The organism is Rhizobium sp. 57MFTsu3.2, from assembly GCF_012932765.1.
In the GTDB taxonomy this organism is placed as follows: domain Bacteria; phylum Pseudomonadota; class Alphaproteobacteria; order Rhizobiales; family Rhizobiaceae; genus Rhizobium; species Rhizobium altiplani.
Genome location: NZ_JDWI01000008.1, coordinates 57672 through 169193 on the forward strand (window position 1 = coordinate 57672; position 111522 = coordinate 169193).

Genomic DNA, 111522 nt, shown 5'->3' on the forward strand with positions numbered 1-111522 from the left:
GAAGATGCGCATTATCTTCGGCATTCCGTCTCCCGGCTTTGATCGTTGTGTCGCCCGTTCGAATATGGGAAACCACTCCTATTTTGTACAGGAATCATTCCATGTCGGATCAGCGCACCATCATCGTGACCGGATGCTCTTCCGGGATCGGCGCGTACTGCGCCCGCGCGCTGAAGGCCGATGGCTGGCGGGTCTTCGCCACCGTGCGCAAGTTCGATGATCTGGCCGCCCTCCAAGCCGACGGCATCGAGGCCCTCCGCATGGACTATACGCGGCCCGATACGATCTCGGATCTCGTGCGCGACGTCAGCGAGCTGACGGGCGGACGCATCGACGCGCTGTTCAACAACGGCGCCTACGGGCAGCCCGGCGCCGTCGAGGACCTGCCGACCGAGGCTCTGCGCGCCCAATTCGAAACGAACGTCTTCGGCTGGCACGAGTTGACACGTCAGGTCGTGCCGCTAATGCGCAAGCGTGATCAGGGGCGGATCGTCCAGTGCTCGTCGATTCTCGGTGTCGTGCCGTACCGCTTCCGCGGCGCCTATACCGCCTCCAAATTCGCTCTCGAAGGCCTCAGCATCAGTCTTCGCATGGAACTGCAGGGTAGTGGCATTCACGTGAGCCTGATCGAGCCGGGCCCGATTGCGTCTCGCTTTACGGCAAATGCGCTCGTAAAAATCCACGAGCACATAGACGTCAGGAACTCGGTCCATGCGGCAGATTACCGCCGCCAGCTTGCGCGTCTTGACGGCTCGGGGCGCCCCAATCGACATAAGCTTGGTCCGGAAGCCGTTTATACCGTACTGAAGCACGCATTGAACTCGAACAATCCGAAACCACATTACCCCGTAACCACGCCGGCAAAGCAGGGCATGGTGTTGAAAAGGCTGCTGCCTGCAGACCTTTTCTATCGCCTGATGCGCTGGGTGGACTAATCAGGAAAGCCAAAGCCAGCATGTCCACGGTCACCTATATTCTCGCGATTATTGTCATGGGCATTGTCGCCATCGTACTGATTCGCGGTCTTTTCAACATGATGAAGGGCGGCAATCCGAACCTTTCCAACAAGCTGATGCAGCTGCGCGTGCTCCTGCAGGCGATCGCAGTGCTCCTCATCATGCTGACACTCTGGCTGACCGGCGGCGGCCGCCCTAGCTAAGGCGGAGAAAAAGAAGGGGGTAGACATGGTAAGGCTCAACAAGATCTACACGAAGACCGGCGACGACGGCACGACGGCCCTGGTTTCCGGGCCGCGTCGGCTGAAATACGATCTGCGTGTCGAAGCCTACGGCACCATCGATGAAGCCAACTCCGCGATCGGCGTCGCGCGGCTTCACATGCAGGGCATGCCGGTCCTGGACCGAATGCTGACACTGATCCAGAACGATCTCTTCGATCTCGGCGCCGATCTTGCAACGCCGGACGATGGCAAACCGCCCGCACACGAGCCGCTGCGTATCGTTGAAAGCCAGGTCTCGCGGATCGAGAACGACATCGACGAATTGAACGCTGACCTGCAACCTTTGAGATCTTTCGTGCTGCCGGGCGGTCACTCGGCTGCCGCTCATCTTCACCTCGCCCGCACGATCGCGCGCCGCGCCGAGCGGCTGATGGTCGAGCTTGCCCGCACGGATGGCGAGGTCGTCAGCGATGCGGCGTTGAAATACGTCAACCGCGTTTCGGACTTCCTGTTTGTCGCGGCCCGCCACGCCAATGACCGCGGCCATGCGGATGTGCTTTGGGTTCCGGGAAAAAACAGGTAGGCTCCTTCCCGACTATGTGGCGCGAACGCCGGGGCAGGCTTCATGTTCATACCGCTGCACGATGCCAATACGCTGAAGCATATCAAGGTCCAATGGGTGACGATGGCGCTGATCGCGGTGGATTTCGCGGTTTGGCTATTCACCGGGGTGGTCGCCAACGAGTCCGCGTCGCAGGCAACGATTGTCGGCCTGGGCTACATTCCCGCGGTTGCGTTTAACCACGCCAGGCTGGCGCCGGCGCTGGCCCTTATCCCGGAACCGCTAACCTACATCACCTATTCCTTCGTGCATTCCGGCTTCTGGCACCTTGCGCCGAACATGGTTTTCCTGTGGGTCTTTGGCGACAATGTCGAAGATGCGATGGGGCACTTCCGCTTTCTTATTTTTTATCTGCTCTGCGCGGCCGCCGGCGCTCTCGTCCATGGCCTTGTGGGGCCGACATCGGAAGCGCCGCTCGTGGGCGCCTCGGGCGCGATCTCAGGCGTGGTCACCGCCTACGTCGTCTTGCATCCCCGCGTGAAGGTCTGGGTGCTGGTGCTGATGCGCGTCCCGCTGCCCTTGCCGGCCTTCGTGCCGCTCCTTCTCTGGATCGGCCAGCAATTCGTGATGCTGGTCTTGGAACCCGACGGCAGCATCTCCTGGGGCGCCCATGTCGGCGGCATCGTCGCCGGCGGCCTGTTGGTCCTTCTGATGCGTCGCCGCGGCGTCCCGTTATTCGATCGGGAGGTCGTCACGCCCAGGGCTGTCAAAAACCGGCCAGCCGCCAACCCGACGATGGTCGTGACGCCCGGCCAACAGCTGCGCCCGCGCCTGCCTTGGGACAAGCAATAACTCCAATATTGACGTGAACGTAAGCGTAATATATCCACGGGATCAATTTGCCTATCTGCGCCATGGAAGCGTTGTGTTTGGAGGAAAAACGCGTATCCATGTCGCCATTCGACAATCGGAGCAGCGCCGAAACGCGCATTTTCTTGGCGAAAGAGTTGAAGGAAGGACCCCATGAAAATTCTCGTCCCCGTGAAGCGGGTGGTTGATTACAACGTGAAGATCCGCGTGAAGCCGGATGGCACAGGCGTCGAACTCGCGAATGTGAAGATGTCGATGAACCCGTTCGACGAGATCTCGGTCGAGGAAGCGCTGCGGCTGAAGGAAGCCGGCAAGGCCGAGGAGGTGATCGTCGTCTCGATCGGCCCGGCCAAGGCCGAAGAGACGCTGCGCACAGCACTTGCCATGGGTGCCGACCGCGCCATCCTGGTGGAGACCGACGATGCCGTCGAGCCGCTCACTGTGGCCAAGATCCTCAAGGGCGTCGTCGACGCCGAACAGCCGGGCTTGATCATCACAGGCAAGCAGGCGATCGATGACGACAGCAACCAGACCGGCCAGATGCTGGCGGCCCTGCTCGGCACGGCGCAAGCGACCTTCGCCTCGAAGATCGAGATCGAAGTTGCTGGCCCTGGGGGCAAGGCCCAGGTGACGCGCGAGGTCGATGGCGGCCTGCAGACGATCGAGGTCAAGCTTCCGGCCGTGGTCACATCAGATCTGCGCTTGAACGAGCCGCGCTACGCCTCGCTGCCGAACATCATGAAGGCGAAGAAGAAGCCGCTCGACAAGAAGACGCCGGCCGACTTCGGCGTCTCCACCGCGCCGCGTCTGAAGGTCTTGAAGACCGAGGAGCCGTCCGGCCGCAAGGCAGGCGTCAAGGTCAAGTCGGTCGCCGAGCTGGTCGAGAAGCTTAAAGTCGAAGCCGGCGTGCTTTAAAGGTTCGAGAAAGGGAGATATATCCATGGCCATTCTTCTTCTGGCTGATCACGACGGCAGCCACCTTTCAGACCAGACCGCCAAGACGCTGACGGCTGCCGCCAAGATCGGCGGCGAAGTGACCGTGCTTGTCGCCGGCGCCGGCGCCAAGGCCGCGGCCGAACAGGCTGCCAAGCTCTCGGGCGTGTCCAAGGTGCTGGTTGCCGAGGACGCAAGCCTTGCCAACAATCTGGCCGAGCCGCTGGCCGCCCTGATCGTTTCGCTGGCCGCAAGCTATGATACGATCATCGCCGCCGCCACCTCGACCGGCAAGAACGTCATGCCGCGCGTCGCCGCCCTGCTCGATGTCGCGCAGGTCTCCGAGATCATCGAGGTGGTTTCGGCTGACACCTTCAAGCGGCCGATCTATGCCGGCAACGCCATCCAGACGGTGCAGGCGACCGACGCCAGACGAGTCATCACCGTGCGTACCGCGTCGTTCGCCGCCGCTGCCGAAGGCGGTTCTGCCCCGGTCGAAGCTATTGCGGCCGCGGCCAACCCTGGCCTGTCGAGCTTCGTCAAGGACGCGCTGTCGGCCTCCGACCGTCCGGAACTGACGTCTGCGAAGATCATCATCTCCGGTGGCCGTGCCCTCGGCTCTGCCGAGAAGTTCAAGGAAGTCATCCTGCCGGTCGCCGACAAGCTCGGTGCTGCCGTCGGCGCCTCGCGCGCTGCCGTCGATGCCGGATACGCCCCGAACGACTGGCAGGTCGGCCAGACCGGCAAGGTCGTCGCTCCTGATCTCTACATCGCCTGCGGCATCTCAGGCGCCATCCAGCACCTCGCAGGCATGAAGGATTCGAAGGTCATCGTTGCCATCAACAAGGACGAGGAGGCGCCGATCTTCCAGGTTGCCGACTACGGTCTCGTCGCCGATCTCTTCGAAGCACTGCCGGAACTGCAGAAGGCGCTCTGATGCGTGCAGATGCCCTTATTTCGCACTTGCGAATGACTGGAAAATTATCTTTTTAAGGGCTACTACTTCTGCCGGGCGATCATTTGCCCGGCAGTTTTGTTAGAAAAATGCGGCAGCGCGGCGGCGCATGCCGAGCGGGGGTTTGGAGATGAACGCGGTGTTGAAGACGATTGGCATTATCGGCGCAGGCCAGATGGGTTGCGGCATCGCGCAGGTTTCGGCAGATGCAGGCTATAAGGTCCAGCTCTACGATCTCTCCGAGGAACGCGTCCAGCACGGCCTGGCCACCATCAACGGCAACCTCGCCCGCCATGTGACGAGCGGCAAGATGACGGACGAAGAGCGTTCCGCCACCCTCGCCCTGATTTCCGGCTCCTCCGACATTAACGATCTTGCCGCGTCCGATCTCGTGATCGAAGCCGCGACCGAAGACGAAAACGTCAAGCGCAAGATCTACGCCCAAGTGTGTCCGGTCCTGAAGCCGGAAGCAATCCTTGCCACCAACACGTCCTCGCTCTCGATCACCCGGCTCGCTTCCGCCACCGACCGCCCCGAGCACTTCATGGGCATCCATTTCATGAATCCGGTGCCGGTCATGAAACTCGTGGAACTGGTTCGCGGCATCGCGACGGACGAAGTGACCTTCGCAACCGCCAAGGACTTCGTCGCCTCGCTGGAGAAAACGGTGACGGTCGCCGAGGATTTCCCGGCCTTCATCGTCAACCGCATCCTGTTGCCGATGATCAACGAAGCCATCTACACGCTCTACGAAGGCGTCGGCAACGTCGACGCCATCGACACCGCCATGAAACTAGGCGCCAATCATCCGATGGGGCCGCTGCAGCTTGCCGATTTCATTGGCCTCGACACCTGCCTGTCGATCATGCAGGTGCTGCACGACGGCCTGGCTGACTCGAAGTATCGCCCCTGCCCGCTGCTGGTGAAATATGTCGAAGCCGGCTGGCTCGGCCGCAAGTCCGGGCGCGGCTTCTACGATTATCGCGGCGATACGCCGATCCCGACCCGCTGACGCCAACCGATCTCGACGATCCGCACGGTCTCGTTTCATTCTTGCCGTTCGAAGGTTGTCCGCCGAAACTGATGAGCTGGCGAAACCAGAACCTATGCGCCGCGAGCATCGCGCTTCGCCTGCGAAACGGCGCTCGCCTTCCGCAGTCTACCGCGCTCCATGGGGCGGATGAGATCTTTGCGCTTTGTGCTTTCGATCGAGTGCATGCCTGCGTGGGCCTGCCGCGTGTTAAATGACTCGTCCTTCTCGCTTTTCGCTTCTTTCCTTCGTGCCAACGCGGCGCGCATGTTCTCGACCATCTGAATTTTAGCAAGCATTCGACGCCGGCGGGCCTGTTCCGCGTTCACGCTGCGCACGCCCATGGCCAGAACTTCGAGTTTGCCTCTCGTGCCTGTATCCTTGCGTGCCGGTGTCGCCCCTTTGGGTTGCGCCTTGCCTCTCATTTCCCTGCGCTGTCTGTTCGCCTCGCTTTGCGCACGATCGCGCCTTTCACGGATTCGCTTGGCGAGATCAGAGAGATCTGTATCCGACAAATCCTGCATTGCCGGATGGTGAGTCTTTTGAACGAGCTGCCATTCGTCCGCCGTTAGCAAACGCTCTGCCTGCTTGCGCGAAATTGCCATCTACGCCTCCTACGCTATCGCATCAGTACACCGACTTGGTTCGAGAGGGCTCGCTGCGCACCAGCAAAGCGAGCTAGAGCTTCGAAAGCTTGGTTCGGTCGCGGGTCCAACTTATCCGCGCGACTGTGTCCGATTCACAAACCTAGCGCTGACGGCAAGGTCGGCAATAGACTTTCAGTGTCGCTAGTCGCACGGTCACTGCGATAGAAGTACTCCAGGTTGCCGGCGTTCGCGACCCGGCCACGGCTTCCGGTCGGCGGTGCGCCAACCGCAATTATCGCAACGCCGGGATGGAAAGTAGCGCGATGATGGAAAGCACGCCTAAAGCAGCGGCCGTGCCGAGTGACTGTGTGATGCCGAAGTTCTCCATCGCAAAAGCCAGGACGAACGGCGCAAGCGCCGACAGGATCAGCCGCGCTGCCATCATTCTCCCTTGCAGCTTGCCGTAACCGTCGCTGCCGAAGAGATGCAGAGGCAGCGTACCGCTGACGATGCTCAGCAGGCCATTGCCCATGCCGAAGATCACGGCGAAAGCCATCGCACCCGGCACGGACGGAGCCGTGAACAGCAGCACCAACACGCCGCCCGGAATCAGCATGGCCGCGATCACCGCCAGATGGATTGCCGGCAGGTTCTTACCGAAGACCATGTTGATCAGCCGGCTGCTGACCTGCGATGGGCCGAAGAGTGTCCCCACGAGGGCAGCGGCTCCGCCGAGTCCAAGGCCGGACAGTAGTGGCACCAGATGCACCAGCGTGGCCGAACTGACGAGCGACATCAGTGATAAGCCGCTGACCATGATGGCAAAGCCGAGCCGGCGGCGAGCAGGTGGCAAGATCCCCTCCACTCGCTGGGCGGCGACCAATGCCGCCGTCGTCCGTTGCGTGCTCCTGCTGCGCGACAGCCATGCATGGATCGGCAGGCAGATGGCCAGGTTGAGAACGGCGAAGATCAGATAAACGTTCTGCCACGTAAGATGCGCATTCAGCGCCGCGGTGATTGGCCAGAAAATCGTCGAGGCAAAACCGGCAATCAGCGTCAGATAGGTGATGCTGCGGGATGCAACCTGTGGCCGGATCTGCACAAGCAGCGCGAAGGCTGCGCCGTACTGAACAAGGTTTGCGGCAACTTCGGCGGCGATGAGCGCGGCAACAAACACGGCCTTGTCGGGCGCGAGAGCGCAGGCGGCCAGAGAGACAGCAGCAATAAAAGAGCCCGTAGCCATCACCCGGCCGGCGCCGATCCGGTCAAACAGCGCTCCCAACCACGGAGCCGTCAGGCCGCCGACCAGAAGCGCCGCAGAGAGAGCGCCGAAGACCCATTCCTTCGACCAGGCAAACTGCGCGGCCATATCGGGAGCAAGAATGCTGAAACTGTAATAGAGGGTGCCGTAGCCGATGATCTGTGTCACACCGAGCGCCACCACGGCCAGAAGCGGCACGCGTTCAGACAAGGCGTTTACCTTGGGCATCGAGAACCTGCTGCCCGTCTTCCTTGGCGAACGGACCTTTGTGGGTGCCGGGCAGGATAACCAGGACGACCTCCGAAGGCCGGGCGAGGCGCGTGCCCAGCGGGCTGATGACGAAGGGACGGTTTATCAGGATCGGGTCCTTCAACATGGCATCGAGCAACTCGTCATCGGCCAGGTCAGGGTTGTCGAGTCCGAGTTCGGCGTAGGGCGTATCTTTCTCGCGGATCGCGGCACGGACGGTCAGGCCTGCATCCGCGATCATCTTGATGAGTTGTTCACGGCCCGGCGGATCTTTCAAGTATTCGACGACCACAGGTTCGATGCCCGCATTGCGGATCATTGCCAGCGTATTACGCGAGGTGCCGCATTTCGGATTGTGATAGATCGTGACGTCGATTGTCATGGCGCAGGTTCCGTTTCAGTCAGTGATTGAGGATTGCGAGCTTCCATCAGCAGCCAACCCGCCAGCAACAGCGCCAGCAATGCGCCGAGGATTTCCGCGACAATAAAACCCGGCAGATCGACCGGGCGGATGCCGGAAAAGGTGTTCGTCAGCGAGCGGGCGATAGCGACCGCAGGATTGGCGAATGAAGTCGAAGCGGTGAACCAGTAGGCCGCCGTGATGTAGAGGCCGACCAGCCATGCCACCGCATCGGCACGAAAGCGCAGACCGGTGAGGATGACGAAGACGAGGCCGAACGTGGCAGTCACTTCGGCCAGCCACTGCGCGCTGCCGGTGCGGATGGTGGTCGAGACCTGCAGCAGAGGCAGTCCGAACATGGCATGCGCGAGCAGCGTTCCGGCAACGCCGCCAAGGATTTGTGCACCGATATAGGCCAGAGTAGACATGGCAGTCAGCTCACGGCGCAGCGCGAAAACCAGCGACACGACCGGATTGAAGTGAGCGCCGGAAATCGGCCCGAGGATGGTGATCAGCACAACGAGGATCGCCCCCGTTGCCAGCGTGTTGGCGAGCAGCGCAAGCGCCGTGTCCGTCGTCAGTCTGTCCGCCATGGTGCCCGAGCCGACCACGGTTGCGACCAGAAGAGCTGTGCCCAACGCCTCCGAGGCAAGGCGACTGGAGAGCGGAAAAGATGTCATGGCCTCAGGTCCCGGACTAGATCAGGACGTTCATTGAATTTTTCCCTTGCCGGGCGGGCAGCAGGCAGCGATTTCCGCAGCCGGCGCACAGATTTCCAGATGGCCGGCGCAGCAGTCTTCCATCAGGAAGCGCACGAGGCCGCCGAGCGCATCGTAATTGGCGGTGTAGATGATCGAGCGGGCTTCGCGCTGCTGGCTGACAAGGCCCGCCCGGTCCAACTCCTTCAGATGGAAGGAAATGTTCGAGGGCGATAGTTCGAGCTTCTCCGCAATCGTCCCGGCGGCCATGCCCTCGGGGCCGGCAACGACGAGCATGCGGACGATCTGGAGGCGGGTCTCCTGAGACAGCGCGCCGAACGAAGCGAGGGCTTGACGTTCATCCATAATTCAATAATCCTTGAAATGTTGAAACAAGGAGTACCTCAGATGAATGCGATCGACAAGGCCCTGTCTTCAGATATCAGCCTCGGCCTTCTGCTTGAGGCCCTGGCAACGTCTCCAGATCTGCCTCTGGCGTTCCGCTACGACGGTCGGTTGGCGAAGCCGGGCTATCACGTCACCGAGGTCAAGGCCGGACAGTTTTCGGCACTCGACTGCGGAGCCAACCCGGAAGCTTGGGCGGAGACTTTCGTTCAGCTCTGGGATATCGAGGAGGGCGACCGCACCCACATGCCGGCCGGCAAGTTCGCCGCCATCATTCGCAAGGTTTCCGAACATGTGCAGCTTGATGGCTCGGCGAAGCTGACCTTTGAGGTAAGCGATGGTGTGCAGCCGATGCAGCTCTATTGCGCCTCGATCCCGGTCATCAGCAACGGTGTGGTGCAGGTTGAACTCCTTCCCCGCGCGGCAAGCTGCAAGCCGCGTGACCGGTGGCTGGCGAAGCAAGCCCAAGAGACGGCCTGCCGCGGGCCGGCGAATGCTGCTACCAAGTGCTGTGGCTAAATCCACCACTGACTGCTTGCGACGGATAGGAGACGCTGACGGATGATCGGAGCGGCAACGGCGTCACCCGTCACCCGAAGACTGAAAATCGCGGCCTTTGCCGGCGAAACCGTCGAGCGTCGGCGGTTGCCGTCTTCGCCCTTGGAGGAAAGCCAGCGATCAGCTTGCGACCCAAAGAATGCAAGCCAGCCCGGCGAAGAAGACCGCAAGAACGAGTGCAAGCCTGGCGAAGATCCAGCAATCGTCTGCTCGATCGAAGGCAACCTCGTGCTTATCGGTGTGCCCAGATGATTGCGCTTGAGCCGCCTGACGCGATTGCACCGCGACGTAAAGTAACCACCAGCGACCGTACATCGCCTCATCCTTCCAGCAAAACTGCATGACTGTTCAAGCGGCCAGATGATCGACCGCACCGGCTAAGATTATCGGTGCGGGCATATCTTTTCGATTGGATGGACGGGCACCCGATGTAAGCATCGCATAAAGGACGGTGATGGACTTCGCTGGCGCGATCCTGCTTTGGCCCGCTTGGCGCCGGCTTGCCTTTAAATGGGGAACCCCAACTCCGAGACCGTCGTCACGATCAGCGATCGCATCCACAGATGCGCTCGATCCTGGTCGTGGCGGGAGTGCCAGTAGAGGTTCACGTGCGGCGCGGGAACATCGATTGGCGGTTCGAAGACCATCAGGTCGAGCTGCGCCTTGACCGCTCTCGCAAACTGCACGGGCACCGCCGCGACATGCGAGCCGGCGGCAACGGCGAGCGCCACGCCCTGAAAATGCGGGAGCGCAAGCGTCACGTTACGACGAAGCCCGTGCGACTTCAGAGCCTCGTCCACCATGCCGGAAAGCGTCCCATCGATCGAACGTATAGCATGGGGCAAGCGGGAAAAGAGATCGAGCGGAATCTGTCCGCCGTCCGGAATCGCTGCAATGGCCTCGTTGTTTCGTGATGCGATGATGACGAAGGGCGATTGAAAAAGCAGTGCGCTTGATACCCAATCCGGTAACTCGAGCGGACGCTCGAGGGCCATATCGACCGCATTCTCTTGAAGCAGCCTTGCGACGTCGCCCCTGGCGCTATCAAGCAAACGCAGGCGCACATTCGGCGCTTGTTCGTGCACCTTTCGCGCCAGCTGGGGCATCAACAGCATGGAAAAGAAGTCGGCCCCCAACAGCGTGTAGGTCCGATCGAGTTCGCCTAGTTCCAGGCCGCGGACCGAGCGGATCATTCCCTCGATTTCCGCGAGCGCCAGGCGGGCCCTTTCACCAAGTTCGACTGCCCTGGGCGTGGGCAGCATTTCGTTTCCCTGCCGCACGAAAAGATTGTCGTTGAAGAGGTGGCGAAGCCTGTTCAACGCCGCACTCACGGCCGGCTGACTGAGACCGATACGATCCCCGGCACGCGTGACGCTTGACTCCCGCATCAAGGCATCGAAGACGCGCACGAGGTCAAGTCGAGACCATTGAAATTCATGGCGTGGATTCAGTCCATACGATCATTGGATTGGATCGGAGTCAGGCTCCGACGCTAAAAACCGCTCATTCGTAAGCACTTCAAATCCTGGAAGGATCAGAGATGAACATGAACACCCATCCGCGGTCAAATGGCGAGCTTCGCTGCTTTGGCAATACGCTCGTCGCCATCCGGTTTTCATCCCTGGCAAGCGATGACAAGATCAGCGTCATCGAGCATTGGATGCCATGGGGAGAGACGCCGCCTCTGCACGTTCACCATCGCGAAGATGAAGTTTTCCATTTGCTCGAAGGCGAGATGCGCTTCCAAATCGGGCAGCGAGAGGTTCGCGCCAGCGCGAGGCAGACACTGGTTGCTCCGAAGGGTATCCCGCACAGCTTTCGGGTCGAAAGTGTCGCCGGCGCCCATTGCCTGACGATCACGTGGCGATGACTTCGAGACAATGCTGCGGCAGGCAAGCCAGGTCGCCGACAAGGCCGAACTTCCCGCCGCGACCGCCCCGTCTCCCGAGATGATCGACGCGCTCACGCGCTGCTGCGCCGAAAACCATATCGCGATCGTCGGGCCGCCGCTCTCCTAAGGCGACGTCCCCACCTACCTTTGATCAGCGCCTTCTCGTCGCTATCCCAGGCGGCGGGCCGTTCATGTGGAGATCTGGCCGCCCTCGCCGCCGTCCAACAGGCGCCCCGCAGAGCTAGACCAGTTTTGCTGTTTAGCGCTTGCTCGTCGGCCAATGTGGGGCCATTCTCAGGATCGATCCTGGCGGTTCGCCAAGACGAGAGGTCAGGCCTGCAACGCTGAATCTCGACCTCGGCAGCGCCCAACGCGGGCTCGACTTCAAAGCACTTGTCGTGGTGCCTTTCTGATCCCCGCGGCGAGGAGGTTGTTTATGTCTGTGTGCCATGTCGAACATCTGTTGCAACCGGGCGACCAAGCTCCGAACTTTGTGCTGGATGCAATCTCACGCGAAGGGAAGATCGCACTTGATGACTTTCGCGGCCGCAGCCCGCTATTGATCGGTCTGTTTCGGGGCCTGCACTGTCCGTTCTGCCGTCGCCATGTCGCAGCTATGGCACAGCTCAGCTCGGCGCTGCGCGAGAAAGGCATCGAATCCCTGGTCGTTGTAAGCACCCCGGTAGAACGCGCGCGACTCTATTTCCGTTACCAGCCGATACCCAATCTTTTTGCGGCATCCGACCCGGAACGGGATTTGCATCGCGCCTTCGGCTTGCCCGTCCTCGAGTTCACCCACAATGAGACCGACTGGCCATACAAGGTTGGAATGGACGTGGTCATGGCAATGCGGGTCGATCGACCGGGAGAGTTGCCGGAACCAATGGCCCCGCCCACAGCAGGTGATCTTCTCAACAAAAAGGACCGGTACGAATTTACGGAAGCCGATCGGCAGGTGAGCCTCGCCGGACATATGCAGCTTGTCGGTCACTTCTTGCTCGATCGAGAAAGTGTGGTGCGTTGGAGCTTCACGGAGGTCGAAGACGAGGGGCGAAATGTGTGCCAGGCGCTCAATCCCGAAGAGCTTCTGTCGGCAGCTTCTCAAATCGCAGATTAACAACGAAGAATTCAGAGTGGTGTAGCAGATGCCACCTAGCCCATCCGCTGTTCTGCACGCAAGCGGCCATAAGCCGCCTTGCCTACGACCCTATCGCTCCCTTGATCAGCGCCTTGGCATCGTCGCTGTCCCAAGCGGCGGGGGCCGTTCATGGCGGAGATCAAGCAGCCCTTGCCGTCGATCAAAAGCGTGACGGGGAGGCCTTCCTTCTTCAGGCTGTTGAAGACCTCGCCGCGGCTTCGACGGCCACCGCGACGAGCTTCTGGTTGTGTCCGCTAAATAAAGTCGCTCAAAAGCATATACGATTGCTGAAGGTTTATTGATTAGCCTTGGATCGAGCCGAGGGACATCGATGAACAGCACGAGCAAGAAAAGCGCTTCGAACGACATGCTGAAAAGGCTGGCGCAGCCAAATACATGGCTTCTTGCACTGGTGGCAGTGGTCGTGCCGAATTTGATCTTCCTGCTCGCAACTCCGTACTTTCTTGTCTACCGGCTGGTTTCGCCTCCCCTTTATTTCCTGGCAGCGATGATTTCCCTTTGGCTGCGGCCACCGTTTGTTTATGTCCTTTTCGGGCTCGTGGCGATTATCGACTTAAGCTTGGTGGTCGCAGTCATGTTCTACTTACCCCTGGCAACCGCCTTTCATACGATTCGCTATCTTGCATCGATCGATGTCGCCGCATCTGCTTTTTACATCGGCGCAATTTCTCTTTTTCTTTTCAACGCGCTTGGAACAGCTTGGCTCGTAAACCGGCATAGAAAGGCGCTTTGCGCTGCCTCGCCATTGCCCGCGGCCATCCTGGCCGCTGCGCTGCCCGTGGCAGATGGCTACGTCAATCGCTTATACGTAAAACAGCCTGCCTCACATTTTGAAAGTGCGATGGCACTGAACGGCCTTGATGCCGAAAGCATAACCAAGCGCGGACGGAACCTGCTGATCGTCATAGTGGAAGGGCTTGGCTCGTTTTCCGACCCCGGGATGAAAGCCCTCTTGGCCAGCAAATTTGAAAGTGCAGCAGTTAAAGCGGGCTACAGCGTACTCTCCGGCAGAAGCAACTTTGAGGGCTCAACCACCTCTGCCGAGTCACGCGAACTATGCGGGCGATGGGGGAATTTCACCGACTATCTGCGCGCCGAACAATACGACTGCCTTCCTCGACAACTTGCCGAAAGGGGTTTCGCTACAATCTCCTACCACGGCTATTCCAGCGAAATGTTCGATCGAGATGTCTGGTACCCCCGGATTGGCATAAAAGAATCCCATTTCCTCGACGACCTTGCACGCGATCGGCAGCTCTTCCCATCCCGATGCGGCAGCGTCTTCAACGGCCTTTGTGATGGCGAAGTTGGTGACGCAGTTCATCTCCGTCTTCTGGCCAAGAGCGCGCAGCCGATGATAGTCTACTGGTTGACGCTTAACTCGCACATACCCTACGTCGCGAAACCTGGCGGCCAGCTTCATTGCAGGACCAACGAAGCAATCATCAAGAACCAGCGCGTTTGCGAATTGACCGAGATCTGGGCAGAGGTTTTCGACAAGATTTCCGAGATTGCAGCCGATCCAAAGCTACCATCGACGGATATCCTCGTTGTCGGTGACCATACAACACCATTGTGGGAAAAGCGGGCGGCTGTCGCGTTTACGCCAGGCAAGGTCGACTGGTATTTTCTTCAAACGCGTCAAAGTGCTCAGACACAGCTTACGAACCTATCGCGCCCTTGATCAGCGCCTTGGCATCGTCGCTGTCCCAGGCGGCGGGGCCGTTCATCGCAGAGATCAGGCAGCCTTTGCCGTCGATCAAAAGCGTGACCGGCAGGCCGAAGGCGAGGCCTTCCTTCTTCAGGCTGTTGAAGACCTCGATCGTGTTGTCGCGGTAAAGCTGCAGCGCGTTTACGCCGATCTCGCTGAGAAAGGCCTTCGGCTTCTCGTCGTCGCCGGTGTCGATGTTGACGGGCACGACCTGGAACCTGTCGCTGCCCAGCTCCTTCTCGAGCGCGTTCAGCGCCGGCATTTCCTCGCGGCAGGGTACGCACCACGTCGCCCAGAGATTGAAGAGCACGGTCTTGCCGGCGAAATTGTCGAGCGTCATCGATTTGCCGTCCGCGCCCTTGAAGGAAACGGTGGTAAGCCTGCGGTGCTCGTCAGGAGCGACCATCGCCGCCACCTGTCCCTTGAGCAGCGGCGCGATTCTCGCGGCGATCTCCTTTGTCGCCGCGCATTCGCCCGAGGCCGTTTGCGTCCTGCCATTGCCAGACCCGGCTTCCCTGATGTAAACCGCTGCCGCACCGGCAATAATGCCTGCGACGGCCGCGATCCCGATCAGCTTCAGGGATGGCAGGCGCAGGGACTTTCTTGTCGTCATTTCATTCTCCGAGACACGCGTTCTTCAAGGCAGGCATCGTCATGGCCGACAGCACGGATACCAAATCTTCCAACCAGATGTGGGGCGGCCGTTTCGCCTCCGGTCCCGATGCGATCATGGAGGAGATAAATGCCTCGATCGGTTTCGACAAGAAGCTGTTTGCCCAGGACATCCGCGGTTCTATCGCCCATGCCACCATGCTTGCCCACCAGGGCATCATTTCGGCAGACGATAAAGACAAGATCGTCGAAGGGCTAAACACGATCCTGTCAGAGATCGAGAGCGGCAGTTTCGAATTCTCCCGCAAGCTCGAAGACATTCATATGAACGTCGAGGCACGCCTCGCCACGCTGATAGGCCCGGCCGCCGGTCGCCTGCACACAGCCCGCTCCCGCAACGACCAGGTCGCGCTCGATTTCCGCCTCTGGGTCAAGGAAGAGCTGCAGAAGACCGAGCAGCTACTGACCAACCTGATCGCCGCCTTCCTCGACCGCGCCGAAGAGCACGCCGAGACCGTCATGCCGGGCTTCACGCATCTGCAGACCGCCCAACCCGTCACCTTTGGCCACCATTGCATGGCCTATGTCGAAATGTTCGGCCGCGACCGCTCGCGCGTGCGCCATGCAATTGAGCATCTGGACGAGAGCCCGATCGGCGCGGCAGCGCTTGCCGGCACCGGCTATCCGATCGACCGCCACATGACGGCAAAGGCGCTGGGCTTCCGCGAGCCGACACGCAACTCGATTGACACGGTTTCGGACCGCGACTTCGCCATCGAGTTCCTGTCGATCGCCGCCATCGCAGGCATGCACCTGTCGCGTCTGGCGGAAGAAATCGTCATCTGGTCGACGCCGCAATTCGGCTTCGTGCGCCTGTCGGATGCCTTCTCCACCGGTTCGTCGATCATGCCGCAGAAGAAGAACCCTGACGCCGCTGAGCTGGTGCGCGCCAAGACCGGCCGCATCAACGGTTCGCTGATCGCACTTCTGACAATCATGAAGGGCCTGCCCCTCGCCTATTCAAAGGACATGCAGGAAGACAAGGAACAGGTCTTCGACGCTGCCGAAAGCCTGGAGCTGGCAGTATCAGCCATGACCGGCATGGTTCGCGACATGGCCGTCAACAGCGCGCGCATGAAGGCCGCTGCCGGTTCCGGGTATTCGACCGCGACCGACCTTGCCGACTGGCTGGTGCGCGAAGCCGGCCTGCCGTTCCGTGACGCGCATCACGTGACCGGCCGTGCGGTGGCGCTGGCCGAGAGCAAGGGCTGCGACTTGGCCGAGCTGTCGCTTGCCGATCTGCAGGCGATCAATGCCGGTATCACCGACAAGGTTTACGACGTGCTGACGGTCGAGGCATCGGTTGCAAGCCGCAAGAGCTTCGGCGGCACGGCGCCGTCGGAAGTGCGCAAGCAGATCGCCTATTGGCGAGCCCGCAACTGACCTCAACAATCAGGGTGCACAAGCTGGATAAACTTCGCTATGAAGGTGTCCACCAGTGCCGCTTCCCAAGAGGAATTCCATGCAGAAGAGCTTGCCGCAGATCGTCCGCCTGACGGTTGTTTTCGCCGTGATCGGCCTTGCCGTCGCCGGGTGCGGGCGAAAGGGCGATCTCGACCCGCCGAGCGCGAACGCAACGAAGACCGGTGACTCGTCCAAGCCGACGCCGCAGCCGGGCAGGGTCGACAGGCCCTTCATCCTCGATCCGCTTCTCTAAGGCACGCGGCGATCTTTCGGATTCGCCAGCAGCGCTTTAGCCTTTGTATTTATGCATGTCCTGATCCCGAAACCGGTTCCCACGTCGGGAGACATGCTTTGAGAGGCCACTGACGTGAACCATTTCGACTACCGCGACGGCGTTCTCTACGCCGAAAACGTTCCCGTTCCCGAGATCGCCAAGGCCGTCGGCACGCCTTTTTATGTCTATTCCACGGCCACTCTCGAGCGCCACTACCGCGTCTTCTCGGAAGCCTTCAGCGATGTCGACGCGATGGTCTGCTACGCCATGAAGGCGAATTCCAATCAGGCAGTGCTAAAGACGCTGGGCAATCTCGGCGCCGGCATCGACGTCGTATCCGAGGGAGAGCTGCGTCGCGCACTGGCCGCCGGCATCCCGGCATCGCGCATCATGTTCTCCGGCGTCGGCAAGACAGCGCGGGAGATGGACCTGGCCCTCGAGGCCGGCATCTATTGCTTCAACGTCGAGTCCGAGCCGGAACTCGAGATCCTCAACCAGCGCGCCGTCAGGGCAGGCAAGAAGGCCCCTGTCTCCTTCCGCATCAATCCCGATGTCGACGCCAGGACGCATGCGAAGATCTCGACTGGCAAGAAGGAAAACAAGTTCGGCATTTCCTGGGAGCGCGCCCGCGCCGTCTATGCCCGCGCAGCAAGCCTGCCCGGCATCGAAGTGACCGGCATCGACATGCATATCGGCAGCCAGATCACCGACCTGCAGCCATTCGAAGACGCCTTCAAGCTGCTGCGCGAACTGGTCGGCACGCTACGCGCAGAGGGCCACGATATCCATCACGTCGATGTGGGCGGCGGCCTTGGCATCCCCTACCGGGACGACAACAACCCGCCCCCATCGCCGGAAGCCTATGCTGCGATCGTCACGAACACTCTGCGCGACCTCAACTGCAAGATCGTCACTGAGCCCGGCCGCCTGATCGTCGGCAATGCCGGCATCCTGGTCACCGAAGTGATCTACGTGAAGGACGGCGGCGAGAAAACCTTCGTGATCGTCGATGGCGCGATGAACGACCTCATCCGTCCGACTCTCTATGAGGCCCATCACGAGATCCGCCCCGTAGTGATCTCGGCAGCGAACGCGCCGCGCATCAAGGCGGATATCGTCGGCCCCGTATGCGAAACCGGCGACTATCTGGCGCTCGACCGCGAAATGGCGATGCCGAAGTCCGGCGATCTCTTCGCCATCAGCACCGCCGGCGCCTATGGCGCGGTTCAGGCCGGCACCTATAACAGCCGCCTTCTGGTTCCTGAAGTGATCGTCAAGGGCAACGATTTCCACGTGATTCGCCCGCGCGGCACCTACGAAGAGCTCATCGCCCTCGATTCCATCCCGGCCTGGCTGGACTGATCACCGCCTGGCGGGGGCATCACTTTTTGGCGAAGAACCGTGAAAAACCGGCATTGGCTGGGGCTTGCCCTCGCCTTCGCCACAAAGAATGCTATCCTTGATCGAGAGCGAATTGCCCCGGCAATCGCCGGAAACGCCCTCCTGCTTTGAACGCCAGCGCGCGGAGAACGGATTGAACAAGAGCTCCAGCAAGGAGAAAACCGGAGCATTTGCCCTGAGGCCTTCCTTGGCGCGCCTGGTCGCGGCCAAGCGCTTTCTGGCGCGCCTGGTCCTGCTCTTCGAACAGATCCTACCTCTCCTGCTGCCGATTCTGTCGGTTGTGGCGCTCTACCTCACAGCGTCTTGGTTCGGTGTCTTCCGCTACGCGCCCGAATGGATTCGCGTGGCGCTACTGATCATTTTTGCGGTTGCCACCCTCGTCACCCTCCTTCCGCTGCGCCGGCTTCATTGGCCCGATGTGGCTGCTGCCGATCGGTTGCTCGAGCAGCGCAACGGCCTGCAGCATCAGCCTGTTGCCGTTCAGGAAGACGAACCCGCCACCGACACGCCTTTCGCCCGCGCCCTTTGGCGCGAACATCAGACGCGGATGGCGGAGAAGATCGCGGCGCTCGATACCGGCTTCCCACGCCCCGACATCGCCTCCCACGACCGGCTGGCCTTGCGTGCCATCCCGGCATTGCTTGTGGTAATGGCTTTCGCCTATTCGCTATCGACGAGCGGCGGTTCGATCTCGGATGCGCTGCAGCCGCGGCCCGCGCCGCAGGCAGTTGATCCTGCCGTGCGTATCGACGCCTGGGTCACGCCCCCCTCCTACACCGGTCGCGCGCCGATCTATCTGACGGCAAACGGTACCGAGCAGACGGCGATCCGCGTCCCCGAACTCTCGAGCCTGACGGTCCGCGTCAGCGGCGGAAAGACGGCGGAGAAGGTTGTCTTCCGGCACGAGAATGGCGAGGCCGAGGACATCACGCCTCAGGAAGCCGCCAAGCCCCCTGTTACGCCAGTGGCCACTCAGCAGGCCGACGGCACGGCTCCCATCAATCCCGCGCTGTCCGCCACGACGCATCTGATGAAGCTCGAGGAAAACGGCAGGCTCGAGGTCAACGGTCGCGCGTGGAGCTTCGACGTTATTCCTGACAAGGCGCCCGAGATCGCCTTCAATGGAATACCGAAGCCGACCGTCAACGGCGCTCTCGAAATCGGCTTCACGGTCAAGGACGATTACGGCGTGCAGGAAGCGCGCGCGGAGATCGTTCCTGTCGACTCCGACCCGGCCGCAACGCCGCTTTATCCGCTGCCGGACTTCCGCCTGGAGATCCCCCGCCGCAATTCGCGTGACTCCAAGGGATTGACCAGCAAGAACCTGACCGAGCATCCGCTGTCGGGCAAGCGGGTCCGCATCACCCTTATTGCCAAGGACGCCGCTGGCCAGACGGGTCGCAGCTCGCCCTACGAGATGACGATGCCGGCCCGCCCGTTCCACGAGCCGCTGGCCGCCGCCGTCGCCGAAGAGCGGCAGGTCTTTTCGCTCGACACGCGCAAGATGCTGGAAGCGATCACGCTGAACGAGGCGCTGACGCTGCGCCCGGAAGAGACGATCCCGAAGCTGACCAACTACCTGCTGCTGCAATCCGCTCTGACGCGGATGAAGCTCGCCAAGGGCGAGGAGGCGCTGAAGGATACCGCCGACCACCTCTGGGATATCGCTGTAGGCATGGAGGATGGCGATCTGTCGCAGGCAGAACGCAATCTGCGCAACGCCCAGCAGAACCTGGCCGACGCTCTCCAGCGCAACGCCCCTGATGCCGAGATCAAGAAGCTCATGGACGAGCTGCGCAAGGCGATGCAGGACTACATGAAGGAGCTTGCGCAGCGCATGCAGAATGCGCCGATGCAGCCGAACCAGAATGCTCAGAACATCCTTCGCCAGCAGGATCTGGAGCGGATGATGGACCAGATCGAGAATCTGGCGCGCTCCGGCAACCGCGACGCTGCCCAGCAGATGCTCTCCGAGCTGCAGCGAATGATGAACAACCTGCAGGCCGGCAGGCCACAGCAGGGGCAGCAGGGTCAGGACAACAGCCAGATGCGCCAGCAGATGGACAAGCTTGGCCAGATCCTGCGTGACCAGCAGAAGCTGATGGAAGAGACCTTCAAGCTGGACCAGCAGTTGAAGGATCGCATGCAGCGCGGCGATCCGAACATGGGGATGAACGATCCGCTGCTGGACGAGATGCCGATGGACAATGACGGCATGCAGCAGGATCAACAACAGGGACAGCAAGACCAGAGTCAGGACCCGAACCAGAACCAACAGCAGAGCCAGAACCAGCAGGGCCAGTCGCCTTCCGACCAGATGACGGCTGAGCAGCTGCGCGAAGCCTTGAAGCAGCTGCGTTCGCGCCAGGACGAACTTGGCAACCAGCTTGGCGAGCTGCAGAAGGGTCTCGGCGACATGGGCATCAAGCCCGGTCCGGGCTTCGGCCAGGCCCAGCGCGAAATGGAAGGCGCCGGACGCGAACTCGGTCAGGGTCACGGCGAACCGGCCATCCAGGGCCAGGGACGCGCGCTCGAGGCGCTCCGTCAGGGCGCGCGCGACATGATGAACCAGATGATGCAGGCCATGCAGGGCCAACAGGGACAAGGCCAGCAGGGCCAGGTCGGGCAAGGCAATCAGAACGGCCGCGACCCGCTTGGACGTCCACGCCGCGCCGAAGGCCCCGATTTCGGCGATCAGGTGAAGGTCCCGGACGAGATCGACGTGCAGCGCGCCCGCGAAATCCTGGATGCCATTCGCGAGAAGCTCGGCAACAACCCGCCGCAGGAAATCGAACGGCGCTACCTGGAACGGCTTCTGGACATTCAATAGCTCGGCTGTGCCAATTCAGGTCACAATAGCGTGAGATTCGCCACCTCCACGCCAGCACCCCCTATGTCTATTTTGACGCAGATCGCGCGTCGTTTGGGCACGAGTTGAGGGTATTTCCATGAAAACGGAATGGAAGCTGATCGCAGCTGTCGCTCTTGGATTCGGCATGGCTGCAAGCACGGCAAGTGCAATGGATATTGGTGGTTTCGCAACGACCAACAGCGGCGGCAGGACCCTTGCTGCCGACGGCTACGAATCGAGCCGAAGCTGGGGCGGATCGAACAGCTACCGACCGGCTCCCTACAGCATGGAGACAACGGGGAGCATTTCGTCCAGCCGCTCCAGGGCACGGCAACCCGTCAACTGTCCGCCGAGGCCGATTCCCGGCACGCTGCAGACGCAGGGCGGAAACAGCGGAACGACCATAAATCCCGCCTGCCCCGACTATTGAGAAGCTACGGGTTGGATCTTGCCAACGAGGCCATCGTCTCCATGTGGCGCGGCGAAGGCACGATCTGTGCGTGACTGGATGACAAACTTCAAGTTCCGCCACCGAGGCGAGTCCCGCCTGGCGAAAGCTTCGTCTTGTCACGCTGCAGCTGAATAACTATAGCGATTCGATGGCAATTCTTTTCAAGACCGTAATCGGTGAAAACGCGGCATTCGAGTTGATCGAGAATGCGCTCTCCCGTACCGGCGAATACGATGGCTACCTAAACGTCGTGGCTGACGAAGGCGAGAAGACTCTCCCTTGGTCACCCGGCATGCATGCCGAGCAGTTCCAGGCGGAAATCACGGAAATTCTCCGTTCGACCTGGGATATCTGCCGCTTCTGGGTGATCTACGAGCGGCGCGACGACCGGCAGGACGCCGAAGCCAACGCCATCCGCAACGCGGCGTTTAGGCTGACGCGCGGCTATGCCGGCGTCATCGTCGTGACGCTCAGCCTGCTCCACAAGCGCGACAGCCTGGCCGATATCGAACTGATCTTTGTATGTTTCCAGCAGGACTTCCAGCGACGCAATTTTCGCGTCCGCTATGAAGGCAAATTCATCCCCGATGAGGGCTGAATAGTCGAGATCATGCCGTTAGCCGCCTCAGGCGGCCAACGCACGCGCGACAGCCTTGCGGATATCGGGCAAGGCAAAGGGCTTCGAGACGACATCGACGATCTTCTCCGCCAAGTCGTCCGCGCGTTCGCGCTGTTCCGCGTAGCCAGTCATCAGCAGGATCTTCAGTGCCGGGAAGGCGGATTTTGCCTGATGCGCCAGTTCGATGCCGTCCATCACAGGCATGCGGATATCCGAGAGCAGCAGGTCGTAGACGCCGTCTCTGAGTTTTTCCAGTCCCTCCGCACCGTCAGCGGCTTCTTCGGTCTCATGACCGTCAAGACGCAAAGCGCGGGCTACGAAAGAGCGTAGGGAGTCCTCGTCTTCCGTAATCAGAATTTTTGCCATGGTGTGCATCACTCCGTTTCATGCCCCGCAACGGAAATCACACGAGTTTCCTTTGCGATCGGTAAACGGCAGGAAGGGATGGACGGGATGGTTAACAACCCGTCTCATCGTGGCACATTCAGGGTCAGGTCGTGATCCCTAGGCGTCGCCGGTGACGACGCCGACAAATGGGAGTTCGCGGAAGGCGTAGGCGACATCCATGCCGTAGCCGACGACGAAATAGTCGGGGCATTCGAAACCGACATAGTCGGCCTCGAGCTTTTCCTTGCGCTTGACGCTCTTGTCGAGGAGCACGGCGATGGTGACGTTGCGGGCGCCGCGCTCGTAGAGCAGTTCCTTGGCAAACAGCAGCGTACGGCCGGATTCCAGAATATCGTCGATCAGAAGAACGTCGCGATCCTTCACGTCGCTGTCGATATCCTTGACGATCCGCACGCCTTGCGAGACCGTGCCGGTGCCGTAGCTCGAGAGAGTGATGAACTCGACCTCGGGCGCGAGGCCGCTGTCATGCAGCGCGCGGATGAGGTCCGCGGCAAAGATGAACGAGCCTTTCAGCACCGCAATAACCAGCAGGTCCTTCGTCGGTCCCGATGCAATCTGCTTCGCCATGGCATGATTGCGTTCGGCAATCTGCTCGGCTGTGAAGAGTGGCTCGATGTTTTTTCCGCGCACGACGGGCATAAGCAGGCTTGCTCCATGAATAGAAGCACAAGCCGTTACCACAAACGGCGCGATGAAACACCCCTTTAGAGCCCTTCAGGGCATGAACGAAAGCCGGACTTCCGGCATTTTTCCACCGGTGTATTGGACTCTCGTAGAAAATCCGCGGCTTTGACCTGCGTAGATGACATCCACCGGCGGGTTGATGACGATGCTTGCGGTCAACTGCTCGCCGGCAAAAAAGTTGGCGCGGATGGGGCGAACGATCTGCGTCGTGCCGCTCTGGTTGTCGATGATGCCGTTGATCAGCAACACCTGCATCCCGTTTGCCTCGCGGGGCGTGATCGTGACATGCGAGAAATGCAGCGGTGCCTCTGCCGGTGCAGCGTCGCTTTCAGAGAGGCCGGAGAAGCCACCGACGAGACCAAACACCAGCACCGAAAGCGCGACCACCAGGGCGGCGAAAGTCTTGACCGATGCCTGCTGCAGCCAGGCTTCGCCCGCTCGGACGAATGATTCCATCGAAGCTCGCGGGGACGTCGGCCGGAGCATCGAAGGCGCCGGGGGACGTCGGCGATTGCCAGTGAAGCTCCGGGCATCAAAGGCCTGGGAGCGGTTGTTGATCACTACGAATTCGGCATCGGCCACATCGGCTGGGCGGGCTCGGCGGGCCTCGCGCTTGATCGGCTCGGGCGGCAGAAAATCATAGCTGCGGCCGGGCGCCTGGCGTCTGAACGAGGAGGAGGTCATGATGACGGCCTTTCCGGTGTCCACATGGTTTCGAGCCGGACGGAAATCCGGCATTGAAACGAATCCTCCTCAGTCGTAAATTTTAATGGTTAATGCTTCGCAAAGATCGCCATCAAAGCGGCGTCTTTCCGATAAATTTACTGGTTGTTAATGCTGTTGGTTAACAAGTCGTGCGGTGAACAAACAAAAGACTGATCTATCGTTGATCCACTTCGAAAATGTCGGTTTGCGCTATGGGATGGGCCCGGAAATTCTCCGGGACCTGACGTTCGACATTCCGAAGAAATCGTTTCAGTTCCTGACCGGCCCCTCGGGCGCCGGCAAGACCACCTTGCTCAGGCTGCTGTTTCTATCGCTGCAGCCAACCCGCGGGCTGATCCGCATGTTCGGACGCGACATTTCCGATATCCCGCGGCCCGAGCTGCCGCTGCTGCGGCGCCGCGTCGGCATCATCTTCCAGGAATTCCGGCTCCTCGACCACTTGACGACCTATGAGAACGTGGCCCTCCCGCTGCGCGTTCGTGGCAAGGACGAGAGTTCCTACAAGACCGACGTGCTGGAACTTCTGAAGTGGGTCGGTCTCGGCGAGCGCATCAACGTTCTGCCGCCGGTGCTATCGGGCGGCGAAAAGCAGCGCGCCGCGATCGCGCGGGCCTTGATCGACCGTCCCGAGATCCTGCTTGCCGACGAGCCGACCGCCAACGTCGACCCGCCGATGGCCCGCCGTCTGCTCAATCTCTTCCTTGAGCTTAACCGTCTCGGAACGGCCGTTGTGATCGCCACCCACGATCTGGCCCTGATGGACCAGGTTGAAGCCCGCCGCATGATACTCTCGGAAGGGCACCTTGATATCCATGACTAAAGCAGCGCCCAAACCGCCGGCGGAGGCCGCCCCGAAAGGTCAGAAGCGGCCGGAGATGAAGGTGCGGCCGACGGCGCCGATCCTGCCGTCTGCCAACATTCAGGGCAATGCGCTAATGGTGGTGATCGCCATCATGGCCTTTCTCGCCTGCCTGACGCTCGGCGGCGTCAGCATGGTGCGTTCCACAGCGGCGAGCTGGGAGAGCCAGATTTCCCGCGAGATCACCATCCAGATCAGGCCCGATGAGGGCTTGGACATGGAAAAGACGCTGGCGCAGGCGCGCGATCTCGCTCTGACATTCGTCGGCACCAAGGACGGTCAGATCGTCGACGAAGCGGCAACCGCCCGCCTACTCGAACCCTGGCTCGGCACAGGGCTCGACATCAAGGAACTTCCGGTCCCGCGGCTTGTCATTATCACCATCGACGAAAGCAACCCGCCCGATTTCGAGGCAATGCGCTCCCTGCTCAAGGGGAGCATTCCGCAGGCTTCGCTCGACGATCACCGCACCTGGGTCGACCGTCTGGTGTCGATGGCCCACACGACGGTCATGATCGGCACCGGCATCCTGCTGCTTGTCTTCTCGGCCATGGTACTGACAGTCGTTTTCGCAACCCGAGGAGCTCTCTCTGGCAACCGCCATATCGTCGAGGTGCTGCATTTCGTTGGCGCCGAAAGCTCTTTCGTCGCCAACGAGTTTCAGAAGCACTTCCTGAAGATCAGCCTGAAGGGATCGGCGGTTGGGAGCGCCCTTGCAGCGCTGTTCTTCCTCACCGCCGGCTTCTTGCAGAGCCGGACCTTGGCGACGCCGCAGACGGACCAGGCCACCGCGCTCTTTGGCACGTTCTCGGTCGGCGCGCTTGGCTATCTCGGCATCTTTGCGACCATGATCGTCATCGCCCTGCTGACGACCTTCACGGCACGGCTGACGGTGATGCGGACGATTTACGAGATCGATACGTTGCGTTCCGACCCGACACGGGCGGATGGGCTCGTGAATTAAGCTTGTCATGCCTTTTTTGCCATGAAAGCGTCTGTTCGCCGCCGCAATCTGCATATATTTTTCCGATTCATGAGCATGGGACACATTCCGCGCACCCCGATTCGCCCTGGAGCGGAGCTTCTTCGCTCCGACGGGCGACCTGTTCGCGGCCCCGTGCGACGCATGCTGCGCTGGGGCGGCATGGCCTCCATCCTTGCCATCGCCCTGATTTTTGGTGGGTTCCTGCGCTTTGCCGATTCCGTCACGACCCTGAAACCTCCGCTTGACCCACGGGCAGACGCAATCGTCGTTCTGACGGGTGGCTACCAGCGAATCGACCAGGCCGTCGAACTGCTGCAGAAAGGCGCCGGAAAACGCCTGCTGATTTCGGGCGTGCATCCGACAACCACGCCGAAGCAGATCCGCAGGATGACCCAGGCCTCGCCGGAACTTTTCACATGCTGCGTCGACGTCGGCTACGACGCACTCGACACGATCGGCAATGCCCAGGAAGCATCGAACTGGATCCACCAGCGCGGCTACAAGAGCGTCCTCGTCGTCACCAACAACTACCACATGCCGCGCAGCCTGGCGGAACTCGCTTATGTCGACGCCGAAACGCAGTTCATTCCCTACCCCGTTGTGAACACGGACCTGAAGACCAGCGACTGGTTCACCGATCCCAACGCCGTCCGGGTCATGCTCGCCGAATATGCGAAAGTGCTCTTCGCCGGCGCGCGCAATCTGACGGGACTTGGCCGGCACCCTGGGCTCCGCTCGGCAGGCGTCTCCGGCTAAAGCCGAGGGAAACCTTTTTCTGAACGCCAATATCGTGTAGGAGGGCGCAACCGCCTCTTGCGGACATTGGCCTCGGGAAAATTTATGATCGCCCTGCGTTCCGTTCTCTTCAACACGATCTTCTACGCCAACCTCATCGTTCGCATGATCGTGCTCTCCCCCTATTATTTCGTCGCGCCACGCAAGGACGCCTACCGCATACCGAAGAACTGGGCACTGTCGAGCCACTGGCTGATGGAGAAGATCGTCGGCACGACCTTCGAGATCGAGGGCATGGAGAATCTGCCCGATGGCGGCTATATCCTGGCGCCGAAGCATCAGTCGTTCTGGGATACCTATGCCCTGCTGCCGTGGCTCAAGGATCCGGTCTACATTCTGAAGCGAGAGCTGATGTGGATCCCGCTCTTCGGTTGGTATGCCAAGAAGCAGCGGATGATCCCGGTCAATCGCGGCGCCCGCGGCAAGGTGATGGTCGAGGCGTTGAGGCGAACCAAGGAAGAGCTGGCAACCGGCCGCCAGCTGATCATTTACCCCGAAGGCACGCGCCGCCCGCCCGGTGCCGAACCGCTCTACAAATACGGCATCGCCCGCATGTACCGCGACCTGCAGCTACCGGTCGTGCCGGTCGCCATGCACCCCGGCCTGTTCTGGCCGCGCCGCAGCACGTTGCGCTACCCCGGTCACTTCAAGGTGCGGATCCTGCCGCCAATCCAACCCGGCATGGACCCCGATGCCTTTTTCGCGCATCTGATCGAGGTGACCGAGAAGGCGAGCGATGAACTGCTGGTCGACACGGTCAAGCGCAACCCGAACCTGCCGCTCCCGCCGACCGCCGCTCGTCGGCTCGCGGAATTGCAGAAAGCGAAGGCAACGACGGCCTGAACTCAGGCCGCGTTTCTTAGTCGTTCCACTTCGCCGACCACCTGCTCCAGCCAGTGGTCGCGAATGCCCATTTCCCGCAGGTGTGCCAGCGTATTGAAGACATAGGCGTCGTTCGGCCCTGATCGGCCCTCCGCACCGTGGACAACGTGCGCCGCCGCGATCGCGTCGAGCCCACCGGCATATTGCGTATGCGCTCGATCGACGACGTAGGCGACCGCCTTGCTGCTCCGGCCGTCCGCCAACTGGAGGGGCAGGCAACGCTCAAGATAGACGTTGGTTACGAGCTCGCGCTCCCTCAGATAGTCGATTGTCTCGCCCCACTGATCCGGCGCGATCCGAAAGGCCATTCCACGGCAGGAACCACCACGATCAAGGCCGAGCACGAGGCCCGGTTTCTGCTGCGTGCCGCGATGCACCCAGGAATGCACGCAGAGCGACCGTCTATAGCCATAGACAAGCGCCTGAGAACGCTCCAAAAATTCGAAGCCCGGATTCCACATCAGTGATCCGTAGCCAAACACCCAAAATTCGTCCATATCGCACGCCAGACCCACATTCCCACTCGCGCGTCACCTTTGGAGAACATCATGGCAGCGTCAAGCCCATCCCGCAGCGGCAGAAAATTCTGGTGGCTCGGCTGCATCCTCCTCCTGGTGATCGCGCTTTATACGAGTGGCTGGTTCTATGCCGCCGCGCAGCTGAAAACGACGGTGCTGAAGGCGATCGCGCCGGGCAACACCGCAGGCGTCACCGCCGAATGCGCCGATATCGACTTCCGCGGCTATCCGTTCCGGATCGGCCTGTTCTGCTCGAAGGTCGATGTCGATGACAACGTCAACGGCGTGTCGGCGAGTTTTGGCGAGCTGCGCTCCGCAGCCCAGGTCTATGCTCCAGGGCATATCGTTTGGGAACTCGACTCGCCCGCCGAGATCCGCACCGCCCACGGCCTGACGCTCAATGCCGAATGGGCAAACCTGCAATCCAGCCTGATCACCAAGCTAAAGGGCATCGACCGCTCCTCCACCATCATCGACGGGCTCAAGGGGACGGCGGCTTCCCAGACCGGCCAGACGATCAATTTCGACGCTGCTCACACGGAGATCCACCTTCGCCAGAACAACGGCGACCTGGATGGCGCGATCTCGCTGAAGGATTCCAATACCGCCATCAAGGACTGGCCGGCATTCCCGAAGCTCTCGGCGAGCGCCGACGTGACGCTGGCCGGCAAGGCCGGCATGATCGACGGCAGCGACCAAAAGGGCCTCTACGGCGCCAGCGGCGAACTGCGCAAGGTCGTGGCCGACATCGGCGACGGCAAGGTCATGACCCTGAGCGGCCCCTTCTCCTTCGACGAGGAGGGCTATCTGTCGGGCAAATTCAAGCTGGAGATCGAACAGCTCGGCCCCTGGCGCGACAGCGTCAAGCAGACCTTCCCTGAAATCGCCAAGACGGTCGACACTGCCGCCAAGCTGCTGAAAGCTTTGGCGGGCGGCGGCGACAAGGTTTCCGTCGATCTCGTTGTAGCACGTGGCAATGCCACGGTCGGCGGTTTCATTCCGTTGGGATCGATCCCGCCGATCTGAAATAGAGCCTTCAGGCTTTCTTTTCGAGCGGATGCGGACGGCCGAAGTCCGGCGCATCGACGTCCTGGCCGGCCTGGATGATCGAACGGCGGATGGCACGCGTGCGGGTGAACAGATCGAAGATCTTGTCGCCCTCGCCCCAGCGAATGGCCCGCTGCAGATAAGCGAGGTCCTCGGAGAAGCGCGCCAGCATTTCGAGGATCGCATCCTTGTTGTGCAGGCAGACGTCGCGCCACATCGTCGGATCGGAAGCGGCCAGACGCGTGAAGTCGCGGAAGCCGGACGCGGAATACTTGATCACTTCCGATTCCGTCACCGCCTCGAGATCATCCGCCGTGCCGACAATGTTGTAGGCGATGATGTGGGGCAGGTGTGAGACGATGGCGAGCACCTTGTCGTGGTGCTCGGGATCCATCTCGTCGACCTTGGAGCCGAGCGTTTCCCAGAACCGCCGCAACTTTTTCAATGCCGCTTGGTCGGTTCCGGCGATCGGGGTGAAGATGCACCAGCGCCCTTCGAAGAGCCCGGGAAATCCGGCGTCTGGGCCGGACTTCTCCGTGCCGGCAAGAGGATGGCCGGGAATGAAATGCACGTGCGGCGGCATATGCGGCTGCATTTGGGCAATGACGGATGCCTTGGTCGAACCGACATCGGTGACGATGGCACCAGGCTTCAGGCTGCCGGCGATTTCTTTCGCCACGCTCTCCGACGCGCCGACGGGAACCGACACGATCACCAGGTCCGCATCCTTGACGGCCTCTGCCGACGAGGTCGTATAGCGATCGCCCAGGCTCAACTCCTCCGCTCGCTTCAGCGTTTCGGCGCTGCGCGTCGAGACGACGATCTCACCTGAGAGACCGAGCCGCCTGATATCATAGGCCAGCGAAGAGCCGATCAGGCCGATCCCGATCAGCGCAATGCGATCGAACTCCACCGTCATGACTTGCGTCCCATGAACTCGCCGAGCGCTTCGATGACGCCACGGTTCGCCACTTCCGGACCGATGCTCATGCGCAGCGCGTTCGGGAAGCCATAGCCCTTTACAGCGCGCAGGATATAGCCGCGGCTGGTCAGGAACTCATCGGCTTCCGGCGCGCGCTTGCCATCGACATCCGGGAAGTGGATGAGCACGAAGTTGGCGACCGACGGCGTCACCTTGAGGCCGAGAGCCTCGAGCGCACCCGTCAGCTTCTCGATCCACATCTGGTTGAAGGAGGCGGCCTCCTGCGTGAACGCCTGGTCGCGAATGGCTGCAGCGCCCGCGGCAATGGCTGCGGCGTTCATGTTGAACGGGCCGCGGACGCGATTGACCGCATCGATGATGTCTGCCGGCGCATACATCCAGCCAACGCGAAGCGCGGCCAGGCCATAGACCTTGGAGAAGGTACGGGTCATGACGACGTTGGCATTCGACGAAACGATCTCGATGCCGGCCTCGTAGTCGTTGCGGCGGACATATTCCGCGTAGGCGGCATCGAGCACCAGAACGACCTGCTTCGGCAGGGATGCCTGAAGACGGCGGATTTCGCTGACCGCAACATAGGTACCCGTCGGATTGCCGGGATTGGCGATGAAGACGATCTTGGTCTTCGGCGTAACGGCCGCCAGAATGGCATCGACGTCGACCGTCTGATCCTTCTCCTTGACGACGACAGACGTCGCACCCGCGCCCATGATCTGGATCTTGTAAACGAGAAAGCCGTGCTCGGTGATGATGCCTTCGTCGCCGGGCCCGAGATAGACATGGCAAAGCAGGCCGAGCAACTCGTCCGAGCCATTGCCGCACATGATGTTGGCGGGGTTCAGACCATGCACAGCCGCGATCGCCTCACGAAGTTCCGTCGCCTGGCCATCAGGATAGCGCTCGAGACTGCCGGCGGCATTGCGGAAAGCTTCGATCGCCTTCGGGCTCGCGCCAAGGGGTGTTTCATTGGAAGAGAGCTTGTAGACGCGGGCAACGCCCGGCGCATGTTCCTTGCCCGGCACATAGGCTGCGATATCCAGAATACCGGGACGCGGAACGGGCTTGCTCTTCTCTTCGCTCATGGGATCGACCTTGGAAATACCGGGAAAATTCGGCTGAAATTGCCCCGTGGCAATAGAACGGAACGGCGCCCTTGTCGAGTGCCACGGCTTTAGGCTCTAACGACTGCGCGTCGTTGGAACGCCGTGCGGCGCCAGAACCGGTACGAAGACGCGCCGCGAGGCGCGGGCGGCAACCGGCAGGCCCTGATAGAGACGCTTCTGCGCCTCGACGATAATAACGCCCGAGAATGCCGGCCATAAGGCGCGTCCCACGCGGTCGAAGACACTGCGCAGGCTCATCATCGTGCGCAGCTTCGAGGGTGGAAAGAACAATGCTTCCGCCGTCGCGCCGGGCGTGAAATTGGTCTCGCGCAGAAGGCTCGTCAGCTGCCCTCGCGAATAGGGGCGTCCAGAGCCGAACGGCGTGTGTTCCATGCGCGCCCAAACACCGCGGCGGTTCGGGACGACGATGACCAGCCGTCCGCCTGGCGCCAATACGCGCCACAGCTCCTTCAGGGTTTCCCGCGGGCTTTCGGCGAATTCCAGGGAATGGACCATCAGCACCCGGTCAATCGAGGAATCCGGCAGTGGCAATTCCTCGTCGAAGATCAGGGCGGTCGAGGAAAGAGCGCCTACCGGCCAGTTCACCGCCCCCTGCCCGGCCGGCATGAAGGCAAAGGTTCGCTCCGTGTCGGGTTGAAAGCGATCGAGGAAGGGAACCACGTAGCCGAGGCCAACGAGACGCTCCTGCGGTAGCCGCACCCAAAGCGACGAGAGGGCCATAGCGATCGAGTGCTCGGCAATGCGCCCGAGGTCGGAATGATAGAACTGGCGTAGGTCGACAATATCAGCGTGCATCAAGGCAAATGTTATCAGTGCACGGTTGGACTTCAAGGCGCGACCCTCTACATTCCCGATATACCCGCGATAAAGAGGCTGCCTGAAACTATGAAACCTTTGGATTTAGACGTTTTTCTCTGCCGTTCCGACAATTTCGGTGTGTTGGTGCACGATCCTGAAACCGGCCTGACGGCATCGATCGACGCTCCGGATGCAGGCGCAGTGGAGAAGGCTGCGTCCCGCCGCGGCTGGACGATCTCGCATATCTTCACAACCCATCACCATACGGACCACGTCGAAGGCAATCTCGCGCTCAAGGAACAATATGGCTGCGAGATCATCGGCCCGATCAACGAGGCGGTGGCAATCCCCGGCCTCGACAAGACCATGGCCGATGGCGATACATTCCTGTTCGGCGATCACACGGTACAGGTCATCGAGACTCCCGGACATACGGCCGGGCATATCTGCTACCACTTCGTCGACGACAAGCTGCTTTTTGCCGCCGATACGCTATTTGCGCTCGGCTGCGGGCGTCTTTTCGAGCGCCCGGCTGCCGATATGTGGCACTCGCTTCAGAAGCTTGCCGTGCTGCCTGACGAAACCGCGATCTACTTCGGCCACGAATACACACTGTCGAACGCACGTTTTGCGGTCACCATCGATCCGGACAACCAGCGACTGGTAGTCCGTGCGGCCGAAATCGAAGCTCTGCGGGCCGAGAACAAGTTCACCATCCCGACCACGCTGGCGCTTGAGAAAGAGACCAACCCGTTCCTGCGCGCCGCCGATCCGGCCATCCGTCGCAACCTGCTGATGGAGAACAAGAGCAACGAGGAAGTCTTCGCGGAGATCCGCCGGCGCAAGGACAATTTCTGATGTCGCCGGACGATATTATCCGCGAGCTTGGAATGCAGCCGCATCCCGAAGGCGGTTGGTACGTGCAGACGTTCCGAGACCTCAAGGGGGGATCGCGCGGCCACTCGACGGCGATCTACTATCTCCTGAAGGCGGGGCAGCGTTCTCACTGGCACCGCGTCCGTGATGCGGCGGAAGTCTGGCACCACTATGCCGGGGCTCCGCTTGCGCTTCACTGCTCTGAGGATGGCACCAGCAGCGAGACGCTGATCCTTGGGACTGACATCCCCAAGGGCGAGCGTCCGCAGGCGATCATTCCCGCCAACTGGTGGCAGTCAGCCGAAACAACGGGCGATTACACGCTAGTCGGATGCACGGTTGCGCCCGGCTTCGAATTCGCATCCTTCGAAATGGCACCGCCGGACTGGAAGCCGGCGGATTAGAGCCTTTCAGCGTCTAGGCTATTCCGCCTTGCTCAACCATCGTGGCCTTGCGGCGAAACATCTCGTTTGCCGCAAGCACGGCACCGCCTGTCACGAGCACGCAGGCGAGGGCGATCCGCCAGCTCGGCTCGGCAAAGCCGAACAGCGTGAGGTTGAGCGTCGAGAGAAGCGGCGCGGCATAGCTTGCGGCACCCAGGATCTGGATATCGCCGTTCTTGACACCGTAGTCCCACGCATAAAAAGCCGCTCCCACAGGAAAGAGCCCGAGGCCAACCACCGCGATCCACTGCAACGCCGTTTCCGGCCAGACGGTTGTCTCGAGCCCGAGATGGCAAATGAGCGACAGGATCGAGGTCGCGATGCAGAAGCCGGTGACGACGTCGGTCGAGACCGCATCGAACCGCCGTGTCAGCAGCGAATAGCCCGACCATGTGAAGGCGCAGAGGAAAGCCGCTCCATAGCCGACGGCATAGGCGCCATCGAAATTGATGCCGTTGCGTCCGACGATCAGGAAGGTGCCGCAGAGACCGGCCAACGCCCCAGCCACATGATACCAGCGCAGTCGTTCGCCCGGCAGCAGCGCCGATCCGACGACGATCAAGAGCGGCCAGAGATAGGCAATCAGCCCGGCTTCGACGGCCGGGGCGTTTCTGATGGCCGTGAAATAGAGGAAATGATACCCGAACAGGCCGGCGATCCCTGTCACCCAGACCTTGGCCGGCTGCTTGAGCAGCGCCAGGCGCGAACGATTGAGGAGCAGCACGACGATGCCGGGAATGCTGCCGATGGCAAAGCAGATAGCCGATAGCTGGAACGGCGGCATGGTGCCTGATGCAGCTGTCAACAGCGCCAGGATCGACCACATGAGAATGGCCGTAAAGCCGATTAGCGTCGCCCGAAGCTTCACCTGTCCCCCTTCACGGAGGCCCCTGCTCCGTCAGCTTGCACCGTACTTTACAGCGGTGATCGTCACCGGTCCGTATTGCGTCGGAATACGAACATAAACAGGAGCATATACATTTGCCGCGTCTGACTTGGCAAACCAGATTTCCATCCGGCTGCTCTTGCTCAGATAATCGATATCCTTCCGCCCCTTCTTGTAGCCGGAGCGAGGGACGAACCGCACACTGCAGACGGTCGCCTTGCCGTTGAAACCCGTGGTCGAGAAATTCTGGGCACCCTTCGGCGAGAGCACGAGATCCATGCGCATCTCGCCGTCATAAATCGGCAGCTTCTGCGCGCAGACATTGGCATCTGCGGGGAAGATCAGACCCGAGATCGGATCGAGGACCGAGCGCATGTCGCTTGCCGGTACGTTGACCCAGTTGTTCGGAGGCTTTCGGGGCGGCTTCACCGTCGTCGAGGTGATATTGCCGTTGCTGTAGCGCACCTCGTATGTCCGGGCGCGCTTGCCGCTCTTGTAGTAGAGATAGTAGCGGGACGCCTGCAGTCGGTCGCCGCGCAGAACGCCGTCGACGCTCGTCTTGGCGGAGATATTGGTAACGAGATCGGCAAGGCCGGCCGAGCTGATGTCACCCGACACCTGGTAGCTCTTGTCGTCCTCGATCTTCGTCAGGAAAGCGGCGCGCGCAATCGTCAGAATACCGAGCGAGACCCTGTATTCCGTCCGATGCACGATCTCGCTCGCGCTGGCCGGAATGGCCATCAGCGCCGCGACCCCGGAAACAAAAATGCGTTTGCCCAGATGAGCCATGAAATGAACCTTATTCAAGCGGCTGGTAAAGCCGTTCATCACGGTCTATACGCCTGAGTCACGACGAAGCAAACACAAGCTTTTTGACAGAATTGCGGGAAACGCCAAGGTTTGGCTTGACGCACGCGGCCTGTCTGACTATAGAACCGCAACTTTCCAATCATGGCCTGTTGGATTGGTAGCCCGATTTTGCGCGGGTCTGCAACCGATGGCCGAGAAAAACAAGAATAGGTGTTCCATGTCCCGCATGTGCGAATTGACCGGCAAGGCAGTCCTGACTGGTAACAATGTCAGCCATGCCAACAACAAGACCAAGCGCCGGTTCCTCCCGAACCTGTGCCAAGTTACGCTGATCTCCGACGCGCTCGGCCAGCGTTATCGTCTTCGCGTTTCGGCTGCTGCTCTTCGTTCCGTCGAGCATCGCGGCGGTCTCGATGCCTTCCTGCTGAAGGCAAGCGAAAATGAACTGTCGATGCGCGCTCGTCTGCTGCGTCGCCAGATCGTCAAGAAGACTGCCGAAGCTGCTGCTGCGTAAGCTTCGACCGCTTCTTCTTCATACGGCTTCAAAAGGCTTGCACGGATAATATCCGGACAAGCCTTTTGCTTTGCCGATTGTTCCTCGAACTGGTGGCATACCCCAGGATAAAAAAATGCTGACGACTCGCTCTACGCTGATCTATGTCGCACTGATGACGCTGGTCGTCGTCGCCTCGAACTTCCTCGTCCAGTTCCCGCTGCATGCCGAGCTCGCCGGCATCAACCTGGCCGACATCCTGACCTGGGGCGCCTTTACCTATCCGGTCGCCTTCCTAATCACCGATCTGACCAACCGCCAGTTCGGCCCGCGGGCTGCCCGCAAGGTTGTCTTCGCCGGCTTCGTCGTTGGCGTGACGCTGTCCTTCTATACCTCGGTTCCGCGTATCGCGATCGCCTCCGGCTCGGCCTACCTCGCTGGGCAGTTGCTCGATATCTCGGTCTTCAACCGCCTGCGCCGGCAGGCCTGGTGGCGCGCACCGCTCGTCGGTTCGCTCATCGGGTCGATGCTGGACACGGTGATTTTCTTCTCCTTCGCCTTTGCGGCCTTCTTCGTCTTCCTCGGCCCGAACGATCCCTTCGCGCTTGAATCGGCGCCAATCCTCGGCGTCTTTTCCGCTGCAGCACCGCGCTGGATTTCCTGGGCGATTGGCGATTTCTCGGTAAAAATGATCGTCGGCCTCGTGATGCTGCTGCCCTATGGCGCACTGATGAACGTGCTGCGCCCGATGCAGGCCGCACCCGCCAACTAAAAAGCCGAAGCCACTATCTCGGACGGACGACGGAGCCGATGCTCCGCCGTTTTGCGTTCGAGCACACGGAAACTCGCTGAACGATTGGCTATTCTGCGGCTACGCTGCTTCCAGTGATCGGCGACTGATGCCAGGTTTCAATTCTGTAAGCGAGCCGTGTCGCCGGCTCGCGGTTCCACCAACCGGAACTCCAGCATCAGATTTCGCTGCAGGATGGAGTGATTGTCATCGGAGACGATCACTACATGCGTGGTGCCGTCTTCGGCTGCGAAGGCATCCAGACCTTCCATATTGTCGATCTGGTAGCTGAAGTCGCCCTGCAGCAATATCTCGCCGTCCATGACGACGCTCGGGCGGATGTCGACCGCCTTGATGCGGCGAATGCGCATTCCGATACCTTCCGCCATGTTGAAACGGCGCTCCAGGAGCAGGAGATCACCATTCGGCAGGAAGGCTCCGTCCGTCGCGTCGAAATCGCCATAGTGAGCGAGCGACAGGCGTCCCTTCTGCGGCCCGTCCAAGATCGCTGCATAGGCATTCCCGTCGGCATCCAGGCTGCGTTCCGCGACGATCAATGTGCCCCCTTTCAGAACGCTGTCGACGGGCGCAACGGCGATCGTCTCGAAGCCGCGATTCCCCCGCAGCGATTTCTTGGGAAAGGGAATCGGAAGGGCATCGATCGCACGCGATGTCTCGAAACCCGGATCGGGATAGACATCGACGCGATGATCCTGCTCGAAGGAAACGAGGATCCGGTCGCCATGCAGCGTCAGGCCCTCGGCATCCATATACCCCTTGCCTTCGAAGCTGCGCCCCACGCGGTTCTTAATCGGCGTGATGGCGACTTCGGCGAGACCCGACAGGCGTCCCTGCGGATCGCGTTCGATATGGCCCGTCATCCAGTGACCGGTGTCCAGCACGCCGACGAAATGCGTCTTGTCCGATCGAAACCGGATCGACGACAGAGAGCCGAACAGTCGCTGCGGCGAGACCATTTCCAGCCCGCCGAGAAACTCGAGCGAGCCGAACTTGATCTCATCGGAGCCGATCTTGAATTCGGTGATGACGCGACTGCGGACCTCGACGTCGCCCTCGGCAAGCGCCGACGACATGAGAGCCGCCAGCCCGAAAGCAATTGACATCAGGCTGGCGAAGGGCTTCCGGAGCATCCAGAAAGCGTCCTTTCGCGGTCAACCGGCGCGGCGGAGGCGACCGCCCCGCGGCTGGGCGGTCTTATCTTCAAACAGCGACGCAAGCTGCTCGGTCATGGCACCGGCCAGCTCGTCAGCATCGACGATCGTTACGGCGCGCCTGTAATAGCGCGTCACGTCATGGCCGATGCCGATTGCCAGCAGCTCTACCGGTGAGCGCGTCTCAATCCGGTCGATGACGGCACGCAGATGTCGCTCCAGGTAGTTGCCCGGATTGACCGACAGCGTCGAGTCATCCACCGGCGCACCGTCGGAGATCATCATCAGGATCTTGCGCTGCTCACGGCGGCCGATCAGGCGGTTATGCGCCCACATAAGCGCTTCGCCGTCGATGTTCTCCTTGAGCAACCCTTCGCGCATCATCAGGCCGAGATTGGGCCGCGCGCGACGCCAGGGCGCGTCGGCCGACTTGTAGATGATATGCCGCAGATCGTTGAGACGGCCCGGCGTCTGCGGCTTGCCGCTGGCAAGCCACTTCTCGCGCGCCTGTCCGCCCTTCCAGGCCTTCGTCGTGAAGCCCAGGATCTCGACCTTGACGCCGCAACGCTCCAGCGTGCGGGCCAGGATATCGGCGCAGGTGGCGGCAACCGTGATCGGACGGCCGCGCATCGAGCCCGAGTTGTCGATCAGAAGCGTCACCACCGTATCGCGGAACTGCGTGTCGCGCTCCATCTTGAAGGAGAGCGCCTGCATCGGGTCGATGATCATGCGCGTTAGGCGTGCCGGGTCGAGATAGCCTTCCTCGAGATCGAAATCCCAGGAACGGTTCTGCTGCGCCATCAGGCGGCGTTGCAGGCGGTTGGCCAGTCGACCGACCGCGCCCTGCAGGTGCGCAAGCTGCTTGTCGAGGAAGGCCCGCAGGCGCTCGAGCTCGGCCGCGTCGCAAAGCTCTTCGGCGGTAATCGTCTCGTCGAACTCCTCGGTGAAGACGTGGTAGTCCACCTTCTCGTTGAAGTCGTCGAAGGGCGTGTTCGGACGGCGGGTCTCGCCCGGCGTCTCGGAATCTTCCTCGCCTTCTTCCTGCATGTCGTCGTCGGAGATCTCGGCGCCTTCGGTCTCGCCGTCCTCCATCTGCTCGTCGGCGACCTCGCTGTCCTCTACGGGCGCGGCATCCGAACCCGCATCGTCATCGACCTCGTCCTGATCCTGCTCGTCGCCGTTCGGCTGGTCTTCCTGCTCCGATTCATCGTCGGACTCTGGCTGACTGTCGTCGTCACCGTACTCTTCCGCCATTTCCATGGCGGAGAGCATGTGGCGGATCACCTTGGAAAAGGCCTGCTGGTCGCCGATGACGGAGGGAAGGTCGTCGAGGTCGGACCCAGCCTTCTCCTCGATGAACGAGCGCCAGAGATCGAGCACTTTGCCGGCGGAGGCTGGCGGCTTCTCGCCCGTCAGCTTCTCACGCACCATCATGGCCATCGCTTCGCCGATCGGCGCGTCTTCCTGCCGCTCGATGCCGGAGAAATTCGCCTTGGAGTATTTCTCGTCGGTCATCGTCCGGAGATTCGTGGCCACGCCTTCCATCCGCAGAGCACCGATCGATTCCACGCGCGCCTGCTCGACGGCGTCGAAGATTGCCCGCGCGTCGGAGCCTTGCGGGGCCATCGTCGCATGAACCTTGTCGTCGTGGCATGCGAGCCGCAGCGCCATCGAGTCGCCGAGACCGCGCGTAATCGCCAGCTCACGCATGGTCGGGCGCTTGGAAAGCTCCGGCAGACGGATCCTTTCGGCCGTCATTCCAGGGCGTTCATTGGCGAAGGTCACCTCGACGTCGCCGTCGCCGGCGATCGCGCGCACACTGCCGGTTATCGCCCGGCGCAACGGCTCGACGTCGACAGGCGAGCCGGGCTTTGCTTTCGAATTGTCACCGCGAGCAGCCATGATCGGTTGGCCTTAGGCCTCCAGGACGATGTTGGCGGCGCTTTCCTTCAGCTCGACGCCGAAGGCGCGCTGGTAATGCTCGGCAACCAACGGACGCTCCAGCTCGTCGCACTTGTTGAGGAAGGTGGTGCGGAAAGCGAAGGCGATGTCACCGAAAATCTCGGCATTCTCGGCCCAGGTGATAACCGTACGCGGGCTCATGACGGTCGACAGGTCACCGTTCATGAAGGAAGCACGGGTCAGATCGGCGACGCGCACCATCTTGGAGACAAGATCGCGACCTTCCTTGTTCTTCCCGAAGCTCTTCACCTTTGAAGCGACGATGTTCACTTCATGGTCGTGCGGCAGGTAGTTCAGTGTGGTGACGATCGACCAGCGGTCCATCTGCGCCTGGTTGATCTGCTGCGTGCCGTGATAGAGGCCGGTCGTGTCACCAAGACCAATCGTGTTTGCCGTCGCAAACAGGCGGAAGGCTGGGTGAGGACGGATGACACGGCTCTGGTCGAGCAGCGTCAGGCGGCCGGACGATTCCAGCACGCGCTGGATGACGAACATGACGTCAGGGCGGCCGGCATCGTATTCGTCAAAGACGAGCGCGACATTGTGCTGGTATGCCCAGGGCAGGATGCCGTCCTTGAATTCGGTGACCTGCAGGCCGTCCTTGAGCACGATTGCGTCCTTGCCGACGAGGTCGATACGGCTGACATGGCTGTCGAGGTTGATACGCACGCAGGGCCAGTTGAGGCGGGCGGCGACCTGTTCGATGTGCGAGGACTTACCCGTGCCGTGATAGCCTGAAATCATCACGCGTCGGTTATGGGCGAAGCCGGCAAGAATGGCGAGCGTCGTCTCGCGGTCGAAGAGATAGTCGGGGTCGAGGTCCGGAACATAGGCGCTGCCCTGGCTGTAGGCCGGCACGCGAATGTCGGAATCGATACCAAAGACCTCCCTGACCGAAACGGTGGTGTCCGGAAGCTCCGAAATATCAAGGTCAATCTTGCTCATCATGTCTCCAAGGCGGGTGCCCGACACCCGGCCATACTGTCTCAGCCCATTTCGCAACCATGACGCCGCAGTTTACCCCGCGCTCGTTCATGTCGGAACGTCGGCGATGCTTCTCCGGGACTGAAACGAAACCTCGGGGGCGATAATCTACCGCTAGCGAGCATTCTTGAACAAAGTCCCGGACAAGAAACGCCGCGCCCGGAAGTGGCCGAGGCGCCTGTGGGACAAACGCAGAAACTTATGCCGCGGTTGCCTGCAGCCTCAGCCGATTTGGGACCATACCTGATTGAAGACCAAGAGCAAGGACGGGAATTAACAAAAACCGTTCTGCTTCAATAATTGATAGGCCTGGATGACGGCGCGGAAGCGTTCCTCCGAGCCGCGGTCGCCGCCATTGGCGTCGGGATGGTGCTTCTTGACCAGTTCCTTGTAGCGGCTCTTGATCTCAGAGGAGGTGGCGCTGGCATCAAGCCCCATCGTGTCGAAGGCCTTGGCTTCCAGGCTTTTCAGCTTGCGCTGCTCGGGAAAGCGCGGGCCGCTCCCCTTGGTGCCATTGACGAAGCCGAAGGGATCGCGCACCCGGTAGGAGCCCGAGCGCATATCGGAATGCAGCGGGCTGTTCTTGGCGGCCTTGTTGACGCCGACCGTCCAGGTCGGGCGATGCCCTGTTATCGCTTCCTTCTGGTAGCGCGCAATCTCGCCGTCGGAAAGGCCGGAGAAGTAGTTGTAGCCCTTGTTGTATTCCTTGACGTGCTCGAAGCAGAACAGGAAGAACTGTCCCTCGGCATTGCGTCCGACGGGAGCGCGATGCACGCCTTTTTTGTCGCAGCCATCCCACTGACAGGCAGGGGGTGCCTGTTCGGTTTCCTGCTCGCGTTTGCGGCGGGTGCGGATGCGGTCGAAATATTTGGAATCGAGTCTCATGACGGCGCTAATTATGGGCCTGCGAAGAGGCGACAACAAGAATTGACAAACCGGAATGTTGCTGGCTTGGTGGGAACCTTTTTCGCAAAGCAACGAGACCATGACACTGCAGACCCGCATCGAAGAAAAGCTGACCGCCGCGTTCGCGCCGGAGCGCCTCAGCGTCATCAACGAAAGCCATCTTCATGCGGGCCATCAGCCTGACATGACGGGCACCGGCGAGACCCATATCCGGGTGCGCATCGTATCCGCCAAGTTTGCCGGCATGCCGCGACTGGCGCGGCACCGTGCGATCACGGAGCTTCTGAAGCCAGAACTGGATGCCGGATTGCATGCACTCGCCGTCGAACCCGCAGCCCCTGGGGAGCCGGTGCGCTGGTAGGCGGCTGCGTGAATATAGGAACTGGGCGGCGCTCTCCCAAGAGCGCCGCAAAGACTTAGCGGATGAGAAGCGCCGTGCCGTAGAGCCCGAGCGCAAAGAAGGTATGCGCAACGAGATTGAGAACGCGCACCTTGTTCGGATTGGGCGTCTTGGAGGCCGCCACTCCGAGCCCCATGCCCGGCTGCATCAGGAACCAGCCGGCGCCGACGGTGACGATGGCGAAGATCCAGGCAGGCAGGAAAGTCGGCGTATCGAGCCAGGCGGAGCCGACGATCAGCACCAGCAGCAGACCGTAGATAATGCCGACGGCATAATGGCCAATCCAGCCGAGCGCCCGCTCGTGCCGATAGGGTTCGGCGGCATTGATGTCGTCGTGAAAGACGCGGCCCTTGGCCACTTCCCTGAACCAGCGCCCGGCCGGCGCCCAATTCGGCAGCCCGCCACCAGACGTGACGCCGTAGAGCACGGTCCAGATATCCATGAGCGCGGTCGCGCCGATACCGATGATCACAGAGCGCCAGATAATATCAAGCATGTGAAATCCCATCAAAAATGGGCCGCCGGCCCCCTCGGCCAGATCGGCGAAGGTCAGGCCGGCTTCGCCCCGTCCTCCTCGGCCGAGCGGATACGAAGCCTGGTGATACGGTTCTTCTCGCGCTTCATGACGATGAAGCGCTTCCCATGAAAGGTGAAGGCCTGGCGCTCTTCCGGAATGGTCATGGATTCGTGGATGACCAGACCAGCGATCGTCGTCGCCTCCTCATCCGGCAGGTGCCAGTCGAGCGCCCGGTTGAGATCGCGGATCGGCACCGTTCCGTCGACGACGATCGAGCCGTCGGCCTCCTGGCGCACGCCCTGCATCTCGATATCGTGCTCGTCGGAAATATCGCCGACAATCTCTTCCAGAATGTCCTCCAGCGTCACGATGCCCTGCACCTCGCCATATTCGTCGACGACGACGGCAAAGTGCTGCTTGCGGCGCAGGAAGGCGTTGAGCTGGTTCTCGAGGCTGGTGCTATCGGGCACAAACCAGGGCTTCTGGGCGATCTTCGAAATGTCGAGATTCTCCGGCTCGACATTCGGCTCGGCAAGCGCCCTCAGAAGATCCTTCGCATGAACAACGCCAATAATATTATCCGTCGTGCCACGCCAGAGCGGCATGCGGGTAAAGGGGCTTTCAAGGATTGTCCGTACGACGACCTCAGGCGGATCGTCGGCATTGATCGCCCGCATCGCGGTGCGGTGGACCATGATGTCGGAGAGCTCGAGTTCGCCGAGATCAAGGACGCCGCCCAGACGGTCGCGGTCCGCCTTCACCACCGATCCTTCGCGATGCAGCAGATCGACGGCGCCGCGCAGTTCTTCGTGCGCGGAGAGCATCGAGACTTCGCGCGAGAGATTGATGCCGAAGAGCGACAATATCCGGCGAACGATCGCATTCACAAAGGACGAAACCGGACCGACGACGGCGACAAACATCTTGACTGCAGGAGCCGTGTTCAGCGCAAACCGATCGGGGGTGGAAATCGCCCAGCTCTTCGGCAGCACTTCGGCGAAGATGACCAGGATGACGGTCATCGCCAAGGTGGCGAGCGCCACGCCGGAATTGCCGAAGACGCCAAGAAACAGGCTGGTCGCCAGCGACGAGGACAGGATGTTGGCGAGGTTGTTGCCGATGAGCAGCGCGCCGATCAGTCGGTCGCGGCGTTCGATAAGCTGACGCACGATCCCCGCACGTTGCTCGCCGTTGGCTTCGAGCGTGTGGATGCGGCTGCGGGAGACGGCGGTCAGCGCGGTCTCCGAGCCGGAGAAGAACGCCGACATGAGGACGAGGGCCACGATAGAGACAATTTCCGGCCAGTATGCGGAAAAAAATGCCAACGTGCCGTCGAGGGTCATCGCGGGTGTTTCTCCTTGAGGAAGCTCAGCACTTCCGACGCAGGTACGTCATCGGCGACGAAGGACTGCCCGATGCCGCGGGTCAGGATGAAGGTCAGCTTGCCGCCCTTCACCTTCTTGTCCTGGGCAATCGTGTCCATCAGCATTTCGGCCGGCGGCAGCGCTCCCGGAATTTCCGACATGCGGGTGGGCAGGCCGACGGCCTTCAGGTGGGTTTCGACACGGCGGGCGTCATCCGTGCTTGCCAGGTTCATGCGCGCCGAGAACTCGTGCGCCAGAACCATGCCGATCGAAACACCTTCGCCATGAACGAGGCGAGCGCTGTCATAGGCGGTCGCAGCCTCCAGCGCGTGGCCGAAGGTGTGGCCGAGATTGAGGAGGGCGCGTTGTCCAGTTTCGCGCTCGTCGGCAACGACGACATCCGACTTTGCCTGACAGCTGGTGGCAATCGCCTCGATGCGCGCGGCACCGCCGGCAAAGACTGCCTGCCAGTTGGCTTCCAGCCAGGAGAAGAAATCAGGCTTGTCGATCAGTCCGTATTTCGCGACCTCGGCGTAGCCGGCGCGAAACTCGCGAGCGCTCAGCGAATTCAGGACATCGGTATCGGCGAGCACCAGATCCGGCTGATGAAAAACGCCGATCAGGTTCTTGCCGTGGCGGCTGTTGATACCCGTCTTGCCGCCGACCGAGGAATCGACCTGCGACAGCAGCGAGGTCGGAACCTGCACGAAACGCACGCCGCGGCGCACGATGCCCGCCGCAAAGCCCGTGAGGTCGCCGATAACGCCGCCGCCAAGGGCGATCACGTAGTCGTTGCGCTCGATCCGCGCTTCGAGGACCTTGTCGCAAACGGTCATCAGGTGCTCGAAGCTCTTGGTCTTCTCGCCCGCCGGAAGCACGAGGGTGGCAGACGCGATGCCCGCCGCCTCGAGGCTTTGAACCAGCGCATCCAGATAGAGCGGCGCCACATGTGCGTCGGTGATGACAGCCGCCTTGCGGCCCTTCAGGCGCGAGGCGATCTCAGTACCGGCGCGTGCGATCAGGCCCGGCCCGATCAGGATATCGTAGGCGCGCTCTCCGAGCGGTACGTGAACCTTGCGTTCGGAGGCGGAGGCATCAGCATTCATCAGGCTGCACTTTCGGTTCGGGCGTCGATCACGGCTTTGAGTACTTCTTCCGCCATCAGTTCCTTGCGCACATCGCGCGAGAGGACGGTGAGGTCGGCGAGCTCGTAGATCGGATAACGCGCATTCATCAAGTTTTCGAGGGTCTGCTTGGGATTCTCGGTCTTGAGCAACGGCCGCGTGTCACGCTTGTTGACCCGCTCCCAGAGAACGTCGAGGTCGGCCTTCAGCCAGACGGAGACGCCGCCCTTCTTGATATGCTTGCGCGTCCGGTCGTTGATGAAGGCGCCGCCGCCGGTGGAGACCACCCGCGGACCATTCTTCAACAGGCGTTTCATGACGCGGGTTTCGAGCGCCCGGAATTCATCTTCGCCATAGGCGGCGAAGAGCTCACCGATGGACATGCGGGAGACCCTCTCGATCTCGGCGTCGCTATCGACGAAAGGGATGCCGAGCTGATGCGCGACGATCCGGCCGACGGAGGACTTGCCCGCGCCCATCAATCCGACGAGGATCAGGTTACGAGAACCGAGCGCAGCACGAGCCCTGTCTTTCAAGCTTTCGGCAACGGTCAGAACTGGGTCGCTCATTGGTCCATTCACACTTTGTTTGCGAACGGTATCGACAAATGCAGGTGTAGCGTCAAGTCGCGGGCAAGGGAAACGTGGTTCAAATGCACCTTCTTGCACTTGCAAACATGCTTCTTCATAAAGAAGCAGAGCCATGGAGTCGCTGAATGCCAAGTCTGTTCCGTTTTCTCGCCATATTGGCGATCATCGCCGGTGCGATATACGGAACGATGTGGGCATTGGTTGCTTTTGTCGAGCCACAGGAGCGCGACGTGACGATCCGCCTTCCGTCCGAGCGGGTCAATCCTCCGGCCACCGGCGCCATCAACCCGTCCAAGAAGTGAGACAATGAAGGATCTCGGCTGGGTTCACGTCGAAGCCTTTCTGGAAATGATGAGCGCGGAGCGGGGCGCTGCGGCCAATACACTCTCTTCCTATGAGCGGGATCTTGACGATCTGCACGGTTTCCTGAACGGCAAGGGAGTGCGCCTGCTGGAGGCGGCGTCGGCCGATCTTTCGGCCTACCTGTCTTCCCTTGCCGCCCAAGGCTTCAAGCCTTCCTCGCAGGCGCGGCGACTGGCGGCAATGCGCCAGTTTTATAAGTTCCTTTACGCCGAGGGTCTGCGCACCGACGATCCGACCGGCGTTCTCGATGCGCCGAAGAAAGGCCGGGCTCTGCCGAAAACGATGGGGGTCGACGAAGTTGGCCGGTTGCTCGAGCAGGCGGAAACCGAAGCGCAGGATTCCGCGCCCGGACAGTTGCAGCGCCTTCGCATGCTGGCCCTGCTCGAACTGCTCTACGCAACGGGGATGCGCGTCAGCGAACTCGTCTCGCTTCCGGCCCGCGTGCTCGACCAGGACGGACGCTTCCTGATGATCCGCGGCAAGGGCAACAAGGAACGGCTTGTGCCGCTATCGCAGTCGGCGATCGTGGCGCTCAAGCTCTACGGCCGTATGCTCGCCGCTGAAAACGACGCCGCCAAAGTGCTGCAGGAAAGCCCTTGGCTGTTTCCCGCAGCGTCCAAGGAGGGCTATCTGCCGCGTCAGGTTTTCGCGCGTGATTTGAAAAATCTTGCGATCCGGGCAGGTCTTACCCCATCTATGATCTCGCCGCATGTCATGCGGCATGCATTTGCAAGTCATCTTCTCGCCAATGGCGCGGATCTTCGCGTCGTTCAGGAACTGCTCGGCCACTCGGACATTTCAACCACGCAAATCTATACGCATGTGTTGGAGGAACGGCTTCAACAACTGGTCCAAACGCACCACCCCCTTGCCAAACAGGACAAAAAGCAGGAATAGGACCGGCGACAAAGGGCGAGCTCATCAAACTAGCCCCGGCAAAGGAACGGAAACGCACCTCATGCACAACTATCTCGACTTCGAAAAGCCGATCTCCGACCTCGAAGGCAAGATCATCGAACTGAAGAAGCTCGCCACGGAAGACGAGAGCATCGACACGTCAGATGAAATCGGCAGGCTCGAAGTTCGCGTTCGCGAAGCGATGGTCGACATCTACTCGAAGCTCAACGCCTGGCAGAAGACGCAGGTTGCGCGCCATCCGCAGCGACCGCATTTCGTCGACTATGCCAAGACGCTGTTTCAGGAATTCACGCCGCTTGCCGGCGACCGCAAGTTCTCCGAAGATGCCGCAATCCAGGCAGGCCTTGCCCGCTTCCGCGGCCAGCCCGTCGCCGTTCTCGGCCAGGAAAAGGGCAACGACACGAAGAGCCGCCTGAAGCACAATTTCGGCAGCGCCCGCCCCGAAGGCTATCGCAAGGCGATCCGCGTTCTCGAGATGGCTGACCGCTTCGGCCTTCCTGTTATCACGCTCGTTGACACGGCAGGCGCCTATCCGGGCGTCGGCGCCGAAGAGCGTGGCCAGGCCGAAGCCATCGCCCGCTCGACGGAAATGTGTCTCTCTGTGAAGGTACCGATCGTTTCCGTCGTCATCGGCGAAGGCGGCTCGGGCGGCGCGATCGCGATCGCCACCGGCAACCGCGTCTACATGCTGGAGCATGCGATCTACAGCGTCATCTCGCCGGAAGGTGCAGCCTCGATCCTCTGGCGCGATTCCGCCCGCGCCAAGGAAGCCGCCACCAACATGAAGATCACGTCCGAGGACCTGAAGGCGCTCGGCATCATCGACGGCGTCATCAGCGAGCCGCTCGGCGGCGCGCATCGCGATCCGGACAGCGTGATCGCCACGACCGGTGATGTCATTGCCAAAGCTCTGGGCGAGCTTTCCAACCGCACCGGCGAGCAGCTTCGCAACGAGCGTCGGCAGAAATTCCTCAACATGGGCCGCAATTTGTAGTGCACAAACGCGCGGCTGCGCCGTGAATGAGGCCAAACCTTGGCCACAATAATGTTATCAATAACATTACTACTTGCGGGGGACGCGAGCGCGCTTCATAGGCTGCTAAGAGTTTGTGAACCATAGTCAGCCTATGATTCGCTCCGCGTGCCGGGGCCGGGTTGCATACTGTTGATGGGCTTTTTTGAATGCGCATTCGTCATTTTGCATATGTTTCCCTGATGGCGCTGGCTTTGGCCGGCTGCAACGATGCATTGGAAACCGCCCAGGTCGATCTTTCCAGCGTCAAGAACAAGGTCGAGCAGCCATTGCCGCCACGCATCCTGTCCGAGATGTCGGCCAAGAGCATGCAGCGCAACTCGCCGATCATGATCCGCATCTTCAAGGAAGAAGGCGCGCTGGAGATCTGGAAGGCGAAAACCGACAATCGCTTCGACAAGATCGCCGACTACAAGATCTGCGCCTGGTCTGGCCGCCTCGGCCCGAAGGTAAAAGAGGGCGACCGGCAGGCCCCGGAAGGCTTCTACAACCTGACGCGCGCCAATCTCAATCCGAACTCCAAATACTACCTCGCGATCAACACCGGCTTTCCGAACCGCTATGACGCTGTGAACGGCCACAATGGCACCAACCTGATGATTCACGGCGCCTGCTCTTCGTCGGGCTGCTACTCGATGACCGACCAGCAGGTACTGGAGATCTACGCCTTTGCCCGTGACGCCTTTGCCGGCGGCCAGTCGACAGTGCAGCTTCAGGCCTTCCCCTTCCGCATGACCGCGGAAAACATGGTGCGCCATCGCCTGAACCCGAACATCGAGTTCTGGAACATGCTGAAGGTCGGCTACGACAATTTCGAGGTCACCAAGCGTCCTCCCGAGGTGAATTTCTGCGAGAAGAAATACGTCTTCAACCAGCAGTCAACCGACAATGGCGAGTTCAATCCGGCCGGCAAGTGCCCGGCAATGTCGACGCCGCCGGCGCTGACCGCCGCGCTTGCCTCCTACGGCAAGACCTACGATGCCGACTACGCCAAGGCCATGAAGAAGTATGATGGCATGGCCTGGTACGACCCGAGCGAGGCGGAGCGCAAGGCCGTGGTCGCTAAGCTGCGAAAGGGTCGCGAACTGGCCTATGCACCGACCGGCACCTCGCTGGAGGCGGGCAAGATGGTCAAGGTCGCGGACCTCGAAGAGATGATGGCGAGCAAGACCGCGTCCGCGGTTGCCGCAAATGCGGCGCCCAATGCTACGCCGGCATCCTCCGAAGCAAAGGAAATTGCCGTCGCCGCTGCCGTTCCGGCTCAGGTTCCGATCCCAACGCCGAGCCCGCTGGCATTCGCGCCGGTACAACAGCCCGAACCGGTGGAAGTCGCCTCGAAGAAGCCGTTCTGGAAATTCTGGGGCAGGGACTGACGGCGTGAGCGCCATCCTCTATGACCTACGCGGGCTAAAGTGCCCGCTTCCCGTGCTGAAGACCCGCCGCAAGATGTCCTCCCTTCCGAGCGGCTCACTGATCCGCGTCGAAACGACAGATCCGCTCGCTGGCATCGACATCCCTCATTTCTGCAACGAAGACGGCCACGAACTGATCGAGGCTGAGACGACGGAAGGCGGCCACCGCTTCCTCATCCGCAAGCGATAGATTAAAATCGCATTCCCGGCACGGCAAGCGGATTGTCGTGCAGCGCGGTGCGATCCGGCGTGTCGATGCGCGGCTTGCCGAGAAACGCGTCGAACAGATCCTTGACGAAGGCTTCCGGCAGATCCTTGGTGATCAGCACCATGCGCGTGCGCCTGTCCTGAGGGTCGGGCCATGCGGGCAGGCGCGATGGCTGATGGAAGATGCTCTGCACGCCGTGAAGCACCAGCGGCCGATCCGGGCGGTCCGAGACCGCGACGATCGCCTTCATCCGCAGCAGCTTGTCGCCATGCGCCGAACGCAAGAGATCGATGAACATGTCGAGCGCCATCGGGTCGATCGGCTTGTCCTCGACGATCGAGAAGGACCGGATCGATGCATCGTGGCGGTTCACATCATGTGGGTCCTGGTGATCGTTCCCGTGATGATGATGGTGATGGTCGTCAGCACCATGGTGATGATGGTCATGCTGGTGATGCGCCTCATGCGCATCCTCATCCCGCAGCCAGCGTCCGACGTCGGCAATCTTGTTTGTCGGATCGTAGAGGCCGTTGACGAGCACACTGACCTGCCCTGCTTCGGCGCTGTCGGCATCCATCAATGCGGCACGCGGATTGAGCGCATCGAGACGCGCCTCCAGTGCTTCCAACACGTCTGGCGAAGCCATTGTCCGCTTGGAGAGAATCAGCCGATCGGCAACCGCGGCCTGCTTCACCGCTTCCTCGTGATTGTCGAGGGTCTGCGAGCCGTTGACTGCATCGACCACCGTCACGATGCCATCGAGGTCGAAATTGGTGGCGATGATGGGGTTGCCCATGATCGCCTGCATGACCGGTGCCGGATCAGCAAGGCCGGTCGTCTCGATCACGACGCGCTTCACCGGCTTGACGCGGCCCGTCTGTACCGCGTCCATCAGATTTGCGAGGGTATCGACGAGCTCTCCGCGCACCGTGCAGCATAGGCAGCCGTCCGACAGTTCGATGATCGCATCGCCCGAGCTTTCCACCAGTAGATGATCGATGCCGACATCACCGAACTCGTTGATGATCACGGCGGCGTCCTTCATCGCCGGATCCTTGAGGATCCGGTTCAGCAAGGTGGATTTGCCGGCGCCAAGAAAGCCGGTCAGGATGGTGACCGGTATCCGATCGGAAACAGCGCTCATGTCAAAGTGGCCTCAGAAAGTGGTCGGGCGTGGCAGCGGAACCGGGACCTTGGCAATCGTTCCCGCGGTATCCGCGGTCGCCAACTTGTCCGGCTGCGGTTCGTTCTGGCCCGGGATCAGTCCTGCGAAGACGAAGTTGGGGTCGTGGTCCATTTCCTGGATATAGGGAGACTGAACCTTCATGCGGCCCACTTCGTCGCGCGTTTCGCTGCGGACCTTGGCACCCTTGGCGCTGCAGATATCGGCGGTAATATCGGCGACCTGATCCTGACCCGGGCCATAGGGCCGTAATGAACTGAGCGTATCGGGCGCGGCAAACTGCGAAGTGAAGCCCTTTTGCAGCAGGTCGGCGGAGGCATCCGCCCGCGCCGCAAGACTGTCCGTGCCGAGCACGACAGAGATCAAGGTACGGCCGTTGCGCGTCGCCGAACCGATCTGGTTGAAGCCCGAGGCGCAGATGAAGCCGGTTTTCATGCCATCGGCGCCGGCAAAACGACCGATCAGCACGTTGATGCTCGGCACGTTCTTGGTGCCCGTCGTGATGCCTTCAAGCGAGAAGTATCCGGCGTATTGCGGGAACTCGCGACGAAGCGCCACGGAAAGGACCGCAAGATCGCGCGCCGTCGTATACTGGCCCTTGCCGGGCAGGCCGTTCGGATTGACGAAATGCGAGTCGGTCATGCCGAGCTTCGCCGCCTCGGCGTTCATCTTCAGCACAAAGGCTTCCTGCGTTCCGCCGACGGCCTCGGCAACGGCAACCGCAATGTCGTTTGCCGACTTGACCATCAGGATCTTCAGCGCGCTGTCGAGCGTCAGCTTCTGTCCCGGCTTGAAATACATCTTTGCCGGCGGCTGGGCTGCCGCCCGCTTGCTCATGACGATGGGGGTATCGAGGCTGATCTGGCCGGCGCGAACCGCGTCGAAAACCGTATAGACGGTCATGAGCTTGGTGAGCGAAGCCGGATACCATTTGCGGAAGGCTTCCTCGTGCTCCAGCACGCGGCCGCTCTGCACATCCACCAGAATATGCGGATTCGCATAGGCCTGAGCGGAGGCCGAGAGCGCGATGGCGGCTGCGGAAGCTACGATTGAAAGCGGCCGCAAGGCGGCAAGCAAACGGTTCTGGCGCGTCAACACGGTTCGTCCTTAAAGATGTCCGGAAGTCTCGAAAGTTTCCCCTATTTAACGTATATGGCCATGACATGGCAAAGGGCCTTGATTAAGTTATTTCTGCGGCATCGTGTCCTTGCGACCCGATCCCGTCCCCGTTTCGATTTCACGACAGGAAGCTGACATGCCGATTTTGAACAGAGCCGCCGAACTTCAAGACGAGGTGACAGAGTGGCGCCGGCATATCCATGCACGCCCCGAACTTCTTTTTGCGGTCGAGAACACCGCCGCCTTCGTGGCTGAAAAACTCAAGGAATTCGGCGTCGACGAGATCGTCACCGGCATCGGCAGGACCGGCGTCGTCGGTCTGATCAAAGGCAAGGGCGAGGGCGGGCGCACCATCGGTTTGCGCGCCGACATGGACGCGTTACCGCTTACCGAAATCAGCGGCAAGCCCTGGGCTTCCACGACACCTGGCAAGATGCATGCCTGCGGTCACGACGGCCATACGGCCATGCTGCTCGGCGCGGCCAAGTATCTGGCCGAGACGCGCAACTTCAACGGCAACATCGCGGTCATCTTCCAGCCCGCGGAAGAAGGCGGCGGCGGTGGCAACCTGATGGTCAAGGACGGCATGATGGAGCGCTTCGGCATCGAAGAGGTCTACGGCATGCACAATCTGCCGGGTCTTCCTGTCGGGCACTTTGCCATCCGTAGCGGCGCGATCATGGCCGCCACCGACGAATTCACCATCGCCATCAAGGGCCGCGGCGGCCATGCGGCCCAGCCGCACCGCACGATCGACCCGATCGCCATCGGCGCTCAGATCGTCAGCAATCTGCAGCTGATTGCCTCCCGCAATGTCGATCCGCTGCGTTCGGTCGTCGTCTCGGTCACCAAGTTCAACGCGGGCTTCGCCCACAACGTCATCCCGAACGACGCGACGATCGCCGGCACCGTGCGCACGCTCAATGAGGAGGTGCGTAACCTCGCCGAAACCCGCCTGAAGCAGGTCGTCAACGGCCTCGTTGCCGCCCACGGCGCAGAGGTTGATATCGACTTCAACCGGAATTATCCCGTCACCTTCAACCACGCGACGGAAACCGGCCACGCCGTCCGCATCGCCGGCGAGATTGCTGGCGCAGGCAACGTCAATGCGGAGATCGACCCGATGATGGGCGGCGAGGATTTCTCCTACATGCTGAACGCCCGTCCCGGCGCCTTCATCTTCATCGGCAACGGAGACACGGCCGGCCTGCACAACCCCGCCTACGATTTCAACGACGAAACCATCGCCCACGGCATTTCCTACTGGGTGCGGCTCGCCGAACAGCGCCTCGGCGCCTGAAATCTGACGTCAGTTACACATGCAAAAGAGCTTGGCTTCCGGCCAAGCCTTTTGTATGCATGACGCTCAAGTGGTCCCGTAGCTCAGCAGGATAGAGCATCAGATTCCTAATCTGAGGGTCACGCGTTCGAATCGCGTCGGGATCACCATTATTTTCAGTAACCGTGTCGTACTGCGCGCTTCCGCTCTGAGTTCAGGGCAACGGAACCGGCGCGTCGCTGAGCGTTCGCAGATATGCGATCACGTTCAGTCGATCAGTTTCATCAGGCGCTCCACGAATCTCCATGTTTACGCCTGGGGTTGTGAGGGTTGGACCGGCGAGAAAAATGTTGAGGTCCTCGAACGTCCAAGTCCCCTCCCACGCCAACAGGGAGTTGTCAGGGCGGCACCGGCGATCGGCAGACCGATCGCCGACTCCTTGTTCACGTTGGCGCCGCGCTTGATCAGCAACTCTGCCGCTTCGGGATGTTCGCTACGAATGGCCAGGAAAAGAGGATTGGCTCCCTTTGTCCTGCTCTTCGATGTCAGCCCCGGCGTCGAGGGCGGCCGCGATGGCAGTCGGGTCGCCGCTCTTCACCGCCTCGTGAAGTGGGCGGCCTTGCGTAGCCCACGCATCGGTCTTCCCCTCCGCCAACACGATGATCGCGAAGCATATACCCCGATCCCCCACCCGAATAGCTCGATCTGCCTTGCCGGCGGTCACGCGCGCCTTCTCGACCCACTGGGCGGCAATCATTTCCACGTGCCAGCGAGGTAGTCAGGCGATGAGGAGAGAAACGCTTTTGGTCTCCGACTACCTAAAGCCGTGACAAAAAACCTTCCAACTCCTCCCCATCGACAGACACGCGATGCCGTTCCTCCGGATAGGCGCCGCTGGCGATGTCGGTAGCGTATTCGCGGAATGCCGCGATCCGTTCAGCCTGGATGCGGTCATATTCGGCCGCCAGGTTGCGATAGACCTTGGCATGGCGCGGATATTTCCCGCGGTTTAGGCCGAGCACGTCCTCGGAGAAGAGATACTGGGCGTCGCATCCGCTGCCGGCGCCCATGGAGATCATGAGCATGGAGGTGCGTTCAGAAATCGCTGCCGCTACCTCGGCCGGCACGACCTCGATCTCCGCGCTGAAGGCACCCGCGGCCTCCAGATCCTTCACTTGCTTGTAGACAAGAGCCGCCGTTTCGGCCGTCTTGCCGACCGCGCGAAAGCCGCCCGTCCATGTGGCATGCGACGGGATAAGCCCCGTGTGTCCGCAGACCGGAATATGCTCGTCGCGCAGCCGCCGGATCGTCTGCAGGCTGGCGGCGCAATAGATGGCATCGGCCGAGGCCGCCCGCATCTTTACCGCCGAGCGCAGGATCTCATCGGTGGTGGCGCCGCTCTGGCCGTATTCGCCACCCGGAATGGCAAAACGCCCCGGGGCGGCATCGCGGAACCGCGGATCGAAAAGAAGTTCCGGCGGCACGGAAATCAGGTCGATGCCGGCAGCCTCGGCCGCTTCCGCCTCTTCGAGCGACACGACGCGCAGCATGCTGAGCTGCCGCTTGCCCTTCATCGCTAGGAGGTCATGCACAGTCGGTCGCAGTTGTTTGCCCATCGCCGATACCTTGAGAATGCGGCAGCCAGTCAGGCGGCCAGGAGGGATTTCAGTTTGACGCTGCTTGCGACAAGCGCTGCCGGATCCGGATGCGCGCGCGCCGCAATCAGCATTTCGGCAAGCCGGATATCGCGCGCGACCACGTTGCCGCGACCGATGCCGCTGGCCGCAAGCAGCCTGCCGGCTTCATCGAGATGAAAGAGAATGAAAGCGCCGTCGCCGAGGTCGCGGCGCAAATGCTGAACGGCGCCCTCCGCGAGGCCGACGATCTGCAGCGTTACGTCATACTGATCGGACCAGAACCAGGGAACGGCGGAAACGGATGTGCCAAGCCCCATCATGTTGGCGGCGGCCAATGCTCCCTGTTCCTGGGCATTCCGCCAGGATTCGAGCCGCACACGCCGGCCGCCATAGATCGCGAGGGGGAACGAGCAGCAGTCGCCGGCTGCGTAGATGTCAGGCGCCGAGGTGCGCAGGAATTCATCGACGGCAATCCCATTGTCGATTGTGAGACCGGCCCGCGCGGCAAGCTCCGTATTGGGAGTGGCGCCGATTCCGATAAGCACGAGGTCCGCGCCGATCATATTGCCGTCGGACAGGTGGACAACGGCCTTTTCGTCGTCTTCCGCAATGGCTGTTATAGCCACCCCGCAGCGGATATCGACGCCCTCGAGCGAATGCCGTTCGCAGATCACCCCGGCAACTTCCTCCGGGACGCCGCGCTTCAGCACGCGTTCCAGGCCCTCGAGGACCGTTACGGAAGTTCCGAGCGCACGCGCCGTCGCGGCAAGCTCCAGGCCGATAAAGCCGCCGCCGATGATGACAATATGCTTTCCGGGCACCATTGCCCTGCGAAGTGCCACCGCATCGGCATGGGTGCGCAGCGAGCAGATATGCTTGCTGTCCTCGGCAATATCAGGAAGCACCCGCGCACGGGCGCCGGTCGCGAGCAACAGCTTGTCATAGGCAATGGTAGAGCCATCGGAAAGCGTAACGGACTTTGCTTGACGGTCGAGATCCTGAACCGTCAGGCCGGTCAGCAGACTGATGCCGCCTGCGGCATATCTCTCCAGTTCGGCGATGAATTTCGGTTCCTCAGTCCCTTGGTCGGACGCCTTCGAAAGCGGCGGCCGCTCGTACGGCGCGAGCGCCTCGCTTCCAATCAGCGTGATCTCGCCGTCAAATCCCTTTTCGCGGAGGGCAAATGCCGCGCGGGCGCCGCATTCCCCTGCCCCGATGATCACGAAATGGGTCATGACAGCCTCCTCAGATCGAGATGAAGACAGCGCCGTCTTCGACCTTCACGGGATAGGTGCCGAGGTTGACGCAAACCGGCGCTCCCTTCGCCTGCCCCGTTTTGTAGTTGAAACGGCCATTGTGCTTGGGACATTCGATGATCTCGTCCATGACCAGGCCGTCGGCCAGATGGACCTGCTCGTGCGTGCACAATCCGTCCGTTGCAAAGAATTCATCGTCGGGGCTGCGATAAACCGCGAACGTCCTGCCCTGGTGATCGAACCGCATCACGTCCTCTTCGTCGATGTCCTCGACGGCACAGACCTCGATCCAATTTCCGCTCATCTCGTCCTCCCAGGCTTATGCTTGGCGTTGTTTATTGGGCAGCCGGCGCAAGCTCGGCGTGGAATTCCTCGCGATAGGGACGCGCCGTCGCCGGCAGTTCGCGCTTCAGGAAATAGTCCTCATTGCGCAGCTGGCGCAGGAATGCCGGGAGCATCTCGCGATAGCCGGACCAGATCGACGGGTTTGCCGCCGGCAGGTCGTGCTTGATCATCGCATGCAGGCGCGGCAGCGCATGGTAGGGCACCATCGGGAACATGTGGTGCTCGACGTGATAGTTCATGTTCCAGTAGATGAAGCGGCTGATGGGGTTCATGTGAACCGTGCGGCTGTTCAGACGATGGTCGATGACATTGTCCGCGAGGCCCCCATGCTGCAACAGTCCGGTCAGCACATGATGCCACGCGCCATAGAGCCTGGGCAGGCCAATCAGCACCAGCGGCAGGATGGAGCCCATCGCAATCGCAACGGCGATCGTCGCGACATAGATGGCAAGCCAGATGCGGGCGATAAGTATCGCGCGGGGCTGTTCCATCTCGGGGATGAAGGTCTTCTCCTCTACGCCGATGACGCCGACGGCATTGCGCAGCATGTCGACCATCGCGTGCCAGACATCGAGAATGCCGAAGAAGTTCAGGATCAGCCGCAGCAGATCCGGCGGACGCATTACCGCAATTTCGGGATCGCGGCCGACGATGACAGTGTCGGTATGATGGCGCGTATGGCTCCAGCGCCAGGTCACCGGATTGCGCATGATCATGAAGCAGGCGATCTGATAGACCGCGTCGTTCATCCAGCGCGTCTTGAAGGCCGTGCCGTGACCACACTCGTGCCAGCGGCTATCCGATGCCGAACCGTAAAGCACCCCATATGCCAGAAAGAAGGGCACGCAGAGCCACGAGCCCCAGAAGTAGACGCCAAGTCCGCCAAGGAGGATCATTGCGCCCAGCCAGATGATCGTGTCAAGGATAGCCGGAGCGTCGGAGCGCTGCATCAGCGCTTTCATGTCCTTGCGCGCAACCTCGGTGTGATACCACTCGGCGGCGGCCAATCCCATGTCAACGGCTGTGCGGCCGCTTTCACCGAGCAGGCTGTAGTCCCGCTTCCTCGTCTGATCAGCCATCTCAACCTCCCGCATGCCATCCCTCCCGGCCTATGCAGACGAGAATATGTTGACTTTCATCAAGCGACAATGCAGCCTTGATGTATTCTATCAAAAGACATCATTGCGACCACATCACAATGATGGATTCTTGCAAGGACCGAATGGTGAAGCGACCGACAATACAGGATCTGGCGAATGCTTCGGGCGTCAGCGTCGCGACGGTCGATCGTGTGCTGAACGGCCGGCATCGGGTTAGGGAGGAGACGGCACGGCGGGTCTATAACGCGGCGGCCTCTATCGGCTACCATGCGGTCGGCTTGCTCCGGCAACGGGTATTCCAGGACCTCCCGCATCATCGGCTGGGCTTTCTTCTGCAGCGTCCGACGCAGTCGTTCTACCAAACGCTCGCCAGGGAAATCGAGCAAGCGGCGCATGCCAACACATCGTCTCGCATAACCGCCCAGATCGAATATGCGACGGCGTCCACGCCTGCTGCGATCATTGAAAAGCTGAAGCTTCTCGCCAGCCGCAACCAGGCGATCGCATTGGTCGGTCCGGACTATCCGGCCGTCGCGGCCGAGGTTGAAGATCTGAAGGCCAGGGGCATTCCTGCCTTTTCCATTCTGTCCGATCTCGCCAGTGGCGTGCGACAGGGTTATATCGGGCTGAACAATCGAAAGGTCGGCCGCACGGCCGCCTGGATGATCGCAAAGGCTGCCAAGAAACCCGGCAAGGTCGCCTGCTTCGTCGGTAGCCACCGCTATCATGGACATGAACTGCGCGAGATCGGCTTCCGCTCTTATTTTCGAGAGAACGCCCCGGATTTCGAGGTTCTCGAGACGCTGATCAACCTCGAAACCCCTGAAATAACGCACGAAGCCACCATCAATCTCCTCAAGCAGCACCCTGATCTCGTCGGCTTCTATGTCTGCGGCGGCGGCATGGAAGGCGCGATCTCCGCCGTTCGCGAAGAAGGTCTCGCCGGCAAGCTTGTCGTCGTCGTCAACGAACTGACGCCGGACTCGCGCTCGGCACTCGCCGACGACGTGGTGACCATGGCGATCGCGACGCCCGTCAGGAACCTCTGCACCGAGCTGATCACATTGATGACAACCTCGATAGGATCAGAGGACGACGCGGTCCCGGGTCAATCGTTCCTGCCCTTCGATATCTACACCTCGGAGAACATCTAGCCCTGCCGGCGACCCGTCCTCCGCCTTAGCGCCGTGCGGCCCAGGACAATCCGCGTCGAAGAATGAGGCGCATATAGGGGTGGTCGAACTCGCTCGCGACATGGCCGAGAGCGGAATAGAACACACGCCCCTGTCCGAACTGGCGCTTGAAGGCAACGGGCATTGTCACGTTGCGGGCGGCCGAATCATACTCTCCGGAAAAGCGCGTCGTCGCCAGGATTTCGACCGACGGATCGTAGTGGAGGTAGTACTGCTCGGACCGATAGTCGAAGTCGGGAATCCCCGCCATCACAGGATCATGCTGACGGGTCACGTTGACGCGGAAATCGATGATGTTGCCGGGATGGGAGACCCATGTTACCCCGGAGACATACCGGAACGGTGCGCTCTCCTTGAATGAAGTCGCCAGCGCGCCGTGATGCCCCCCGAGGCCGAGACCGCCGCGCACAGCCTCCACCAGCGCGTCTGCGTGCGCCTTCTCGATTTTCTCGCCGGTAACTACAGGCACGAGCAGATCGGCGCCCGCGATCACAGCTGACCCGAAGATGCCAAGGTCGCCGGTCACCTCGACGGCAAAGCCATCCTCGCGCAACAGGTCCGCGACGCGGTGGGCGCACGCTTCAGGCTCGTGGCCGCTCCAACCGCCCCAGACGATGATCGCTTTGCGCATAAGCACTCCCTTGCCGAACACATTGGGCCGCCGAGAGCGGCCAGATCTTCTTTACGACAAGACGGGTCGAGCAAGCCAGTGCAAGCCTTGCCGGACCATATTTTCTTCCGACTCTCGGAAGGCGGAACTTTCCGACCCGTTCTGCGTTTCGCGGAAAACGGAGGGAGTGCTCGCCATGCGTATGAAACTGACGTTGCTTGCATTCGCATATCTTGTCGTCAGCGGCCTGTTGCTGGCAACCACCTATAAATCGGCGGGACCGATCACGACGCCAAAGACAGATCGGGTCGCAGCCTTCCAGATGGAACGCTTCGCCGGCTGAGGGATAACTACGCTACCTTGATATCATTGCGCACGGGCCGCGTTCCCGCGAGAGCGCGCGCGACGGCGGTTGCACGCTCGATCTCGGCTGCCGTGGCAACCATGCCGGTCAGCACGAGCTCACGACCTTCAAGCGTCACCTTCACATCAGCCGCATCAATCCCACCAGCGACAGCCAAGGCATTCGCTACGGCCTCCTCGAGCGCGGCATCCTGGTTAGCTCCAGTCTCGGGTTCGAAGGGTTCGCCATAGAACGTCGGTTGCTTGAAAACCATGTGCCTTCCTCCTGTCTCGATTACGAAACGCAGCAATTGGCCGATTGGTTTCGCGCCACCCTGTTAGACATGGCAAGGGGGCAACCGCCCTCTCCCGGATTCGCTGGATTTCTGCTGCGCCGCACACTTGCCGCTCATTTCAATCCCCTGTACAGCCAGAGCCAATGCAAGAGTTTTGGCGAAATCACCGATGATGGCAGGCGAAAGTGCGCCGAGGCGCCTCAGTATTTTTGGCTCAACCGGCTCGATCGGACAAAATACGCTCGACGTTATCGAGCAGTTGGGCGGTCGGGACTGCTATGAGATCTCCGTCGTAACGGGCAACGAGAACGTCCAGCTTTTGGCGCAGCAGGCGAAATCGTCAGGCGCCAAGCTTGCGGTCACCGCCAGCGACGGCAAATATCACTCGCTGAAGGAAGAACTGTCCGGCAGCGGCATTGCGGTTGCCGCCGGCGTATCGGGCCTGGCTGAGGCCGCCGACCTCGAGGCGGATTGGGTGATGGCCGCCATCGTCGGCACGGCCGGCCTCGCGCCGACACTGGCCGCCGCCCGCAAGGGCGCAACGATCGCGCTCGCCAACAAGGAATGCCTGGTGTCAGCCGGCGACTTGTTCGTCGATGCAGTGGCAAAGGGCGGCGGACGGCTGATCCCCGTCGACAGCGAACACAGCGCGATCTTTCAGTCTCTCGACGAAGACCAGCGGCACGCCGTCGAACGGATCATCCTGACGGCTTCGGGCGGTCCGTTCCGCACCTGGTCGCGCGCCGACATGGCGAATGTGACCGCTGCAACGGCGCGAGCGCACCCGAACTGGTCGATGGGACTGAAGATCTCGGTCGGAAGTGCCTCGATGTTCAACAAGGCGCTGGAGATGATCGAGGCGAAGCATCTCTTCGGCGTTCGCCCGGACCAGATCGAAGTGATCGTCCACCCGCAGTCGATCATTCACTCGATGGTCGGCTACACGGATGGATCGATCATCGCCCAGCTCGGCAGCCCCGATATGCGGACGGCGATCGGTTACGCGCTCGACTACCCGCGCCGACCGACACTGAACGTCGAGCGACTGGATTTCGCCAAGCTCTCGCGCCTCGACTTCGAGGCACCGGATGAACAGCGTTTCCCGGCGCTCAGACTGGCGCGCACCGCGCTGGAACGCGGCGGCCTACAGGGCGCCATCATGAATGCGGCCGAGGAAATTGCGTTTCACGCGTTTGTCGAGGAACGGATCGGCTTCCTGTCCATGGCCGACATTGCCGAAGCGGTGATGGACAAGATGATCGCAACCGGCGAAGCGAAGACGATGGACGACGTCTTTGCCGCCGATGCCGAAGCCCGCAGGCTCGCTGCCGAACTGGTAGCCCTCAGCGAAAAGGCCGCCTGACGGCGGCCCAATCTTTTCCCAAACAATGTACCTTTAGGCCACGTGCCGCGCCAGCGCGCAGCGCGCCCAGAGCGAATGCAGCGCCTCGACGAGATGTTCGATGTCGGCGTCGCTGTGCAGCGGCGTCGGAGTGATGCGCAGCCGCTCGGTCTTCTTCGGCACCGTCGGGTAGTTGATCGGCTGCACGTAGACACCGCAATTGTCGAGCAGCAGGTCGGAGATCCACTTGCACTTGGCGGCATCGCCAACCATGACCGGCACGATGTGGCTCGGGTTCGGCATGTGCGGAATGCCGCGCTGATCGAGCAGCGCCCTCAGCTTGCGGACACGATCCTGGTGGCGCGCCCGCTCGAACGGGCTGACCTTCAGATGCTGGATCGAGGCAACCGCACCGGCAGCAAGGGCCGGCGGCAGCGCCGTCGTGAAGATGAAACCAGAGGCAAACGAGCGGATGAAGTCGCACAGCGCCGTCGAGGCGGCGATGTAGCCGCCCATGACGCCGAATGCCTTGCCGAGCGTGCCTTCGATGACCGTCAGGCGGTCCATCAGGCCCTCGCGCTCGGCAATGCCGCCGCCGCGCGGACCATACATGCCGACGGCATGGACTTCGTCGAGATAGGTCATCGCGCCGTATTTGTCGGCGAGGTCGCAGATCTCCTTGATCGGGGCGATGTCGCCATCCATCGAATAGACCGATTCGAAGGCGATCAGCTTCGGCGCCTTCGGATCGGCGGCGGCCAGCTTGGCTTCGAGATCATGGATGTCGTTGTGCTTCCAGATCACCTTGTCGCACTTGGCGTAGCGAATGCCTTCGATCATCGACGCATGGTTCAAGGCGTCGGAGAAGATGATCAGGCCGGGGATCTTGGCGCCGAGCGTGCCGAGCGCTGCCCAGTTGGAGACATAGCCGGAGGTGAAGATCAGCGCCGCTTCCTTGCCATGCAGGTCGGCCAGTTCGTGCTCGAGCAGAACGTGATAGTGGGTGGTGCCAGAGATATTCCGGGTGCCTCCCGCACCCGCGCCACAGTGATCGATGGCATTCTTCATCGCCTCGATCACCTTCGGGTTCTGGCCCATGCCGAGATAGTCGTTGGAGCACCAGACCGTGACTTCCTTCGGGCCGTCCGCCGTGTGTCGCGTGGCGCGCGGAAAGCTGCCGCGGTGACGCTCAAGATCGGCAAAAACGCGATAGCGACCTTCGCTGTGAAGGCCATCCAGCTCGCTTTTGAAAAACGCTTCGAAATCCATGTCATGCTCCAGTGTCGTGCGAGCGTTTGTTGCCAACCGACGCACGCACGTCAACCCTTTGCCATCGCTTTACCATCAACTGCGGCAAAAGGCCCATAGCCTTGAATTATTTTAATTCGAAAAAGCTCGTTTTGGCCAGACGCAGCGAAGAATCGCGAGGCAGACACGCCGCCTCGCGATCCGACCGTTTGTGTCAGCCCGCCTCGGCGACGGCGCGTTTGGCCATCACTTTGATCAGGTTGGCGCGGTATTCCGCACTCGCATGCAAATCCGACATCAGTCCGGCAGGATTGACATCGATGCCAGCGATCGAACCGGCGGACCAGTTCGCTTTGAGGGCGGTTTCCATGGCGGTTTCGCGGAAGACGCCGTTGGCTCCCGCCCCGGTGACGGCAACCCTTACGCCACCAGCGCCCTTGGTAACGAAGACCCCCGTCATCGCATAACGCGATGCCGGATTTGGAAACTTCGAATATCCCGCTTTCTCGGGCGTCTCGAAACTGATGGCGGTGACCAGTTCACCATCTTCCAAGGCCGTCTCGAACAAGCCGGTAAAGAAATCGTCAGCAGCAATCTCGCGCTTGTTGGTGACGATGCTGGCATTCAGCGCCAACATGGCCGAGGGATAGTCCGCCGCAGGATCGTTGTTGGCAATCGAACCACCGATCGTGCCCATATGACGGACATGCGGATCGCCGATCATGCCGGCAAGGTCGCAGATGGCGGGACAAACCGCACGCAGAGCCGCTGATGCAGCGACTTCGGCGTGCGATGTGGCCGCCCCGATGGTCACCTTGCGACCATCGACCTTGATGCCCTGCATCGCCGGAATATGCCTGAGATCGACGAGGTCGCTCGGCGCGGCGAGACGCTGCTTCATCGTCGGTATGAGCGTCATGCCGCCGGAGACATATTTGCCTTCGGATGTTCCCGAAATCATCCTGACGGCTTCATCGACCGAGGACGCGCGGTGATAGTTGGTCTGATACATCGTCGTTCCTCCTCAATGAACCGCGCGCGCTGCCATCCACACTTTCTGTGGTGTGGCGGGCATCGTCAGCATGTTGTTGCCGATGGCATCGGTGATGGCATTGATGAGTGCCGGAGGAGACCCGATCGCGCCAGCCTCGCCGCACCCCTTGATGCCGAGCGGATTGCTCGGGGACGGCGTTACCTGATGCGACACCTTGAACGACGGCAAGTCGTCGGCGCGCGGCATGGCGTAGTCCATGAAACTTGCCGTCAACAACTGACCGTTCTCGTCATAATGCACGCCCTCGAGCAGGGCCTGACCGATCCCCTGCGCAATACCGCCATGCACCTGGCCCTCGACAATCATCGGATTGATGATGTTGCCGAAATCGTCCGCAGCGACGAACTGGATGATCTCGGTCTTGCCGGTTTCCGGATCGACCTCGACTTCGCAGATATAGCAGCCGGCGGGGAAGGTGAAGTTGGACGGGTCGTAGAAGGCAGTTTCCTTCAGCCCCGGCTCCATGCCGCCCGGCAGGTTGTGTGCGGTGTAGGCGGCCAGCGCCACCTGGAACCAGGGAAGGCTCTTGTCTGTACCGGCAACCTTCACCTCACCGTTCTCGATGACGATATCGCCTTCGTCGGCTTCCATCAGATGGGCGGCGATCTTCTTGGCCTTGGCTTCGACCTTGTCGAGCGCCTTGACCACAGCAGACATGCCGACAGCGCCTGAACGCGAGCCGTAGGTGCCCATGCCCATCTGCACCTTGTCGGTGTCGCCATGCACGATCGACACGCTCTCCAGCGGAACGCCGAGACGATCCGACACAAGCTGCGCGAATGTCGTCTCGTGCCCCTGCCCGTGGCTGTGCGACCCGGTGAGCACTTCTATCGTGCCTACCGCATTGACGCGAACCTCTGCCGACTCCCACAAGCCGACGCCCGCACCAAGCGATCCGACCGCCTGCGAGGGCGCTATGCCGCACGCCTCGATGTAGCAGCTCATGCCGAGACCGCGCTTCAGGCCGCGGTTGGCAGCCTCGGCCTTGCGCGCCGGGAAGCCGTTCCAGTCGGCCGCCTGCATCGCCGCATTGAGCGATGCTTCGTAGTCGCCCGCGTCATAGTTCATGATCACAGGCGTCTGATGCGGGAAGGCCCGGATGAAGTTCTTCCGCCGCAACTCGGCGGGCGAAATACCAAGCTCGCGGGCCGCCGTTTCCATCGTCCGTTCAAGCAGGAAGGTCGCCTCGGGACGGCCGGCACCACGATAGGCGTCAACCGGCGCGGTGTTGGTGTAGACCGTCCGCACGTTGGCATGGATGGCCGGAATATCGTATTGGCCGGACAGCAGCGTCGCGTAGAGATAGGTCGGAACCGCCGACGAAAACAGCGACATATAGGCGCCGAGATTGCAGATGGTGTCGACCTTCAGCCCGATGATGCGATGGTCGCTGTCGAAAGCCATTTTGACCTTGGAGACGTGGTCGCGGCCATGCGCATCCGTGAGGAAGGCCTCCGTGCGATCGGAGTTCCATTTCACCGGCACGCCTGTTTTCTTGGAAGCCCAGAGACAGACGATCTCCTCAGGATAGATGTAGATCTTCGAGCCGAAGCCGCCGCCGACATCTGGGGCGATCACCCGAAGCTTGTTCTCGGGCGCGACATTGTAGAACGCGCTCATCACGAGGCGCGCGACATGCGGGTTCTGGCTGGTCGTGTAGCAGGTATAGTGATCTTCGGCAGCGTCATAGATACCGAGCGCAGCGCGCGGCTCCATCGCATTGGGAGACAGGCGGTTGTTGTGGATCTCGATTTCCGTGACGTGCGCCGCTTCGGAAATGGCCTTGTCGGTTGCCGCACCATCGCCGAGCTGCCAGTCGAAGATCAGGTTGTTCTGAGCTTCCGGATGAAGTTGCGGCGCTCCTGGTTTCAGCGCCTCGACTGCCTCGACGACCACAGGCAATTCCTCGTAGTCGATGACGACGGCTTCCGCGGCATCGCGCGCTTCGGCGAGCGAGTCTGCGACAACGATGGCAACGGCATCGCCGACATAACGAACGGTCTCCACCGCCAGCGGGCGCCAGGCGCCCATCTTCATCGGCGAACCATCCTTCGAATGGATCATCCAGCCGCAGATGAGGTTGCCGATCCCGTCAGCGAGCAACTGCTTGCCATCAAGCACGTCGATAACACCCGGCATTGCCTTTGCCGAGGCGGCATCAATCCTCGTGATCTTGGCATGCGCATGCGGACTGCGGATGAAATAGGCGAATTTCATGCCCGGCATGACCATGTCGTCCGTGTAACGGCCCTTGCCGGTCAGGAACCGCTTGTCTTCTTTTCGTGCGACGCGCGCACCAATTCCTTCAACACCCATAATGTCCTCCCAATGGGGTTTCGGGCCTGGCATTCCGCCAAAGAGAATCGTGTTCGGCAGTCAGCCAGACAATCCTGAGAGCTACTCGGCCGCCTGCTTGGCAGCGCCATGCATCTGCTCGTTGGCAGACAGAACGGCTTTGACGATGTTGTGGTAGCCGGTGCAGCGACAGATATTGCCGTCGAGCTCATGGCGGACCGTTTTCTCGTCCAGATCGCCTCCGTGGCGCGAAATCATGTCGACGGCCGTCATCACCATGCCTGGCGTGCAGAATCCACATTGCAGGCCGTGGTGTTCCTTGAAGGCAGCCTGAACGGGATGCAGCTCACCGTTGCTGGCAAGCCCCTCGATGGTGGTGATCGTCGAACCCGACGCCTGGACGGCAAGGATCGAGCAGCTCTTCACTGACTTGCCATCCATGTGAACGACACAGGCACCGCATTGGTTGGTATCGCAGCCGACGTGCGTTCCCGTCAGGCCGAGTTTTTCGCGAATAAAATGGACAAGAAGCGTACGCTCTTCACAGTCACCGCTGACTGCCCGGTCGTTCACCGTCAGTTTCACTTTCGCCATGATTTCCTCCTCGCGCCTCCTCCAGGCGCGGACGGTATCATTTGACGTTTTCGCTTTGGGATCAACCACTACTTTAGGGAGGCTAATTAAAATTCAGCGCGTTCGGTTGTGGCGCATTTGCGCGCAATTGCACCACCAATTGTGCGAAAGCGGAAGCCGAAGGCAGGGTCGCTGCTTTTGCGCCACAGTTTGACGGCTAGCATGACAAAAAAGAATCAGGGACGGCCACAGCTCTTATTGAGGGCGACCAACCTAGGAGAATATTTTGATAAAGAAGATTGTCGCATTCGCCTTGATCGGCCTGTCGATCGCAAGCTGTACACCGACTGAGCGCGGGGCAGGCATCGGCGCAGCCTCCGGCGCGATCATCGGCGGCGCGGTGACGGGAAATGTACGCGGGGCAGCCGTTGGCGCGGCGGTCGGCGGCGTTTCGGGCGCTCTTATCGGCCGCGTCGCGGAGCAGCCGGGACAGTGCTACTATCGCGACGAGTATGGCCGCCGGTATATCGACGATTGCCGCGGCGACTATTGAGCCGGTCCGAAATCATCTCGAATCCCGGGTTCGGCGCCCGGGATTTCTTTTTTTTCCACCATTTCAGCGGCTAAGCGATTTAAAACGGTACACGTCGAGGAATTTTGCCGCTAAGGTTGCCGCCGGCCGGGGGGCGCGAAGCTTAATTCTAGTGTAACCAAAAGCGGTGGATGCAGATTAGAGGGACGGCACCGAAACCGGGTATAGCGTATCGGCGCGTAGGCACCATGTTGGTGGTCGCGGCTGCATTTGCGTTTTCGCCGGCTCTCGTCTCAGAGGCTTTCGCCTTCAAGCTTTTCGGCATCACGTTGTGGGGCAAGGACGACGAATCGGCCAGCGACCAGGTGCCCGATCCGGTGCGCTACGATGTGACACTGACGACCGACGCGAGCGATCCCGATCTCAAGGAAGCATTGGAAAACAGTTCCCGTCTGGTCGGCGACAAGGATCGGCCCGTCTCGGGCGATCTGGGCGTCGTCGTCAAGGCCAGAGACGACCGCGAACGCCTGCTTGCCGCCCTCTTTGAAAAGGCCCGCTACGGCGGCATCGTAACGATCAGGGTTGATGGTCGAAACATCGATGACCTGCCGCCCAATCCCACCTTCAATCGCTCGCGCCCAGTACCGGTGACAATCAGCGTTGCCGCAGGTCCCGTCTTCAAGGTCCGTGAGGTGCAGTTCGGCGGCGATGCTGCACGACGCAATCCAGCCGACTACGATCTTGCTCCGGGTGAGACAGCCGGTTCGCTGACGATCATCAAGGCTGGCGACAAAATCGTCGAGCAGCTGAAAAGCGAAGGCCGGCCGCTGGCGAAGTTGACGACCCGCAAGGTCATAGCCGACCACAGGACGAGCACGGCTGACATTGTCCTCGCCGCCGAGGGTGGCCCGGTCGCCCCAATTGGCGATGTCGGCGTCACGGGCGAAAAGGCCGTTCGACCGGGCTTCATCCAGCGCTATTCGCGGCTGAACAAGGGTGAACAATATTCGCCGGAGGCGCTGCGAAAGGCAGGCGAACGACTGCGCGCATTGGGCGTCTTCTCGAGCGTCACCATCCACGAGGCTGACGAACTGGCGCCAGACGGCACTTTGCCGATGACGATCGAGGTGTCGGAGGGCAAGCGGCGCTATCTCGGCATCGGCGCCCAGTATTCGACAACGGACGGCTTCGGCATCAACGGCTATTGGGGTCATCGCAATCTCTTCGGCGAGGCGGAGGCGCTGCGCATCGAAGGGTCTGTGGGCCGCTTGGGCGAAACGACCAACATCGGCGATCTCGACTATTCAGCCGGTATTACCTTCACCAAACCCGGCGCGTTTGTACCGGCCGCGACCTTGCGGGCCAGCGTCCTTGCCAAAACCGAAAACCCCGACGCCTATACTGCAAAACTCGTCACCGCCTCCCTCGGTCTTTCCTACGAGCTGTCGGACCTGGATACGATAACCGGCGCCGGCGAGGTGAGCTGGGAACGCGATGACGATGCCTTTGGCAACAACAGCTACCTGACCTTCTCGCTGCCTTTCCAGTATGACCGCGATGCGCGCGACAACAAGTTCGATCCGACCGAGGGCTATCGGGGGATGCTCAAGGCAACGCCAAGCTACGAGACCTACAACGGGACCTTCTTCTCGAGCTTCGAGGGCTTGATCACCGGATATCATGCGCTGGGAGCGGAGGACCGCATCGTTCTTGCCGGCAAGCTTGCCGCAGGTTTCCTTGTCGGGGCAGACGATCTCCAGAACATTCCTGCTACACGCCGATTCTTTGCTGGCGGTGGCGGCTCGGTTCGCGGCTTCAGTTACCAGGAGATCTCGCCCCGCAACGCCGACAATGAAGAGACCGGTGGCGCATCCTATGTCACTGCGTCGTTCGAGACCCGGATAAAGGTTACCGATACGATCGGGATAGTGCCCTTCATCGATGTCGGGACGGTTTCAGCAGACATTGCGCCCGATTTTTCCGACATTCGGGCCGGTGCAGGCATCGGCGTTCGCTATGCGACGCCATTTGGTCCACTGCGGCTTGATTTTGCAGTACCGCTCAACAAGTACGAGGATGGCACGGATTTCGGCATCTACGCTGGCATCGGTCAGTCATTCTAAACCCGCTCGCGGCTCGTGGCGCCTCGCGCGCCTTGAGCCGCCATAGAAACGGAGTAATGTCCGCGGCCATGCAGACACTGGCGAAAATCTTGAACTGGATCGTGCGACTGCTGGCCTATTCGGCTGGTGTCGTGCTGGTCCTTCTTGCCATCGCCATCGGTGTTTTCGGCTTCACGTCCTTTGGCGCGCGCATCGTCACCGACAGGGTCGCCTCGAGCCTTTCGAATCGGGATATGACCATCAAGGTTCAGGATCCCGGCGGGCTGCTGACTGGCGGGCTGCGCGCCAGCCAAATCGTGCTCTCCGACACCAGGGGCGTCTTCGCTCGGGTCGACAGGCTGGCGATTAACTGGAATCCCTTGGCGCTCCTAACCGGCCGGTTCCATGCCACAAGCGTCGAAGCCGCGGCAATCCACATCCTCAGACAACCGGTGCGCACACTTCCGTCCCGTCCGGCTGCAGAGGGTCAAAGCGACAGCGGCTTCTCGTTGCCGATCAAGCTCGACATAGACAAGATCGCCCTGCCGGAGATCAACCTCGCCGAACCGCTGATCGGGCGGGCCTTCACACTTGCCGCGGACGGCAGCCTGCGTGCCGACAATGAAGGCGGCAATGCCTCGATCAATGTCCGCCGTCACGATGTTCCGGATGCCAAGCTGATCGCCGATGTCGCCTTCATGCCGGATCGCAACCAGTTGCGGGTGAAGGCAAAACTGACGGAACCAAAGGGCGGGTTGCTCGCAGGTGTCCTGGCGCTGCCCGGCAACCCGGCGGTGGAAATCAGCCTGACCGGAGATGGACCGATCTCGGATTGGCGAGGCCAGCTGCAGGCAGCACTCGACGGACAGCAACGCGCCTCGATCGAAGCGCACCACACGCTGACGCCGGAAAGCCTTCACCACCTCGACCTCAAGGGTGGTGGCGACCTCAGCTCGCTGCTGCCAGCGGCCTTCCGTCCGCTCTTTGCCGGGCAGACGAACATCGACGTCGCCGCGAACTTCGACAACAGGGGAAAGATCGACATCCAGACCGGCAATCTGGCAACCGGCGCGATGGTCATCGCCGCATCGGGCACGCTGGATCCACGAGGCAAGAACAGCCTGAACGCCAATCTCTTGGGAACATCGGGACCCGTCGATTTCCGCTGGCCGCTGACCGAAGGCGAAGCGCGGTTTCTAATTTCCGGCATCAATCTTTCCCTGACCGGCGACGCCAAGGCCTCCCGCCTCAACGCCAGTGCCTCCCTCGATTCCGCCATGTTGCCCCAGGCGACGATTGGCAACGTGAAGCTGACGGCAAAGAGCGACAATTTCAATCTCGCCGGTCGCACCGGAAGCGTTCAGATTACGCTCGCCGCCGGTGATACGTCCTTCGTCAATCCCGACATCAACCGGGCAATTCAAGGCCCCGTTACCATCACCCTGCCATTGCAGATTTCGCCGGATGCGCTCGGCTTCAACGGCGCCACGATCGAAAGCGCTTCGGCAACAGCAGCCCTCAACGGTTCCTACAAATTGAGCGCCAGCGCGTTGACCGGCAATGCCAAGCTGACCATCCAGCCAGCCGCGCTGCCGCCTGCGGTCGCGACGCGTTTCAACGCACCAATCGTGATCGAGGGCCAGGTCGCGGGAACCGTTCCTTCGAAATTCAACGTCTCGAACCTCTCCATCAAGTCGAGCTCCCTCGAGGCGACCGGCGCGGTCGTGCTCGACGAAGATAGGCTCGATGCCAACCTCTCGGGTCGTATTCTGGATATGCAGCCGCTGCTGGCAGGCGCAGCGGGCGAATTGAACTACCAGCTAAGCGCAAAAGGCAATGTTTCGGCTCTCGCAATAGCGGCCAATATCAAAGGGCCATCACTGGTAATGGCCGGCCGGCAGGTCAAAGACCTCGACATCAACGTTTCCGGAACGGCGGACCCGAAGGCGCCGCAAGCAGACATCACCGCCAAGGGCACGATCGACAACCAGCCGATCAACGTCAGCACCGCTGTTCAGGCCGTGGACGGAAACATCCGGCTGCCGTCGATCGCCGCCGACGTCGGCAACAATCGCCTGACCGGCCACGTCGAACTGTCGCCGGCGTTTGCGCCGACCGGACAGGCGACGTTCGACTTCCCGGATATCAGCCTTCTCGCGGCACTTGCCGGACAGAAGGCAGAAGGCGACCTGAAGGGATCGGTCGATATCGCCAACGACAACGGCAGGATCGCCCTCAAGGTCGTAGCATCTGGCAGCGGCCTGAAACGTGACACCTTTGCCATCGTCAGGCCAGACATCAACGTCGCGGTCACCGACCTCAAAGCATTTGCCGCGACTGGCACGATCAAAGCGGAGGAACTTGCTTCCGGTCCTAACAAGGCTGAAAGCCTGGAGCTGAGTTTCACGCAGCAACAGAACCGGACGAACTTCGATCTCGGCGCCAGCTATGATGCCAATCCGTTGGTCGCATCGGGGAATGTCGAGGTGAACGCCGGCACGACGCTGCTTCGCCTCGACCGTTTCTCGGCGAAACCGCGCAACATTCCGGTGGAGCTTGCGTCGCCGTCGGAAGTGTCGATCAGTGGCGGCACCGTGACGCTTGATGCGATGGAACTGAAGATCGGCGATGGCTCGGTCCACCTGAGCGGTACCGTCGGCGAGACTCTTGATATCAAGGCGGACATCCGGAATTTGCCCGCAAGCCTTGCCAACAGTTTCGTGCCGAAGCTCGATGCCGCAGGCACAATTTCGGGGAAGGTCGTCGTGACCGGCACACCGGCAGCGCCGATTGCCAACTTTGACCTGAATTGGAAGGATGCCGCCACCAGCCAGACAAAGGGCGCCGGCCTGTCGCCGCTGGCGATCGGTGCAAACGGGACCTTTGCCGACAACACACTCAATTTTCAAACGAACCTCAGCGGCAAGGGCGGCGTATCGCTGAAGGCCGCTGGCAATGTCGTGACCGGTGGCCCGAACGCGCAGTCGCTGAAGGTGGATGCTGATATCGTCAACATCCCGGCCGGATTGGCGAATGCATTTGTTCCGGATCTTGCCGCCGAAGGTTCGATCTCGGGCAACGTCACGGCGGCCGGGAAGCTGCCCGACCCGGCGCTCGATTTCAAACTGAACTGGAAGAATGCCGCGACGAGCCAGACCAGAAGCGCCAAGCTCTCGTCGCTTGGGCTGACGGCGAGCGGCAACCTCAAGGACAATATTCTCAGCTTCAACACCTACGCACGCGGTAGCGGCAACATGTCGCTAAAGGCGACCGGCACCTACACCGTGGCAGGCGCCGACGCTCAGACGCTGAAGCTCGATGGGCAGCTCGCCAACATTCCGGCTGCCCTGGCCAACGGCTTCGTGCCGAATCTTGCCGCGGAAGGCATGATATCAGGCACGATATCGGCCTCCGGCAAGTTGCCGAAACCGACAGCAACCTTCGACCTTTCCTGGAAGGACGCGGCCACCAGCCACACCAGGGCAGCCCGCCTCTTTGGCATCAACTTGACGGCGACGGGCAATTTCGCGGATGAAAAATTGACCGTCCAGAGCGACCTTAGGGCGGACGGCGGGGTGGCGTTGAACGCCTCCGGCAACGTCTCCCTGGCGGGAACGAAAATCCAGGACCTGACGGCCAACGCCACGATACGCAATCTTCCCGCAAGCCTGGCAAACGCGTTCGTCCCGAACCTCGGCGCCAGTGGTACGATATCAGGCACCGCGTCCGCTTCCGGGACGCTGCAACAGCCGACGGCAAACTTCGACGTCAGCTGGAAGGACCTCGCAACCACTCAGACGAGGGAAGCACGCCTTTCCGCCCTCGCACTTGGCGCCAAGGGAACCTTCGCCAACAACACGCTCGATTTCGAGACGAATCTCGACGGCGATGGCGGCTCCGCCCTCACGGCGAAAGGAAAGGTTACTGTCGAAGGTACGGCCGTGAAGAGCCTGCAGGCGGATGCCACGCTTCGCAACCTTCCTGCCGCGCTGGCAAACAACTTCATGCCTGATCTCGGTGCCGAAGGAACAATCTCGGGAACGGCAACCGCGTCCGGATCGCTACCGATGCCGGCCGTCGATTTCAAGCTCGATTGGAACAACGCCGGGACTCGTCAGACCAGGGCTGCCGGCCTTTCTGGCCTTCGGCTGAACGCGACCGGCAACCTCGCCGACAACAGGCTCTCCTTTGATGCAACGCTGAACAGCACTCGCACCACCCTGCTGAAGGCAAGGGGTACGGCAATCCTCCAAGGCGCCGGAGTCGCGGGCCTCTCGGTCGATGCCGATATCGTGGATCTGCCCGCGAGCCTCGCTAATGGCTTCGTCCCGAACCTGGGGGCGGAAGGAACCATCTCGGGCACGGCAAGGACGTCGGGAACAGCGACCAACCCAATCATCGATTTCAGGCTGGACTGGAGGAATGTCGCAACCACGCAGACGAGGGCATCCGGTATCCGGCCGCTTTCGGCGAATGCAAGCGGAAGGCTTGCGGACGGCAGGGTCGACTTCATGACGAACCTAAGCGGCAGCGGCGTGTCGATGAGAGCTGGCGGCAACTTTGTCATCACTGGACCGAATGCCCCGTCGCTGACGGCCAATGCCGACATCTCCAATCTTCCCGCCGGGCTTGCCAACGCTTTCGTTCCGGGGCTTGCCGCCGAAGGCAATGTTTCGGGCACCGTCAGGGCATCGGGCCGACTGCCCGTGCCCGCTGTGGAATTCAACCTTGACTGGAGGGGCGCCGCCACCAGCCAGACCAGAAGCGCCGGGCTTTCGCCGCTCAGCATAACTGCGAACGGAAGACTGCAAGACAACCGGCTGACGATCGACACCAATGTGACGGGCGAGAGCGGGCTGTCCCTGCGGGGCGGTGGCAACGTTGGCATTACAGGCAATCGCGCGCTGGACCTGCGCTTTTCCGGCAACCTGCCGTTCGCCGTGCTCGGTGCGCAGCTTGCCGCCCAGGGGTTCGTTGCCGATGGCAGGGCCAATTTTGATCTGCAGATTGGCGGCACCGCGGCCGCGCCGTTGATCAACGGCACGGTTGCGACCAGTGGCGCAAGGATCGTCGATGTCCGTCGCAACCTTGCGATCAACAATCTGGCGGCAGACATCCGGTTCACCGGAAACCAAGCCGTGATCTCGCGCCTGACTGGCCAGCTTGCCAGCGGTGGCAGCATCTCAGCATCCGGCAGCATCGGAATCCAACCTGCCTCCAACTTCCCTGCGAACATCGACGTCAGGCTCGACAGAGCGGTCTACGTCGATGGAACGCTCGTGGTGGCGACCGTCGACGGCACGATCGGTTTGCGCGGTCCGCTGCTCGCAAATCCCACCCTGAACGGCAGGCTGCATCTGGAAAGAGCCTCGATCACCGTCCCCGAGAGGCTGCCGACCTCGCTGCGCGAAATCGACGTCAAGCACGTCAACGCCCCCAAGGGGGTTCTTGCCCAGTTGCGCGACGAGTCGCAGCAGGGTGCCCGCGCGAAATCCAACTCCTTCAATCTCGATCTTCAGCTGGACGCTCCCTCGCAGATCTTCGTGCGTGGTCGCGGTATCGATGCCGAACTGGGCGGTAGCGTCACGATCAGGGGAACGGCGGCGGAGCCCGTCGTTTCCGGCGGCTTCACCATGCGGCGCGGTCGCCTGACGATTCTCAACCGACGCCTCGATTTCACCAATAGAAGCCGTATCACCTTTGCCGGTGACCTCACCCCCGCCCTTGAGCTGGAGGCAAGCTCCACTTCCGGTTCCACGACGCTGACGGTCGATGTCAGCGGGCTCGCAACCGATCCCTCGATCACCTTCTCGTCGTCTCCGGCCCTCCCGCAAGACGAAGTTCTGGCGCAACTGATCTTCGGTCAATCAATGTCGAGGCTGTCGCCGGTTCAGATCGCTCAGCTTGCCGATGCCGTCGCCCAGTTGGCCGGCGGGCGCTCCGGATCGCTGTTCCAGGGCCTGCGCAATCAGCTTGGCGTCGACGATTTCGACATCAGCACCGATGCCAAAGGCCGCACCACCGTCAGCGTTGGCCGCTACCTGAATGACCGGACTTATTTCGAATTGCAGCAGACCACCGGCAAGGGCGGCGCGAAGGCAATCATCAATTTCGATGTCGGCCGTGGCGTGAAGTTGCGCGCCGGCGCGGGTGGCGACGGCGAAGGGGAAGCCGGCGTCGTTTACGAACACGAATACTAGAAACCGGTCTTGCTGGTTTTCAGCAGGATGTTGGTTTCCGTCGTATTGATGCCATTGATGAGCCGGATGCGGCGAAGCGTTTCGTCGAAGGAGACGAGGTCGCGGTCCTCAAGTTCGGCAATGAAGTCCCATTTCCCGTTGGTGCTGTGCAGGGCACGCACCTGCGGCAATCCACGGAGCTGATCGGCGACCTTGTCCGCAAGCTTGCCGAGTACTTCGATCATGACGATCGCGCGCACTCCGGCCGCGCGGGTTTCATGGCCGGTGCGAACGGTGAACGCCGTGATTGTGCCGTTGGCAACCAGCCGGTCGATGCGCGCCGCGACCGTCGCACGCGATGCACCGGTCATTGCCGCCAGCGAAGAAACCGGCGTGCGCGCATTGTGTCGCAAGGCGCTGAGAAGTTCTTGGTCGAGATCGTCCATGGCTGCCACTTTGTCAAAATGCACTTATCAAACTGGTCAATCATAGCGCATTATCGGCACTTTTTCATCTATTTGTCGCCGCGCCGATATCTCAATATGCTTTCGGAAAACACGAGCTAAAGAGGGACGCATGCAGCCACAAGCAAGATCGGTCACGCTCATTGGAGCACCACTGGAAGAGGGTTCGGGGCGCAGGGGCGCCGCGATGGGTCCAGCTGCCCTTCGCATCGCGGGCGTCGACCAGACACTGATCGATCTTGGCCATGATGTGGTCGATGCCGGGGATGTTCATGTCGTTCCGGCGCGCGATCTGCCGAACCATCCGAAGGCCCACAACCTGCGTGTCGTCGGCGCATTTACCCGTGCGCTCGAAGCCGGTGTCTATGATGCGGCCGCGGCCGGACGCTTTCCGCTGATCCTTGGCGGCGACCACAGCCTGTCGATGGGCACGGTATCAGGCATGGCGCGCTACGCCGCCCAGCAGGGCCGGCCGCTCTTCGTCCTCTGGCTCGACGCCCATTCCGATTTCAACACCCCGGCGACCTCGCCCTCCGGCAATATCCATGGCATGCCGGTCGCCTATTTCTGCGGCCAGGCCGAACTTGCCGAGATCCTGCCGAAGGACCGCCCCTTCGTTGATCCGCGAAACGTCTTTCAGGTCGGCATCCGGTCGGTCGATGCGTCTGAACGGGAGCTCATCAAGGAGCATGGCGTCAACGTCTTCGACATGCGTTGGCTCGACGAACAGGGCGTTGCCGCGGCGATCCGCCAGATCCTTGGCGTCGTGTCCGATGCCAACGGCCTGCTGCATGTAAGCCTCGATGTCGACTTCCTCGATCCGGAAATCGCGCCCGGCGTCGGCACGACGGTGCCCGGTGGCGCGACGTTCCGTGAAGCGCATCTCATCATGGAGATGCTCTGCGACAGCGGCCTCGTCTCCTCGCTCGACCTCGTGGAGCTGAACCCCTTCCTGGACGACCGTGGCAAGAGCGCCCGGATCCTAGTGGAACTGACGGCAAGCCTCTTCGGCCGCCGCATTTTCGACCGTCCGACCCGCGCCGCCTGAGGAGAACCGACCATGAGCAACTCGAAGAACCTGATCGACACCGAACAGCGCCTCGGCGCCCACAACTACAAGCCGCTCGATGTCGTGTTGACCCGGGGCGAAGGCGTCTATGTCTGGGATACCGACGGCAAGCGGTATCTCGACTGCCTGTCGGCCTATTCGGCGGTGAACCAGGGCCATTGCCACCCCAAGATTCTGGCGGCGATGGTCGAGCAGGCCGGCAAGCTGACGCTGACCTCCCGCGCCTTCCGTAATGACCAGCTCGCCCATCTCTACGAGGAACTCGCGGCGCTGACCGGCTCGCACAAGATCCTGCCGATGAACTCGGGCGCCGAAGCCGTTGAAACCGCCATCAAGGCAGTGCGCAAATGGGGCTACGAGGTGAAGGGCGTGCCTGAGGGCAAGGCCGAGATCATCGTCTGCGCCGACAATTTCCATGGCCGGACCCTGAGCATCATCAGTTTCTCCACGGACCCGGACGCCCGCACCGGCTTCGGTCCCTACACGCCCGGCTTCCGCACGATCCCCTTCGGCGACGCCGACGCGTTTGCCGCCGCCATCAACGAAAACACGGTTGCGGCGCTGATCGAGCCGATTCAGGGCGAAGCAGGCGTCATCATCCCGCCAACCGGCTATTTCAAGCGCGTGCGGGAACTCTGCACTCAACACAAGGTGACCTTGATCCTCGACGAGATCCAGACCGGCCTCGGCCGTACTGGTAAGCTTTTGGCGGAAGAGCATGAGGGGATCGAGGCCGACGTGACGCTGATCGGCAAGGCGCTCTCCGGCGGCTTCTATCCGGTCTCGGCGGTCCTTTCCAATTCCGAAGTGCTGGGTGTCCTGAAGCCGGGGCAGCACGGCTCGACCTTCGGCGGCAACCCGCTTGCCTGCGCCGTGGCGCGCGCGGCACTCAAGGTCCTGACCGAGGAAGGCATGATCGAGAACGCCGCCAAGATGGGCGACTATTTCCAGGAAGGGCTGCGCTCCATCCGCTCCAACATCGTCAAGGACGTGCGCGGCCGCGGACTGATGATGGCGGTCGAACTCGTGCCTGAAGCCGGTGGCGCCCGCCAGTATTGCTACACCCTCAAGGACCGCGGCCTGCTCGCCAAGGACACGCACGAGAACACGATCCGCCTCGCCCCGCCGCTGGTGATCACCAAGAGCCAGGTCGACTGGGCGGTCGAGCAGATCGAAAAGACGCTGGCCTAGTGCTCATCTAGATCGCTGCGAAACAACGACTGGTGTAGCGGCCGTTTGAAACCTATGGTGAGCCCGATCGAGTTGGTCGAGCTCTCTATAGGGGAATGTATGGCCATTGGCTTATGGAAGCGCTCGCCGGACCGTCGCCCGCTTGCGATCGCCCATCGCGGGGGCGCAGCACTGGCTGCGGAAAACAGCATCTCTGCCTTCAAGGCTGCGGCGGCTGCCGGAGTTGACGCCATAGAGACTGATGTCCGGTTGACGCGGGATGGCGTTCCTGTTTGCGTCCACGATCCGGATCTTTCTCGGCTTTGCGGCGACGCACGAACCGTGTCGGACCTCGATCTGGCGACATTGCGCAGCCTGCTGCCAAGCATAATGACCCTTGGTGATGCCTTGGCTGCGTCTGACCCTTTGGGTATCCTGTTGGACATCAAGCTGAGCCACGAGGGTCAGATTGCGCAGATCATTTCCGACGTTGCGCAGCGCGGTGCGATGCGACGCGCGCTCATTGGACTGCGCAGTATCGCACTGATCGACACCACCCGCCGCTTGTCGAAAGACGTCGCGATCCTAGCCTTTCTCGAGGATCCTGCCTGCGCTGATGCGGCGCGCGCAGCTGGAGCCGACTGGTTCAGGTTGTGGCAAGGGTGGGCCACTCCAGCTGTGTCTGACACCGTTCGTGAGGCGGGGATGCGCGTCGCTGTCATGGTTGGGCAGCCTCGTTCGATCGCACTGCCGGAATACCCACCCTTTCCGGTGGGCCAGGTCGACCAGTACGGCCTCGAGCGCATCCTTGCCATCAAACCGGACGCCATCCTGCTTGACGATCCACGAATGATGACGCGGCCTACCGTTTCCACCTGACCAAAAATCAGCGGCCCCAATTTAGATTTGGGCAATACTCTTCGATTAAGGTCCGGAGTAACCGTATCGATACTCATCCACGGGACGAGCGCGCACGGTTTGAAGGCAAGTCGATCCGCGCCAATGGTGGCGCGGTTGCTTCTGCCCTGGCTTTTGGCGGTTGGGACAATACTTATGGCTACAATCAATTCCACGAATTTCAGCGGCGATACGCTCGAGATCATTGCCTTCAGACTTCACGATCAGGAATTCTGCGTAAAAACCACGACGATCCGCGAAATCCGCGGCTGGGCCCCGTCGACACCGATCCCGCACGCGCCAGCCGATGTCATCGGCGTAATGAACCTGCGCGGCTCGGTGATCCCGATCATAGACCTCGCCTTCAAGCTCGGCATGAAGAGCACGGTCGCCAACGAGCGCAGCGCCATCGTCGTGGCCGAAGTCCACAACATGGTCATCGGCATGCTGGTCGACCGCGTCTCGGACATCCTCACGATCTCCTCCAGCCAGGTACAGCCGGTTCCTGAAGTCACCGCTTCCTTCGATCGCGCCTTCTGCGAGGGTATCATCGCCTCGGAGAACGGCATGATCTGCTTCCTGAACCTCGCCAAGATGTTCAAGGAAAGCGAGACGGACGATCTCGCCGCCTGATATCGGCTCTTTACCCAGATAAAAAGCCGCCTGGAGGGCGGCTTTTTGTTGATGCTGCAGTAGCAGGAGAACTGTGGTCGCAGACTGGCCGGACGCGGACGCTGGCGTCGATACGTCAGCGCTGACGCTGCTGTTCGAGATCCTACTGGGGGGCGCTGGCCGCCGGCTCAGGCCGTTTGATCAAGGGCGCGGCTTGGACAACCAGCGGACTGAGGCCATTGCCCTCCCGCTCCATGATCTCGAACAACTGCCGCCGCATGCGCGGTTCCCAGAACTTGTTGATATGCGTCGCCACGCCCTGCGCGGCTTCGCTCTCCGGCTGGGTCTTGAAGAAGGTCGCGATCTGGTTGGCCATATAGACGAGCTTGGACTGCGTATCATGCGACATCGGATATGCTTCCCGGATGAATGCGGTGCGGATGCGTGAAAATCTCGAAGTCCTCGCCTCGCACCAGGGCGACGAGGGTCATGCCGGCCTCCTCGGCGGTACGAATTGCGAGAGCAGTCGGTGCGGAAATGGCAACGAGGACGGAGGCGCCGAGGATTGCCGCCTTCTGCACCATCTCGACGGACAGGCGGCTGGTAACGGCGACAATGCCTGCCGCGCCGGATTGCCGTTGCCGAGTGATCGCGCCACACAGCTTGTCGAGCGCATTGTGCCGGCCCACATCCTCGCGCACCGCCAGCAGTCCCTTGCCCGGCACATAGAAGCCGGCGCCGTGCACGGCGCGCGTCTCGCGATGCAGCGGCTGCGCACCGTTCAGCAGCGAGATGGCCTGAACGATATCGCGATGAGTGACTTGAAGCGACACATCGGCGACGTCAGGAACCTTGCGAACGGCCTGTTCGATCGACTCGATGCCGCAGAGCCCGCAGCCGACCGGTCCGGCCATGCTGCGTCGGCGGGCTGTCAACGCGGCGGCGACCTCGTCAACGAGAGAGATCTGGACGTCAATGCCCTTCTTGCCATTGACAATCTCAATTGCAGCGATCTGCCCGATGTCGGAGATGATCCCTTCCGTCAGGCTGAAGCCGATGGCGAAATCCTCGAGATTGCCGGGCGTTCCCATCATCACCGCATGCGTGCTGCCACCATAGGAAAAGGCGATCGGCACCTCCTCCGGAACGATCCGCTCGCCGGGCATGACGACGCCGCCGCTGCGGGCGGCGCGCTTCACGGCAAGGCGGGTCGGGCGGTCGCTCATCACTCGGCAGGCTCCAGTTTGCCAACGATGCGGCGGCTTTGGCGTGCCTGCTCGTCATAGTCGCGCTGCCAATCGGTCGGGCCGTTGGAAGGCGAGACCTGCACCGCCGTCACCTTGTATTCCGGGCAGTTCGTCGCCCAGTCGGAGAAGTCGGTGGTGATGACATTCGCCTGCGTGTCCGGATGGTGGAAGGTCGTGTAGACGACGCCGGGCGCGACGCGATCGGTGATCAGCGCACGCAAGGTGGTGTCGCCCGAGCGGCTCATCAGCTTCACCCAATCGCCATCGCGAATGCCGCGCTGTTCGGCATCGTGCGGATGGACCTCCAACCGGTCTTCGGAATGCCAGACGACATTTTCGGTGCGGCGCGTCTGGGCGCCGACATTGTACTGGCTGAGAATGCGCCCGGTCGTCAGCAGCAGCGGGAAGCGCGGTCCCGTCCGCTCATCGGTCGCGACATATTCCGTGCGGATGAACTTGCCCTTGCCGCGGACGAAGCCGTCGACATGCATGATTGGCGAGCCCAATGGATGTGCCTCATTGCAGGGCCACTGCACGGAGCCCACCTTGTCAAGATAGTCGTAGGAGACCAGCGCGAAGCTTGGCGTCGTTGCGGCGATCTCGTCCATGATCTCCGAAGGATGCGTGTAGTTCCAGGGAAGGCCCATGGCCTGCGCCATCTTTTGCGTCACCTCCCAATCGGCATAGCCGTTGCGGGGACTCATGACCTTGCGAACACGGTTGATGCGGCGCTCGGCATTGGTGAAGGTACCGTCCTTCTCAAGGAAGCTGGACCCCGGCAGGAAGACATGCGCGTAGTTCGCCGTCTCGTTCAGGAAGAGGTCGTGCACGACGACGCATTCCATGGCGGCGAGGCCGGCCGCGACGTGCTTGGTATCGGGGTCGGACTGCAGGATGTCTTCACCCTGGACGTAGAGGCCCTTGAACGATCCGTCGACCGCTGCATCCAGCATATTCGGAATGCGCAGACCCGGCTCGTTGCTGATCTTGACGCCCCACAACTTCTCGAAGATGTCGCGCGTCGCGTCGTCTGAGATGTGGCGATAGCCGGGCAGCTCATGCGGGAAGGAGCCCATGTCGCAGGAGCCCTGCACGTTGTTCTGGCCACGCAGCGGGTTCACGCCAACGCCGGGGCGACCGATATTGCCGGTGACCATGGCGAGGTTGGCGATCGCCATGACAGTGGTCGAACCCTGGCTATGCTCGGTAACGCCGAGGCCATAGTAGATCGCGCCGTTGCCGCCGGTGGCGTAGAGACGCGCCGCGCCGCGCACGAAATCGGCTGGAACGCCGGTGAACCTCTCCGATGCTTCGGGGCTATGATGCGGCTCGGCGACAAAGCTTGCCCAATCCTCGAACTCTGACCAGTCGCAGCGTTCGCGAATGAAGGCTTCGTCAAACAGCCCCTCGGTCACGATGACATGCGCGAGCGACGTCAGGATCGCGACGTTGGTGCCGGGCTTCAGCGGCAGGTGATAGGAGGCTTCGACATGCGGCGAACGCACGATGTCAGTGCGGCGCGGGTCGATGACGATTAGCTTGGCGCCCTGCCTCAACCGCTTCTTCAGGCGCGAGGCAAAGACCGGGTGTCCATCGGTCGGATTGGCGCCGATGATGACGACGACATCGCTTTTCTCGACGCTGTCGAAGTCCTGCGTGCCGGCCGACGTGCCGAAGGCCTGGCCGAGACCGTAGCCGGTCGGCGAATGGCAAACGCGGGCGCAGGTGTCGACGTTGTTGTTGCGGAAGCCGGCGCGCACTAGCTTCTGCACCAGATAGGTTTCCTCATTTGTGCAGCGAGACGACGTGATGCCGCCGACCGAGTCGCGGCCATACTGATACTGGATGCGGCGGAATTCCGAGGCGACATGCGCGAAGGCCTCGTCCCAAGTCACTTCGCGCCAGGGGTCGGTGATCTTCTCGCGGATCATCGGATTGAGGATGCGGTCCTTGTGGCTGGAATAGCCGTAGGCGAAGCGGCCCTTGACGCAGGAATGGCCGCGGTTCGCCTGTCCGTCCTTCCAGGGCACCATGCGCACCAGTTCTTCGCCGCGCATCTCCGCCTTGAAGGAACAGCCGACGCCGCAATAGGCGCAGGTGGTGACAACGGAATGCTCCGGCTGGCCGATCTCGATTACCGACTTTTCGATCAGCGTCGCTGTCGGGCAGGCCTGCACGCAGGCGCCGCAGGAAACACATTCGGACGAGACGAAGTCCTCATGCATTCCGGCTGAAACACGTGAATCGAAGCCGCGGCCTTCAATGGTCAGCGCGAAGGTGCCCTGCACTTCCTCGCAAGCGCGCACGCAGCGCGAACAGACGATGCATTTGGCCGGATCGAAGGTGAAGTAAGGATTGGACTCGTCCTTCGGCGCCCATTTGAGATTGAGATCGCCGTTGTTGCGTGCCTTGACGTGATTGTCGCCATCATAGCCATAACGCACGTCGCGGAGACCGACGGCGCCCGCCATGTCCTGAAGCTCGCAATCGCCGTTGGCCGCACAGGTCAGACAGTCGAGCGGATGGTCGGAGATGTAGAGCTCCATCACGCCCTTGCGGACATCCTTCAGCCGGTTCGTCTGTGTCGAAACAACCATATCAGGTGCAACCGGCGTCGTGCAGGACGCAGGGAGACCCGCCCGCCCCTCAATCTCGACCAGGCAGAGCCGACAGGAGCCGAAGGCATCCATCATGTCGGTGGCGCAGAGCTTCGGAATCTCGATGCCCGCGTCCATCGACGCGCGCATGACGGATGTTCCCTCCGGCACCGTCACCTGGTTACCATCAATGGTGAGCGTCACCATGGTTTCGGAGGTCGAGGCCGGCGTGCCGTAGTCTATTTCGTGGACGAGAGGCATGGTCTTACTCCGCCGCTTCGATAAGAGGTGTGGGAACGAAATCTTCGGGGAAATGCGTCATGGCGCTCATGACCGGATAGGGCGTGAAGCCCCCGAGCGCGCAGAGCGACCCGAATTTCATGGTGTTGCAGAGATCGGCAAGCAGCTCGCGGTTCTTCTCCGGCTCGATGCCGCGGGCGATCTTGTCCGCCGTTTCGACGCCGCGCGTCGAGCCGATGCGGCAGGGCGTGCACTTGCCGCAGCTTTCGACGGCGCAGAATTCCATTGCGAACCGGGCCTGCTTCAGCATGTCAGCACTCTCGTCGAAGACGACGATACCGGCATGGCCGATCAGTCCGTCCTTGGCAGCGAAAGCCTCGTAGTCGAATGGCGTGTCGAACAGGGAGCGCGGGAAATAGGCGCCGAGGGGACCGCCGACCTGAACCGCCTTCACCGGCCGCCCGGATGCCGTTCCGCCGGCAATGTCATCGACCAGGTCGCCAAGCGAAATGCCGAAAGCCGTCTCGAACAGACCGCCATGCTTCACATTGCCGGCGATCTGGATCGGAATGGTTCCGCGCGACCGGCCGAGGCCGAAGTCGCGGTAATAGGCCGCCCCCTTGTCCATGATCACGGGCACGGAAGCGAGCGAAATGACATTGTTGATGACGGTCGGACAGTCGAAGAGGCCCTTGTGGGCCGGCAGAGGTGGCTTGGCACGGACGATACCACGCTTGCCTTCGAGGCTGTTGAGAAGCGCCGTCTCCTCGCCGCAGACATACGCGCCCGCGCCGGTGCGGACTTCCATGTCGAAAGCCTTGCCAGAGCCCAGAACCGACGTGCCGAGAATGCCGGCGCTGCGGGCAATATCGATCGCCCGGCTCATCGCCGCGATCGCATGCGGATATTCCGAGCGGGTATAGATGAAGCCCTTCTTCGCGCCCGATGCAAGGCCCGCGATCGCCATGCCTTCTATCAGCACGAAGGGATCGCCTTCCATGATCATTCGGTCGGCAAAGGTGCCGCTGTCGCCCTCATCGGCATTGCAGACGATGTATTTGCGATCACCGGGAGCGTCGAGCACCGTCTTCCACTTGATGCCCGTCGGGAAACCTGCGCCACCGCGGCCACGCAGGCCGGAATCGGTGACTTCCTTGACGACATCGGCGGGCGACATCGAAACCGCGCGACGCAAGCCGGCGAGGCCGCCGTGAGCCTCATAGTCATCAAGGGAAAGCGGATCGGTGATGCCGCAGCGGGCGAAGGTCAGGCGCGTCTGACGCTTGAGGAACGGAAGTTCCTCGACCTCGCCAAGACAGAGGGGATGATCGGCGCCGGTAATCAATCCGGCATCAAACAGCGAAACGACGTCCTTTGCCTTCACAGGCCCATAGCCGATGCGCTTGCCCGAGACCTCAACCTCGACCAGCGGCTCCAGCCAATGCATGCCGCGCGAGCCATTGCGCACGATCTTGGCGTCGAGGCCGCGCGCCACAATCTGCTCGGAGATCGCCTTGGCCACATGCTCGGCGCCCAATGCCATGGCCGCGGCGTCGCAGGGAACATAGATCCGGACGGTCATCGGCGTGCCTCCGAAATCAGCGCCTCGAGATCGGCGGCATCCACCCGGCCATGAACCTCGCCATCCATCATCGCGGACGGGGAGCAGGAACAGAGCCCCAGACAGAAGACGGGCTCGAGGGTAATCGCTCCATCCGGCGTCGTACCGTGCCAGTCGATGCCCAGCAGCGCCTTGACGCGTTCGGCAAGCGCATCGCCTCCCATCGATTGGCAGGCCTCGGCACGACAGAGCCTCAGCACATGCCGGCCAGCGGGATGGTCGCGATAATCGTGGTAAAAGGTAACAACGCCGTGCACCTCTGCACGCGAGAGATTGAGCTCCTTCGCGATGACGGGCAGCGCTTCTTGCGGCACATGGCCGAACTCATCCTGGATCTCGTGCAGGATCGGCAGAAGCGGACCTTCGAGATGCTTGAGTTGATCGATGATCGCGATGGTGCGCGTTGCGATATCGCCTTTGGCGACATGGATATTCATCAGCAGCCCTCCCACCGCCTGCACATTGCGCGTCGCGGGCCTGGGCAGGCGGGCTTTCCTCAGAACCCTATGGCCGACAGAACCGCTCGCGTCCGTTCATTATAGAACTTTCTCAGGGATGGACGAAGCGATCAATAATGCTGTTCCGTCAATCGATAGAAGATTCCTATCAAGAATCGGGGTCTTCAGCGAGAATCCGAGCCTCATGCAGCAAGGCGGAAACCAATGGCGTGAACGGTTCACGATGCGTCGCAACCAGACCAACAAGATGATGTGCCCGCGGCTCGGTGATCGGGATCATCCGTATTTCGGCCGGAAAGCCGAAGGATTTCGCGACATTGCGGGGCATGATGCTGGCCCATCGCCCGGTTCGGACGTGCGAGAAGAGCACGATCATCGAATTCGATTCGAGCGTCGGATGCGCCGTGACGCCCACTTCGGCCAGATGCTGGTTGATGATACGGCGGTTTTGCATGTCCGCAGTCAATAGACAAAGCCGAAGATCGCCCACTTCCTTCCAGGTGACGCTGTCGCGCTCCGAAAGAGGGCTGCCGGCGGCGGTAATGAGATTGTAGTGCTCGGCATAGAGCGGCACGCTGGTTACCCGCCCGAGCGGCTCGTTTTCCAGATAGGTGATGCCGGCATCGATCTCGAGATTCTCCAGCATGCTCAGCACTTGCAGCGAATTGCGCGACACAATCGAAAAGGTCACATCCGGATGGCGCTCCTGAAACGGCGTCGTAATGCGCGGCAGCATGGCCAACGCCGTCGGGATTGCCGCAATCTTTATATGTCCCGAAAGGCCCGTACGCGCCGCCCGCATCTCCTGGCGCATCGTGCGGGCATCGCCGACGATGCGCCGCGCCCATTCGAGCACCCGCTGTCCCTCGGGCGTTAACCCCTGGAAACGCGAGCCGCGCTGCACCAGCATGACGCCAAGCTGATCCTCGAGCTGACGAATGGCGGCAGATAACGTCGGCTGCGAAATGCCGCACTCTTCCGCGGCCCGGCCGAAGTGCTTCTCGTTGGCGAGCGCGATAAAGAATTCCAACTTGTCGATCATCCGGCCTCCGCACCGAATTGCAGCACAGCGTCATTTTCACGCTCGGGAAAGCGCTCCGCAAGGTCGGTTAACTGCCTTACGTTCTCGAAACCGTCGCGAACGAAAAATGCAGCAGCAAGGTCGTGTCCGAATGAGCGACGCTGGGAGAACACCTCCAGAAGGGCCCCTCGTCAGCAGATGAGCTGGCCACCATTGATCTCCAGCACCTGCCCGGTGATGTAGCCGGATAGAGAAGGCGCCGAAAGGAAGAGATAGGCGGGGGCGCAATCTTCCGAGGTCCCCAATCGCTGCAAGGGAATGGTCTTGCGAGCCTGTTCCAGCTTTTCCGGCGACGAGTACCGTTGGTGAAAGTCGGTCTCGATCGTTCCCGGCGACACGCAGTTGACGCGAATGTTGTCGGGTGCGAGTTCCCTTGCCAGCGCCTTCGAATAGGTCGCGACGAAGGCTTTCGACGCCGAATAGATCGCCGAACCGGGACTTCCGCCCGTCAGCGCGGAAATCGAGACCGTGTTGACGATCGACGCTTCCTGCGATGCGCGGAGCGCCGGCAGGAGCCCACGCGTCACTTCCACAACCGACGTCTGGTTCAGCCGTACGATCACTTCGTATTGTTCGTCGGTCAGCGCACCGGCCGGAAAGCGACCGACCATGGTGCCGGCGTTGTTGACCAGCACGTGGATCCGGTCGAACGTTGCGAGGGCTTTTTCGGCAAACGCGCTGGTGCCGCCCTGTGTCGAAAAATCGGCGGTAACGAGAAAAGCTCGCCGGTCTTCCTCCGCCGTCAGCAGGAAATCCGGCAAATCGCGCGCGGCGCTGCGCCCGAGGTGCACCAATACCCTCGCTCCGCAGTTGAGAAACTGCCGCGCCACCTCCAGGCCGATGCCGCGACCGCCACCGGTGACAACCACGTTGCGGTTTTCGAACAGCTTGGGGTGAAACATCCAGTCCTCCACAGCGTGAGCGAGCTGTTTGCAGCTCTTGCATTGTTCTGATGCCGCGCGGGGAGCGCTGCCTAGTCGTCGGTTTCCAGCAGGCGCGGACCCGGCCCATCTCTGGCTAGCCGATCATATGGATTGCGCAGCGGGCAGCTTTCAACCGAGAGGCAACCACAGCCAATGCAATCCGTCAACCTGTCGCGCAAAGCAACGAGGCGATGGATGCGGGCATCGAGATCGTCCTTCCAGAGGGCCGACAGGCGCTGCCAATCCGTAGCAGTCGGCGTGCGGCCCTGCGGCAGCGTATCGAAAGCGGCCTGGATCTCCGCCAACGGAATGCCCACGCGCTGCGCCACCTTGATGATGCCGAGACGGCGGAGCACGTCGCGACCGAACCGGCGTTGATTGCCACGAGAGCGGATACTCGAGATGAGGCCCTTTGCTTCGTAGAAGTGTAGTGCAGAGACGGCAAGGCCGCTGCGCTCGGCAACTTCGCCGATGGACAGCAGCTTCCTGAATGGATTGCTGGAGCCTTCTTCCACAGTCTCAGCCTCAAGTTAACTTGAGGTACTATAGCCGAGTGCTTCGCGATCGGAAGCCTACATCGTGGCGAGGACAGACGGCAGAAAAGAAAAATGCGGCCCGAAGGCCGCTTCAAAACGCCGGACGTTGGCGTAGATCAATCCTGGTCGATCACACCCTGCAGGTGCGTCAGTTCCATGATGTAGTGTTCCAGGCGCGACTTGTGCTCATGATGCACGGCGTCTTCGATCTCGCGCTTCGCCGCTTCGATGCGAAGCGTCAGCTCGTCCTTGGAGAGATCCTGAACGATGACCGCGGATTCAGCCAGCAGCGTGCAGCCGGTCGGCAGAATATCGGCGAAACCGCCGAAAACCACGTAGTCCTGCTTCGAGCCATTGGCGAAACGAACGCTGACGATGCCGGGCTTGATGGTCGTCATCGTCGGGGCGTGGTTCGCCATAACCGTCATCTCGCCGTCGGTTGCCGGAATGACAACTTCGGTCACCATCTCCGAAAGGAGCAGGCGCTCGGGAGACACGAGTTCAAAATTGAAATTGTCAGCCATCAGTGACTTACCTTCTCGGCGGCTTCTGTATCTTGCAAGTTCGTCCCGCAGAACGGGCAATGTGCTATCGCCTGATCGAGATATCCAAGACCTTCCTCGGTCTGGATCAGTCCTACCACCATCATCATCTTGCCGTCGTTCGATCTGTAGATCGTCGGTGCGGCCGGGGCAGGAAGCTCTGCTGCGACTTCCCGAAGGGCGTCGCAGCAGAAGATCTCGTTAAGAGCGTCGCTCATCAGGCCGCTGCGGACAGCTTCTTGGCCTTCTCGATGGCTTCGTCGATCGAGCCAACCATGTAGAAGGCAGCTTCCGGCAGGTGGTCGTATTCGCCGTTGACGAGGCCCTTGAAGCCCTTGATCGTGTCTTCGAGGGCGACCAGCTTGCCCGGCGAACCGGTGAAGACTTCGGCAACGAAGAACGGCTGCGACAGGAAGCGCTCGATCTTACGGGCGCGGGCAACGGCCAGCTTGTCCTCTTCGGACAGTTCGTCCATGCCCAGGATGGCGATGATGTCCTGCAGGGCCTTGTAGCGCTGTAGCGTCGACTGAACCTTACGAGCCACTTCGTAGTGCTCTTCGCCGACAACGATCGGGTCGAGCATGCGCGACGTGGAGTCGAGCGGGTCGACCGCCGGGTAGATACCCTTTTCAGCGATCGAGCGCGACAGAACGGTCGTTGCGTCCAGGTGGGCGAACGAGGTTGCCGGAGCCGGGTCGGTCAAGTCGTCGGCCGGAACGTAAATGGCCTGAACCGAGGTGATCGAGCCGGTCGTCGTGGTCGTGATGCGCTCCTGCATCTGGCCCATGTCCGTTGCGAGCGTCGGCTGGTAGCCAACGGCCGAAGGAATGCGGCCGAGCAGAGCCGACACTTCGGAACCTGCCTGCGTGAAGCGGAAGATGTTGTCGACGAAGAACAGAACGTCCTGGCCCTGGTCGCGGAAGTTTTCAGCAACCGTCAGACCGGTGAGAGCGACGCGAGCGCGGGCGCCCGGCGGTTCGTTCATCTGGCCGTAAACGAGAGCGGCCTTGGAGCCTTCGCCGCCGCCGTGCTTGTTAACGCCGGATTCGATCATCTCGTGGTAGAGGTCGTTACCTTCGCGGGTACGCTCACCCACGCCGGCGAATACCGAGTAACCACCGTGCGCCTTGGCGACGTTGTTGATCAGTTCCATGATGAGAACGGTCTTGCCGACGCCTGCGCCGCCGAAGAGGCCGATCTTGCCGCCCTTTGCGTAAGGAGCGAGAAGGTCGACGACCTTGATGCCGGTGACGAGGATCTGTGCTTCCGTCGACTGATCGACGTAAGCCGGAGCGTCCTGGTGGATAGCGCGCTTGGAAGCGGTGACCAACGGACCTGCTTCGTCGACCGGCTCGCCGATGACGTTCATGATACGGCCGAGCGTTTCCGGACCAACCGGAACGGCAATCGGAGCACCGGTGTCAGAAACCGCCTGACCGCGAACCAGACCTTCGGTCGAGTCCATGGCGATCGTGCGAACTTCGTTCTCGCCGAGGTGCTGCGCTACTTCGAGAACCAGGCGGTTGCCGCCGTTGCTCGTTTCAAGCGCGTTCAAAATCGCCGGCAGTTCGCCTTCGAAAGCAACGTCCACGACGGCGCCGATAACCTGCGTGACCTTGCCGGCAGAGCCTGCCGCAGTCTTGGGGGTAGCTGCCTTAGCCATCTTCTTACCCTCTTTTCCCTAACCTCAGAGCGCTTCCGCGCCCGAAATGATTTCAATGAGTTCCTTGGTGATCTGAGCCTGACGCTGACGGTTGTAGTTGAGCGTCAGCTTGTTGATCATTTCACCAGCGTTGCGCGTTGCATTGTCCATCGCGCTCATCTTGGCGCCCATTTCACCGGCGACGTTCTCAAGGAGCGCGCGGAAGATCTGGACGGAAATATTGCGCGGGATCAGATCCTCGAGGATCGATGCCGGATCCGGCTCATACTCGTAGACTGCGCCGGCGTGCTCCGCATCCTCTGCAACAGCCGTGGGGGCCGATGCGGGGATGAGCTGCTGTGCCGTCGGAACCTGCGAGATGACCGACTTGAATTCGGAGTAGAACAACGTGCAGACGTCGAACTCATCGGCTTCGAACATGTCGATGATGCGCTTGCCGATCTGGTCGGCATTCTCGAAACCGACCTTCTTCACATCACGCAATTCCTTGCGCTCGACGATGAGCGAAGCGAATTCGCGGCGCAGAACGTCGTAGCCCTTCTTGCCGACGGTAAAGATCTTGACGGTCTTGCCTTCAGCGAGAAGCCTGCGAGCGTGATCGCGCGCAAAACGCGAGATCTGCGAGTTGAAGCCGCCGCACAAGCCGCGTTCGGCGGTGCAGACGACCAGCAAGTGAACCTGGTCCTTGCCGTTGCCGGTCATCAGCGCCGGCGCACCGTCGGCCTCCGTCATCGCACCGGCGATGTTTGCCAGAACGGCACCCATGCGCTGCGAGTACGGACGGGCGGCCTCGGCCGCCTCCTGGGCACGCCGAAGCTTCGCCGCGGCGACCATTTTCATCGCCTTGGTGATCTTCTGCGTCGCCTTGACGGAGGCGATCCGGTTTTTCAGATCCTTAAGTGAAGGCATCCGTTATCCGTCCTTTGGGTCCGATTAGGCGAAGGACTTCGCGAAGCTATCGATGGCAGCCGTGAGCTTGCCCTTCGTATCGTCGCTGATTGCCTTGTCCGTACGGATCGTGTCGAGGATAGCCGAGCCTTCCGAGCGAAGGTACGACAGCAGGCCCTGTTCGAACTTGCCGACCTGTGCGACCGGGATCTTGTCGAGATAGCCGTTGACGCCAGCGAAGATCACCGCGACCTGCTCTTCCGTCTTCAGCGGCGAGAACTGCGGCTGCTTCAGGAGTTCGGTCAGGCGCGCACCGCGGTTCAGCAGGCGCTGCGTCGAGGCGTCGAGGTCGGAGCCGAACTGAGCGAAGGCGGCCATTTCGCGATACTGGGCGAGTTCGCCCTTGATCGAGCCGGCAACCTGCTTCATCGCCTTGACCTGCGCGGCGGAGCCGACGCGCGAAACCGACAGACCGACGTTAACGGCCGGACGGATACCCTGATAGAACAGGTCGGTTTCGAGGAAGATCTGGCCGTCGGTGATCGAGATCACGTTGGTCGGAATGAACGCCGAAACGTCGTTGCCCTGGGTTTCGATGACAGGCAGAGCCGTCAGAGAGCCAGCGCCCTTTTCGTCGGAGAGCTTTGCAGCGCGCTCGAGGAGACGCGAATGCAGATAGAAAACGTCGCCCGGGTAAGCTTCGCGGCCCGGCGGGCGGCGCAGCAGCAGCGACATCTGGCGGTAAGCAACAGCCTGCTTGGACAGGTCGTCGTAACCGATCAGCGCGTGCTGACCGTTGTCACGGAAGTATTCGCCCATCGTGCAACCAGCGAACGGCGCCAGGTACTGCATCGGAGCCGGATCGGAAGCGGTCGCGGCAACGACGATCGAGTACTTCATTGCGCCGCGTTCTTCGAGAACCTTGACGAACTGGGCAACGGTCGAACGCTTCTGGCCGATAGCGACGTAGACGCAGAACAGCTTCTCGCTGTCCGGGCCGTTGTCGTGGATGGCCTTCTGGTTCAGGATCGTGTCGAGAATGATCGCGGTCTTGCCGGTCTGGCGGTCGCCGATGACGAGCTCGCGCTGGCCACGACCGACCGGGATGAGCGCGTCGATGGCCTTGAGGCCGGTCGACATCGGCTCATGAACCGACTTGCGTGGAATGATGCCCGGAGCCTTGACGTCGACGCGCGCGCGGCGGGTCGAATTGATCGGGCCCTTGCCGTCGATCGGGTTGCCGAGAGCGTCGACAACGCGGCCGAGCAGTTCCGGACCAACCGGAACGTCAACGATGGCGCCGGTCCGCTTGACGGTGTCGCCTTCCTTGATGTCGCGGTCCGAACCGAAAATAACAACACCGACGTTGTCCGATTCCAGGTTCAGCGCCATGCCACGGATGCCGCCGGGGAACTCGACCATTTCGCCTGCCTGAACATTGTCCAGACCGTAAACGCGAGCGATACCGTCACCGACGGAGAGAACCTGACCGACTTCCGAGACTTCTGCCTCTTTGCCGAAGTTTTTGATCTGGTCTTTGAGAATTGCGGAAATTTCCGCCGCGCGGATATCCATCAGCCGACCTCTTTCAATGCAAGCTTAAGGGTAGAGAGTTTCGTACGAAGAGACGTATCAATCTGACGGGACCCGACCTTCACGATCAGACCACCAAGAATTGACGGATCGATCGTGACAGCAATCGCCACGTCTTTGCCGGTGACGCCCTTGAGCGCCGCCTTCAATTCAGTTTCCTGCGCCGCAGTCAGCGCATGGGCCGAGGTAACCTCGGCAGTAATTTCGCCGCGATGGTTTGCAGCGATGATGCGGAAGGCCCTGATCATGCCCGGGAGAGCAAAGAGGCGGCGGTTACGCGCCACGACCTTCAGAAAGTTCGCGAAGAAGCCGCTGATACCAGCCTTCTCGCTGATGGCGACAATCGCCTTGAGCTGATCGTCGGCCGAAAAAACAGGGCTCGAAACAAAACGCTTCAGGTCGCCGCTCTCGTCGAGCATCGCCTGGAACCGGTCGAGGTCCTTGGTGACGCTTTCGACTGCGCCCTGCTCAAGCGCCAACTCGAACAGCGACGAGGCATAGCGCTCTGCAACACCAGAAGTAAGCTGGGATGTGTCTGCCACTGGCCCAAATTTCCCTGATTTCAACTCAAAATCCGGTCCCCGGCGGGCGCCTGACCTAGGATCTTGAATTCGTTATGATTTCCCCCAGAAATCGCAAGAGAGCCTCTTGCTTCTTCCGAAATTCGGGGTCCGTCTAACATAGGATGTTCGGACTCGCAACACGCGTAACGCCCGAATACGGCTTTCCCATCGATTTCTAACGCAAAAATGCTCAAAGCCCGGCAGCGAAGTGCTCAGCGCGAGAAATATCAGCTCAACTCAAGCGGAAAAGAAACCAAATACATAGGCGAGCGGAAGCGCAGCCAGAACGATTTGCACAACCAGAAGTAAATAGTTGAGAATCGTGCTCCCCTTATCTGAAAGGAGCGAAATGATGCGCGCAAATGCGGCCATGGCGAAGGAGGCGCCAAGCGCCATGTAGATCCAGTTCTGCGCCAACATGATGGCCGAGAGACCGAAGCCGAGATAGAAACCGCCGACCGATCGTTGCTCGGCGTAGCCGTCACGGCGGCCCTCGCGCGGCATGAGGCCGAACAACCGCATCGCATAACCTGGCGCGAACATGATGACAAAGCCCGCCAGCGCCGCGAACGCGGCGGCTGCGAAAGCGAGCTGTTCCCCAAGCTCCGTTGGAAAGTAAAAATCCATCATCGACCCCGAATCCCTTGTTTCGGCTTCCTTATGCCATGATTGGCTTGCCCGGCAAAAGCCCGTTCGGGAGCGATCTACAGGAAGCTTTGGGGATCCACGTCGAGCTGTACATGCACCGATCCGCGCTCCTTCGGCGCCTGCGCAAGCATGGCCCTGAGAAATGCCTGCATGTCCGAGTTCCTCCGTCCATGCACGAGAAGCCGGAAGCGATAGCGGCCGCGCACCAGCGCAAGCGGCGCTTCCGCAGGCCCGAGCACCGAGATGCCGGAGACATGAGGCGCGGCGTTTCGGATGCCGCGGGCATGGTTTTCCGCATCATGGCGCGTTTCCGCCGAAACGATGATCGACGCCAGCCGTCCGAACGGCGGCAGGATGGCGCGCTCCCGCTCGGCGATCTCGCGTTCGTAGAAGGCGCTTGCATCGCCCGACACGATCGCCTGCATGACGGGATGCTGAGGCTGGTAGGTCTGCAACAGGCCGTGGCTTTTCAGGCCGGTGCGGCCGGCGCGGCCCGTCACCTGCGACAGCAGCTGAAAGGTACGCTCGGCGGCACGCGGGTCGCCATTGGCGAGGCCGAGATCGGCATCGACGATGCCGACCAGCGTCATCAGCGGGAAATTGTGACCCTTGGCGACAAGCTGCGTGCCGATGACGATATCGGCCTCGCCCTTGGCAATGGCCTCGAGCTCAAGGCGCAACCGTTTGACGCCGCCCATCATGTCGGACGAGAGGACGATGGTTCGCGCCTCGGGGAAATGGCGTTCCACCTCCTCGGCAATGCGTTCGACGCCCGGTCCGCAGGCAACGAGGTGATCAAGCGTTCCGCATTCGGGGCAGGCTTCCGGGGTGTGCTCGGCATGGCCGCACTGATGGCATTGCAGCTGCCTCTTGAACCGGTGTTCGACGAGCCAGCTGGAGCACTGCGGGCACTGGAAGCGATGTCCACAGACGCGGCAGAGCGTCAGCGGCGCATAGCCCCGCCGGTTCAGGAAGAGGAGCGCCTGCTGCTGCTTTTCGACCGTCTTGCCGATCGCGCGGATCAGGACCGGCGACAGGAAGCCGCCGCGCTCGGGGGCATGGCGGCGCATGTCGATCAAGTGCAGATCCGGCAACGCCGCATCGCCGAATCGGGTCGGCATGTGAATGGTGCTGTAACGCCCGCTCTGCCCATTGACCTGGCTTTCGACCGAGGGGGTGGCGGAGACGAGAACCACCGGGAAATCGCCGATGCGCGCACGCACGACCGCCATGTCGCGCGCATTGTAATAGACACGGTCCTCCTGCTTGTAGGCCGGATCATGCTCTTCATCGACGATGATAAGACCTAGATCCTCGAACGGCAGGAACAGAGCCGAACGCGCGCCGGCAACGACGCGGACCTCGCCGGTGACCGCCTGACGCCAGACCTTCTCGCGGGTGCGCGGGGCCAGATCGGAATGCCATTCGGCGGGCTTGGCACCGAAACGATATTGGAAGCGCTCGAGAAAGCTTGCCGTCAGCGCGATCTCCGGCAGCAGAATCAGAACCTGCTTGCCGCGTCTCAGCGTTTCCGCGATCGCCTCGAAATAGACTTCCGTCTTTCCCGAACCGGTGACGCCGTCGATCAGCGAGACGGCGAACTCACCCTTTCGAACTTCGGCGAGAATCTCGTCGGCCGCCTCCCTTTGCGGGCCTTCCAGCCGCGCGCCCACGAATTCGGGATCGGGTTTGGCGACCACCGGCGGTGGCGGCAGGAAGACGGTTTCGAAAATGCCCTGGCTTACCAGACCGTCGACGACGCTCGTCGAGACGCCCGCGGCATGGGCAAGCCCGCTTCGCGTCCAGGACAGGCCGTCGCCCGCAATGTCGAGCACCCGGGCGCGCGCTGGCGTCATCCGCTCCGGCTCGCCGCCAACGAAGCGCAGGCCCTCCACCATCGGTTCCGGTTCAAAGGCATTCGGCGCACGCAGCGCCATGCGCGCCACCAGTCCCGGCGGGGACAGCGTGTAGCTCGCGACCCAATCGATGAAGTCGCGCATCTCCTTGCTCAGCGGCGGGCAATCGAAGACATGGCTGATCGGCCTCAGCTTCTTCGGATCGACATTGTCTTCGCCGCCGTCCCAGACGACGCCGATCACCTGCCTCGGACCGAGTGGCACCTGGACGACCGAGCCGGGTTCCACCGCCATCCCTTCCGGGACGGCATATGAATATGGCTTCGGCGCGGGCATGGGAACGAGCACCGGAACCGTACGGTTTGCCGGCGGCGTCTCAAACAACGCTCCAAAGAGATCGGACGAATCTGTGCTCATCGGGCGAGACCATGCCCGGATCGGCGCGAAAAGAAAACCTGCAAGACGTCCGTCACCAGCCTACTCGTCCTCGTCGACTACGCCGGTGAGCCGCATGCCCTCGATCCACGTGGCGCCGTCCCGCCGCACGACATGGCGGGCACAGGCGCCGCATTTCTCGCGCACGGCGGCCGCCAGCGCTTCCGAATGCGTAACGATCCAGATCTGGCTGCTGCGGGCCGCCTCCGCGATCATGTCCGCCAGAGGCAACAACATATCGGGGTGCAGGCTTGCTTCCGGTTCGTTGAGCGCAATCAGTGGCGGCAGCCGATAGGACATCAGCGCCGCGGCCAGGCCGAGGAACCGTATCTGCCCGTCCGACAGTTCGCGCGGCTGGAACACGCGGTTCGGAAATTCGGGAAAGGAAAGGCCGAACGACGCCGTCTCCTCGGGCAGCGGCACCGCGAGTCGCGCACCGCCGAGGGCAGCGGCGACGGCACGATCGAGATCGACCGTATCCTCCCGCGTATGCACCAGCGTTGCGAAGACCGCTGCAATGTTGCTGCCGTCCTCATCGAGCAGTGGCGCCGTGACCGCAAGGCAGGGTGCGCGCAGCGGTGAGAAACGATCCGTCCGGAAGCCGTGGAAGAAGCGCCAGCCGTCGATCGCACGGCGGAATGTCCCAATCTCGGGATAGTGCCCAGCGTCGCCAAGCAGTGCGATCGCGGTTTCCGAGGTCAGCGCCTGCTCGGGATAATCCTGCATCCGCCCATTCGGCCCGCGAACGGAAATCGCCGGGCCGGCACGCTTCATCATCGTGACAGGTCGGGTTCCGGTCTCGATCGAAAGCTCTTCGGTCTTGATTTGCGGTTCAAAGGGAAATCCCGCCGCAGCCGCCGGCGGTCGTAGACCGGCCTCGACCCTATACCGGAACGTGATCGCCCTTTCCTCGTCCAGAAGCTCCGCCTCGAGGCGAATCCGGAACGGCCCGTCGACATCCCGGCGCGGGCCGGACCACAACGCCGAGAACATCCCGCCCTCGGCGGCGATCTCATGCGCCAGACGTCCGCGCGTTGCCGCCTGGATGAGCTGGAGAGCCCGGTAGAGATTGGATTTTCCGACCCCGTTTTCGCCGATGAAAAGGTTGATCCCCGAAAGATCCATGCGGATCGATCGCAGGGACCGGTAGTTCTGGGCGAACATCGAGCGGAGCAGCATGCCTCGCTTTAGCCTATCCGATTAGGGAATTGAATGGGCACCGACCAGTTCCGGTTCCGCAGGCGGAACCAACGGCAGGAATTGCGTGTCACCATCCGCGGCGAGCGCATGGACAGTGTGGTCTTCCAATGCCTTGGTGACTTCGTTGATGTCGCCGTCGAGATGCTCCACCGGGATCAGATTGCCGACCACGAAGTCGAATCGGTCGCCGCGCTTGTTCAGAAGCTCGTGAAAGACCGTCATGTCCCTGAGCTCGGTCGACCATTTCGCGAACCAGTAGAATAGGCCCGAGTTCCGCGCCGTCATGTGTACCGGCAGGATCGGCAGATTGTATTTCCGCGCAAGGCCGACGGCGGAGGTTTTCCAGGGACGTTCGTTCAGCCGGCCGTTCGCCCAATAAGCGATGCGCCCAGACGGAAAAAGAACCGTCGCCTTGCCTTCTTTGACGGCACGGTTGGTGATCTGCAATGTCTCACGGGTCTTCAGCTTGCTCTTGTATTCCTCGCGCCATTCCACCGGAATGATGACCTCGGCAAAACGTGGATTGACGCGTATGGCATCGCGGTTGGCAAACACCATGATGTCCGGCCGCTTGGTTTTCAGGAGGTCGAACACGGCAACGCCATCGGCGATCCCGGTCGGATGGTTGCTGACGAGCATGAAGCCGCCGCTATCCGGAATGCGTTCGCCGTGCCGAATATTGATCTCGAGCTTCAGCAGGTTGCTCATGTACTCGAAGCACTGGAGCCCCGGCATTTTCGCAACGTCATTGGCGAAGCTGATCGCCCTGTTGTAGCGCAGCAGTGTGTGGAGGAACGGCCGCATGACGGGCCAGAGCGGATGCTTCACGATCTTCTGCCCACGCTCGGCGATCAAGGTATCGACGATGTGGCCCGGCTTGCCATGGGAGACGAGCGCGATCGTCTCCGCGAACTGTCCAATTGCGGTCGTTGGATGGCGCCGTGACATTCAAGATCCTGCGTCGTTGGGAAACCGGTCACGTGGAATGATATGATAGAAGCATGACAAGCACTTGGCCGGCATTAGGAATTCCATAACTATCGCTCCTTCAGAATTGGCGGCAGGATTGGCAAATTCAAGGCCGGATACGTGAACGAACTCCTGATCATCGCCGACCCCGGCCTGATGGCCGAGCGCTCGGCATGGCTCGATAGCCTGGCTCGCGAGCGACGTCTGTCGGAGCACACGCTCGATGCTTACGAGCGTGATACGCGTCAGTTCCTGACGTTTCTGACCGGTCACCTCGGCGGCCCCGCAACGCTGAAAGATATCCAGGCGTTAAGGCCCGCGGACTTCCGTGCTTTTCTGGCGGCGCGACGCAAAGAGGGCTCCGGCGCTCGTTCGCTCGGTCGCAGTCTCGCCGGGCTGCGTTCCCTCCTGCGTTACCTCGAAAAGAAGGGACTGGTGAATGCCGCTGGCGTCAGCGCCGTCCGCTCGCCGAAGCAGCCGAAATCACTACCGAAACCCTTATCCGACCGGCAGGCCATCACTGTCGTCAGCGACGAGGCTCAGTTGCACGAAGAGCCTTGGATTGCCGCACGCGATGCCGCCGTTTTCACACTGCTCTACGGCTGCGGTCTGCGCATCTCCGAAGCGCTCGATCTGACGCCTGGCAACTTCAACCGCGGCGCGGCCACGCTGCGCATAACCGGCAAGGGCAACAAGACCCGCCTTGTGCCGATGCTCACCGTCGTCTTCGACGCCGTCGAGAAATACCGGTCTTTGTGCCCCTATCATCTCGAAGGCGAAGAACCCCTCTTTCGCGGCGCGCGCGGCGGCAAACTGCAAGCTGCGATCATTCAGCGCACCATGCAAAAGATGCGCAGCGCCTTCGGCCTTCCGGAAACAGCGACACCGCATGCGCTGCGCCATTCGTTTGCCACCCACCTGTTGGCAGGTGGCGGCGATTTGAGAACCATCCAGGAATTGCTCGGCCACGCCAGCCTTTCCACCACCCAGGTCTATACAGGTGTGGATTCCTCACGATTGCTTGAAGTTTACGACCGTGCCCATCCCCGGGCGTAATCTTTTGTTAACGGCTTCTCTTAAGGGAATATCCGCACGCTGGGCGTAGGCTTAGCGATCATAGTGACCGGAACACCATCATGACGATCTCCATCGGCCACCGCAGCCTGCACATCGCATCGCCGAGCAATCTCCTGCTCTGGCTGATTGCCGCCTTTCACATGCTGCTTGCGGCAACCCTGATCGCTGCGCTGTTCTCGGTGTCCCCCGCCGCAGCGGCCGACGAGGATGCCTGTACCGGCCACAATATCCTGACCGATCTCAAGCAGAGCGATGCCGCCCGCTACGCCGAAGTGGTGAAGGAGGCCGATGCCGTGCCGAACGGCAAGGGCATTTTCTGGAAGATCGAGAAGGCGGGGATAGCCCCGTCCTGGCTGCTCGGCAGCATGCATGTGACCGATCCGCGCGTGCTGACACTCCCACCACGCACGCAGGCAGCCCATGACGCTGCCGACACGATCGTCATTGAATCCGACGAGATCCTCGACGAGAAGAAGGCTTCCGCCGCTCTGCTGATGAAGCCTGAACTGATGATGTTCACGGACGGGACGACGATTGAACAGCTTCTGTCTCACGACGACTACGTTCGTCTGGAGGAAGGCCTGAAGCAGCGCGGCATCCCACTTGCCGCGGTCTCGCGCATGCGCCCCTGGATGATATCAAGCGTTGTTGCCCTGCCCGGCTGCGAAATGGCCCGCAAGGCGAAGGGCGTACAGTTCCTCGATCAGAAGATTGCCGCAGATGCCGTTGCTGGGGGCAAGCAGGTCAAGGGCCTGGAAACGCTTGCCGAGCAGCTGCAGGCAATGGCCGAGCTGCCGACCGAATTCCACATGAAGTCGCTGATCGAGACGCTGGCCTTGGGTTCCAAGATGAACGACGTGGTGGAAACCATGACCGATCTCTACCTCTCCGGCGATATCGGCATGACCATTCCGATGCTGAAGACAGTCTCGCCCGACGGCGAGGATGAGGACGGCGACTATGCCGCCTTCGAACAGCGCATCATTCTCGACCGCAACAAGGTGATGGCCGAGCGAGCAGCCCCGATCCTTGCCAATGGCAACGTCTTCATGGCCGTCGGCGCGCTCCATCTTCCCGGCGAAGGCGGCGTCATCGAACTGCTGCGCAAGCAGGGCTTCACGGTGACGGCCGTCAACTAGCTCCCGACGGTCATGCGCCTGAGAACATTGGTCTTCCAGTAGAACTGGTGGGCCAGCGCGCCGGCAACATGCGCCGCGATCAAAGCCCAGAGGATTGCCTTGAGGATACCGCCATGAAGCTCGCCGGAAAAATCGATCCCTAGATAGTAAGCCATCATGCCGGTCAGCGGCAGGAGGAAGATGAGCAGATACAGCGCTGCATGCGCGACCTTGGCGCCAATCCGGAATATCTTCGGCTCCGCCGCCGGTTCAGCGGGCGCGCCCTGAATAAGGCGCAGGCAAACGCGAAAGATTGCCAGAACGAGAATGCCGATGCCGACATAGGCATGCACATTGGCAGACGCGATCTGATCTGCCGAGGGGATGCCACCATGACGAACCGTCCGGTTCCAAGCGTTCATACCATCCGGAAAGAGCAGGTTGAAAAAGATCATGAGCGCCATGACCCAATGCAGCAATCGCTGTGGGAGGCTATATGCATCACGAGAATCAGTAGGCATGTATCTATCCTCAAAACAGCAATTAGAACCGTTCTAAGGTAAATGGGCCGCCTGCTGTGAAGCAAGCGGCCCATCCCATATTGCGAAAATTTAATATTACATATGGATCGGCTTGAAGAAGGCGGCGAGAGCCGCTTCCTTAACCGCTTCCGACATGGTCGGGTGCGCGTGGCAGGTGCGGCCGAGATCTTCCGCGGAACCACCAAACTCCATCAGAACGGCGATCTCGTGGATCATCTCGCCGGCGCCGAAGCCGACGATATGGCCGCCGAGGACGCGGTCCGTTTCCTTGTCGGAGAGGATCTTCACGAAACCGTCGGTCGCCAGCATCGCGCGGGCTCGGCCGTTCGCGGTGAAGGGGAACTTGCCGACCTTGTAGGCGATGCCTGCCGCCTTCAGCTCTTCCTCGGTCTTGCCAACGGAGGCGACTTCCGGCTGCGTGTAGACGACGCTCGGGATGACGTCATAATTCACATGGCCATGTTGACCGGCGAGGATTTCGGCGAGCGCCACGCCTTCGTCTTCAGCCTTGTGAGCCAGCATCGGACCCTTCACCACGTCGCCGATCGCGTAGATACCAGGCACGTTGGTACGGAAGTGTCCGTCGATCTCGACGCGGCCACGATTGTCGAGCTTAACGCCTGCTTCTTCCAGACCGAGGCCGGCTATGTATGGCGTGCGGCCAGTCGCGATCAGAACGACTTCGGCGTCGAGCGTCTGTGCATCGCCACCCTTGACCGGCTCGAAGGTAACCTTGGCACCCTTGCCGCCCTTCTCAACGCCCGTCACCTTGGAGCTAAGGTTGATGGTGACACCCTGCTTGGCGAGCATGCGCTGGAACTGTTTGGAGACTTCGCCATCCATGCCGCCGAGAATCGTGTCGAGATATTCGACGACGGTGACCTTGGCGCCGAGGCGCAACCAGACGGAACCGAGCTCGAGACCGATGACGCCACCACCGACGACGATCATCGTTTCCGGCACCTTCTCAAGCGCGATCGCGCCCGTTGAGGAAATGATCACCTTCTCGTCGAGATCGACCTTCACGCCCGGAATGCCTGCCACGTCGGAGCCGGTCGCGATGACAATGTTCTTGCCTTCGATTTCCTGGACCTTGCCGTCTTCGGCAGTCACGGAAACCTTGCCAGCCGATACGATCTTGCCGGTCCCCTGGAATGCATCGATCTTGTTCTTCTTGAAGAGGAAGGCAACGCCATCGACGTTGGCCTTTACCGTCGCATCCTTGTGCGCCAGCATCTTTCCGAGGTTCAGCTTCGGAGCAGCGACCTCGATGCCGAGCGCGTCCATGCCGTGGCCAGCCTGATGGAACATTTCGGAGGCATGCAGCAGCGCCTTGGACGGGATGCAGCCGACGTTCAGGCACGTGCCGCCGAACGTTGCGCGCTTTTCAACGACAGCGACCTTGAGGCCGAGCTGGGCTGCCTTGATGGCAGCGACGTAGCCGCCAGGGCCGGTTCCGATAACGATCACATCGTAGGACATTGTTTCTTTTCCTTTTCGTTATTTGCTTAGTCAGCCGCGCGGGCGAGCGCGAGGCGGAAACCGAAGCCGACCAGTGCGGCGCCGGTGATACGGTTGAACCATCTGCCGCTTGCGATGAAGCGGTCGCGAATGGGCTTTACGGTGAAGAAAGTGGAGACGCCGGCGAACCAGGCGACGAGTGCGGTGGCCATTCCGATGCCGTAGCTGAACTGGATCAGCGCCGGGGTATCGTGATGCACCAGCGTCGAGAAGAGGGACAGGAAGAACAGGACCGGCTTCGGATTGAGCGCGTTGGTGATGAAGCCCATGCCGAGGCATTTCAGCGCCGAGATCGGCGCGCGGTCTTCGTCCGTCACCTCGATCTCATTCACGTTGAAGCCCGGCTCGCGGAAGGACTTGATGCCGAGGTAGACGAGATAGGCGACGCCGGCCCATTTGATCATGGCAAACAGCATCAGCGATTTGGAGACGATCAGGCCAAGGCCGAGGATCGTGTAGCTGATGTGAAAGAGCAGCGAGAAGCCCATGCCGAGGCCGGTCATCATGGCGGCACGGCGCCCGTGCACGATGCTCTGGCGCAGGATGACCGCAAAGTCGGCGCCCGGTACGACGATGAAGATCGAAAAGACGGCCATGAGGCCGAGAAATTCGAAGAAGTATTGCATGGCGATATGGTCTCCGTGCCCTAACGGCCGCCGCTGACGTTGAGTATGGCGCCCGTTATATAGGAAGCCGTCGGCGAGAGAAGGTAGAGGACCGCATCGGCTATCTCCTCTGCCGTGCCGGGCCGCTGCATCGGAATGCTCGGTGCGAGGTCGCGTGCGCGGTTCGGCAGGCCGCCGGATGCATGAATGTCGGTATCAATGACGCCGGGACGGATAGCGTTCACACGCACGCCCTCATTCGCCACCTCGCGGGACAGGCCCACGGTGAACGTATCGATCGCGGCCTTCGAGGCAGCGTAGTCGACATACTGCGAGGCCGAGCCCAGCACCGCTGCCATTGACGAAATGTTGACGATCGCCCCGCCCTTGCCGCCGTGGTTCGACGACATGCGGCGAACGGCCTCGGCCGCGCAGAGGATCGAACCGGTCACGTTGACACGCATCATCCGTTCAAGCCGCTCGACGCTCATCTCGTCGACGCGCTGCTTGGCATCGACGATGCCGGCATTGTTGACCAGCCCGTCCAGCCGTCCGAAATGCCTGTCGACGGCCTGAAACATCGAAACGATATCCTGCGCGCTGCCGACATCGCCCTTGATGGCGATGGCGTCGCCACCCTCTGCCTTGACCTCGGAGACGATAGCATCGGCAGCGGCGCGGTTCGCGGCGTAGTTCACGGCGACGTCCCAGCCCTGGCGGGCAGCGAGACGGCAGACCGCCGCACCGATGCCTCGGCTCCCGCCGGTAACGAGAAGGACGGGTCGTTGTGTCATTTCGCGCACTCCTCGAATGCCAGGACATCCCACGGCGCAACCGTCGCCTTGTCGTTGCCCCATATCTGCGATTGGCGGATCGCCGGGCCGAGACCCGGCAGAAAGATATTCTCGGTGGCTGCCGCGGCTTCGGACTGCAGATTGTCGATTTCGCCCTTGGCGTTTACGCTATAGACCGTGCCCCGCCAGATCGTGCAGGCATCCAGATCGGCGCCCGTCACGTCGCCGCCAGGGCAGTTGAACATCAGGATACCGACGGCGCGTTCCGGATCGTCGGACGGCATCACATAGCCGTCCAGCTCGATCGAAGTTTTGAGAACCTTTAGCGTGAACCGGTTTCTGGCAGCGGCTGCTTCCGAATTGATCGGCGTAAAGCGAAGCTCGTAGGCGCCGTCGCGGTCGGCATAGACGGCACTTGCCTGCGTGCAATCGGGAGCACCAAAAGCAGTCGCAGGCAGCGCCAGCAAAAACGCGAGCGACGCCCAGACCCTACCCTTGGCAAAGGGAGGCATCCCGGTCATACGCCCTGTGGAGATTGCCAGCGACATTACGCGCCCCGCTGAGGTGGAAAGGGCCGCTCACGCGGCCCAGTCGAATGCTTAGAGATCGAGAACCAGGCGCTCCGGATCTTCCAGGCTTTCCTTGACGCGGACGAGGAAGGTCACGGCTTCCTTGCCGTCGACGATACGGTGGTCGTAGGAGAGCGCGAGATACATCATCGGACGGATGACGATCTGGCCGCCAACGACGACCGGACGGTCCTGGATCTTATGCATGCCGAGGATGCCGGACTGCGGCGCGTTCAGGATCGGCGAGGACATCAGCGAGCCGTAAACGCCGCCATTGGTGATCGTGAAGGTGCCGCCCTGCATGTCGGCCATCGAGAGCGAGCCATCGCGCGCAGCCTTTGCGAGACGCGCCAGTTCCTTTTCGACTTCAGCGATCGACATCTGGTCCGCGTCGCGGATGACAGGGACGACGAGGCCCTTGTCCGTGCCGACGGCCATGCCGATGTGGCAGAAGTTCTTGTAGATGATGTCGGTGCCGTCGATCTCGGCGTTAACAGCCGGAAGTTCCTTCAGCGCGTGGGTGATAGCCTTGGTGAAGAAGCCCATGAAGCCGAGCTTCACGCCATGCTTCTTTTCGAAGACGTCCTTGTACTTGGCGCGCAGGTCCATGACAGCCTTCATGTCCACCTCGTTGTAGGTGGTCAGCATGGCAGCCGTGTTCTGTGCGTCCTTCAGGCGCTTGGCGATCGTCTGGCGCAGGCGCGTCATCTTCACGCGCTCTTCGCGAGCCGCATCCTCGACAGTCGACGGGCCGCGGGCGGCAGCCGGAACGGCAGGAGCGGCAGCGGCAGCCGGGGCGGAGATGCCCTTGGCAACAGCAGCGATCACGTCGCCCTTCAGAACCTGGCCACGCTTGCCGCTGCCGTCGATCTGATCGGCCGACAGGTTGTTTTCGGCGAGCATCTTGGCGGCAGCCGGTGCCGGCGGCATCGCGGAAGCAGCAGCTGCCGGAGCAGCGGCGGCAGCGACAGCCGGTTCGGCTACCTTTGCCGGGGCGGCGGCGGGAGCAGCAGCAGCCGGGGCGGCGGCGGCACCAGCGCCTGCGGCGATCTGGCCGAGCAGCGCGCCGAGACCGACGGTTTCGCCAGCCTGGGCGACAATCTCGGACAGCGTACCGGAAGCCGGTGCGGGCACTTCGATGGTCACCTTGTCGGTTTCAAGCTCGAGAATCGGTTCGTCGGCCTTGATGGCATCGCCGACCTTCTTGAACCAGGTACCGACGGTTGCCTCGCTGACGGATTCACCGAGAGTTGGAACGCGGATTTCTGTGGCCATTGTTCAAATCCTGATTTGCTTGTGTTCGTTTATTCGTTTCCGGCTCCTGACGGCCGGAGAATGATCGAGGGCATTGGCAATATGTCGAAGCGAAAACCGTAACCGGACTGGATGATCGGATCGGCATCGGCAAGCGCTTGCGCTGCCTGCTGATCCTCCACCGAGACGACTGCCATGCCCCAGCCTCCTTCACCTTCGAAGACGGGACCGACGGCGATCGCCGATCCCTGTTCCGCGTTCTGGTGCCAGTAGGCGGCATGGCGCTTCATCGCGGCCATTTCCTCCCCGGTCGCGTCGTAGGGGAAACGGGGGCGAGGCGGCACAAGTCTGAAGAAGAAATATGCCATCGCCCCGATCCCTTAACCGCCCAGCGCATCCTCGAGGAATGCGGCGAGCTGCGACAGATGCTTGGACATCAGACCCGTTGCCGGCGAAGCGGCAGCCGGACGGCCGGTGTAACGGACGCGCTGGTACTTCGCATCGATGTGGGCGAGCACCCACTCCAGATACGGGTCGATGAACGACCATGCGCCCATGTTCTTCGGCTCTTCCTGGCACCAGACCATCTCGGCGTTCCGGAAGCGGGAAAGCTCGTTGATGAGCGCCTTTGCCGGGAACGGATAGAGCTGTTCGACGCGCAGCAGGTAGATGTCGTCGATGCCGCGCTTTTCGCGCTCTTCCAGAAGGTCGTAGTAGACCTTGCCGGTGCACATGACCACGCGGCGGATCTTCGCATCCTTCTGCAGTTTGATCGGGCCGTCCTTGATGACCTCCGCATCGTCCCAGAGGAGGCGATGGAAGGAAGACTCGCCAGCGAGTTCGGCAAGGCTGGAAACAGCCCGCTTGTGACGCAGCAGGGACTTCGGCGTCATCAGCACGAGCGGCTTGCGGAAGTCGCGCTTCAGCTGACGGCGCAGGATGTGGAAGTAGTTCGCCGGCGTCGTGACGTTGGCAACCTGCATGTTGTCCTCGGCGCAAAGCTGCAGGAAGCGCTCGAGGCGGGCCGAGGAGTGCTCCGGACCCTGGCCTTCGTAGCCATGCGGCAGCAGGCAGACGAGACCCGACATGCGCAGCCACTTGCGTTCGCCCGAGGAGACGAACTGGTCGAAGACGACCTGCGCACCGTTGGCGAAGTCACCGAACTGGGCTTCCCAAAGGGTCAGCGCATTCGGGCGAGCCAGCGAATAGCCGTATTCGAAGCCGAGCACCGCTTCTTCCGAAAGCATCGAGTTGATGACTTCGTAGCGAGCCTGGTTGGACGACAGGTTCGCCAGCGGGATGTAGCGCTCTTCCGTCTCCTGATCGTAGAGAACCGAATGACGCTGCGAGAAGGTACCGCGCTCGCAATCCTGACCGGAAAGGCGGATCTTGTGGCCTTCGACAACAAGCGAACCGAAGGCAAGCGCCTCGGCCATCGCCCAGTCGAGATTCTCGCCCGTCTGGATCATGTTGGCGCGGTTTTCCATGAAGCGCTGGATCGTGCGGTGTGCATGGAAGCCTTGCGGAATTTCCGAAAGCTTGCGGCCGATATCCTTGAGCGTCTTCATCGGAACGGCGGTCTTGCCGCGGCGCTGTTCGTCGGCGTTGTCAGCCGTGCGCAGGCCCGACCACTCGCCATCCAGCCAATCGGCCTTGTTCGGCTTGTAGCTCTGCCCGGCGTCGAACTCCTGCTCGAGATGCGCGCGCCAGTCAGCCTTCATCTTCTCGACGTCGCCATCGGTCAGCAGGCCTTCGGCAACGAGGCGATCCGCATAGATCTGCAGCACCGTCTTGTGGGCGCGGATGACCTTGTACATCTTCGGCTGAGTGAAGGACGGCTCATCGCCTTCATTGTGGCCGTAGCGACGATAGCAGAACATGTCGACCACAACGGGCTTGTGGAACTTCATGCGGAATTCCATGGCGATCTTGGCAGCATAGACAACTGCTTCCGGATCGTCGCCGTTGACGTGGAAGATCGGCGCTTCGATCATCTTGGCGACGTCGGACGGATAGGGCGACGAACGCGAGAAGGCCGGGTTGGTGGTGAAGCCGATCTGGTTGTTGATGATGACGTGCATCGTGCCGGCAACGCGGTGACCGCGCAGGCCCGACAGGCCGAGGATTTCGGCAATCACGCCCTGGCCGGCAAACGCCGCGTCGCCGTGGATCAGCAGCGGCAGAACCTTGGCGCGCTCCGACAGCGGAATGGTATCGCCGTCCCAGACGGTGGCGCCCATGTCCTGCTTGGCGCGAGCCTTGCCCATGACGACGGGGTCAACGATTTCAAGGTGCGACGGATTGGCCGTCAGCGAGACGTGGACCTTGTTGCCGTCGAACTCGCGGTCGGAGGAGGCGCCGAGGTGGTACTTGACGTCGCCGGAACCTTCGACTTCGTCAGGCGCGTAGGAACCGCCCTTGAATTCGTGGAAAATCGCGCGATGCGGCTTGCCCATGACTTGCGAAAGCACATTCAGACGACCGCGATGGGCCATACCGAATACGGCTTCACGAAGGCCGAGGTGGCCGCCGCGCTTCAGGATCTGCTCCAGCGCCGGGATGAGCGATTCGCCACCATCGAGACCAAAGCGCTTGGTGCCCTTGAACTTCACGTCTAGGAACTGCTCGTAGCCTTCGGCCTCGACCAGCTTGGCAAGGATCGCCTTCTTGCCTTCCGGGGTGAAGGCAACGCCCTTGTCCGGACCTTCGATGCGCTCCTGGATCCAGGCTTTTTCTTCCGGATTGGAAATATGCATGAATTCGACGCCGAGGGTCGAGCAGTAGGTGCGCTCGAGGATCTCGATCATCTCGGGAAGGGTGGCGTATTCAAGGCCGAGAACGTTGTCGATGAAGATCTTGCGGGAATAGTCGGCCTGCGTGAAACCGTAAGCTTCGGGCGACAGTTCCTTGTAGTCTTCGACGGGTGCTGCGATCCCGAGCGGATCGAGCTTGGCATGCAGGTGGCCGCGCATGCGATAGGCGCGGATCATCATGATGGCGCGGACGGAGTCGCGGGTCGCCTGCAGGATGTCGGCACCTTCGGTCGGCTTGCCTGATGCTTCCGCCTTGCCCTTGACCTTGGTCTCGATGATCTTTTCAACAGTGCCCCAATCGCCGTCGAGCGCCGAAACTAGATCGCTCTTCGGCTGCAGGGGCCAGTTCGTCTTGCGCCAGGATGCACCCTTGGCCGCCTTTTTCACATCTTCCGGATTGTCTTCCAGAGCCTTGAAGAAGGACCGCCATTCCTCGTTGACCGAGCTCGGGTCTTCTTCATAGCGCGCATAGAGCTGCTCGATATAGGCAGCATTGGCGCCATCCAGGAACGAGGTAATCTGAAACTGCTCGTTGGCTTCTTGCCGTGCCATGGTTGCACGCGGACGCTTTCGTCCGCCTCCTGACTTGTGATTCCGCCGGATACTCGACCGGCTTGCCGCATCTGTCGATAGCCGCCTGTCCGCGGCTCATTCCATTTCAAAGTCGAGACCCGGGCGAGCGGCGAAAACCGTTGCCCGGGTTATAGATTGGATTAGCCCTTGAGGACTTCAACCAGCGTCTTGCCGAGGCGCGCCGGCGAAGGCGAAACCTTGATGCCAGCCGATTCCATGGCCGCGATCTTCGATTCCGCGTCGCCCTTGCCGCCGGAAACGACAGCACCGGCATGACCCATGGTGCGGCCCTTCGGAGCCGTACGGCCCGCGATGAATCCGGCCATCGGCTTCTTGCGGCCCTTCTTGGCTTCGTCGATCAGGAACTGGGCCGCGTCTTCTTCAGCCGAGCCGCCGATTTCGCCGATCATGATGATCGAGGTCGTGGCTTCATCGGCCAGGAACATTTCCAGCACGTCGATGAACTCGGTGCCCTTGACCGGGTCGCCGCCGATACCGACAGCCGTCGTCTGGCCGAGGCCTTCGTTGGATGTCTGGAACACCGCTTCGTAGGTCAGCGTGCCTGAACGGGAAACGATGCCGACCGAACCCTTGCGGAAGATCGAGCCCGGCATGATGCCGATCTTGCACTCTTCCGGCGTCAGGATGCCCGGGCAGTTCGGTCCGAGCAGGCGTGACTTCGACTTGTCGAGCTTGGCCTTGACGCGCACCATATCCATGACCGGGATGCCCTCGGTGATGCAGGTGATGAACGGGATTTCGGCCTCGATCGCCTCGATGATCGCATCAGCAGCACCGGCCGGCGGGACGTAGATCACGGTCGCATCGGCGCCGGTCCGTTCCTTGGCTTCGGCAACGCTTGCGAAGATCGGCAGCGAGGTACCGTCGACGCCCGACGACCAGGTTTCGCCACCCTTCTTCGGGTGAATACCGCCGACCATCTTGGTACCGTAGTAAGCCAGCGCCTGTTCGGTGTGGAAGGTACCGGTCTTGCCGGTCAGGCCCTGAACGAGAACCTTGGTGTCTTTGTTGACGAGAATAGACATTCTTTCGGTCCTTCCGGATTAGGCCTTGATCGCCGCGACGATCTTCTTCGCCGCGTCGTCGAGATCGTCGGCAGCCGTAATCGCCAGACCCGACTCGTTGAGGATTTTCTTGCCGAGTTCGACGTTGGTGCCTTCGAGGCGAACGACGAGCGGAACCTTCAGACCGACTTCCTGCACAGCTGCGACAACGCCTTCGGCGATGACGTCGCAACGCATGATGCCGCCGAAGATGTTGACGAGGATGCCCTCGACCTTCGGGTCAGCCGTAATGATCTTGAAGGCTGCAGCGACCTTCTCCTTGCCGGCGCCACCGCCGACGTCGCAGAAGTTTGCCGGCTCCTTGCCGTAGAGCTTGATGATGTCCATCGTCGCCATGGCGAGACCGGCGCCGTTGACCATGCAGCCAATGTTGCCGTCGAGGGCTACGTAGGCGAGATCCCACTTCGAGGCCTCGATTTCCTTGGCGTCTTCCTCGGTCTCGTCGCGCAGCGCCTTGACGTCGTCGTGGCGGAACAGCGCATTGCCGTCGAATGACATCTTGGCGTCGAGAACGCGCAGGTGGCCATCCTTCATGACGATCAGCGGGTTGACCTCGAGGAGAGCCATGTCCTTCTCGCCGAATGCCTTGTAGAGCGCCGGAAACAGCGACTTGGCGTCTTCGGCGGCGGCGCCGGTCAGTTCGAGAGCCTTGGAGATCGCAGCAACGTCAGCCGCGGTGACGCCGGCTTCCGGATCGATAGCGATCGTGTGGATCTTCTCGGGCGTATCGTGAGCGACAGCCTCGATGTCCATGCCGCCTTCGGTCGAGACGACGAAGGCAACGCGGCCAACCGAGCGGTCGACCAGCAGCGAGCAATAGAGTTCGCGGGCAATATCGGCGCCGTCTTCGATGTAGAGGCGGTTGACCTGCTTGCCAGCTTCGCCCGTCTGCGCCGTTACCAGCGTGTTGCCGAGCATTTCCTTGGCGTGAGCAACGACTTCGTCGATCGACTTGGCGAGACGAACACCGCCCTTGGCGTCGGCGCCGAGTTCCTTGAACTTGCCCTTGCCGCGGCCGCCGGCATGGATCTGGCTCTTGACCACATAAAGCGGGCCCGGAAGCGACTTGGCGGCAGCTTCGGCTTCCTCGACCTTGAGGATCGCCACACCTTTTGCGACCGGCGCGCCATAGCCCTTCAGCAGAGCCTTGGCCTGATATTCATGAATATTCATGGATCTATTCCTGTTGGATTGCGTCAGCGCGCGGTCTGATTACTTCAGCGCAGGCGCAATGTTGATGCAGGCTTCGCAAAGACCGGCGACAGCAGCGACCGACTTGTCGAAGGCTTCCTTTTCGGCCTTGTTGAGGTCGATCTCGATGACGCGCTCGACGCCGCCGGCACCGATAACAGTGGGAACGCCGACATACATGTCCTTGACGCCGTACTGGCCAGTCAGCTGTGCTGCGCAAGGCAGGACGCGCTTCTTGTCCTTGAGGTAGGACTCGGCCATTTCGATCGCGGAAGCAGCCGG

The 111522-nt window shown here is 61.3% G+C and carries 116 protein-coding genes, 1 tRNA gene and 1 pseudogene (2 of these 118 running past the window's edge); 49 read left to right on the forward strand and 69 right to left on the reverse strand.

Translation table 11 applies throughout. From position 1 onward, the window contains the following. Positions 1-24: the start of a YihY/virulence factor BrkB family protein gene (locus tag AF71_RS11045; protein ID WP_018857812.1), read on the reverse strand. It extends 891 nt beyond the left edge of the window; only the first 24 of its 915 coding nucleotides appear in the window; it begins with the start codon at positions 22-24; its stop codon lies beyond the left edge, outside the window. A gap of 77 nt (positions 25-101) precedes the next feature. Between AF71_RS11045 and AF71_RS11050 the strand changes: the two genes are divergently transcribed. The 7 genes from AF71_RS11050 to AF71_RS11080 all read left to right on the forward strand — a co-directional run bounded on the left by AF71_RS11050 (position 102) and on the right by AF71_RS11080 (position 5512). Then, on the forward strand, positions 102-935 hold the full coding sequence (locus AF71_RS11050; RefSeq protein WP_018857811.1) for an SDR family oxidoreductase: 834 nt from the start codon (positions 102-104) through the stop codon (positions 933-935). Between the two features lie 20 nt (positions 936-955). Beyond that, complete coding sequence (locus tag AF71_RS11055; protein ID WP_018857810.1) at positions 956-1159, forward strand: twin transmembrane helix small protein; 204 nt, start codon at positions 956-958, stop codon at positions 1157-1159. A gap of 25 nt (positions 1160-1184) precedes the next feature. Next, positions 1185-1763: a cob(I)yrinic acid a,c-diamide adenosyltransferase gene (locus tag AF71_RS11060; RefSeq protein WP_018857809.1), complete on the forward strand. Its 579-nt coding sequence runs from the start codon at positions 1185-1187 to the stop codon at positions 1761-1763. A gap of 42 nt (positions 1764-1805) precedes the next feature. Next, the gene (locus AF71_RS11065; RefSeq protein ID WP_062373575.1) at positions 1806-2594 is read left to right on the forward strand and encodes a rhomboid family intramembrane serine protease; all 789 of its coding nucleotides are present in this window, start codon (positions 1806-1808) and stop codon (positions 2592-2594) included. A 171-nt stretch (positions 2595-2765) separates the two neighbouring features. Beyond that, positions 2766-3527: an electron transfer flavoprotein subunit beta/FixA family protein gene (locus tag AF71_RS11070; RefSeq protein ID WP_169681343.1), complete on the forward strand. Its 762-nt coding sequence runs from the start codon at positions 2766-2768 to the stop codon at positions 3525-3527. Between the two features lie 25 nt (positions 3528-3552). Next, a complete protein-coding gene (locus AF71_RS11075; protein WP_169681345.1) occupies positions 3553-4482 on the forward strand; it encodes an electron transfer flavoprotein subunit alpha/FixB family protein in 930 nt (309 codons plus the stop codon). Positions 4483-4630: 148 nt separating this feature from the next. After that, complete coding sequence (locus AF71_RS11080) at positions 4631-5512, forward strand: 3-hydroxybutyryl-CoA dehydrogenase (protein WP_113470294.1); 882 nt, start codon at positions 4631-4633, stop codon at positions 5510-5512. A 92-nt stretch (positions 5513-5604) separates the two neighbouring features. On the opposite strand, the gene AF71_RS11085 is transcribed toward AF71_RS11080, so the two are convergent. The 5 genes from AF71_RS11085 to AF71_RS11105 form a co-directional block, all read right to left on the reverse strand. Further along, entirely contained in the window at positions 5605-6135 is a 531-nt protein-coding gene (locus AF71_RS11085; protein WP_018857804.1) for a hypothetical protein, read from the reverse strand. A 274-nt stretch (positions 6136-6409) separates the two neighbouring features. Continuing rightward, entirely contained in the window at positions 6410-7606 is a 1197-nt protein-coding gene (arsK, locus tag AF71_RS11090) for an arsenite efflux MFS transporter ArsK (RefSeq protein WP_169681347.1), read from the reverse strand. Beyond that, positions 7581-8009, reverse strand: coding sequence for an arsenate reductase (glutaredoxin) (gene arsC / locus AF71_RS11095; RefSeq protein WP_113470292.1), 429 nt, complete (start codon positions 8007-8009; stop codon positions 7581-7583). The genes arsK and arsC overlap by 26 nt, the downstream gene beginning before the upstream one ends. Further along, entirely contained in the window at positions 8006-8707 is a 702-nt protein-coding gene (locus tag AF71_RS11100; protein WP_169681349.1) for an MIP/aquaporin family protein, read from the reverse strand. The genes arsC and AF71_RS11100 overlap by 4 nt, the downstream gene beginning before the upstream one ends. A 30-nt stretch (positions 8708-8737) precedes the next feature. Continuing rightward, positions 8738-9091 carry a metalloregulator ArsR/SmtB family transcription factor gene (locus tag AF71_RS11105; protein WP_018857800.1) on the reverse strand — a complete coding sequence of 118 codons (354 nt, stop codon included), beginning with the start codon at positions 9089-9091 and terminating at the stop codon, positions 8738-8740. A 42-nt stretch (positions 9092-9133) separates the two neighbouring features. Between AF71_RS11105 and AF71_RS11110 the strand changes: the two genes are divergently transcribed. Next, entirely contained in the window at positions 9134-9649 is a 516-nt protein-coding gene (locus AF71_RS11110; RefSeq protein ID WP_018857799.1) for a DUF6428 family protein, read from the forward strand. Between the two features lie 42 nt (positions 9650-9691). Next, the gene (locus AF71_RS11115; protein ID WP_113470289.1) at positions 9692-9940 is read left to right on the forward strand and encodes a hypothetical protein; all 249 of its coding nucleotides are present in this window, start codon (positions 9692-9694) and stop codon (positions 9938-9940) included. Between the two features lie 254 nt (positions 9941-10194). On the opposite strand, the gene AF71_RS11120 is transcribed toward AF71_RS11115, so the two are convergent. Next, positions 10195-11076 (reverse strand): LysR family transcriptional regulator, encoded by an 882-nt coding sequence (locus tag AF71_RS11120; protein WP_169681351.1) that lies wholly within the window; start codon positions 11074-11076, stop codon positions 10195-10197. A 152-nt stretch (positions 11077-11228) separates the two neighbouring features. On the opposite strand from AF71_RS11120, the gene AF71_RS11125 reads away from it, so the two are divergent. The 3 genes from AF71_RS11125 to AF71_RS11130 all read left to right on the forward strand — a co-directional run bounded on the left by AF71_RS11125 (position 11229) and on the right by AF71_RS11130 (position 12696). Beyond that, positions 11229-11558, forward strand: a complete 330-nt coding sequence (locus AF71_RS11125; protein WP_246733630.1) for a cupin domain-containing protein — start codon at positions 11229-11231, stop codon at positions 11556-11558. Between the two features lie 10 nt (positions 11559-11568). Then, positions 11569-11706, forward strand: a complete 138-nt coding sequence (locus AF71_RS31610; protein WP_246733631.1) for a hypothetical protein — start codon at positions 11569-11571, stop codon at positions 11704-11706. A gap of 309 nt (positions 11707-12015) precedes the next feature. After that, a complete protein-coding gene (locus AF71_RS11130) occupies positions 12016-12696 on the forward strand; it encodes a redoxin family protein (protein ID WP_112649036.1) in 681 nt (226 codons plus the stop codon). An 82-nt stretch (positions 12697-12778) separates the two neighbouring features. Here AF71_RS11130 and AF71_RS11135 read toward each other — a convergent pair. Continuing rightward, a pseudogene (locus tag AF71_RS11135) lies at positions 12779-12923 on the reverse strand (TlpA family protein disulfide reductase); the annotation flags it as partial. Positions 12924-13048: 125 nt separating this feature from the next. On the opposite strand from AF71_RS11135, the gene AF71_RS11140 reads away from it, so the two are divergent. After that, complete coding sequence (locus AF71_RS11140; protein ID WP_169681353.1) at positions 13049-14422, forward strand: hypothetical protein; 1374 nt, start codon at positions 13049-13051, stop codon at positions 14420-14422. On the opposite strand, the gene AF71_RS11145 is transcribed toward AF71_RS11140, so the two are convergent. After that, positions 14400-15062, reverse strand: a complete 663-nt coding sequence (locus tag AF71_RS11145) for a TlpA disulfide reductase family protein (protein ID WP_113470286.1) — start codon at positions 15060-15062, stop codon at positions 14400-14402. The two genes, AF71_RS11140 and AF71_RS11145, sit on opposite strands and share 23 nt — an antisense overlap. 41 nt (positions 15063-15103) lie before the next feature. Between AF71_RS11145 and argH the strand changes: the two genes are divergently transcribed. The 6 genes from argH (at position 15104) to AF71_RS11175 (ending at position 22100) form a co-directional block, all read left to right on the forward strand. Then, positions 15104-16504, forward strand: coding sequence for an argininosuccinate lyase (argH, locus tag AF71_RS11150; RefSeq protein ID WP_113470285.1), 1401 nt, complete (start codon positions 15104-15106; stop codon positions 16502-16504). Between the two features lie 79 nt (positions 16505-16583). After that, positions 16584-16778 (forward strand): lipoprotein, encoded by a 195-nt coding sequence (locus AF71_RS11155; RefSeq protein WP_018857791.1) that lies wholly within the window; start codon positions 16584-16586, stop codon positions 16776-16778. 114 nt (positions 16779-16892) lie between these two features. Then, positions 16893-18161, forward strand: coding sequence for a diaminopimelate decarboxylase (lysA, locus tag AF71_RS11160; protein ID WP_018857790.1), 1269 nt, complete (start codon positions 16893-16895; stop codon positions 18159-18161). A 226-nt stretch (positions 18162-18387) separates the two neighbouring features. Further along, the gene (locus tag AF71_RS11165; protein WP_246733634.1) at positions 18388-21030 is read left to right on the forward strand and encodes a TIGR02302 family protein; all 2643 of its coding nucleotides are present in this window, start codon (positions 18388-18390) and stop codon (positions 21028-21030) included. 118 nt (positions 21031-21148) lie between these two features. Further along, positions 21149-21481, forward strand: a complete 333-nt coding sequence (locus AF71_RS11170; RefSeq protein WP_018857787.1) for a hypothetical protein — start codon at positions 21149-21151, stop codon at positions 21479-21481. A gap of 169 nt (positions 21482-21650) precedes the next feature. Further along, positions 21651-22100, forward strand: coding sequence for a hypothetical protein (locus tag AF71_RS11175; RefSeq protein WP_018857786.1), 450 nt, complete (start codon positions 21651-21653; stop codon positions 22098-22100). A 27-nt stretch (positions 22101-22127) separates the two neighbouring features. On the opposite strand, the gene AF71_RS11180 is transcribed toward AF71_RS11175, so the two are convergent. The 3 genes from AF71_RS11180 to AF71_RS11190 all read right to left on the reverse strand — a co-directional run bounded on the left by AF71_RS11180 (position 22128) and on the right by AF71_RS11190 (position 23951). Continuing rightward, the gene (locus AF71_RS11180; RefSeq protein ID WP_007789408.1) at positions 22128-22487 is read right to left on the reverse strand and encodes a response regulator; all 360 of its coding nucleotides are present in this window, start codon (positions 22485-22487) and stop codon (positions 22128-22130) included. Positions 22488-22625: 138 nt separating this feature from the next. Further along, positions 22626-23168, reverse strand: a complete 543-nt coding sequence (gene hpt / locus AF71_RS11185; RefSeq protein WP_018857784.1) for a hypoxanthine phosphoribosyltransferase — start codon at positions 23166-23168, stop codon at positions 22626-22628. A gap of 75 nt (positions 23169-23243) precedes the next feature. Beyond that, positions 23244-23951: a hypothetical protein gene (locus AF71_RS11190; protein ID WP_113161169.1), complete on the reverse strand. Its 708-nt coding sequence runs from the start codon at positions 23949-23951 to the stop codon at positions 23244-23246. Positions 23952-24099: 148 nt separating this feature from the next. On the opposite strand from AF71_RS11190, the gene ftsE reads away from it, so the two are divergent. The 4 genes from ftsE to AF71_RS11210 all read left to right on the forward strand — a co-directional run bounded on the left by ftsE (position 24100) and on the right by AF71_RS11210 (position 27421). Beyond that, positions 24100-24759, forward strand: a complete 660-nt coding sequence (ftsE, locus tag AF71_RS11195; RefSeq protein WP_007528031.1) for a cell division ATP-binding protein FtsE — start codon at positions 24100-24102, stop codon at positions 24757-24759. A gap of 55 nt (positions 24760-24814) precedes the next feature. Further along, a complete protein-coding gene (locus AF71_RS11200) occupies positions 24815-25762 on the forward strand; it encodes an ABC transporter permease (RefSeq protein WP_245267959.1) in 948 nt (315 codons plus the stop codon). 69 nt (positions 25763-25831) lie between these two features. Further along, positions 25832-26539: a YdcF family protein gene (locus tag AF71_RS11205; protein WP_025661883.1), complete on the forward strand. Its 708-nt coding sequence runs from the start codon at positions 25832-25834 to the stop codon at positions 26537-26539. Between the two features lie 84 nt (positions 26540-26623). Beyond that, positions 26624-27421, forward strand: coding sequence for a 1-acyl-sn-glycerol-3-phosphate acyltransferase (locus AF71_RS11210; protein ID WP_018857779.1), 798 nt, complete (start codon positions 26624-26626; stop codon positions 27419-27421). A 2-nt stretch (positions 27422-27423) separates the two neighbouring features. On the opposite strand, the gene AF71_RS11215 is transcribed toward AF71_RS11210, so the two are convergent. Beyond that, entirely contained in the window at positions 27424-27957 is a 534-nt protein-coding gene (locus AF71_RS11215; RefSeq protein ID WP_018857778.1) for a gamma-glutamylcyclotransferase, read from the reverse strand. A 51-nt stretch (positions 27958-28008) separates the two neighbouring features. Here AF71_RS11215 and AF71_RS11220 point away from each other — a divergent pair, with 51 nt between their 5' ends. Next, positions 28009-29004 carry a DUF2125 domain-containing protein gene (locus AF71_RS11220; RefSeq protein ID WP_018857777.1) on the forward strand — a complete coding sequence of 332 codons (996 nt, stop codon included), beginning with the start codon at positions 28009-28011 and terminating at the stop codon, positions 29002-29004. A 10-nt stretch (positions 29005-29014) separates the two neighbouring features. On the opposite strand, the gene AF71_RS11225 is transcribed toward AF71_RS11220, so the two are convergent. The 3 genes from AF71_RS11225 to AF71_RS11235 form a co-directional block, all read right to left on the reverse strand. Continuing rightward, positions 29015-29944 carry a prephenate/arogenate dehydrogenase family protein gene (locus AF71_RS11225; protein WP_169681355.1) on the reverse strand — a complete coding sequence of 310 codons (930 nt, stop codon included), beginning with the start codon at positions 29942-29944 and terminating at the stop codon, positions 29015-29017. After that, on the reverse strand, positions 29941-31050 hold the full coding sequence (gene hisC / locus AF71_RS11230; RefSeq protein WP_169681357.1) for a histidinol-phosphate transaminase: 1110 nt from the start codon (positions 31048-31050) through the stop codon (positions 29941-29943). The genes AF71_RS11225 and hisC overlap by 4 nt, the downstream gene beginning before the upstream one ends. 96 nt (positions 31051-31146) lie before the next feature. Further along, positions 31147-31923, reverse strand: coding sequence for a class I SAM-dependent methyltransferase (locus AF71_RS11235; RefSeq protein WP_025661878.1), 777 nt, complete (start codon positions 31921-31923; stop codon positions 31147-31149). Between the two features lie 54 nt (positions 31924-31977). Between AF71_RS11235 and gloB the strand changes: the two genes are divergently transcribed. After that, positions 31978-32748, forward strand: a complete 771-nt coding sequence (gene gloB, locus AF71_RS11240; protein WP_018857773.1) for a hydroxyacylglutathione hydrolase — start codon at positions 31978-31980, stop codon at positions 32746-32748. Further along, entirely contained in the window at positions 32748-33170 is a 423-nt protein-coding gene (locus AF71_RS11245) for a cupin domain-containing protein (protein ID WP_018857772.1), read from the forward strand. The genes gloB and AF71_RS11245 overlap by 1 nt, the downstream gene beginning before the upstream one ends. 13 nt (positions 33171-33183) lie before the next feature. Here AF71_RS11245 and AF71_RS11250 read toward each other — a convergent pair whose 3' ends face one another. Together AF71_RS11250 and AF71_RS11255 are read right to left on the reverse strand one after the other, a co-directional pair. Continuing rightward, the gene (locus AF71_RS11250; protein ID WP_169681359.1) at positions 33184-34077 is read right to left on the reverse strand and encodes an EamA family transporter; all 894 of its coding nucleotides are present in this window, start codon (positions 34075-34077) and stop codon (positions 33184-33186) included. 30 nt (positions 34078-34107) lie between these two features. After that, the gene (locus AF71_RS11255) at positions 34108-34884 is read right to left on the reverse strand and encodes a DUF3108 domain-containing protein (RefSeq protein WP_113470299.1); all 777 of its coding nucleotides are present in this window, start codon (positions 34882-34884) and stop codon (positions 34108-34110) included. Positions 34885-35122: 238 nt separating this feature from the next. Between AF71_RS11255 and rpmB the strand changes: the two genes are divergently transcribed. Then, positions 35123-35419 (forward strand): 50S ribosomal protein L28, encoded by a 297-nt coding sequence (rpmB, locus tag AF71_RS11260; protein WP_024316182.1) that lies wholly within the window; start codon positions 35123-35125, stop codon positions 35417-35419. A 115-nt stretch (positions 35420-35534) separates the two neighbouring features. Beyond that, entirely contained in the window at positions 35535-36170 is a 636-nt protein-coding gene (locus tag AF71_RS11265) for a queuosine precursor transporter (RefSeq protein ID WP_113470279.1), read from the forward strand. Positions 36171-36307: 137 nt separating this feature from the next. On the opposite strand, the gene AF71_RS11270 is transcribed toward AF71_RS11265, so the two are convergent. From AF71_RS11270 to AF71_RS11285, 4 genes are all read right to left on the reverse strand, one after another. Beyond that, on the reverse strand, positions 36308-37339 hold the full coding sequence (locus tag AF71_RS11270) for an esterase-like activity of phytase family protein (RefSeq protein WP_169681361.1): 1032 nt from the start codon (positions 37337-37339) through the stop codon (positions 36308-36310). Positions 37340-37360: 21 nt separating this feature from the next. Further along, positions 37361-39262, reverse strand: coding sequence for a cobaltochelatase subunit CobT (gene cobT / locus AF71_RS11275; RefSeq protein WP_018857766.1), 1902 nt, complete (start codon positions 39260-39262; stop codon positions 37361-37363). Positions 39263-39274: 12 nt separating this feature from the next. Continuing rightward, a complete protein-coding gene (gene cobS, locus AF71_RS11280; RefSeq protein WP_018857765.1) occupies positions 39275-40267 on the reverse strand; it encodes a cobaltochelatase subunit CobS in 993 nt (330 codons plus the stop codon). A 312-nt stretch (positions 40268-40579) separates the two neighbouring features. Then, positions 40580-41191 carry a J domain-containing protein gene (locus tag AF71_RS11285; protein WP_018857764.1) on the reverse strand — a complete coding sequence of 204 codons (612 nt, stop codon included), beginning with the start codon at positions 41189-41191 and terminating at the stop codon, positions 40580-40582. A 100-nt stretch (positions 41192-41291) separates the two neighbouring features. Here AF71_RS11285 and AF71_RS11290 point away from each other — a divergent pair, with 100 nt between their 5' ends. Further along, positions 41292-41573 (forward strand): BolA family protein, encoded by a 282-nt coding sequence (locus AF71_RS11290; protein WP_026371844.1) that lies wholly within the window; start codon positions 41292-41294, stop codon positions 41571-41573. 55 nt (positions 41574-41628) lie between these two features. Here the strand turns inward: AF71_RS11290 and AF71_RS11295 are convergent, their stop codons facing one another. From AF71_RS11295 to AF71_RS11310, 4 genes are read right to left on the reverse strand one after another with little or no spacing between them, the layout of a single operon-like run. After that, positions 41629-42108: a DUF2938 domain-containing protein gene (locus AF71_RS11295; RefSeq protein ID WP_026371843.1), complete on the reverse strand. Its 480-nt coding sequence runs from the start codon at positions 42106-42108 to the stop codon at positions 41629-41631. Between the two features lie 53 nt (positions 42109-42161). Continuing rightward, positions 42162-43472, reverse strand: coding sequence for an HlyC/CorC family transporter (locus AF71_RS11300; RefSeq protein ID WP_018857761.1), 1311 nt, complete (start codon positions 43470-43472; stop codon positions 42162-42164). Next, positions 43469-44599: a 3-dehydroquinate synthase gene (gene aroB, locus AF71_RS11305; protein ID WP_112667914.1), complete on the reverse strand. Its 1131-nt coding sequence runs from the start codon at positions 44597-44599 to the stop codon at positions 43469-43471. Before aroB ends, AF71_RS11300 begins: the two co-directional genes overlap by 4 nt. Beyond that, on the reverse strand, positions 44599-45186 hold the full coding sequence (locus AF71_RS11310) for a shikimate kinase (protein WP_018857759.1): 588 nt from the start codon (positions 45184-45186) through the stop codon (positions 44599-44601). The genes aroB and AF71_RS11310 overlap by 1 nt, the downstream gene beginning before the upstream one ends. Before the next feature lie 146 nt (positions 45187-45332). Here AF71_RS11310 and AF71_RS11315 point away from each other — a divergent pair, with 146 nt between their 5' ends. The 5 genes from AF71_RS11315 (at position 45333) to AF71_RS11335 (ending at position 49123) form a co-directional block, all read left to right on the forward strand. Continuing rightward, positions 45333-45509, forward strand: a complete 177-nt coding sequence (locus AF71_RS11315) for a hypothetical protein (protein WP_018857758.1) — start codon at positions 45333-45335, stop codon at positions 45507-45509. A gap of 4 nt (positions 45510-45513) precedes the next feature. Further along, positions 45514-46467 (forward strand): site-specific tyrosine recombinase XerD, encoded by a 954-nt coding sequence (gene xerD, locus AF71_RS11320; RefSeq protein WP_018857757.1) that lies wholly within the window; start codon positions 45514-45516, stop codon positions 46465-46467. Between the two features lie 61 nt (positions 46468-46528). Further along, complete coding sequence (locus AF71_RS11325) at positions 46529-47482, forward strand: acetyl-CoA carboxylase carboxyltransferase subunit alpha (RefSeq protein WP_018857756.1); 954 nt, start codon at positions 46529-46531, stop codon at positions 47480-47482. 188 nt (positions 47483-47670) lie between these two features. Further along, positions 47671-48894 carry a murein L,D-transpeptidase family protein gene (locus AF71_RS11330; RefSeq protein WP_018857755.1) on the forward strand — a complete coding sequence of 408 codons (1224 nt, stop codon included), beginning with the start codon at positions 47671-47673 and terminating at the stop codon, positions 48892-48894. Positions 48895-48898: 4 nt separating this feature from the next. Continuing rightward, positions 48899-49123: a sulfurtransferase TusA family protein gene (locus AF71_RS11335; protein WP_018857754.1), complete on the forward strand. Its 225-nt coding sequence runs from the start codon at positions 48899-48901 to the stop codon at positions 49121-49123. A 1-nt stretch (position 49124) separates the two neighbouring features. Here AF71_RS11335 and AF71_RS11340 read toward each other — a convergent pair whose 3' ends face one another. Both AF71_RS11340 and AF71_RS11345 read right to left on the reverse strand, forming a co-directional pair. After that, positions 49125-50285, reverse strand: coding sequence for a GTP-binding protein (locus AF71_RS11340; protein ID WP_018857753.1), 1161 nt, complete (start codon positions 50283-50285; stop codon positions 49125-49127). Positions 50286-50297: 12 nt separating this feature from the next. Then, a complete protein-coding gene (locus AF71_RS11345) occupies positions 50298-51422 on the reverse strand; it encodes a D-alanyl-D-alanine carboxypeptidase family protein (protein WP_025661862.1) in 1125 nt (374 codons plus the stop codon). Positions 51423-51579: 157 nt separating this feature from the next. Between AF71_RS11345 and AF71_RS11350 the strand changes: the two genes are divergently transcribed. Next, entirely contained in the window at positions 51580-52743 is a 1164-nt protein-coding gene (locus AF71_RS11350) for a M20 aminoacylase family protein (protein ID WP_018857751.1), read from the forward strand. A 72-nt stretch (positions 52744-52815) separates the two neighbouring features. After that, positions 52816-52892, forward strand: a tRNA-Arg gene (locus AF71_RS11355). Positions 52893-53031: 139 nt separating this feature from the next. Here AF71_RS11355 and AF71_RS31615 read toward each other — a convergent pair. Then, positions 53032-53301 (reverse strand): hypothetical protein, encoded by a 270-nt coding sequence (locus tag AF71_RS31615; protein WP_348644128.1) that lies wholly within the window; start codon positions 53299-53301, stop codon positions 53032-53034. Between AF71_RS31615 and AF71_RS31620 the strand changes: the two genes are divergently transcribed. Further along, positions 53240-53500 carry a hypothetical protein gene (locus tag AF71_RS31620; RefSeq protein ID WP_156828757.1) on the forward strand — a complete coding sequence of 87 codons (261 nt, stop codon included), beginning with the start codon at positions 53240-53242 and terminating at the stop codon, positions 53498-53500. The genes AF71_RS31615 and AF71_RS31620 overlap by 62 nt on opposite strands. A gap of 40 nt (positions 53501-53540) precedes the next feature. Here AF71_RS31620 and AF71_RS11365 read toward each other — a convergent pair whose 3' ends face one another. The 4 genes from AF71_RS11365 to AF71_RS11380 are packed head-to-tail and all read right to left on the reverse strand — an operon-like array spanning position 53541 to position 57039. After that, entirely contained in the window at positions 53541-54338 is a 798-nt protein-coding gene (locus AF71_RS11365; protein ID WP_113470276.1) for a 3-methyl-2-oxobutanoate hydroxymethyltransferase, read from the reverse strand. Positions 54339-54367: 29 nt separating this feature from the next. Continuing rightward, positions 54368-55594: an FAD-dependent oxidoreductase gene (locus AF71_RS11370; protein WP_169681363.1), complete on the reverse strand. Its 1227-nt coding sequence runs from the start codon at positions 55592-55594 to the stop codon at positions 54368-54370. A gap of 10 nt (positions 55595-55604) precedes the next feature. Next, positions 55605-55919, reverse strand: coding sequence for a MocE family 2Fe-2S type ferredoxin (locus AF71_RS11375; RefSeq protein ID WP_018857747.1), 315 nt, complete (start codon positions 55917-55919; stop codon positions 55605-55607). Positions 55920-55950: 31 nt separating this feature from the next. Next, a complete protein-coding gene (locus AF71_RS11380) occupies positions 55951-57039 on the reverse strand; it encodes a fatty acid desaturase family protein (protein ID WP_026371841.1) in 1089 nt (362 codons plus the stop codon). A gap of 143 nt (positions 57040-57182) precedes the next feature. On the opposite strand from AF71_RS11380, the gene AF71_RS11385 reads away from it, so the two are divergent. Next, positions 57183-58214, forward strand: a complete 1032-nt coding sequence (locus AF71_RS11385) for a LacI family DNA-binding transcriptional regulator (protein WP_192241120.1) — start codon at positions 57183-57185, stop codon at positions 58212-58214. A 25-nt stretch (positions 58215-58239) separates the two neighbouring features. Here AF71_RS11385 and AF71_RS11390 read toward each other — a convergent pair whose 3' ends face one another. Next, positions 58240-58884 (reverse strand): ThuA domain-containing protein, encoded by a 645-nt coding sequence (locus AF71_RS11390; protein ID WP_113470297.1) that lies wholly within the window; start codon positions 58882-58884, stop codon positions 58240-58242. Between the two features lie 175 nt (positions 58885-59059). Here AF71_RS11390 and AF71_RS11395 point away from each other — a divergent pair, with 175 nt between their 5' ends. After that, positions 59060-59206, forward strand: coding sequence for a hypothetical protein (locus tag AF71_RS11395; RefSeq protein WP_167354926.1), 147 nt, complete (start codon positions 59060-59062; stop codon positions 59204-59206). Between the two features lie 7 nt (positions 59207-59213). Here AF71_RS11395 and AF71_RS11400 read toward each other — a convergent pair whose 3' ends face one another. After that, positions 59214-59480 (reverse strand): BON domain-containing protein, encoded by a 267-nt coding sequence (locus tag AF71_RS11400; protein WP_169681367.1) that lies wholly within the window; start codon positions 59478-59480, stop codon positions 59214-59216. Between the two features lie 190 nt (positions 59481-59670). On the opposite strand from AF71_RS11400, the gene dxr reads away from it, so the two are divergent. Further along, the gene (gene dxr, locus AF71_RS11405; protein ID WP_113470273.1) at positions 59671-60864 is read left to right on the forward strand and encodes a 1-deoxy-D-xylulose-5-phosphate reductoisomerase; all 1194 of its coding nucleotides are present in this window, start codon (positions 59671-59673) and stop codon (positions 60862-60864) included. A gap of 33 nt (positions 60865-60897) precedes the next feature. On the opposite strand, the gene hemA is transcribed toward dxr, so the two are convergent. The 4 genes from hemA to AF71_RS11425 form a co-directional block, all read right to left on the reverse strand. Further along, complete coding sequence (hemA, locus tag AF71_RS11410) at positions 60898-62112, reverse strand: 5-aminolevulinate synthase (RefSeq protein WP_169681369.1); 1215 nt, start codon at positions 62110-62112, stop codon at positions 60898-60900. Between the two features lie 193 nt (positions 62113-62305). Continuing rightward, on the reverse strand, positions 62306-63103 hold the full coding sequence (locus tag AF71_RS11415) for a xanthine dehydrogenase family protein subunit M (RefSeq protein WP_018855711.1): 798 nt from the start codon (positions 63101-63103) through the stop codon (positions 62306-62308). A 12-nt stretch (positions 63104-63115) separates the two neighbouring features. Next, complete coding sequence (locus tag AF71_RS11420) at positions 63116-65461, reverse strand: xanthine dehydrogenase family protein molybdopterin-binding subunit (RefSeq protein WP_169681371.1); 2346 nt, start codon at positions 65459-65461, stop codon at positions 63116-63118. An 81-nt stretch (positions 65462-65542) separates the two neighbouring features. Continuing rightward, complete coding sequence (locus AF71_RS11425; protein WP_018855713.1) at positions 65543-66034, reverse strand: (2Fe-2S)-binding protein; 492 nt, start codon at positions 66032-66034, stop codon at positions 65543-65545. Positions 66035-66302: 268 nt separating this feature from the next. On the opposite strand from AF71_RS11425, the gene AF71_RS11430 reads away from it, so the two are divergent. The 3 genes from AF71_RS11430 (at position 66303) to AF71_RS11440 (ending at position 74847) form a co-directional block, all read left to right on the forward strand. Continuing rightward, complete coding sequence (locus AF71_RS11430; RefSeq protein ID WP_025662706.1) at positions 66303-66566, forward strand: glycine zipper domain-containing protein; 264 nt, start codon at positions 66303-66305, stop codon at positions 66564-66566. Positions 66567-66736: 170 nt separating this feature from the next. Beyond that, on the forward strand, positions 66737-68668 hold the full coding sequence (locus AF71_RS11435; protein ID WP_192241118.1) for an autotransporter assembly complex family protein: 1932 nt from the start codon (positions 66737-66739) through the stop codon (positions 68666-68668). 68 nt (positions 68669-68736) lie between these two features. Beyond that, a complete protein-coding gene (locus AF71_RS11440) occupies positions 68737-74847 on the forward strand; it encodes a translocation/assembly module TamB domain-containing protein (RefSeq protein ID WP_210258236.1) in 6111 nt (2036 codons plus the stop codon). Here the strand turns inward: AF71_RS11440 and AF71_RS11445 are convergent. Beyond that, entirely contained in the window at positions 74844-75272 is a 429-nt protein-coding gene (locus tag AF71_RS11445; protein ID WP_018855717.1) for an Lrp/AsnC family transcriptional regulator, read from the reverse strand. The genes AF71_RS11440 and AF71_RS11445 overlap by 4 nt on opposite strands. Positions 75273-75402: 130 nt before the next feature. On the opposite strand from AF71_RS11445, the gene rocF reads away from it, so the two are divergent. The 4 genes from rocF (at position 75403) to AF71_RS11465 (ending at position 79059) form a co-directional block, all read left to right on the forward strand. Further along, positions 75403-76338, forward strand: coding sequence for an arginase (gene rocF / locus AF71_RS11450; protein WP_112825832.1), 936 nt, complete (start codon positions 75403-75405; stop codon positions 76336-76338). A gap of 12 nt (positions 76339-76350) precedes the next feature. After that, the gene (gene rocD / locus AF71_RS11455; RefSeq protein WP_018855719.1) at positions 76351-77550 is read left to right on the forward strand and encodes an ornithine--oxo-acid transaminase; all 1200 of its coding nucleotides are present in this window, start codon (positions 76351-76353) and stop codon (positions 77548-77550) included. 99 nt (positions 77551-77649) lie between these two features. Further along, positions 77650-78408, forward strand: coding sequence for a glycerophosphodiester phosphodiesterase family protein (locus AF71_RS11460; RefSeq protein WP_169681377.1), 759 nt, complete (start codon positions 77650-77652; stop codon positions 78406-78408). A gap of 174 nt (positions 78409-78582) precedes the next feature. After that, positions 78583-79059, forward strand: a complete 477-nt coding sequence (locus tag AF71_RS11465; protein WP_007796914.1) for a chemotaxis protein CheW — start codon at positions 78583-78585, stop codon at positions 79057-79059. A gap of 142 nt (positions 79060-79201) precedes the next feature. Here the strand turns inward: AF71_RS11465 and AF71_RS11470 are convergent, their stop codons facing one another. The 18 genes from AF71_RS11470 to AF71_RS11555 all read right to left on the reverse strand — a co-directional run bounded on the left by AF71_RS11470 (position 79202) and on the right by AF71_RS11555 (position 98077). After that, a complete protein-coding gene (locus AF71_RS11470) occupies positions 79202-79447 on the reverse strand; it encodes a formate dehydrogenase subunit delta (protein ID WP_169681378.1) in 246 nt (81 codons plus the stop codon). Then, positions 79437-80264, reverse strand: a complete 828-nt coding sequence (gene fdhD / locus AF71_RS11475) for a formate dehydrogenase accessory sulfurtransferase FdhD (protein WP_169681381.1) — start codon at positions 80262-80264, stop codon at positions 79437-79439. Before fdhD ends, AF71_RS11470 begins: the two co-directional genes overlap by 11 nt. Beyond that, on the reverse strand, positions 80264-83143 hold the full coding sequence (gene fdhF, locus AF71_RS11480; protein ID WP_025658212.1) for a formate dehydrogenase subunit alpha: 2880 nt from the start codon (positions 83141-83143) through the stop codon (positions 80264-80266). The genes fdhD and fdhF overlap by 1 nt, the downstream gene beginning before the upstream one ends. A gap of 4 nt (positions 83144-83147) precedes the next feature. Beyond that, positions 83148-84704: an NADH-quinone oxidoreductase subunit NuoF gene (locus tag AF71_RS11485; protein ID WP_169681383.1), complete on the reverse strand. Its 1557-nt coding sequence runs from the start codon at positions 84702-84704 to the stop codon at positions 83148-83150. Further along, positions 84701-85180 (reverse strand): formate dehydrogenase subunit gamma, encoded by a 480-nt coding sequence (locus AF71_RS11490; RefSeq protein ID WP_026371588.1) that lies wholly within the window; start codon positions 85178-85180, stop codon positions 84701-84703. The genes AF71_RS11485 and AF71_RS11490 overlap by 4 nt, the downstream gene beginning before the upstream one ends. A 169-nt stretch (positions 85181-85349) precedes the next feature. After that, a complete protein-coding gene (locus tag AF71_RS11495) occupies positions 85350-86243 on the reverse strand; it encodes a LysR family transcriptional regulator (RefSeq protein WP_018855726.1) in 894 nt (297 codons plus the stop codon). Between the two features lie 170 nt (positions 86244-86413). Then, a complete protein-coding gene (locus AF71_RS11500; protein ID WP_018855728.1) occupies positions 86414-87184 on the reverse strand; it encodes an SDR family oxidoreductase in 771 nt (256 codons plus the stop codon). Between the two features lie 71 nt (positions 87185-87255). After that, positions 87256-87720, reverse strand: coding sequence for a redox-sensitive transcriptional activator SoxR (soxR, locus tag AF71_RS11505; RefSeq protein ID WP_018855729.1), 465 nt, complete (start codon positions 87718-87720; stop codon positions 87256-87258). Positions 87721-87857: 137 nt separating this feature from the next. Further along, a complete protein-coding gene (locus AF71_RS11510) occupies positions 87858-88265 on the reverse strand; it encodes a F0F1 ATP synthase subunit epsilon (RefSeq protein ID WP_018855730.1) in 408 nt (135 codons plus the stop codon). Beyond that, entirely contained in the window at positions 88265-88501 is a 237-nt protein-coding gene (locus tag AF71_RS11515) for a hypothetical protein (protein ID WP_018855731.1), read from the reverse strand. The genes AF71_RS11510 and AF71_RS11515 overlap by 1 nt, the downstream gene beginning before the upstream one ends. Next, positions 88501-89946, reverse strand: a complete 1446-nt coding sequence (gene atpD, locus AF71_RS11520; RefSeq protein ID WP_018855732.1) for a F0F1 ATP synthase subunit beta — start codon at positions 89944-89946, stop codon at positions 88501-88503. The genes AF71_RS11515 and atpD overlap by 1 nt, the downstream gene beginning before the upstream one ends. Before the next feature lie 24 nt (positions 89947-89970). Next, positions 89971-90855 carry a F0F1 ATP synthase subunit gamma gene (locus AF71_RS11525; protein ID WP_018855733.1) on the reverse strand — a complete coding sequence of 295 codons (885 nt, stop codon included), beginning with the start codon at positions 90853-90855 and terminating at the stop codon, positions 89971-89973. 24 nt (positions 90856-90879) lie between these two features. After that, a complete protein-coding gene (atpA, locus tag AF71_RS11530) occupies positions 90880-92409 on the reverse strand; it encodes a F0F1 ATP synthase subunit alpha (protein WP_007796947.1) in 1530 nt (509 codons plus the stop codon). Then, positions 92409-92969 carry a F0F1 ATP synthase subunit delta gene (locus tag AF71_RS11535; RefSeq protein ID WP_018855734.1) on the reverse strand — a complete coding sequence of 187 codons (561 nt, stop codon included), beginning with the start codon at positions 92967-92969 and terminating at the stop codon, positions 92409-92411. Before AF71_RS11535 ends, atpA begins: the two co-directional genes overlap by 1 nt. 258 nt (positions 92970-93227) lie before the next feature. After that, complete coding sequence (locus AF71_RS11540) at positions 93228-93617, reverse strand: hypothetical protein (protein ID WP_025658205.1); 390 nt, start codon at positions 93615-93617, stop codon at positions 93228-93230. 77 nt (positions 93618-93694) lie between these two features. Beyond that, entirely contained in the window at positions 93695-95911 is a 2217-nt protein-coding gene (locus AF71_RS11545; protein WP_113471981.1) for a primosomal protein N', read from the reverse strand. Between the two features lie 60 nt (positions 95912-95971). Next, the gene (locus AF71_RS11550) at positions 95972-97108 is read right to left on the reverse strand and encodes an AAA family ATPase (protein ID WP_018855737.1); all 1137 of its coding nucleotides are present in this window, start codon (positions 97106-97108) and stop codon (positions 95972-95974) included. 21 nt (positions 97109-97129) lie between these two features. Continuing rightward, the gene (locus AF71_RS11555; protein WP_018855738.1) at positions 97130-98077 is read right to left on the reverse strand and encodes a GNAT family N-acetyltransferase; all 948 of its coding nucleotides are present in this window, start codon (positions 98075-98077) and stop codon (positions 97130-97132) included. A 141-nt stretch (positions 98078-98218) separates the two neighbouring features. Between AF71_RS11555 and AF71_RS11560 the strand changes: the two genes are divergently transcribed. Further along, positions 98219-99154 carry a tyrosine recombinase XerC gene (locus tag AF71_RS11560; RefSeq protein ID WP_018855739.1) on the forward strand — a complete coding sequence of 312 codons (936 nt, stop codon included), beginning with the start codon at positions 98219-98221 and terminating at the stop codon, positions 99152-99154. Positions 99155-99234: 80 nt separating this feature from the next. Further along, positions 99235-100314, forward strand: coding sequence for a TraB/GumN family protein (locus AF71_RS11565; protein WP_018855740.1), 1080 nt, complete (start codon positions 99235-99237; stop codon positions 100312-100314). On the opposite strand, the gene AF71_RS11570 is transcribed toward AF71_RS11565, so the two are convergent. From AF71_RS11570 to mdh, 11 genes are all read right to left on the reverse strand, one after another. Then, on the reverse strand, positions 100311-100814 hold the full coding sequence (locus tag AF71_RS11570; RefSeq protein ID WP_026371589.1) for a cytochrome b/b6 domain-containing protein: 504 nt from the start codon (positions 100812-100814) through the stop codon (positions 100311-100313). The two genes, AF71_RS11565 and AF71_RS11570, sit on opposite strands and share 4 nt — an antisense overlap. Before the next feature lie 96 nt (positions 100815-100910). Beyond that, on the reverse strand, positions 100911-102317 hold the full coding sequence (lpdA, locus tag AF71_RS11575; protein WP_018855742.1) for a dihydrolipoyl dehydrogenase: 1407 nt from the start codon (positions 102315-102317) through the stop codon (positions 100911-100913). 26 nt (positions 102318-102343) lie between these two features. Next, the gene (locus AF71_RS11580) at positions 102344-102982 is read right to left on the reverse strand and encodes a LysE family transporter (RefSeq protein WP_169681385.1); all 639 of its coding nucleotides are present in this window, start codon (positions 102980-102982) and stop codon (positions 102344-102346) included. Between the two features lie 20 nt (positions 102983-103002). Further along, positions 103003-103755, reverse strand: coding sequence for an SDR family oxidoreductase (locus tag AF71_RS11585; RefSeq protein WP_018855744.1), 753 nt, complete (start codon positions 103753-103755; stop codon positions 103003-103005). After that, complete coding sequence (locus AF71_RS11590) at positions 103752-104276, reverse strand: hypothetical protein (RefSeq protein WP_018855745.1); 525 nt, start codon at positions 104274-104276, stop codon at positions 103752-103754. Before AF71_RS11590 ends, AF71_RS11585 begins: the two co-directional genes overlap by 4 nt. A gap of 78 nt (positions 104277-104354) precedes the next feature. Continuing rightward, on the reverse strand, positions 104355-105599 hold the full coding sequence (odhB, locus tag AF71_RS11595) for a 2-oxoglutarate dehydrogenase complex dihydrolipoyllysine-residue succinyltransferase (RefSeq protein WP_018855746.1): 1245 nt from the start codon (positions 105597-105599) through the stop codon (positions 104355-104357). Between the two features lie 29 nt (positions 105600-105628). Continuing rightward, complete coding sequence (locus tag AF71_RS11600; protein ID WP_026371591.1) at positions 105629-105946, reverse strand: YciI family protein; 318 nt, start codon at positions 105944-105946, stop codon at positions 105629-105631. Between the two features lie 12 nt (positions 105947-105958). Next, entirely contained in the window at positions 105959-108943 is a 2985-nt protein-coding gene (locus AF71_RS11605; protein ID WP_018855748.1) for a 2-oxoglutarate dehydrogenase E1 component, read from the reverse strand. 161 nt (positions 108944-109104) lie between these two features. After that, the gene (gene sucD, locus AF71_RS11610; protein WP_112655586.1) at positions 109105-110010 is read right to left on the reverse strand and encodes a succinate--CoA ligase subunit alpha; all 906 of its coding nucleotides are present in this window, start codon (positions 110008-110010) and stop codon (positions 109105-109107) included. An 18-nt stretch (positions 110011-110028) separates the two neighbouring features. Further along, positions 110029-111222 (reverse strand): ADP-forming succinate--CoA ligase subunit beta, encoded by a 1194-nt coding sequence (sucC, locus tag AF71_RS11615; protein ID WP_018855750.1) that lies wholly within the window; start codon positions 111220-111222, stop codon positions 110029-110031. 39 nt (positions 111223-111261) lie between these two features. Continuing rightward, positions 111262-111522 carry the 3' end of a malate dehydrogenase gene (gene mdh, locus AF71_RS11620; protein WP_112655582.1) on the reverse strand. Its footprint extends 702 nt past the window's final position, so 261 of the gene's 963 nt are visible here — the last part of the coding sequence; the start codon falls outside the window, past its right edge — the gene reads right to left on this strand; its stop codon occupies positions 111262-111264.

What these genes read in the sequence shown, in the direction of transcription:
- AF71_RS11050 (WP_018857811.1), top strand. Translation starts at nt 102, where the DNA reads ATGTCGGATCAGCGCACCATCATCGTGACCGGATGCTCTTCCGGGATC.
- AF71_RS11055 (WP_018857810.1), top strand. Translation starts at nt 956, where the DNA reads ATGTCCACGGTCACCTATATTCTCGCGATTATTGTCATGGGCATTGTC.
- AF71_RS11060 (WP_018857809.1), top strand. Translation starts at nt 1,185, where the DNA reads ATGGTAAGGCTCAACAAGATCTACACGAAGACCGGCGACGACGGCACG.
- AF71_RS11065 (WP_062373575.1), top strand. Translation starts at nt 1,806, where the DNA reads ATGTTCATACCGCTGCACGATGCCAATACGCTGAAGCATATCAAGGTC.
- AF71_RS11070 (WP_169681343.1), top strand. Translation starts at nt 2,766, where the DNA reads ATGAAAATTCTCGTCCCCGTGAAGCGGGTGGTTGATTACAACGTGAAG.
- AF71_RS11075 (WP_169681345.1), top strand. Translation starts at nt 3,553, where the DNA reads ATGGCCATTCTTCTTCTGGCTGATCACGACGGCAGCCACCTTTCAGAC.
- AF71_RS11080 (WP_113470294.1), top strand. Translation starts at nt 4,631, where the DNA reads ATGAACGCGGTGTTGAAGACGATTGGCATTATCGGCGCAGGCCAGATG.
- AF71_RS11085 (WP_018857804.1), bottom strand. Translation starts at nt 6,135, where the DNA reads ATGGCAATTTCGCGCAAGCAGGCAGAGCGTTTGCTAACGGCGGACGAA.
- arsK (WP_169681347.1), bottom strand. Translation starts at nt 7,606, where the DNA reads ATGCCCAAGGTAAACGCCTTGTCTGAACGCGTGCCGCTTCTGGCCGTG.
- arsC (WP_113470292.1), bottom strand. Translation starts at nt 8,009, where the DNA reads ATGACAATCGACGTCACGATCTATCACAATCCGAAATGCGGCACCTCG.
- AF71_RS11100 (WP_169681349.1), bottom strand. Translation starts at nt 8,707, where the DNA reads ATGACATCTTTTCCGCTCTCCAGTCGCCTTGCCTCGGAGGCGTTGGGC.
- AF71_RS11105 (WP_018857800.1), bottom strand. Translation starts at nt 9,091, where the DNA reads ATGGATGAACGTCAAGCCCTCGCTTCGTTCGGCGCGCTGTCTCAGGAG.
- AF71_RS11110 (WP_018857799.1), top strand. Translation starts at nt 9,134, where the DNA reads ATGAATGCGATCGACAAGGCCCTGTCTTCAGATATCAGCCTCGGCCTT.
- AF71_RS11115 (WP_113470289.1), top strand. Translation starts at nt 9,692, where the DNA reads ATGATCGGAGCGGCAACGGCGTCACCCGTCACCCGAAGACTGAAAATC.
- AF71_RS11120 (WP_169681351.1), bottom strand. Translation starts at nt 11,076, where the DNA reads ATGCGGGAGTCAAGCGTCACGCGTGCCGGGGATCGTATCGGTCTCAGT.
- AF71_RS11125 (WP_246733630.1), top strand. Translation starts at nt 11,229, where the DNA reads ATGAACATGAACACCCATCCGCGGTCAAATGGCGAGCTTCGCTGCTTT.
- AF71_RS31610 (WP_246733631.1), top strand. Translation starts at nt 11,569, where the DNA reads ATGCTGCGGCAGGCAAGCCAGGTCGCCGACAAGGCCGAACTTCCCGCC.
- AF71_RS11130 (WP_112649036.1), top strand. Translation starts at nt 12,016, where the DNA reads ATGTCTGTGTGCCATGTCGAACATCTGTTGCAACCGGGCGACCAAGCT.
- AF71_RS11140 (WP_169681353.1), top strand. Translation starts at nt 13,049, where the DNA reads ATGAACAGCACGAGCAAGAAAAGCGCTTCGAACGACATGCTGAAAAGG.
- AF71_RS11145 (WP_113470286.1), bottom strand. Translation starts at nt 15,062, where the DNA reads ATGACGACAAGAAAGTCCCTGCGCCTGCCATCCCTGAAGCTGATCGGG.
- argH (WP_113470285.1), top strand. Translation starts at nt 15,104, where the DNA reads ATGGCCGACAGCACGGATACCAAATCTTCCAACCAGATGTGGGGCGGC.
- AF71_RS11155 (WP_018857791.1), top strand. Translation starts at nt 16,584, where the DNA reads ATGCAGAAGAGCTTGCCGCAGATCGTCCGCCTGACGGTTGTTTTCGCC.
- AF71_RS11170 (WP_018857787.1), top strand. Translation starts at nt 21,149, where the DNA reads ATGAAAACGGAATGGAAGCTGATCGCAGCTGTCGCTCTTGGATTCGGC.
- AF71_RS11175 (WP_018857786.1), top strand. Translation starts at nt 21,651, where the DNA reads ATGGCAATTCTTTTCAAGACCGTAATCGGTGAAAACGCGGCATTCGAG.
- AF71_RS11180 (WP_007789408.1), bottom strand. Translation starts at nt 22,487, where the DNA reads ATGGCAAAAATTCTGATTACGGAAGACGAGGACTCCCTACGCTCTTTC.
- hpt (WP_018857784.1), bottom strand. Translation starts at nt 23,168, where the DNA reads ATGCCCGTCGTGCGCGGAAAAAACATCGAGCCACTCTTCACAGCCGAG.
- AF71_RS11190 (WP_113161169.1), bottom strand. Translation starts at nt 23,951, where the DNA reads ATGCCGGATTTCCGTCCGGCTCGAAACCATGTGGACACCGGAAAGGCC.
- AF71_RS11200 (WP_245267959.1), top strand. Translation starts at nt 24,815, where the DNA reads ATGAAGGTGCGGCCGACGGCGCCGATCCTGCCGTCTGCCAACATTCAG.
- AF71_RS11205 (WP_025661883.1), top strand. Translation starts at nt 25,832, where the DNA reads ATGAGCATGGGACACATTCCGCGCACCCCGATTCGCCCTGGAGCGGAG.
- AF71_RS11210 (WP_018857779.1), top strand. Translation starts at nt 26,624, where the DNA reads ATGATCGCCCTGCGTTCCGTTCTCTTCAACACGATCTTCTACGCCAAC.
- AF71_RS11215 (WP_018857778.1), bottom strand. Translation starts at nt 27,957, where the DNA reads ATGGACGAATTTTGGGTGTTTGGCTACGGATCACTGATGTGGAATCCG.
- AF71_RS11220 (WP_018857777.1), top strand. Translation starts at nt 28,009, where the DNA reads ATGGCAGCGTCAAGCCCATCCCGCAGCGGCAGAAAATTCTGGTGGCTC.
- AF71_RS11225 (WP_169681355.1), bottom strand. Translation starts at nt 29,944, where the DNA reads ATGACGGTGGAGTTCGATCGCATTGCGCTGATCGGGATCGGCCTGATC.
- hisC (WP_169681357.1), bottom strand. Translation starts at nt 31,050, where the DNA reads ATGAGCGAAGAGAAGAGCAAGCCCGTTCCGCGTCCCGGTATTCTGGAT.
- gloB (WP_018857773.1), top strand. Translation starts at nt 31,978, where the DNA reads ATGAAACCTTTGGATTTAGACGTTTTTCTCTGCCGTTCCGACAATTTC.
- AF71_RS11245 (WP_018857772.1), top strand. Translation starts at nt 32,748, where the DNA reads ATGTCGCCGGACGATATTATCCGCGAGCTTGGAATGCAGCCGCATCCC.
- AF71_RS11255 (WP_113470299.1), bottom strand. Translation starts at nt 34,884, where the DNA reads ATGGCTCATCTGGGCAAACGCATTTTTGTTTCCGGGGTCGCGGCGCTG.
- rpmB (WP_024316182.1), top strand. Translation starts at nt 35,123, where the DNA reads ATGTCCCGCATGTGCGAATTGACCGGCAAGGCAGTCCTGACTGGTAAC.
- AF71_RS11265 (WP_113470279.1), top strand. Translation starts at nt 35,535, where the DNA reads ATGCTGACGACTCGCTCTACGCTGATCTATGTCGCACTGATGACGCTG.
- AF71_RS11270 (WP_169681361.1), bottom strand. Translation starts at nt 37,339, where the DNA reads ATGCTCCGGAAGCCCTTCGCCAGCCTGATGTCAATTGCTTTCGGGCTG.
- cobT (WP_018857766.1), bottom strand. Translation starts at nt 39,262, where the DNA reads ATGGCTGCTCGCGGTGACAATTCGAAAGCAAAGCCCGGCTCGCCTGTC.
- cobS (WP_018857765.1), bottom strand. Translation starts at nt 40,267, where the DNA reads ATGAGCAAGATTGACCTTGATATTTCGGAGCTTCCGGACACCACCGTT.
- AF71_RS11285 (WP_018857764.1), bottom strand. Translation starts at nt 41,191, where the DNA reads ATGAGACTCGATTCCAAATATTTCGACCGCATCCGCACCCGCCGCAAA.
- AF71_RS11290 (WP_026371844.1), top strand. Translation starts at nt 41,292, where the DNA reads ATGACACTGCAGACCCGCATCGAAGAAAAGCTGACCGCCGCGTTCGCG.
- AF71_RS11295 (WP_026371843.1), bottom strand. Translation starts at nt 42,108, where the DNA reads ATGCTTGATATTATCTGGCGCTCTGTGATCATCGGTATCGGCGCGACC.
- AF71_RS11300 (WP_018857761.1), bottom strand. Translation starts at nt 43,472, where the DNA reads ATGACCCTCGACGGCACGTTGGCATTTTTTTCCGCATACTGGCCGGAA.
- aroB (WP_112667914.1), bottom strand. Translation starts at nt 44,599, where the DNA reads ATGAATGCTGATGCCTCCGCCTCCGAACGCAAGGTTCACGTACCGCTC.
- AF71_RS11310 (WP_018857759.1), bottom strand. Translation starts at nt 45,186, where the DNA reads ATGAGCGACCCAGTTCTGACCGTTGCCGAAAGCTTGAAAGACAGGGCT.
- AF71_RS11315 (WP_018857758.1), top strand. Translation starts at nt 45,333, where the DNA reads ATGCCAAGTCTGTTCCGTTTTCTCGCCATATTGGCGATCATCGCCGGT.
- xerD (WP_018857757.1), top strand. Translation starts at nt 45,514, where the DNA reads ATGAAGGATCTCGGCTGGGTTCACGTCGAAGCCTTTCTGGAAATGATG.
- AF71_RS11325 (WP_018857756.1), top strand. Translation starts at nt 46,529, where the DNA reads ATGCACAACTATCTCGACTTCGAAAAGCCGATCTCCGACCTCGAAGGC.
- AF71_RS11330 (WP_018857755.1), top strand. Translation starts at nt 47,671, where the DNA reads ATGCGCATTCGTCATTTTGCATATGTTTCCCTGATGGCGCTGGCTTTG.
- AF71_RS11340 (WP_018857753.1), bottom strand. Translation starts at nt 50,285, where the DNA reads ATGAGCGCTGTTTCCGATCGGATACCGGTCACCATCCTGACCGGCTTT.
- AF71_RS11350 (WP_018857751.1), top strand. Translation starts at nt 51,580, where the DNA reads ATGCCGATTTTGAACAGAGCCGCCGAACTTCAAGACGAGGTGACAGAG.
- AF71_RS11365 (WP_113470276.1), bottom strand. Translation starts at nt 54,338, where the DNA reads ATGGGCAAACAACTGCGACCGACTGTGCATGACCTCCTAGCGATGAAG.
- AF71_RS11370 (WP_169681363.1), bottom strand. Translation starts at nt 55,594, where the DNA reads ATGACCCATTTCGTGATCATCGGGGCAGGGGAATGCGGCGCCCGCGCG.
- AF71_RS11375 (WP_018857747.1), bottom strand. Translation starts at nt 55,919, where the DNA reads ATGAGCGGAAATTGGATCGAGGTCTGTGCCGTCGAGGACATCGACGAA.
- AF71_RS11380 (WP_026371841.1), bottom strand. Translation starts at nt 57,039, where the DNA reads ATGGCTGATCAGACGAGGAAGCGGGACTACAGCCTGCTCGGTGAAAGC.
- AF71_RS11385 (WP_192241120.1), top strand. Translation starts at nt 57,183, where the DNA reads ATGGTGAAGCGACCGACAATACAGGATCTGGCGAATGCTTCGGGCGTC.
- AF71_RS11390 (WP_113470297.1), bottom strand. Translation starts at nt 58,884, where the DNA reads ATGCGCAAAGCGATCATCGTCTGGGGCGGTTGGAGCGGCCACGAGCCT.
- AF71_RS11395 (WP_167354926.1), top strand. Translation starts at nt 59,060, where the DNA reads ATGCGTATGAAACTGACGTTGCTTGCATTCGCATATCTTGTCGTCAGC.
- AF71_RS11400 (WP_169681367.1), bottom strand. Translation starts at nt 59,480, where the DNA reads ATGGTTTTCAAGCAACCGACGTTCTATGGCGAACCCTTCGAACCCGAG.
- dxr (WP_113470273.1), top strand. Translation starts at nt 59,671, where the DNA reads ATGATGGCAGGCGAAAGTGCGCCGAGGCGCCTCAGTATTTTTGGCTCA.
- hemA (WP_169681369.1), bottom strand. Translation starts at nt 62,112, where the DNA reads ATGGATTTCGAAGCGTTTTTCAAAAGCGAGCTGGATGGCCTTCACAGC.
- AF71_RS11415 (WP_018855711.1), bottom strand. Translation starts at nt 63,103, where the DNA reads ATGTATCAGACCAACTATCACCGCGCGTCCTCGGTCGATGAAGCCGTC.
- AF71_RS11420 (WP_169681371.1), bottom strand. Translation starts at nt 65,461, where the DNA reads ATGGGTGTTGAAGGAATTGGTGCGCGCGTCGCACGAAAAGAAGACAAG.
- AF71_RS11425 (WP_018855713.1), bottom strand. Translation starts at nt 66,034, where the DNA reads ATGGCGAAAGTGAAACTGACGGTGAACGACCGGGCAGTCAGCGGTGAC.
- AF71_RS11435 (WP_192241118.1), top strand. Translation starts at nt 66,737, where the DNA reads ATGCAGATTAGAGGGACGGCACCGAAACCGGGTATAGCGTATCGGCGC.
- AF71_RS11440 (WP_210258236.1), top strand. Translation starts at nt 68,737, where the DNA reads ATGCAGACACTGGCGAAAATCTTGAACTGGATCGTGCGACTGCTGGCC.
- AF71_RS11445 (WP_018855717.1), bottom strand. Translation starts at nt 75,272, where the DNA reads ATGGACGATCTCGACCAAGAACTTCTCAGCGCCTTGCGACACAATGCG.
- rocF (WP_112825832.1), top strand. Translation starts at nt 75,403, where the DNA reads ATGCAGCCACAAGCAAGATCGGTCACGCTCATTGGAGCACCACTGGAA.
- rocD (WP_018855719.1), top strand. Translation starts at nt 76,351, where the DNA reads ATGAGCAACTCGAAGAACCTGATCGACACCGAACAGCGCCTCGGCGCC.
- AF71_RS11460 (WP_169681377.1), top strand. Translation starts at nt 77,650, where the DNA reads ATGGCCATTGGCTTATGGAAGCGCTCGCCGGACCGTCGCCCGCTTGCG.
- AF71_RS11465 (WP_007796914.1), top strand. Translation starts at nt 78,583, where the DNA reads ATGGCTACAATCAATTCCACGAATTTCAGCGGCGATACGCTCGAGATC.
- AF71_RS11470 (WP_169681378.1), bottom strand. Translation starts at nt 79,447, where the DNA reads ATGTCGCATGATACGCAGTCCAAGCTCGTCTATATGGCCAACCAGATC.
- fdhD (WP_169681381.1), bottom strand. Translation starts at nt 80,264, where the DNA reads ATGAGCGACCGCCCGACCCGCCTTGCCGTGAAGCGCGCCGCCCGCAGC.
- fdhF (WP_025658212.1), bottom strand. Translation starts at nt 83,143, where the DNA reads ATGCCTCTCGTCCACGAAATAGACTACGGCACGCCGGCCTCGACCTCC.
- AF71_RS11485 (WP_169681383.1), bottom strand. Translation starts at nt 84,704, where the DNA reads ATGACCGTCCGGATCTATGTTCCCTGCGACGCCGCGGCCATGGCATTG.
- AF71_RS11490 (WP_026371588.1), bottom strand. Translation starts at nt 85,180, where the DNA reads ATGAATATCCATGTCGCCAAAGGCGATATCGCAACGCGCACCATCGCG.
- AF71_RS11495 (WP_018855726.1), bottom strand. Translation starts at nt 86,243, where the DNA reads ATGATCGACAAGTTGGAATTCTTTATCGCGCTCGCCAACGAGAAGCAC.
- AF71_RS11500 (WP_018855728.1), bottom strand. Translation starts at nt 87,184, where the DNA reads ATGTTTCACCCCAAGCTGTTCGAAAACCGCAACGTGGTTGTCACCGGT.
- AF71_RS11510 (WP_018855730.1), bottom strand. Translation starts at nt 88,265, where the DNA reads ATGGCTGACAATTTCAATTTTGAACTCGTGTCTCCCGAGCGCCTGCTC.
- AF71_RS11515 (WP_018855731.1), bottom strand. Translation starts at nt 88,501, where the DNA reads ATGAGCGACGCTCTTAACGAGATCTTCTGCTGCGACGCCCTTCGGGAA.
- atpD (WP_018855732.1), bottom strand. Translation starts at nt 89,946, where the DNA reads ATGGCTAAGGCAGCTACCCCCAAGACTGCGGCAGGCTCTGCCGGCAAG.
- AF71_RS11525 (WP_018855733.1), bottom strand. Translation starts at nt 90,855, where the DNA reads ATGCCTTCACTTAAGGATCTGAAAAACCGGATCGCCTCCGTCAAGGCG.
- atpA (WP_007796947.1), bottom strand. Translation starts at nt 92,409, where the DNA reads ATGGATATCCGCGCGGCGGAAATTTCCGCAATTCTCAAAGACCAGATC.
- AF71_RS11540 (WP_025658205.1), bottom strand. Translation starts at nt 93,617, where the DNA reads ATGGATTTTTACTTTCCAACGGAGCTTGGGGAACAGCTCGCTTTCGCA.
- AF71_RS11545 (WP_113471981.1), bottom strand. Translation starts at nt 95,911, where the DNA reads ATGAGCACAGATTCGTCCGATCTCTTTGGAGCGTTGTTTGAGACGCCG.
- AF71_RS11550 (WP_018855737.1), bottom strand. Translation starts at nt 97,108, where the DNA reads ATGCTGCTCCGCTCGATGTTCGCCCAGAACTACCGGTCCCTGCGATCG.
- AF71_RS11555 (WP_018855738.1), bottom strand. Translation starts at nt 98,077, where the DNA reads ATGTCACGGCGCCATCCAACGACCGCAATTGGACAGTTCGCGGAGACG.
- AF71_RS11565 (WP_018855740.1), top strand. Translation starts at nt 99,235, where the DNA reads ATGACGATCTCCATCGGCCACCGCAGCCTGCACATCGCATCGCCGAGC.
- AF71_RS11570 (WP_026371589.1), bottom strand. Translation starts at nt 100,814, where the DNA reads ATGCCTACTGATTCTCGTGATGCATATAGCCTCCCACAGCGATTGCTG.
- lpdA (WP_018855742.1), bottom strand. Translation starts at nt 102,317, where the DNA reads ATGTCCTACGATGTGATCGTTATCGGAACCGGCCCTGGCGGCTACGTC.
- AF71_RS11580 (WP_169681385.1), bottom strand. Translation starts at nt 102,982, where the DNA reads ATGCAATACTTCTTCGAATTTCTCGGCCTCATGGCCGTCTTTTCGATC.
- AF71_RS11585 (WP_018855744.1), bottom strand. Translation starts at nt 103,755, where the DNA reads ATGACACAACGACCCGTCCTTCTCGTTACCGGCGGGAGCCGAGGCATC.
- AF71_RS11590 (WP_018855745.1), bottom strand. Translation starts at nt 104,276, where the DNA reads ATGACCGGGATGCCTCCCTTTGCCAAGGGTAGGGTCTGGGCGTCGCTC.
- odhB (WP_018855746.1), bottom strand. Translation starts at nt 105,599, where the DNA reads ATGGCCACAGAAATCCGCGTTCCAACTCTCGGTGAATCCGTCAGCGAG.
- AF71_RS11600 (WP_026371591.1), bottom strand. Translation starts at nt 105,946, where the DNA reads ATGGCATATTTCTTCTTCAGACTTGTGCCGCCTCGCCCCCGTTTCCCC.
- AF71_RS11605 (WP_018855748.1), bottom strand. Translation starts at nt 108,943, where the DNA reads ATGGCACGGCAAGAAGCCAACGAGCAGTTTCAGATTACCTCGTTCCTG.
- sucD (WP_112655586.1), bottom strand. Translation starts at nt 110,010, where the DNA reads ATGTCTATTCTCGTCAACAAAGACACCAAGGTTCTCGTTCAGGGCCTG.
- sucC (WP_018855750.1), bottom strand. Translation starts at nt 111,222, where the DNA reads ATGAATATTCATGAATATCAGGCCAAGGCTCTGCTGAAGGGCTATGGC.